The organism is Halomonas sp. AOP43-A1-21 (assembly GCF_052376775.1).
GTDB classification, from domain to species: Bacteria; Pseudomonadota; Gammaproteobacteria; order Pseudomonadales; family Halomonadaceae; genus Vreelandella; species Vreelandella colorata.
Genome location: NZ_JBQSWC010000019.1, coordinates 1 through 87,088, shown reverse-complemented (window position 1 = coordinate 87,088; position 87,088 = coordinate 1). Strand labels below are relative to the sequence as shown.

106 protein-coding genes are annotated in these 87,088 nt (G+C 56.4%); 75 read left to right on the top strand and 31 right to left on the bottom strand.

What is annotated here, in order from left to right:
• Positions 1–134 precede the first annotated feature (134 nt).
• The 41 genes from ACT3R7_RS12170 (at position 135) to ACT3R7_RS11970 (ending at position 36,861) form a co-directional block, all read left to right on the top strand.
• On the top strand, positions 135–701 hold the full coding sequence (locus tag ACT3R7_RS12170) for a hypothetical protein (RefSeq protein ID WP_496199224.1): 567 nt from the start codon (positions 135–137) through the stop codon (positions 699–701).
• A gap of 2 nt (positions 702–703) precedes the next feature.
• Complete coding sequence (locus ACT3R7_RS12165; RefSeq protein WP_496199223.1) at positions 704–1,918, top strand: hypothetical protein; 1,215 nt, start codon at positions 704–706, stop codon at positions 1,916–1,918.
• Positions 1,915–3,207: a hypothetical protein gene (locus ACT3R7_RS12160; RefSeq protein ID WP_496199222.1), complete on the top strand. Its 1,293-nt coding sequence runs from the start codon at positions 1,915–1,917 to the stop codon at positions 3,205–3,207. The genes ACT3R7_RS12165 and ACT3R7_RS12160 overlap by 4 nt, the downstream gene beginning before the upstream one ends.
• Positions 3,204–3,515, top strand: coding sequence for a hypothetical protein (locus tag ACT3R7_RS12155; RefSeq protein WP_496199221.1), 312 nt, complete (start codon positions 3,204–3,206; stop codon positions 3,513–3,515). Before ACT3R7_RS12160 ends, ACT3R7_RS12155 begins: the two co-directional genes overlap by 4 nt.
• On the top strand, positions 3,512–4,375 hold the full coding sequence (locus ACT3R7_RS12150; protein ID WP_496199220.1) for a hypothetical protein: 864 nt from the start codon (positions 3,512–3,514) through the stop codon (positions 4,373–4,375). Before ACT3R7_RS12155 ends, ACT3R7_RS12150 begins: the two co-directional genes overlap by 4 nt.
• A gap of 95 nt (positions 4,376–4,470) precedes the next feature.
• Positions 4,471–5,052, top strand: coding sequence for a hypothetical protein (locus ACT3R7_RS12145; RefSeq protein WP_496199219.1), 582 nt, complete (start codon positions 4,471–4,473; stop codon positions 5,050–5,052).
• Positions 5,052–5,987 carry a hypothetical protein gene (locus tag ACT3R7_RS12140; RefSeq protein ID WP_496199218.1) on the top strand — a complete coding sequence of 312 codons (936 nt, stop codon included), beginning with the start codon at positions 5,052–5,054 and terminating at the stop codon, positions 5,985–5,987. The genes ACT3R7_RS12145 and ACT3R7_RS12140 overlap by 1 nt, the downstream gene beginning before the upstream one ends.
• 3 nt (positions 5,988–5,990) lie before the next feature.
• Entirely contained in the window at positions 5,991–6,668 is a 678-nt protein-coding gene (locus tag ACT3R7_RS12135) for a hypothetical protein (protein WP_496199217.1), read from the top strand.
• Positions 6,665–7,513, top strand: coding sequence for a hypothetical protein (locus ACT3R7_RS12130; protein ID WP_496199216.1), 849 nt, complete (start codon positions 6,665–6,667; stop codon positions 7,511–7,513). The genes ACT3R7_RS12135 and ACT3R7_RS12130 overlap by 4 nt, the downstream gene beginning before the upstream one ends.
• An 18-nt stretch (positions 7,514–7,531) precedes the next feature.
• Positions 7,532–8,011: a hypothetical protein gene (locus tag ACT3R7_RS12125; RefSeq protein WP_496199215.1), complete on the top strand. Its 480-nt coding sequence runs from the start codon at positions 7,532–7,534 to the stop codon at positions 8,009–8,011.
• 245 nt (positions 8,012–8,256) lie between these two features.
• The gene (locus ACT3R7_RS12120; RefSeq protein ID WP_496199214.1) at positions 8,257–9,081 is read left to right on the top strand and encodes a hypothetical protein; all 825 of its coding nucleotides are present in this window, start codon (positions 8,257–8,259) and stop codon (positions 9,079–9,081) included.
• Entirely contained in the window at positions 9,078–10,046 is a 969-nt protein-coding gene (locus ACT3R7_RS12115) for a hypothetical protein (protein ID WP_496199213.1), read from the top strand. The genes ACT3R7_RS12120 and ACT3R7_RS12115 overlap by 4 nt, the downstream gene beginning before the upstream one ends.
• On the top strand, positions 10,039–10,686 hold the full coding sequence (locus ACT3R7_RS12110) for a phage baseplate assembly protein V (RefSeq protein WP_496199212.1): 648 nt from the start codon (positions 10,039–10,041) through the stop codon (positions 10,684–10,686). The genes ACT3R7_RS12115 and ACT3R7_RS12110 overlap by 8 nt, the downstream gene beginning before the upstream one ends.
• 8 nt (positions 10,687–10,694) lie before the next feature.
• The gene (locus ACT3R7_RS12105) at positions 10,695–10,961 is read left to right on the top strand and encodes a hypothetical protein (RefSeq protein WP_496199211.1); all 267 of its coding nucleotides are present in this window, start codon (positions 10,695–10,697) and stop codon (positions 10,959–10,961) included.
• A gap of 4 nt (positions 10,962–10,965) precedes the next feature.
• A complete protein-coding gene (locus ACT3R7_RS12100) occupies positions 10,966–11,478 on the top strand; it encodes a hypothetical protein (RefSeq protein ID WP_496199210.1) in 513 nt (170 codons plus the stop codon).
• Positions 11,478–11,762, top strand: a complete 285-nt coding sequence (locus ACT3R7_RS12095; protein ID WP_496199209.1) for a PAAR domain-containing protein — start codon at positions 11,478–11,480, stop codon at positions 11,760–11,762. Before ACT3R7_RS12100 ends, ACT3R7_RS12095 begins: the two co-directional genes overlap by 1 nt.
• A 191-nt stretch (positions 11,763–11,953) precedes the next feature.
• Positions 11,954–13,519 (top strand): hypothetical protein, encoded by a 1,566-nt coding sequence (locus ACT3R7_RS12090; RefSeq protein ID WP_496199208.1) that lies wholly within the window; start codon positions 11,954–11,956, stop codon positions 13,517–13,519.
• Positions 13,520–13,583: 64 nt separating this feature from the next.
• Positions 13,584–13,913 (top strand): hypothetical protein, encoded by a 330-nt coding sequence (locus ACT3R7_RS12085; protein WP_496199207.1) that lies wholly within the window; start codon positions 13,584–13,586, stop codon positions 13,911–13,913.
• Entirely contained in the window at positions 13,910–15,472 is a 1,563-nt protein-coding gene (locus tag ACT3R7_RS12080; protein WP_496199206.1) for a hypothetical protein, read from the top strand. Before ACT3R7_RS12085 ends, ACT3R7_RS12080 begins: the two co-directional genes overlap by 4 nt.
• 9 nt (positions 15,473–15,481) lie before the next feature.
• Positions 15,482–16,141 (top strand): hypothetical protein, encoded by a 660-nt coding sequence (locus ACT3R7_RS12075; RefSeq protein WP_496199205.1) that lies wholly within the window; start codon positions 15,482–15,484, stop codon positions 16,139–16,141.
• Between the two features lie 3 nt (positions 16,142–16,144).
• Complete coding sequence (locus ACT3R7_RS12070) at positions 16,145–16,732, top strand: hypothetical protein (protein ID WP_496199204.1); 588 nt, start codon at positions 16,145–16,147, stop codon at positions 16,730–16,732.
• A gap of 10 nt (positions 16,733–16,742) precedes the next feature.
• The gene (locus ACT3R7_RS12065) at positions 16,743–17,246 is read left to right on the top strand and encodes a hypothetical protein (protein WP_496199203.1); all 504 of its coding nucleotides are present in this window, start codon (positions 16,743–16,745) and stop codon (positions 17,244–17,246) included.
• 10 nt (positions 17,247–17,256) lie between these two features.
• Positions 17,257–17,829, top strand: a complete 573-nt coding sequence (locus tag ACT3R7_RS12060) for a hypothetical protein (RefSeq protein WP_496199202.1) — start codon at positions 17,257–17,259, stop codon at positions 17,827–17,829.
• A 16-nt stretch (positions 17,830–17,845) separates the two neighbouring features.
• On the top strand, positions 17,846–18,367 hold the full coding sequence (locus ACT3R7_RS12055; RefSeq protein WP_496199201.1) for a hypothetical protein: 522 nt from the start codon (positions 17,846–17,848) through the stop codon (positions 18,365–18,367).
• Between the two features lie 81 nt (positions 18,368–18,448).
• The gene (locus ACT3R7_RS12050) at positions 18,449–19,240 is read left to right on the top strand and encodes a hypothetical protein (RefSeq protein ID WP_496199200.1); all 792 of its coding nucleotides are present in this window, start codon (positions 18,449–18,451) and stop codon (positions 19,238–19,240) included.
• Between the two features lie 6 nt (positions 19,241–19,246).
• Positions 19,247–22,801 (top strand): VgrG-related protein, encoded by a 3,555-nt coding sequence (locus ACT3R7_RS12045; RefSeq protein ID WP_496199199.1) that lies wholly within the window; start codon positions 19,247–19,249, stop codon positions 22,799–22,801.
• Entirely contained in the window at positions 22,801–23,175 is a 375-nt protein-coding gene (locus ACT3R7_RS12040; protein ID WP_496199198.1) for a hypothetical protein, read from the top strand. The genes ACT3R7_RS12045 and ACT3R7_RS12040 overlap by 1 nt, the downstream gene beginning before the upstream one ends.
• Positions 23,162–24,580, top strand: a complete 1,419-nt coding sequence (locus ACT3R7_RS12035; RefSeq protein ID WP_496199197.1) for a hypothetical protein — start codon at positions 23,162–23,164, stop codon at positions 24,578–24,580. Before ACT3R7_RS12040 ends, ACT3R7_RS12035 begins: the two co-directional genes overlap by 14 nt.
• Positions 24,568–26,013, top strand: coding sequence for a hypothetical protein (locus ACT3R7_RS12030; RefSeq protein ID WP_496199196.1), 1,446 nt, complete (start codon positions 24,568–24,570; stop codon positions 26,011–26,013). The genes ACT3R7_RS12035 and ACT3R7_RS12030 overlap by 13 nt, the downstream gene beginning before the upstream one ends.
• Positions 26,013–26,456 carry a hypothetical protein gene (locus ACT3R7_RS12025; protein WP_496199195.1) on the top strand — a complete coding sequence of 148 codons (444 nt, stop codon included), beginning with the start codon at positions 26,013–26,015 and terminating at the stop codon, positions 26,454–26,456. Before ACT3R7_RS12030 ends, ACT3R7_RS12025 begins: the two co-directional genes overlap by 1 nt.
• A gap of 3 nt (positions 26,457–26,459) precedes the next feature.
• Entirely contained in the window at positions 26,460–27,185 is a 726-nt protein-coding gene (locus tag ACT3R7_RS12020; RefSeq protein ID WP_496199194.1) for a hypothetical protein, read from the top strand.
• Positions 27,185–27,523, top strand: coding sequence for a hypothetical protein (locus ACT3R7_RS12015; RefSeq protein ID WP_496199193.1), 339 nt, complete (start codon positions 27,185–27,187; stop codon positions 27,521–27,523). The genes ACT3R7_RS12020 and ACT3R7_RS12015 overlap by 1 nt, the downstream gene beginning before the upstream one ends.
• Before the next feature lie 64 nt (positions 27,524–27,587).
• Positions 27,588–28,142, top strand: a complete 555-nt coding sequence (locus tag ACT3R7_RS12010) for a hypothetical protein (protein ID WP_496199192.1) — start codon at positions 27,588–27,590, stop codon at positions 28,140–28,142.
• A gap of 12 nt (positions 28,143–28,154) precedes the next feature.
• Positions 28,155–31,007: a hypothetical protein gene (locus ACT3R7_RS12005; protein WP_496199191.1), complete on the top strand. Its 2,853-nt coding sequence runs from the start codon at positions 28,155–28,157 to the stop codon at positions 31,005–31,007.
• A complete protein-coding gene (locus tag ACT3R7_RS12000; protein WP_496199190.1) occupies positions 31,008–31,976 on the top strand; it encodes a hypothetical protein in 969 nt (322 codons plus the stop codon). It begins immediately after the preceding gene.
• Positions 31,976–34,111, top strand: coding sequence for a hypothetical protein (locus ACT3R7_RS11995; RefSeq protein WP_496199189.1), 2,136 nt, complete (start codon positions 31,976–31,978; stop codon positions 34,109–34,111). The genes ACT3R7_RS12000 and ACT3R7_RS11995 overlap by 1 nt, the downstream gene beginning before the upstream one ends.
• 126 nt (positions 34,112–34,237) lie before the next feature.
• A complete protein-coding gene (locus ACT3R7_RS11990) occupies positions 34,238–34,690 on the top strand; it encodes a hypothetical protein (protein ID WP_496199188.1) in 453 nt (150 codons plus the stop codon).
• A 76-nt stretch (positions 34,691–34,766) separates the two neighbouring features.
• A complete protein-coding gene (locus ACT3R7_RS11985; RefSeq protein ID WP_496199187.1) occupies positions 34,767–35,219 on the top strand; it encodes a hypothetical protein in 453 nt (150 codons plus the stop codon).
• Positions 35,216–35,512 (top strand): DUF6283 family protein, encoded by a 297-nt coding sequence (locus ACT3R7_RS11980; RefSeq protein ID WP_496199186.1) that lies wholly within the window; start codon positions 35,216–35,218, stop codon positions 35,510–35,512. The genes ACT3R7_RS11985 and ACT3R7_RS11980 overlap by 4 nt, the downstream gene beginning before the upstream one ends.
• A 9-nt stretch (positions 35,513–35,521) precedes the next feature.
• Positions 35,522–36,295, top strand: coding sequence for a hypothetical protein (locus ACT3R7_RS11975; RefSeq protein WP_496199185.1), 774 nt, complete (start codon positions 35,522–35,524; stop codon positions 36,293–36,295).
• 41 nt (positions 36,296–36,336) lie between these two features.
• The gene (locus ACT3R7_RS11970; RefSeq protein WP_496199184.1) at positions 36,337–36,861 is read left to right on the top strand and encodes a hypothetical protein; all 525 of its coding nucleotides are present in this window, start codon (positions 36,337–36,339) and stop codon (positions 36,859–36,861) included.
• On the opposite strand, the gene ACT3R7_RS11965 is transcribed toward ACT3R7_RS11970, so the two are convergent.
• Positions 36,858–37,220, bottom strand: a complete 363-nt coding sequence (locus ACT3R7_RS11965; RefSeq protein WP_496199183.1) for a hypothetical protein — start codon at positions 37,218–37,220, stop codon at positions 36,858–36,860. The genes ACT3R7_RS11970 and ACT3R7_RS11965 overlap by 4 nt on opposite strands.
• 353 nt (positions 37,221–37,573) lie before the next feature.
• Between ACT3R7_RS11965 and ACT3R7_RS11960 the strand changes: the two genes are divergently transcribed.
• Genes ACT3R7_RS11960 through ACT3R7_RS11945 form a run of 4 tightly spaced genes read left to right on the top strand, consistent with a single transcriptional unit; the run spans position 37,574 to position 46,947 of the window.
• Entirely contained in the window at positions 37,574–43,816 is a 6,243-nt protein-coding gene (locus ACT3R7_RS11960; protein WP_496199182.1) for an SNF2-related protein, read from the top strand.
• Positions 43,813–44,256 carry a hypothetical protein gene (locus tag ACT3R7_RS11955; protein WP_496199181.1) on the top strand — a complete coding sequence of 148 codons (444 nt, stop codon included), beginning with the start codon at positions 43,813–43,815 and terminating at the stop codon, positions 44,254–44,256. Before ACT3R7_RS11960 ends, ACT3R7_RS11955 begins: the two co-directional genes overlap by 4 nt.
• Positions 44,240–45,958, top strand: coding sequence for a portal protein (locus ACT3R7_RS11950; RefSeq protein ID WP_496199180.1), 1,719 nt, complete (start codon positions 44,240–44,242; stop codon positions 45,956–45,958). Before ACT3R7_RS11955 ends, ACT3R7_RS11950 begins: the two co-directional genes overlap by 17 nt.
• Positions 45,955–46,947: a hypothetical protein gene (locus tag ACT3R7_RS11945; protein WP_496199179.1), complete on the top strand. Its 993-nt coding sequence runs from the start codon at positions 45,955–45,957 to the stop codon at positions 46,945–46,947. The genes ACT3R7_RS11950 and ACT3R7_RS11945 overlap by 4 nt, the downstream gene beginning before the upstream one ends.
• A 33-nt stretch (positions 46,948–46,980) precedes the next feature.
• On the opposite strand, the gene ACT3R7_RS11940 is transcribed toward ACT3R7_RS11945, so the two are convergent.
• The 15 genes from ACT3R7_RS11940 to ACT3R7_RS11870 form a co-directional block, all read right to left on the bottom strand.
• Positions 46,981–47,307, bottom strand: a complete 327-nt coding sequence (locus ACT3R7_RS11940) for a hypothetical protein (RefSeq protein ID WP_496199178.1) — start codon at positions 47,305–47,307, stop codon at positions 46,981–46,983.
• Between the two features lie 541 nt (positions 47,308–47,848).
• Positions 47,849–49,084: an RNA-guided endonuclease TnpB family protein gene (locus ACT3R7_RS11935; protein WP_496199177.1), complete on the bottom strand. Its 1,236-nt coding sequence runs from the start codon at positions 49,082–49,084 to the stop codon at positions 47,849–47,851.
• 77 nt (positions 49,085–49,161) lie between these two features.
• Positions 49,162–49,515, bottom strand: a complete 354-nt coding sequence (locus tag ACT3R7_RS11930; RefSeq protein WP_496199176.1) for a hypothetical protein — start codon at positions 49,513–49,515, stop codon at positions 49,162–49,164.
• A gap of 157 nt (positions 49,516–49,672) precedes the next feature.
• On the bottom strand, positions 49,673–50,524 hold the full coding sequence (locus ACT3R7_RS11925) for a division plane positioning ATPase MipZ (protein WP_496199175.1): 852 nt from the start codon (positions 50,522–50,524) through the stop codon (positions 49,673–49,675).
• On the bottom strand, positions 50,521–51,003 hold the full coding sequence (locus ACT3R7_RS11920; RefSeq protein WP_496199174.1) for a hypothetical protein: 483 nt from the start codon (positions 51,001–51,003) through the stop codon (positions 50,521–50,523). Before ACT3R7_RS11920 ends, ACT3R7_RS11925 begins: the two co-directional genes overlap by 4 nt.
• 350 nt (positions 51,004–51,353) lie before the next feature.
• Complete coding sequence (locus tag ACT3R7_RS11915) at positions 51,354–51,608, bottom strand: hypothetical protein (protein WP_496199173.1); 255 nt, start codon at positions 51,606–51,608, stop codon at positions 51,354–51,356.
• A 95-nt stretch (positions 51,609–51,703) separates the two neighbouring features.
• The gene (locus ACT3R7_RS11910; RefSeq protein ID WP_496199172.1) at positions 51,704–51,994 is read right to left on the bottom strand and encodes a hypothetical protein; all 291 of its coding nucleotides are present in this window, start codon (positions 51,992–51,994) and stop codon (positions 51,704–51,706) included.
• Positions 51,995–52,046: 52 nt separating this feature from the next.
• Positions 52,047–52,283 carry a hypothetical protein gene (locus ACT3R7_RS11905; protein ID WP_496199171.1) on the bottom strand — a complete coding sequence of 79 codons (237 nt, stop codon included), beginning with the start codon at positions 52,281–52,283 and terminating at the stop codon, positions 52,047–52,049.
• Positions 52,280–52,837: a hypothetical protein gene (locus ACT3R7_RS11900; protein ID WP_496199170.1), complete on the bottom strand. Its 558-nt coding sequence runs from the start codon at positions 52,835–52,837 to the stop codon at positions 52,280–52,282. The genes ACT3R7_RS11905 and ACT3R7_RS11900 overlap by 4 nt, the downstream gene beginning before the upstream one ends.
• A 48-nt stretch (positions 52,838–52,885) precedes the next feature.
• Entirely contained in the window at positions 52,886–53,422 is a 537-nt protein-coding gene (gene ssb / locus ACT3R7_RS11895; RefSeq protein ID WP_496199169.1) for a single-stranded DNA-binding protein, read from the bottom strand.
• Complete coding sequence (locus ACT3R7_RS11890) at positions 53,422–54,147, bottom strand: hypothetical protein (RefSeq protein ID WP_496199168.1); 726 nt, start codon at positions 54,145–54,147, stop codon at positions 53,422–53,424. The genes ssb and ACT3R7_RS11890 overlap by 1 nt, the downstream gene beginning before the upstream one ends.
• Before the next feature lie 196 nt (positions 54,148–54,343).
• Complete coding sequence (locus ACT3R7_RS11885; protein ID WP_496199167.1) at positions 54,344–54,568, bottom strand: hypothetical protein; 225 nt, start codon at positions 54,566–54,568, stop codon at positions 54,344–54,346.
• A complete protein-coding gene (locus ACT3R7_RS11880; protein WP_496199166.1) occupies positions 54,568–55,707 on the bottom strand; it encodes an AAA family ATPase in 1,140 nt (379 codons plus the stop codon). The genes ACT3R7_RS11885 and ACT3R7_RS11880 overlap by 1 nt, the downstream gene beginning before the upstream one ends.
• A gap of 14 nt (positions 55,708–55,721) precedes the next feature.
• On the bottom strand, positions 55,722–57,083 hold the full coding sequence (locus ACT3R7_RS11875; RefSeq protein WP_496199165.1) for a PD-(D/E)XK nuclease-like domain-containing protein: 1,362 nt from the start codon (positions 57,081–57,083) through the stop codon (positions 55,722–55,724).
• A gap of 134 nt (positions 57,084–57,217) precedes the next feature.
• A complete protein-coding gene (locus ACT3R7_RS11870; protein ID WP_496199164.1) occupies positions 57,218–57,835 on the bottom strand; it encodes an XRE family transcriptional regulator in 618 nt (205 codons plus the stop codon).
• Positions 57,836–58,072: 237 nt separating this feature from the next.
• On the opposite strand from ACT3R7_RS11870, the gene ACT3R7_RS11865 reads away from it, so the two are divergent.
• From ACT3R7_RS11865 to ACT3R7_RS11845, 5 genes are read left to right on the top strand one after another with little or no spacing between them, the layout of a single operon-like run.
• The gene (locus ACT3R7_RS11865) at positions 58,073–58,303 is read left to right on the top strand and encodes a hypothetical protein (protein ID WP_496199163.1); all 231 of its coding nucleotides are present in this window, start codon (positions 58,073–58,075) and stop codon (positions 58,301–58,303) included.
• Positions 58,300–58,431 (top strand): hypothetical protein, encoded by a 132-nt coding sequence (locus ACT3R7_RS11860; protein ID WP_496199162.1) that lies wholly within the window; start codon positions 58,300–58,302, stop codon positions 58,429–58,431. The genes ACT3R7_RS11865 and ACT3R7_RS11860 overlap by 4 nt, the downstream gene beginning before the upstream one ends.
• On the top strand, positions 58,428–60,020 hold the full coding sequence (locus ACT3R7_RS11855) for a DEAD/DEAH box helicase family protein (RefSeq protein ID WP_496199161.1): 1,593 nt from the start codon (positions 58,428–58,430) through the stop codon (positions 60,018–60,020). The genes ACT3R7_RS11860 and ACT3R7_RS11855 overlap by 4 nt, the downstream gene beginning before the upstream one ends.
• Positions 60,017–60,427, top strand: coding sequence for a VRR-NUC domain-containing protein (locus tag ACT3R7_RS11850; RefSeq protein ID WP_496199160.1), 411 nt, complete (start codon positions 60,017–60,019; stop codon positions 60,425–60,427). Before ACT3R7_RS11855 ends, ACT3R7_RS11850 begins: the two co-directional genes overlap by 4 nt.
• Positions 60,428–60,434: 7 nt before the next feature.
• Positions 60,435–62,984, top strand: coding sequence for a VapE domain-containing protein (locus tag ACT3R7_RS11845; RefSeq protein ID WP_496199159.1), 2,550 nt, complete (start codon positions 60,435–60,437; stop codon positions 62,982–62,984).
• A 1,261-nt stretch (positions 62,985–64,245) separates the two neighbouring features.
• On the opposite strand, the gene ACT3R7_RS11840 is transcribed toward ACT3R7_RS11845, so the two are convergent.
• The 15 genes from ACT3R7_RS11840 to ACT3R7_RS11770 all read right to left on the bottom strand — a co-directional run bounded on the left by ACT3R7_RS11840 (position 64,246) and on the right by ACT3R7_RS11770 (position 72,249).
• Positions 64,246–64,947 (bottom strand): DUF2786 domain-containing protein, encoded by a 702-nt coding sequence (locus tag ACT3R7_RS11840; protein ID WP_496199158.1) that lies wholly within the window; start codon positions 64,945–64,947, stop codon positions 64,246–64,248.
• Positions 64,944–65,684, bottom strand: a complete 741-nt coding sequence (locus ACT3R7_RS11835) for a hypothetical protein (protein ID WP_496199157.1) — start codon at positions 65,682–65,684, stop codon at positions 64,944–64,946. The genes ACT3R7_RS11840 and ACT3R7_RS11835 overlap by 4 nt, the downstream gene beginning before the upstream one ends.
• Positions 65,685–65,688: 4 nt before the next feature.
• Positions 65,689–65,949, bottom strand: coding sequence for a hypothetical protein (locus ACT3R7_RS11830; RefSeq protein WP_496199156.1), 261 nt, complete (start codon positions 65,947–65,949; stop codon positions 65,689–65,691).
• A gap of 180 nt (positions 65,950–66,129) precedes the next feature.
• Positions 66,130–66,552 (bottom strand): hypothetical protein, encoded by a 423-nt coding sequence (locus tag ACT3R7_RS11825; protein WP_496199155.1) that lies wholly within the window; start codon positions 66,550–66,552, stop codon positions 66,130–66,132.
• Complete coding sequence (locus tag ACT3R7_RS11820) at positions 66,545–66,808, bottom strand: hypothetical protein (RefSeq protein ID WP_496199154.1); 264 nt, start codon at positions 66,806–66,808, stop codon at positions 66,545–66,547. The genes ACT3R7_RS11825 and ACT3R7_RS11820 overlap by 8 nt, the downstream gene beginning before the upstream one ends.
• Positions 66,805–67,272: a hypothetical protein gene (locus ACT3R7_RS11815; protein WP_496199153.1), complete on the bottom strand. Its 468-nt coding sequence runs from the start codon at positions 67,270–67,272 to the stop codon at positions 66,805–66,807. Before ACT3R7_RS11815 ends, ACT3R7_RS11820 begins: the two co-directional genes overlap by 4 nt.
• 1 nt (position 67,273) lies before the next feature.
• Positions 67,274–68,023: a hypothetical protein gene (locus tag ACT3R7_RS11810; protein ID WP_496199152.1), complete on the bottom strand. Its 750-nt coding sequence runs from the start codon at positions 68,021–68,023 to the stop codon at positions 67,274–67,276.
• Positions 68,020–68,394, bottom strand: a complete 375-nt coding sequence (locus ACT3R7_RS11805) for a hypothetical protein (RefSeq protein ID WP_496199151.1) — start codon at positions 68,392–68,394, stop codon at positions 68,020–68,022. The genes ACT3R7_RS11810 and ACT3R7_RS11805 overlap by 4 nt, the downstream gene beginning before the upstream one ends.
• 238 nt (positions 68,395–68,632) lie before the next feature.
• Positions 68,633–68,791: a hypothetical protein gene (locus ACT3R7_RS11800; RefSeq protein WP_496199150.1), complete on the bottom strand. Its 159-nt coding sequence runs from the start codon at positions 68,789–68,791 to the stop codon at positions 68,633–68,635.
• The gene (locus ACT3R7_RS11795; protein WP_496199149.1) at positions 68,788–69,870 is read right to left on the bottom strand and encodes a hypothetical protein; all 1,083 of its coding nucleotides are present in this window, start codon (positions 69,868–69,870) and stop codon (positions 68,788–68,790) included. The genes ACT3R7_RS11800 and ACT3R7_RS11795 overlap by 4 nt, the downstream gene beginning before the upstream one ends.
• A 47-nt stretch (positions 69,871–69,917) precedes the next feature.
• Positions 69,918–70,187 (bottom strand): hypothetical protein, encoded by a 270-nt coding sequence (locus ACT3R7_RS11790; protein WP_496199148.1) that lies wholly within the window; start codon positions 70,185–70,187, stop codon positions 69,918–69,920.
• The gene (locus tag ACT3R7_RS11785; protein WP_496199147.1) at positions 70,184–70,477 is read right to left on the bottom strand and encodes a hypothetical protein; all 294 of its coding nucleotides are present in this window, start codon (positions 70,475–70,477) and stop codon (positions 70,184–70,186) included. The genes ACT3R7_RS11790 and ACT3R7_RS11785 overlap by 4 nt, the downstream gene beginning before the upstream one ends.
• The gene (locus tag ACT3R7_RS11780; RefSeq protein WP_496199146.1) at positions 70,470–70,736 is read right to left on the bottom strand and encodes a hypothetical protein; all 267 of its coding nucleotides are present in this window, start codon (positions 70,734–70,736) and stop codon (positions 70,470–70,472) included. The genes ACT3R7_RS11785 and ACT3R7_RS11780 overlap by 8 nt, the downstream gene beginning before the upstream one ends.
• Positions 70,737–70,747: 11 nt before the next feature.
• Positions 70,748–71,899: a recombination-associated protein RdgC gene (gene rdgC, locus ACT3R7_RS11775; protein WP_496199145.1), complete on the bottom strand. Its 1,152-nt coding sequence runs from the start codon at positions 71,897–71,899 to the stop codon at positions 70,748–70,750.
• Between the two features lie 161 nt (positions 71,900–72,060).
• Complete coding sequence (locus tag ACT3R7_RS11770) at positions 72,061–72,249, bottom strand: helix-turn-helix domain-containing protein (RefSeq protein ID WP_496199144.1); 189 nt, start codon at positions 72,247–72,249, stop codon at positions 72,061–72,063.
• A gap of 764 nt (positions 72,250–73,013) precedes the next feature.
• On the opposite strand from ACT3R7_RS11770, the gene ACT3R7_RS11765 reads away from it, so the two are divergent.
• The 25 genes from ACT3R7_RS11765 to ACT3R7_RS11645 form a co-directional block, all read left to right on the top strand.
• The gene (locus ACT3R7_RS11765; RefSeq protein WP_496199143.1) at positions 73,014–73,187 is read left to right on the top strand and encodes a hypothetical protein; all 174 of its coding nucleotides are present in this window, start codon (positions 73,014–73,016) and stop codon (positions 73,185–73,187) included.
• Between the two features lie 32 nt (positions 73,188–73,219).
• Entirely contained in the window at positions 73,220–73,567 is a 348-nt protein-coding gene (locus ACT3R7_RS11760; protein ID WP_496199142.1) for a phage holin family protein, read from the top strand.
• Entirely contained in the window at positions 73,564–73,818 is a 255-nt protein-coding gene (locus ACT3R7_RS11755; RefSeq protein ID WP_496199141.1) for a hypothetical protein, read from the top strand. Before ACT3R7_RS11760 ends, ACT3R7_RS11755 begins: the two co-directional genes overlap by 4 nt.
• On the top strand, positions 73,811–74,665 hold the full coding sequence (locus ACT3R7_RS11750) for an N-acetylmuramidase domain-containing protein (RefSeq protein WP_496199140.1): 855 nt from the start codon (positions 73,811–73,813) through the stop codon (positions 74,663–74,665). Before ACT3R7_RS11755 ends, ACT3R7_RS11750 begins: the two co-directional genes overlap by 8 nt.
• Positions 74,662–75,186: a hypothetical protein gene (locus ACT3R7_RS11745; protein WP_496199139.1), complete on the top strand. Its 525-nt coding sequence runs from the start codon at positions 74,662–74,664 to the stop codon at positions 75,184–75,186. The genes ACT3R7_RS11750 and ACT3R7_RS11745 overlap by 4 nt, the downstream gene beginning before the upstream one ends.
• A complete protein-coding gene (locus ACT3R7_RS11740; RefSeq protein ID WP_496199138.1) occupies positions 75,174–75,422 on the top strand; it encodes a hypothetical protein in 249 nt (82 codons plus the stop codon). Before ACT3R7_RS11745 ends, ACT3R7_RS11740 begins: the two co-directional genes overlap by 13 nt.
• Before the next feature lie 79 nt (positions 75,423–75,501).
• Positions 75,502–75,888, top strand: a complete 387-nt coding sequence (locus ACT3R7_RS11735; RefSeq protein WP_496199137.1) for a DUF1353 domain-containing protein — start codon at positions 75,502–75,504, stop codon at positions 75,886–75,888.
• Entirely contained in the window at positions 75,878–76,900 is a 1,023-nt protein-coding gene (gene tnpA, locus ACT3R7_RS11730; RefSeq protein ID WP_496199136.1) for an IS66 family insertion sequence element accessory protein TnpA, read from the top strand. The genes ACT3R7_RS11735 and tnpA overlap by 11 nt, the downstream gene beginning before the upstream one ends.
• A gap of 2 nt (positions 76,901–76,902) precedes the next feature.
• Complete coding sequence (locus ACT3R7_RS11725; protein ID WP_496199135.1) at positions 76,903–77,178, top strand: hypothetical protein; 276 nt, start codon at positions 76,903–76,905, stop codon at positions 77,176–77,178.
• Between the two features lie 140 nt (positions 77,179–77,318).
• Positions 77,319–77,972 carry a recombinase family protein gene (locus ACT3R7_RS11720; protein ID WP_496199134.1) on the top strand — a complete coding sequence of 218 codons (654 nt, stop codon included), beginning with the start codon at positions 77,319–77,321 and terminating at the stop codon, positions 77,970–77,972.
• The gene (locus tag ACT3R7_RS11715) at positions 77,950–78,291 is read left to right on the top strand and encodes a hypothetical protein (protein WP_496199133.1); all 342 of its coding nucleotides are present in this window, start codon (positions 77,950–77,952) and stop codon (positions 78,289–78,291) included. The genes ACT3R7_RS11720 and ACT3R7_RS11715 overlap by 23 nt, the downstream gene beginning before the upstream one ends.
• Before the next feature lie 146 nt (positions 78,292–78,437).
• A complete protein-coding gene (locus ACT3R7_RS11710) occupies positions 78,438–78,836 on the top strand; it encodes a hypothetical protein (RefSeq protein WP_496199132.1) in 399 nt (132 codons plus the stop codon).
• Complete coding sequence (locus ACT3R7_RS11705) at positions 78,823–79,131, top strand: hypothetical protein (RefSeq protein ID WP_496199131.1); 309 nt, start codon at positions 78,823–78,825, stop codon at positions 79,129–79,131. Before ACT3R7_RS11710 ends, ACT3R7_RS11705 begins: the two co-directional genes overlap by 14 nt.
• Positions 79,128–79,682 (top strand): hypothetical protein, encoded by a 555-nt coding sequence (locus tag ACT3R7_RS11700; protein ID WP_496199130.1) that lies wholly within the window; start codon positions 79,128–79,130, stop codon positions 79,680–79,682. The genes ACT3R7_RS11705 and ACT3R7_RS11700 overlap by 4 nt, the downstream gene beginning before the upstream one ends.
• Positions 79,683–79,687: 5 nt before the next feature.
• Positions 79,688–79,960: a hypothetical protein gene (locus tag ACT3R7_RS11695; protein WP_496199129.1), complete on the top strand. Its 273-nt coding sequence runs from the start codon at positions 79,688–79,690 to the stop codon at positions 79,958–79,960.
• 69 nt (positions 79,961–80,029) lie between these two features.
• Positions 80,030–80,245 (top strand): hypothetical protein, encoded by a 216-nt coding sequence (locus tag ACT3R7_RS11690; RefSeq protein ID WP_496199128.1) that lies wholly within the window; start codon positions 80,030–80,032, stop codon positions 80,243–80,245.
• Positions 80,246–80,460: 215 nt separating this feature from the next.
• On the top strand, positions 80,461–80,895 hold the full coding sequence (locus ACT3R7_RS11685) for a hypothetical protein (protein ID WP_496199127.1): 435 nt from the start codon (positions 80,461–80,463) through the stop codon (positions 80,893–80,895).
• A gap of 118 nt (positions 80,896–81,013) precedes the next feature.
• A complete protein-coding gene (locus ACT3R7_RS11680; RefSeq protein WP_496199126.1) occupies positions 81,014–81,193 on the top strand; it encodes a hypothetical protein in 180 nt (59 codons plus the stop codon).
• Between the two features lie 217 nt (positions 81,194–81,410).
• A complete protein-coding gene (locus ACT3R7_RS11675; RefSeq protein WP_496199125.1) occupies positions 81,411–81,710 on the top strand; it encodes a hypothetical protein in 300 nt (99 codons plus the stop codon).
• The gene (locus tag ACT3R7_RS11670; RefSeq protein ID WP_496199124.1) at positions 81,710–83,212 is read left to right on the top strand and encodes a hypothetical protein; all 1,503 of its coding nucleotides are present in this window, start codon (positions 81,710–81,712) and stop codon (positions 83,210–83,212) included. The genes ACT3R7_RS11675 and ACT3R7_RS11670 overlap by 1 nt, the downstream gene beginning before the upstream one ends.
• A 91-nt stretch (positions 83,213–83,303) precedes the next feature.
• Entirely contained in the window at positions 83,304–84,170 is an 867-nt protein-coding gene (gene trfA, locus ACT3R7_RS11665; protein ID WP_496199123.1) for a plasmid replication initiator TrfA, read from the top strand.
• 850 nt (positions 84,171–85,020) lie between these two features.
• Positions 85,021–85,437 (top strand): hypothetical protein, encoded by a 417-nt coding sequence (locus ACT3R7_RS11660; protein ID WP_496199122.1) that lies wholly within the window; start codon positions 85,021–85,023, stop codon positions 85,435–85,437.
• Between the two features lie 105 nt (positions 85,438–85,542).
• Positions 85,543–86,001: a hypothetical protein gene (locus ACT3R7_RS11655; protein ID WP_496199121.1), complete on the top strand. Its 459-nt coding sequence runs from the start codon at positions 85,543–85,545 to the stop codon at positions 85,999–86,001.
• Between the two features lie 42 nt (positions 86,002–86,043).
• Complete coding sequence (locus ACT3R7_RS11650) at positions 86,044–86,517, top strand: hypothetical protein (protein WP_496199120.1); 474 nt, start codon at positions 86,044–86,046, stop codon at positions 86,515–86,517.
• Between the two features lie 64 nt (positions 86,518–86,581).
• Positions 86,582–87,088: hypothetical protein (locus tag ACT3R7_RS11645; RefSeq protein ID WP_496199119.1), on the top strand; the 507-nt coding region annotated here is incomplete at its 3' end.

Below are 87,088 nucleotides of genomic sequence, written 5' to 3'. Positions count from 1 at the left end.
ATCAACCAGCTTTACGACGGCTTGGAAATAGAAAAGACCCTGGACTCCCCTGTTAAGCGCTTCACTCATGCGTTGAGCGCCCATGACCTTGAGCGCGAGAAGGCCTTGAGTCGCTTGCAAGAAGGCGGTGAATAGTGCCCTTTACCGACCGCCTCAGCCCTTCCCAGCTTGTTGATCCGCTGGTGCGCGCACGCCTTTATCGTGACATACGCCGCCAAACGCCCCGCGTGTCCCGCGACAGCTGGTATGACTACACCGTGTCGCCTGGTGAAGTGCGCATGCCCGAGCTGATAGCCCTTCGCGTCTACCGCAACAAACGGTTGAAGTGGGTGATCCTTGCCGCCGTGGGCATGAGCGATTACCGCCAATCACTGGAGAGCGGCGCCCAATTACGGCTGCCCAGTCTGGAATGGCTGCGTGACCGATTCCGTTACTACATGAAAATGGAATCCATCGACGTTACCCCTGCCCCAGTGCGCGCAAATGCGCCGTTAGCAGCTACCCTGCCGACGCTCGCCCTTCCCGCTGACCCTAGCGCCAGCGAGGCGCTACAAGTGGCTCTAGCGGCCCTTTCTGAGCCAACGCCGCTGGTATCGCCAGCCGATGAAGTGGGCGATGAATCGCTTAACCGTCAGCGCAACGCTATTGACGCCAAGCTGGCAGCGGTCAGGGACGCCCTGGCGCACCTGGAGAGGAAATAGCCATGCGGTTTCCCAATACGGGCGACCAGGCGCCCGCCAAGATCATGGACTTCAAGGAGTTTGAGCGTTCGTTCAACACGTTCAGGCAGAAAGACAACCGCATCGAGCGCCAGGCCGCCCAGGGTACGTTGAGCCCGGCAGCGATTGAGCGCGGCATCCGTAGTGGCTTGGGTGCCCAGGTAGACGAGAAGCAAGGCAGCGGGCAGTACAGCGCGGACGAGCTAAAGGCCTTCCGCAAGATGATGCAAAAGGCCCAGAAGGAGTTTGAGGGGCGCGGCGCAAAAGGGGTGCCGGTTAAGCAGCTGATCGCCAAGACGACGCCCCAGGACGTGAAGCGGGCGAACCAGCAGATTCGCTACGCCAGGCTGTACCAGACGCGAGGCGACTTGCTTAAATTTCAGGTGCCCGCGTCCGGCGAGAGTGGCTACAACGGCAGCTATCAGGTGCGTATCCGGCTGGATGGCTGGGACGCCATGCTGGTGTCGGGCAAGCCGTGGAAAGTGGCGGCCAAAGAGGCGGCTACCGGGCGTGTGTCGATTGATTGCCAGTGTGGCCGTCACCAGTATTGGTATCGCTACCTGGCAGGCGTAGGCGGCTACGCGGTCACACCCCCTCAAGAAAAAGACTTCCCTAAAATCCGTAACCCGACGCTAAAAGGCGCTTGCTGCAAGCATGTAGTGCGCGTGCTGCAAACGCTGCAAAGCCCCACGGTACAAGGTGTGCTTGCCGGGGAAATGGAGCGCCAGGCCGATGCAGCAGGTTACGGCAATGTGGCGAGCCGCTACCTGACACAGGCCGAGCACGACAAGCTAAAGCGCGCCCGCCCCAAACAGGCCGACCAAAAGAGCGCTGCCGCCGCCTATCGTGACTACCTAAAAAGCGCCAAGGGATTGAAAAAGGCCACTGAGAAAGCGAGACAAAAAATGGATACCGAAGCCGAAAACCGCAAGCTGATAGCCAAGGATCGTGTGCGCCAGCAGCAGCTCAAAAAGGCCAAAGAGCAAACCGCAGCGCTCCAGCAAGAGGCGAGCATGGCAAAGCTGTCGGCACAGCTCAATAAGGCCCGCATGGACGCCGTGATGAAGGCGGCGACAAGTGGCAGTGATCCCCAGGCAGCCAATACGCGCGCGACGCAAGCCTTTGCCGAGTCGTGGGCAAGTAGTAACAACACTACCGCTGATGCAGTGATGGGCATTATCAAGGATAACGGGCTATGAGAGCTATTTTGGCGAAGGGGGCTGTCGGCCCTGCGAGCTATACCGCTCAGCGAGTCAATGAGGCCCAGACGTTCGCCATCGTTCATGTAGAGCTTGAGTTTTTGCAAAACCGGCGTGAGCGAAAGCGCCTGGTGAAAGCCGCATCCCAGGAGCGCTTAACGGTCGATGACTACCAGGCATTGGTAGCGGCTGGTAGCGCCAGTGACGAGGCCAGGGCCACCCTTGAAGATGAAGGATTGGTATACAAGGCCAAAAGTGCGCTAGGCCGTCAGCTGCTCGATGACCACCATACTAAGGCTCGCGACGCCTTGGATGGTGCCCTTTCAAGCGCCGATGTTGAGGGGCTTCGCAAACGGCTTGAAGGGCATTCCCCTGCCGAAGTGGCCGACCAGGTTAAAAAGCTCATAGCGCGCGTAGGGCTTGCCCAGCTAAGTGAAGATTTCGCCGTCCACATGGTGAAAATTGGCCGCTGGGCATCAAAGGACGTGCTCTATCAATCAACCGCCTCAGAACGCAAGACAATGAACACTGCTTTTAATGAGTACATGCGAGGAAGGGCGGCCCCTGGAGTCAACGCTGTCATGCCGGACATTGAGGCGCTTGGGCGCAAGGTGATCGAGCACGCACTGGAATTGCTGGCCATCACTCCCCGAGAAGCAGCTCAAGCCATGGCCAGGTCAGTGCAAGTGCATAAAGGCGGGCGCGCGGCGGCGGGTAAATCGGCACTAAAAGGCGGCGGGCTAGCAACGGCTATCAATCACGCGCTGCGCTTTTGTGGTCGCGCCCTGCCCCGCGATGCCCGGATTAACTTTGCAAGCCACCAGGAGATAAGAGGCCGGGGACGCTCTAATGGCCGGGCGTTTCAGTCGAGCGTGGCTACCGGGGAGCTGGATCGTAGCCGCAAAGCCATGATTTGTGTCACAGGCAATATGCGCGAAAGCACTGTATTTCATGAGCTTGGCCATGCAGTTGATACGGTCAATCCACTGGCCAATGCCATGGTGGCCGAGTGGGTGCGTCAGCGTACCGAAGGGAAGCCAGCCCAGACGCTACGCAAGCTAACCGGCGTCAAGTCATTCTCAAGCGATGAACGCGCGGTAAAAGATGATTTTATCGACCCCTATGTAGGCAAGCTGTACGACCCGTACCGTGGTATCAAGCCCAATGAAGCGCTTTCGATGGGCCTGGAGCGGCTTAGCGACCCTCGCACGGCGGGCATGCTGGCGCTAAAAGACCCTGACCACCTGGCGCTGGTGCTTGCCGCGCTGCAAATGGAGTACCAACCATGAATATCGTTATCACCGTTCACCCAGGCCGCGCGGACGCCTTTAAGGTCGCGCTGAGTGCCGATAGTGAGCACGCACCTGCGGTAATGGAATCGGAGCGCTTGGGGCACGAGGATGAAATAAGCCTGGCGTGCTCCTACCTGTCCGGCTTGGATGGCAAGCTGGTCAGCGTGGGCGTCAGTGCTACGGCAGCCGACCTGGCCATCGTTATTGGCAAGCACCACGGTGGTGACATTGAGGTGACTGCTGGGCAGCTGCCTGCCTCTTTGTTGTCGGACGCCATGAGTGACGGTTCGGAGGGTGGCCAGTGAGCTTGCGCCCCGTTAATCAGCACCGTCCGGCGACGGATCAGCTGACCCAAGATTTTAACGCCATGATCGAGCAGCACCCCATGGCGTTTGATGTGATTGTATTTCCAGTCGGGGGTGAAAAGGAGGACGTGACGGCGCCCGCCATGCAGGATGTGGTAGGCAGCCTTGAAAGCGACGAGCGCCAGCTTTCCTATGGCGAGCCGTTTGTGACGCTGGCGCTGGAGCCCCAGCACAGCATTGAAATGCACAGCATGTTAAGTAGCGGCATGGGCTATGGCGTTGAGCAGGAGGGCGGCACCCCTTGGCGTTTGCTGATTCGGCAGGGGCCGGTGCCCAAGCGCTCGGTGGTGGCCTATGTGACGGATACCGGGCAAGGCCTGGCGCTTCAAACCCTCTATGTGATGGGGGCCAACTCTATCGGGCGCCGGGCGCCAGCGGGTTATGTGTATGAGCTGATCCCCTACCTGGGCGGCATGCAGCCGCTGAGCGCCCTACCCGACGCCGACCCCAGCGTAAGCGACATTATCGCCCAGTTGGATACCCTGCTGTCGTTTGATGGTAAGGCTACGTCCATGGAGCCGCCGATGCCCAGCGATGAAGACAGCAAAATCGCTGCACTGAGAGAGGATATTGACGGCCTGCGTTACACCTATCAGTCAACCGAGCCGTTGGAAACGCATGTAGTGGAGCATGGGCTGGATAGCCAGTTTGTTCAGACAGACGTGTGGGTAATGGATAGTGACGGCAAGTATTATCGCGACGTTGTAAACGTTCAGGAAACCAGCCCCAAGCGGCTAACGGTTACGGTGCCCGCGCCTGCCAATATCAAGGTAATCGTCAAAAAAGGGGAAGCCTTTTAGGCTCCCCGACCCCCATCTTTACCTGAAAAGAAACGATTTCTCACGTAAGGTAACAAAGTGTTACAATGCGGCAAACCAGCCTGCATAGGTAACGCATGACTCTTCTACGCGACACGCTCACCGGCATTATTGGCGCTTTCAATCGCGCCCACTTGCTGCGTGAGCTGTCGCTGACGGTCGAAAGCTATGACGGTAAGGCCATATTCAACCTTGCCGATCACCTCCCTGCTGGCGCGCACAGCGTCATCGTGAGCAGCGTTTCTCTTAGCGATGATGGTGCCGACCTGCGTTGGCATATTGTCGATGGGCGACTCCATGCAGCGCTGACTTCAAAAGGCCGGCACTACGCCCCGCAGCCGTGGGACGCCTTGGCCCGGCCCGTGACTATATCCGTCGTGGTTGCCTATGTGCCCCCGCCGCTTGATGTACCTGACCTGGATTTAGACGGCCTGCATCATTTTGGCGTGTCGCTCCCGGCGGGGCTTGAGCATGTGGTGGAGCACGGTATGGGCAGAACGTGCTTCATTGAGCGAGTCACCGACAGCGAAGGGCGAGCCCAGTTTGCGAGCGTAGAAGCGTTGGACGCTAACCATGTTCGCGTGACGCTAGCTGAGGCGTTGGCCGTGCGGCTGGATATTATTTTCATGCCGGATAATGCCGGTCAAGGAGCTAAATAGTGTCACGTTTTCCGCGTTTTCACGGTATTAGCCTGGCAGCGGGTGCGTTTATTGAAAACCTGCGCGCCGAGCTTTTGCCCAGTGATCCTGCCGAGCTAAGCGCCGGTCGTATCTGGTACAGCACGGCTGAAAAAGCCCTCAAGTACACCTCGCTTGATGACGATGGCGCCATTCAGGTCGTTGTGCTGGCCAGTGGCGCCATGTTGGATGCGCTAGCCAGTCGTATCGGCACCATTGAAAGCGAATATGCCTCCACGTCCTTTGTTGAGGCCAAGATTGCCGAGCTGGGCAGCGGCTTCCGCTACGTTGGTGAAGTGACGCCAGGTGTGCGCGAGGCCGACGCGCTTGATGTGTCCACGCTTGGCGATACCGATACCGGCGCTTACTACAAGGCGGCTGGATCGGGCTATGTGGTGATGGGTAGCGGCACGCCGCGTTACGTCAACCGCCGCGATGGCGTGCTGTTCAACTCAGTGGGCGGCGTCGATGTGGTGGATAACACCAACTCCGAAGTCGACGGCACCGAGGGCTTCGTGCTGGTCACGGGCTCTACGGACACCGGCTTTAAAGTCGACCTGGACGCGGCTTTCAAGGGGCGCATCACGGCGCTGGAGAAAGGCTTGCAGGATGAAGCCCTTGCCCGCGAGCAGGCTGATAAAGCCTTGTCCGACCGCCTGGATAGCACCGAAGCCCTGCCCGGCAAGATCAACGCCGGTCGCTTCACGTATCAGGCCAGTGCCGCTGCCATCGAGCACACCATTAGCCACGACCTCAATAGCTTGTTCGTGTCGGTCGACGTGTGGACGGAAGGCGAGGACGGCAAATACCGCAAGGATATCGTCACCGTAGAAGAAACCAACGCTAACCGCGTCACGGTGTTTCTCAGCGAGCCCGCGCGTATTAAAGCCACCGTACAAGTCATGGAAGCCCTTTAAACCATGGTGGCCACAAACGTACGCACCGATCTAGCGCTCAAGGGCGGCTTGCAGCTGAAAGAAGCTGCGGGCTTTCCTCCGCAGGCGGGGGCTGGCGTCACCTGTTTTCAGGATGGCGTGTTGTACGTGCGTGGCATGGCGTCCGGCGTAAAGGCCTGGTTCCCCTTGAACGCCCCCCAGGGGCATTACGTTCACAAGCAAGGCGCCAGCGCCCGTGTTTGGACGGTACGCCATGGTTTTGGCGACGCCGTGGCCGTCATGGCCTATAGCTCCCAGGGCGAAGCGCTGCCAGCAGCCGTCACGTATGCCGATGGCGTGGCCACTGTAGATGTGGGCAGCGCTCGTACCGGATATGCAGTGGCGTTTGGCGTTGCGTTTGCCTCAGTAGCGCAAGGGGCAAAGGCGGATAGTGCTGTACAGCCTGACTCGCTGGCAAAAGTGGCCACCAGTGGCAAGTACGGCGATTTAAGCGGGCGCCCTTCCCTGGGCTCTGCTGCCAGCAAAAGTGCCACTGACTTCGCAGGCTCCGGTCACAAGCACGACGACACATATGTCTCATTATCGGAATTTGCCGACGCGCTAACGCAGCTTGCAGAAGCGTTTGAAGAAGGCGCTGGAGAAATCGGCGCGGTAGTCATCCATAACTATTCACAACACCTTGAAGGAGGTGAGTTAGTATGAGTTTATCATCTGAGATTGTTAAGGCGCTTGGAGCAGCAACCGAAGCTGCCAATAAGCTAACCAGTGAAGTGGCTGGGAAGTTAAGGGATATTGACGCGAAAGTGAGTCAAGCTATCGGGTCTGTTCCTAAAGCTATTCGCGATAACTCCGAGAAGTCTTTTTATGTCAGCGCGGATACCGGCAGCGACTCAAACGACGGGTCTTCTGGTCGCCCTTTTAAAACTATTGCGGAAGTCAACAACCATATCGTTCCGGGCACATCGGTGCGTATATTTCTAACAAACGGCCAAACTTATGAGGAAGATGGCCGTTTAATTTCAGGAACTAATAATTCCATACTTATCCGGGCGCGTAGCTTGGACGGCCCGAATCCAGTATTGAAGTGGCAGCCAGACTTTAATGCTGAATCAGGGGTGAACCATAGAAGTGGCATCCTTATGACTCAAGGTAATGTCACATTTGTGCAAGTAGATTTGGATATATCTAATAAGGACAACGGCGCAGAGCTATCAAGCTCAGCAGGTCTAGTGCAATCGAATCTCGGCAAGCTTGATATTTTTATCCGTGGCTGCCTTGTTACTTTGAATAACGCTCCGTTAGTCACTGCTTACGCGGGTTATGACGCAACTGACCTTCATTTCAATACGGCTAGCATCAACGTTACCGCCAATGATAAAGAGCGCGGAGTATTGGTTTACAACCGGGGGAGCGTCAGCCTGGGTATTCAAATGCGTTTAAATGCCCACGGGGTTAGCTTGCTTGGAGGGCTTAAATGGCGCAATTTGCTACCCATTAAAGCCGATAACTCGAACATCCTTACCAATCTTGATGGTAGTTCTCTTTAATATTTAAGGGTAAAAATTATGATCAGAGTTATAAGTCATGAAAACGCTCAGCATTTTGGTCTTAGTTTTGATCAAGCGTTAGCTAAAGGAATCCCAGAAGAAGTTATTTATACCGCACTCCATGCTGAGCTAGGCCGTGATATTGACACTGCCGCAGGCAATGCTCGCGCAATGTTTGTTAGTCCAGGTAGCTATATTGATCAGGAATACTTGCTGGTTAAGCATGAAGCTACAGCATGGCTCGATAGCGGTAGCGATGAAAGCTCTATCCCTGCAAGCGTTCGCGATCATATGAATATGACGGAGCTTGATGCAAAAACGTCAGCGCAGATCATTGTGGCTACGGCAGAAGACTGGGAGCAAGCTTTACGTCAGATTCGCACCCTGCGCCTAAATGGTAAATCGGCTGTTATTAAAGCTGAGACTTTCGAGGGCAAAAACCAGGCTGCTTACGCAGCTATCGCCCAGCTGGAAGAGCTGGCCAAGCAAGCCGCATAACACCGGCTTGAGCAGTAACAAGAAGGCCCGCCAATGGCGGGCCTTCTTTTGCCTAGTCCGCTAAGACCAGGCATTAGGTGTATCCGGCGTTGCCGCGCCTTCAACGTCTTGCTAGGAGATTACCAGCGCTCAAGGTATCACGGCTGCACCAGGAGTCAACGCTAGCGCTTACTGCGGTGCTTCATCTGCCTTTCGTTTACAAACTGTTACAATGCCCCTGGTGCTTAATGCCTAGGGGTATTTTTATGTCTGATTATTCAGTGATACAGGCCGTGGATTTTGGCTTTGGCCAGAAGCTGGCGCGCATCTTTAGCGATGGTTTCGATAGCGGCCCGCAGAACTGGCGGGAGCTGCTGAAACGTCCCCCGCAGCACAAGATTTTCCGGGGTGACTTTGACGAGCCCCATGCAGCGGTGCGCTCGATTGAATCAGCGGCCATTGCCAAGCAAATGTCTCAGTGGGTATCCAATAACCGCCCTTCTCTGCCTTTGGTGCTGTATGGGCGCAAGCCGAACGTGCGCACGGTTGAGGCCGAGGCCGGTGATTGTCAGCATAACGTGATAGCCACAACCGACAGCGGCCAGCAAGTGGAAATGTCACTCGCCATGATGGTGGTGGAGTACCGGCTAACGCTGATGGCGTGGGATAAGCCTACGCTGGATGCTATGCAGTTAGCCTGGGTGTTTCACGTAAGCAACATTGCCAAAAAAGGGCATAAATTCACCCTGGCGTATGAGATTGATGGTGAGCCACTAGAAGTTATCCCCGCCGAGATTATCGACCCCAAAACGTCTGAGTTTGACGATATAAGTCTTCCCGTTACCGAAGGCCGCTTGCACGCGGTGAGTTTGCCAGTGCGCATCCGGGCCTACGCTATCCAGGGGGCCAAGGTGGCCATGCCGGAGTCAATGCGCTGGCAGCTAGCCTTGAAGGTAGGTGGCGAAACTATTGAGGTTGATGGCGTTATGTCTGGCACCGAAGGCGATGGCGGTTTTGTGCCTGGTCTTGATCCTGGCGCCAGCCAGGCCAAGGCGGATGATTACGTGCCCTGCCAGGAATGCCACCTATGAGGTACCCGCTGGTTCAAAGGCTGGTCGTCAAAGGCAACGAGCTGGATATGTCGCTGTTTAAGCGCCTTACCTACGTTGAGACGCTAGACCTGTCCGGGCCTCGCTTGCTGCTGGAGGCGACCGACGTTGACCGCTTGCTGCGTGATGACTTCGGTGTGGTCGAGGGCGAGCTAATGGCGGCGGCGATTGATGATACCCCCCTGGAAGGCAGTCTTAGCATTAACGAAGTGTTTGTTATCAAGGCGGTCGACAGTGATGCCAACGATAACCTGCGTATTGAGTGCCTGGCAGCGCCGGTTGATGCGCTGAAAGCACCGTCTCAAGAGGCCACCTTTCTAAACATGAAATCGGTGCCGGATTTGCTTTCAGAAGTCACCGGCCTGGCGCTCGACGTGGGTAGCTTTCCGCTGGTTGATGCTTGGCACCTTCTGCCGGGCGAACGGCCCAGCAAGCGATTGCGCCAGCTTGCGCGCGAGCTAGGCGCGGCGCTTTGGTACAGCCGTGGATTGCTGCATATGCACCCGCTGGATGACCTGTGGAAGGAGCCCATTTTAAAGACGCTGCACCATGACGATCCGCGCAAGCCCCGCCTGGATATGATCGACGACTACGCCCTCACCTACCGCACCGCCATGATTGATGACCGCGTGAAGCGTGGTTATAGCGGCTGGACGATGACCGAAGGCGTTATTGGTGGTGGCGCCATGTTTGAGGCGACGCCCCACCAGCGGGGTGACGTGCTAAGGAATTTAACCAAGACCCCCGTTCCCGCTATCGACTTGCTGCTGTATGGCCAGGCCATTTTAAAGCCGCGCGATCGCTTGGAGTTGAAGTTTCACCGCAGCCGCGAGGGGCGCCCTTTTGACGAGTCTATACCGGCTGAAATTATGATCCATACCGTAGCCAGCCAGCAGAATAAAGAGCAGTACCGTACCCGTGTGAAAGGGGTGATTTTGAATGGATGACCATAGTTTAACGTTTAGTGGCCACAAGCAGATGGCCGAGTATCGCGCTCAGGTAGTCAGTACGGACGACCCGGAGCGCTTGCTTCGCGTTCAGGTGCGTGTGCCCGGCTGGTGGGGCGCGGTGCCCGACAAGGATTTGCCGTGGGCTGAGTACAAATTTTCCGATGCCCGTGGTGGTGGTGGCAGCTTCACGCCTGCCGAAAAGGGCGACTGGGTATGGGTTGATTTTCCCAATGGGGATACCCGCTACCCGCGCATTACGGGGTGGTGCCATTTTGCGCCAGGCGGCGACCCTAACCTGCCCCATGAGGCATGGGAAGGGCCGGGCGCGATTGTCCATAAAGTCGCCAAGGAGGCTTTCGAGCCCAATCCGGCAACGCCTGTTTATCACGGCAGCCAGGTGATGGAAAAGCATGGTGTGGCGATAGAGATTAACCCTGATGGCGAGCTGCTGGTGACGCAGCGGGAAACGGGATCGGCACTCAGGATCACTAAGGAGGGGGAGATCACCATTCATAGTGAAAAGTCGGTTCATATGTCAGGCAAGCAGAACCTCGAAGTGAATTTCTTGGGCGATATCAACATGACGGCAGGCGGCGATATGACGCTAATTGCCACTAACATTCATGAGAACCCGTAGGAGCTACCGTGGCATTAACGTCTGAGCAAAAAGACTTACTGGTAGTGATGCAGCGCCGTACCAAGGCCGCTGCAATGGAGTACCAGTACGAAAGCACCGATGATGCGGAAAAGTCAGAGGCCTTGGCGGAGGCTGTCGACAGCCTGGTGCGCATGGGTGAGCTGATTAAGCATGGTGTCGATACGCCCACGCGCGAGGCGTTACAGCTTGTTCGTGAAGCATTGAACGTGTACCACCAGTCAGCGGCCAGCCTTGCTGCCGCGCGGAGGAAGTAGCGCTATGGAAAAAGACGACGCTATTGGGATTCAGTACGGCAGCACGATTGGGATACCCGCCGCTTACGGTGGCGGCAGTATCAACTGGGGGCAAATAGACGCCAGCAGCCTTGAGAGCGTGCGAAACAACATGCCGCCCTGCCAGGCGCGCGCCGAGCTGGAAACGCGCCTGATGATTGCCGAGCGACTAGACCAGCTTATTCACGCCCTGGTCGGCGTCGGGGGTAAAGATGTGGTGCAAACGCTTTCCCATATTGAGAATGACCAACACCTTGCCCTGAGCAAGGTGCTAACGCCGAGCATAATGCGCTACCTGAATGATATCGCCCGCGCCAACGCGGGGATCGGCATACGCATGGATCATCAAGACGCTGTTTCTCGGGCCGTTAGCGAAGCGGTTCAGCAAGGCGGCGCGGTGGATTATCGCCAGGCCGCCAAGGCGTCCGCTGGGCTTGATCCTGCCCGGCAGAAGGTGTCACGCGAAGATGTGGCGTATATCAATGGGGAGCGCTCCTAATGCCAGCAGCACACCGCTTAGGGGATATGTGTACCGGCCATGGCTGTTACTCGCCGCGTCCCAACATCGAAGGTAGTCCCAACGTGTTTGTCAACGGCAAGCCCGCCCATCGAGTGGGTGATGCTTGGGCAGTGCATTGTTGCGGCAGCTCCTGCCATGGTGGCCAGGCCGCTACCGGCAGCCCCAACGTGTTCGTAAATGGCAAGCCCAAATGCCGTATCAAGGATGCGGTCAACTGCGGATCAATGATGGCCACTGGCAGCCCCAATGTGTTCGTGAATTAGGTAGTTCGCGTTAAGCATTGAAGCCCCTCAGTCGCCTGCGGAGGGGCTTTTTTTTGCCCTAATTTTTACCTGTAGAGTAAAAATATGAATGTCTCGCTCATATTGTGTAAAATCACGTAACGAAATGTACTTTTCAGGTAACAGCCACCGGCCTTGGTGGTCTTTTAAATCAGCGGAGACGCGGAACGTTTATGAGCACCCAATCGAATTACATGGAGCGCCTTAACACGATCAACCAAGGCGCGAAGGCCTTGAGTGATGCAGTGATTGCGCCACAAATGGACGGCGGCCAGTTCATTGGTGAGGCAGCCGCCCGCAATGACCAGCTGGGCAACGCCGTTCAAGGCACCATTTTTGAGTCATTCGGCGCCAGCGGCCCGATGATTCTGGCCACGCAAGCTAATGCTGTGCGTGCCTATCACCGTAAAACCGGACGCATGCCCTCCCCGGAATCGCTCGCGTCAGCCCACCAGGCACTTGCTAACCTGGTTACGCTGAGCGGCGGCGCTTCTGCCGGTGCCCCAAGCCAGGTACTGGAATCCGTTGGCCCCATGAGCACCGCAGAAGGCCAGGTGCTGCGCGACCATATGGCCGCCCTGGTGCTTCCCGTGCAGCTCAACAGCATTACCAATGAAATGGTGACTTCGGTACCCGCCAACTTTGACCGTACTGAAATTTTCCGTGTTGAGCGCATTGCCGGTAGCACCTTTGGCGACCTGAAAAAGGGCGAGGTAATTGACCAGTTTTTCCGTGGCCAATACAGCTCCATGGATCAGCGAAAAGCGCTGGGTAAAGGCGATGGCGCCAAAACCGACTTCTCGCTCGACCTGAAAATGCCGCTACGCAAGTCGGGCGCGAACATGGGCGGTTACGTCAAGGTGCTGCTGGATCGCGACGAAGTGGCGAGCGATGACGGCAAAGGCAACCTGTTCGGCAATGGCGTCACCGGCAAAGTGGATTACGACACCGGCAAGATCGAGGTGAAATTCGTTACCGCGCCTGCTACTGACCTTGAAGTGCATGTGTCGTTTGACGTGAGCATTGAGAAAGACCCCACGCTGATTCCCCTGGTAGACCATGAGATTCAGTCTTGGACGATTGTGCCGCACGAAGGGGCTATTAGCGGTCGTACTACGGTTCAAGCCCTGTTCCAGGCTCGCCGCGAGTTTGGCATGGATATGGCGTCTATGACCGTGACGGCTATGCGCAATATTCTGTCCGCCGATAAAGACCGCAAGCGCCTGAACGATATGTGGTTCTTTGCTAAGGGCACCACTAGCTGGTCAATGGCCATTCCCGCAGGCCTGTCCTACCAGCAGCACTACGAGCAACTGCGCGAAGTGCTGATGAACATTAGCACTGAGCTGCTGATGGCCACCAAGATTTCCGGCCTACGTGGTGTTGTATCTGGTCGCAGTGCGTGCAATGTCTTCAAGAGCCTGCCCCGCGAGCACTTCACGCCTGCCCCAGGCTACGTTGAGTCGCCCCAGCCGCACTATGTCGGTCGCCTGTTTGGTATGTACGACCTCTATTGCGACCCGGCTGCCGACGAGTGGGAATCCCTGTGCTACGCCAAAGGCGAGAACCACGGTGATTCTGGCTATGTGGCCGCCGACGCCATTACTGCCGTGCCGTTCAAGCATCCGGTAGGCACTGATCTGCGCCACCGCGACACCCTTTACGAGCTGGCCTACCGCACCATGCACCCGTACAACGGGCGCGCCTGGTTCCGCAAGCTGCGCCTCATTCCTTCCTAAATAAACGCGCGCGGCCCCTTCGCTGGGGTCGCTGTTTTCCTGTGTGTTGAGGTGATTTTTCTGCATGAGCCAGACCCAGACCTTAAAGATTCATAACCCTACCGGCGAGCCGGTGGCATATATCAGCCGCGATTGTCGCCTTACCGTGCCCGCGTCAAGCGATAGCACGCACATCGTGGCCGAGGGCGTTGTAGCGCGCGTAACAGCGCACTTAGAACGCCATCACCCCCTGTTGAGCATTGCCCTTGAGCAGCCCGCTGGGCTTGAGCCGGAACCGGAGCCGGAGCCCGTGCCGGAGCCTGCGAAGAAGCCCGCCGCTCCCCGGCAGACAGCCAAAGCCAGCGCTAAAGCCAAGTCGAGTGCAGCAGACCAGAGCCAAGAGGCTGACAAATGAGCATGATTAAGAGCACGATCACCAATGCAGCTGACATTACGATCCTCAAGCTGTCCGACAACACTTATAAAACAGGTGGCGGCCCGGTGGGTATCGGTGCTTGTGTGGTGGAATCGCCCAAAGGCCCGGTGGGGCGTGCTGTCTTTGCAACGGACGATACGTGGCAAGCGCTGTTTGGCAAGCCGTATCACCCGCGAGAAGGCGCGAAAGCTGAGGGCTTGCGCCACCTGGCGGATGCCGCCAAGGACTGCCAGGGCGTTCAGGTAGTGCGCGTGGTCGCGGAAGACGCCGCCGTGCCCAGCATTAGCTTTATGGATGACGGTACTACGCTGGCAGGCACGCACGCCTTTGACACCGTGGTTAGCGTGGATAGCGGCGTTTTGATGACCGTTTTCCCCAAGGACGGCGACCCCTCTACCCGCCGCAAGCTAAGCATCACCAGTGCTGATGACCGCGCCCAGCGTGTCACGCTTGAGGTGCTTGAGACAGATAACAGCGGCGATGATCTGGTCGTTGAGCGCCTGACCTTCGGCTTTGACCCTGATGATGTCGATGACATGGGGGTGACGGCTTACATCGAGGCGGTGTTTGAAAACCAGTCGACGTACCTGGACGTTGCCGTTAATCGCGATGCGACCGTGACTAGCTTTGCCGCTTTTGCGGCAGCCGAGCCGGTGAAGTTTGAAGGTGGCACCAATGGCGGCACGCCGACCACGCAAGATTATATCAAGGCCTGGTCGACCTTCCGCGATATGCGAATTGACCTCAATTTCATGTTCGCCGCAGGCAGCTATGACCCCGAAGTAATCGGCAACATGGTTGAAATTGCTGATGGTCGTCATGTGCAGTTCTACTTTGATGCGCCCCCTTCGCTGCGTAACGACGGCGCTATCAAGTGGCTTAACGACGCTGGCCTGGTATCGCGACAAGGCTATTGCTACCACGGCGCCTACAGCTTCACCGACCCCTACTACGGCGGTCGCGCTGTATGGGGCTACTCAGGGGCCGCTGCTGCCTCACGCGCCCGCAGTAATGCCATCTTTGCAGGCAACGTGCCTGGCATTCACTACTCCATTGCTGGCGAGAAGCGCGGCACGGTGAATCGTCGTGGTGCCAAGCCGTTGTTTGGTAGCGACCCGATCAATAAGGACGCTTTCTACAAGGCGCGGATCAACCCGATCCTGGCGAACGAAACCGGCGCGGGCGTCATCATTGGCGACGATATGGCCATTCACTTCAAGGAAAACTACAGCCGCTTTGGCTGGGTGAATAGCATCACCAACTTTATCGTGCATCGCTTTCTCCAGGCCGCCAGTGCCGCCAAGTTTGAGCCAGACGGCCTGACCCGTGAAATCCTGACCGACCTTACCGTGGAAATCATGGAAGAGCTGGTAACGGCTGGCGCGTTGGTCAAACCCCGCAACCCCGAAGTAGACGGCGATAGCCCGTTTGTCGTGACCGTTAAGCAGCTTGAAATCGACCTGTGGCAAGTCACCTGGGAAATCTGCCCGGTGGGTGCTGCGCGCCGCATTGCTGGCCAGCCGAAACTCATTAAGTAAGGAACCTATATGCAGCATTTTATGATTGGCTCGGCTGATGACGACGTATTTGGCGACTTCCGGCCCAGCATGATCGTTGAGAGCGCTCCACGCGAGCGCTCAGAGTCAGAAATGGACGCCCTCATTGCAGAAGCCGCAGAAAATACACTGCGCTCTGAGGCGATGGGTGGCGTCCTGACGTGGATTGACGAAGGGGATTGGAGCTTCGAGGCCCTGGATAGCCTGATTGAAGGCCTGGCATCGAGCACTGATGAAGAAGAGCTGACCGATGACGAAACCGAGCACTACGAAGCGCTCTGGGAAACGGTAGAAGAAGCGCTGAAATCGCTCGGCGCGGAAACCGGCAGCATTAACCAGCTGCTTGAAGAAGACGATGAAGCGGCTCAGGCGCTGGGCAAGCACCTGTCGGCAAAGCTGGACGACATTTCCAAGTCTGATGATGACCTGGTGAGCGAGTTCGGTGTCGGTGGCCAGCTCATTTTGGAGTCTGGCAAGCGCGTTATTCGCAACGGTGAAGTGCGCCGCATCCCGCGCCGTCGCCGCAAGAAACGTCGCATGACTTCCGCTCAGCGGGCTGCCCTCAAGAAGGCGCGCCGCAAGTCGAATACGTCTGCGGCGAAACGCTCGCGAGCGAAGTCAATGCGTCGCCGCAAGCAGATGGGCGCCTAATCCATGGCCGCCGTTGGCACTAATGACCCCACGATTAGCGATCACCTAAAGGCGTTTATCCAGACGCCTGATGCCCTGATCGTGGGGATCATCGGGGAAGGCTCCAGTCGTGAGTTGACCGCACTATGGGAAAGCCCGTTCGAGAACGACACGCCGGGCTCCATGTTTAGCAAGGCTGGCGGCGTTCTCCAGGCTGGCCATGTTGGTGGCCTGGGTGAAGGCATGACCAGTAAATCAACGCTCAACACGACACAGGTATGGAGCGGAACAACCCCGCATAACTTCAACCTGGTGCTTGAGCTTTACGCTATTTCGGATGCCTACACCCAAGTGCAGGCGGCGGTACTGGAGTTGGAAAAAGCGGTCGCCCCTGAGCTGAATGAAATAACGCCGGGTGGCCGCATTCCGCCGCAAGTGTCGCTGAATGCTGGGCGTCAGATTATCTACCCGGAGTGCGTTATCACCAACGTTAGCCGCCAGTTAGATGGGCCTATTGGCCGGGATGGCTACCCCCTGGAGGGTAGCGTCACCATTCAGTTGCAGACCTTCACCACGGTGAATCAATCAGATATTCCGGCTACGTTCGGATAGGAGAATATAGATGGCCAAGATCACTGGGTCAGTTGGTAATGTGGGCCTTTTTCAGGAGTCCTACAACACGCACGTCGCAAAGGGTGAAGGCCTTATTGGTACTGACTTTATCCTTGAAATTGAAGGCTACGAGGATAATTCCACGCTGATTCAAGCTTTCCAGCTGCCGCCGCTCATGCGTGAAATGATCGAATCGTTCGGCCCGATGGGCGTGCGCTTCTTGCAGGCAGGCAACTACAACAACGCTGCTGAAATCCCGATCACTTTCAAAGAGGTTATCAAGGGCGATGTTTACCAGATGGTGCGCGACTGGGTAGTTCAGAAGAAATACCTCAAGTGCAAACTGAAAGCCACGCCTGAGAGCTTGGGTGGCGAAGGTAGCGCGCCGCACAGCTTCATCATGCACGACTGCTGGCTCAACCTGGATGGCGTCGACCTTTCCGTAGAAGACCGCGCGGCGCTGGTGAAGCCAGCTGGCACCTTGCACGCCAACTACATCGAACCAGAAGTTTAAGGAACGCTATATGACCCCGCTAGAGCTTCTTGATGACGTGAAGGCCCGCTTCCCTTTGCTGTTGGTGCAGGATCAAGGCCAGCTGCAAAGGCTTCTGCGGTTGGCTCTACAGGCTTATCAGGACAAGGCGGGGCATATTTGCAGTCGCCAGGTGGCGGCGGGGGATTTACCCTCCACCGCAACCCTTTCGCCCCCTGCGGGGGCGTTGGCCCCTATAGGGGGCGAAGACGCACGCGGCGCGGCGGTGTTTGTGCAGGAGCTGACTGGCGACGACGGCCCCTTGTGGCTGCTGGAGCTAACGCCCTGTCACGTTTCGCCTTATATCGTGCGCTACTTTTTTGATTTTGTCGGTATGCGCTATGACCTTGATAACCTGCCCCGTGGTACCACGGGCTTGATTGGCGAGTACCTATATGCCCTGATCGACATTATCAATACGCAGCGCCAACGCCAGGTGAACCAGGCGAGCGAGATTCCTTACGACCACCTGCGCAGCGATGCGGAGCTACACCAGGCCAAGGCTGAGGTGGAGCTATCAATTCATGAGCAGGCGGCTATCATCCCGCCGGTTATCGCGGCTTAAAACAGGAATACCCGATATGGTGACTGGAGGCGCCGACCCTAACCTTGCGGCCATGCGCAGTATTTCCAAGCAGATGGTGCAGACCCAGTTCAAGGAAGGGTGGCAGTTTCGTGTGGAGATTGAGGGCGCGCCATCGGACTGGGATTTGTATTGCAAGGAATTGAGCCAGACGCCCGTTGAGCTTGAGGTGAAAGCTAAGCGTGTGGGGGCTCATTACCTCAGCTACTACAGCGGCTCCCAGCCCATCGCCGTGGCGCTTACGATGCGCGACAATGAAGATGGCCGCATCTTTAAGTGGTGGCAGGAGTGGATGGATACGGTCATTTACCCGGACGGAACCTGGGGCTTGCCTATTGAATATCTGCGCACTTGTAAAATATATGATCGACTGCGCGACGGTAGCGAAAGCCTGCGCCAGGAGCTTCGCGTGCAGCCACTAACCATGGGCGAGCTGACCGAAAGCGTTGAGCGATCCGGTGGATTGTTAGAGTTCCCATTGACCCTGGTGGAGTTCAGGGGAAGAGAAACCAACTACTAAAATTACCTTTTAAGTAAATAAAATAACAAATTGTTACTTGGGTGGTAATATTGTCTGCAAAGAGAACCGCTGGAGCCTCTTATGCAGATACCCCCGATTTCCTTGCCGTCGAACCCTGCGGTAACGATCTACTTACGTGAAGCTACGGTGGCAGACTGTGAGCAGTTTGCCGATACCGATGCACGCCATGACGAGCGCATTAGCACGCTAGTGCTGCGCACGTTGCAGTCATCCCCGGAGCACTACAGCGACCCGCTGGACTGGACGGCCAGCGACCGGCAGCTTGCCGCTTTTTGGTATCACGCCCACACCACTAACGACCCGAGTATCCACCTGCCCTATTCCTGCCCTCACTGCGGTGAAGAGCACGATGCGCTGGTCAAGCATACCGAAATAGCCGCGCTCTACACGCCTATGCAAGGCCAGGCTTACCGCAACATTGAGCATGAAGGCCAGGAGTATGAGGTTCGCCCCCTGGACGGCCATGCCATGGAAGAGCTGGAAGAGCTGCGCGCGGGCCTTCCGGCAGATGTTGAAAGCCGTGAATATCGCCGTCTAAGCGCTGTCATCAAGCGCCACGAATTAGTGGCAAGCCTGACTGATAAGAATGAAAAGGCTGAAAAGCGCGTGCGGGACGTGCGTATTACGGAAATGGAGCGGAAGGTGCGCGCCATGACGCATCGAAGCGCACTTGAGTTGCATCGGAAAGTGTCAGAGGCCCAGGCGGCCATGGCTCATGGCCTACCAAGCGTCATATCCGAAGGCCAGACCGTTCTCCTAACGTCGCCAGTTGAGTGCGATAAGGAGGCCGGGCGAACCACCCGGTTGAGGTTTCCGTTTCTCTGGAGCGACTACCTTCCGCGACTATGGTAAGCAATCATGGCTGATAATCATCAACAACCTGGCGCTGTGGGCGACTCAGGACGCAGCGAGCGTTCTACAGATGCCCAAGTCGGTCGCACTAAGCTTAGAGAAGGCTATGCAAAAGAAACTGAAAGCGATGCAGTCGCCACGGTAGACGTTAGTGCCCCCCAAGAAGTAAAGGCTGAGCCACCTAAAGAAGAACGGGACGCCAAGCCCCTTGGTACAAGCGCAGCCAAAGAGGTGTCGGTTACGCTTAACGTGGCAGCATCTACGGTTGATGCCCGAATTGACCGTAGCCAGCGGACTACGGGGGCGACTTCTTTATCTGGCAGCAGTGTAGCTACGCAAGTCCAAACGTTGCTGTCGAGTGCTGCTTTCCAATCTGTCAGCCCTGAAATGGGGCTCTTAGACCCCGCGCGCAACGGTGTTTTGGCAGCATTGCAGCGTATCGAGCGCAATACCGCTTTGAGCACGCCAGGTACTGCTCGGGCCGAGCGTGTGGGGCGGCCATCGGCCTCGCCTAAGCCCGAAGGTGCCAGCGCGTTAGCCGCACCTGGTCGCGCTAATCGGTTAGGGGCCGCTGGCGCGACCGGCAATATTAGCGGTCTACGCCAGCAGATTTACCGGGTGAAGCGCATCGAGCGGCAAGCTGACCGTTCGCTGCCCCCCATCAAATTATCGAACGTTCCGGCGGACAGTGTTTCTGCAAGCGTTGACGCCCTTCACGGTCGGGCCTCGACGACGCCCGCTGAACGCAGTCAGGGCAAGCCTAGTGAGCAGCTGGCCAATGCTGGCAAAGAGCGTCGATCACCCCCCGAGAAGCCCGTCGGCAGTCGTGAAGCAACCGCTGATGCCAAGCCAGCCGCCAAGCCACTAAGCGCAGACGAGCTGCGAAAACTGCCGCTGCGTGGCGATAGCGGTCAATTCTTATCCCGTGATGAAAAAGCGGGAATGTCGAAGGCCGAGCTTGCACAGGCCAAAACACGCGAAGAGCGCCAGCAGGCAAAGCGAGAGGAAAAGACCGATTCGCTATTGGGCAAGCTGGGTGAAGTCGCTCATGGCACGCTAGCCAACCAGGGCGACGCTACAGACGGCGTGGGCACGGCGGTCGGCAATGCCTATTACACCGCTGCCAAAGAGGTTTATAACGGGTTCCAAGAGCTGGCTGGCGAGGATTCCAAGGGGCGGGAGCTTTATAAGTGGGCGACAGCACAGTGGGATAAAAAGCGCGCAAAGGATGCTGACGGTCAGCCCAAAAAGAGCGATGGCCAGCCTCAAGATACAGCTACGCCGAGCGGCGAGAAAAAGAGTTCAGAAAGCAGTGATAGCCTAGCCAGTGACCGTCAGGCGCGGGACGCCAAGCACCAGCATGAAGAGGACTATTCGCTAAGCGTTGCTGAGTCAGAAGCGCGGGAAGAAGAGCACCGTACTACTACTGCCGAGTCGGAAAAACAGCACAAAGAAACCACTGAAACCCTGGAGGCCTTATCCGACGCTAATGCGCAGGGCTTTGAGGACGTGGTGGAGGCCGTAGAGGGCATTCGACCAGGTGGCGGCGGTGGCGGGTTATTTCCGTTTCGCAATCCTTTTGCGCGGGGCGGTGCTCGCGGTGGCCGTGGCGGCGCTAATCGAGGCGGTCGTGGCCGGATAGGCCGTACCTGGGATCGTTTGCGCGGAAGAGCCCCCGCTGCTGGGGCTAATGCCACCGGGGGTGCTACGGCCAGAACGACCGGGAACGCCAGTGCTACAAGCAACACTGCCCGTGCTGCCACCAACGCGACTACGGCTACCGCCGCTACTGCTGCCACTACCAACACAGCTACCGCCGCGCGCGGTGTTACTGCCGCCCAGCAAGGCGCGGCCAATGCTGGTGGCTTAGGATCGCGGCTACTAGCCGGTGCCCAAAACGTAGGATCACGCGCTGTAAGTGCAGGCGCCAGCGTGGCGCGAGGTGGTTCACGGCTGCTGGGCTGGGCAGCGGCGCCAGTGACCGGCTACTTATCCTATCGGGATACCCAGAATGAATTGGCCGAACGTGAAGACCTAACCGACAAGCAGAAACAGGCCATATCTACCGGCTCCGGCGTAGGGGCTGGTGGTGGCGCTATGGCTGGGGCCGCTGCTGGTGGTGCTATGGGGGCTGCGGCAGGCTCTGTTGTACCTGTAGTGGGCACCGCCGTAGTAGGTTTTTTAGGCGCTATTGTGGGCGGCGCGCTGGGCGCCTGGGGCGGCGAGAAAGCGGGGCGTAATGTCGGTGAAGCCGTTGCTGACACCATGGATAACGTCGAGGAAGAGGCCCGTAAAGCGCTGGACGAGCGCGAAGATCGTTTGCAGCGCAAAGAGTCTAGGGAGCGTGCCTGGTACAACCCGATGACGTGGTTTTCAGGTGGTGGCCAGCCAGCCCAGCAATCCCCCCAGGCGCCTCAGTCATTCAGTGCAATGCCTGGCGCAGGCGCAAGGGCTTCGCAAGCGGCAAGCAGCGGTTCCCGTAGTGCCAGCACCGACACCAGCCTGATTGAGCGCGATGACTTCGGGCGTGTAGCAGAAAAGTACGAGTCAGGTGGGCGCGGTGTGTCGACCGTTTCAACCGGCATTGATGATGCGGGCGGCGTGTCTTATGGCAAGCACCAGTTAGCCTCGAATACAGGCACAATGCAGGCGTTTCTGGACTCCCGCGAAGGCGAGGCCTACCGCGAAGAGTTTGCAGGCATGCGGGCCGGTTCTAACGAATTTTCCGCTAAGTATCGAGAGGTCGCTGAGCGCGACGCAGACGGCTTTGCTGATGCCCAGCATGCGTTTATTGCTCGCACCCACTATGACCCGGTAGCGAACTACGCCGCCACACAAGGCATGGACACCGAGAGCGAGGCTATACAGGAGGCGCTTTACTCCCAGTCGGTACAGCATTCCGGCGCCGGTAATCGCAAGATCATTGACGACGCCATGAGCCGGATCGGTGAAGGCGCCAGCGAAGATGAAGTAATCGACGCCCTGTATGACGCCCGTGGCGACTACGCGAGTCAGTTCGCTTCCCCTAGCGCCACTCGGGATCGCTACGCCCGTGAGCGTGAAGACGTGCGCGCGATATCTCAAGCCAACGCCGCTGAAACCCGTAGCCAAGAGGCAAGCCAGTTAGCCGCGGTCGATGGAGAGCAAGGCGAATCAACCCCCGCCGCCCTTTCAGGCGAGCCAACGACTGCGCCAGCCCTAGAAGCGGATGCCCGGCCTATGACCGTGGAGGCAGCCGTAGGATATGCGGTAAACGGCGTTGCTGCCCCTGTGGAGCCAACGCTACCCAGCGAGCCCGTAAGCCCAATAGATGATCGCCAGGCCGCCAAGGCCTTCCACCCTGCCCCGGCAGCGCCCGCACCGGGCAGAAGCCCTCGCGAACGTAGGGAGCCGAGCGCTTCCCAGCCCGCTCTGGCGGCGCAGAAAGGCGCATCTAGCGACGGTCGAAGTGATGGAAACCCGGTAGCCCCGCGCGGCGGTACCAGTGGTGCTGGCTTGAACGATATCCAGACTGGCTTTACCGATCCCGTGCTAACCCTGATGGCGATGGACAGACTTTAATGAGTTTATTTAACGAGTTAGATCACTTCTTGGATATGAACGAGTCCGGTATTCAAGAGCATGTCGATGGTGATGCGCTTAACAACCGCATCGCGGAGTGGATGGCCACGCCCGAAGGCACGGTTGCGGATAATCCAGCCTGGGGGCACAACCTGCGCCCTTTCTGGCATGACCCGGAATCCCCCTTATTGGCGTTGCAACTGGAAATGGCCATCGTCCGCAAGCTGCCGCGCGATGTGCGTGACGTAACGGTACGGCGAGTGGGCGTGGCCTTTATCGGCAAAGACCTGTGCAACGTTGAAATTCACCACATGCTGGGACGTTTCCAGCAGCCCATTACATTAGGAAGTGAGGTGGCCCGTGGCCTTTTCTGATCAATTTATAGACGAGCAAGCCGCCCACAATGAGTTCAAACGGATACTGACCGGCCTTCCCGGCTATGAGCGATTAACCGATAGCCAGATTGTCGAGGGTATGTCGCTATTTCAGTCCTGGGCGCTTCGCCAGGCTAACTGGCGTTCTGAGCGTGTTCACCAGGAGGGTTTTCTGTCGACAGCGAGCGACCGCAGTAGCGTGCTTGCACACTCGGAAGGCCGCCAGTACGTGCCGAGAAAGCCCACGCCGAGCCGTGGCAGTGTAGCGTTTACCAATGCAGGAGCGGCCCCGGTATCGTTTCCGGCAGGTTCGACGTGGCTAGGGCCAAACCAGCTGCCCTACCAGCTGCTCGATGACGCCGTTATTCCGGCTGGTGGCACTGCCGTATTTGAGATGTGCCAGTGGGAAGACGCCCGCTACGCCTTCACGGTCGCAGAAACAAGCCCCTTTTATGAAATCACCCTGGAGCGTGAAAACTCCATACAGGTGAGTCAGCTTGAGGTTCGCGTGGGCGGCGAGGTGTGGAGCATGATGCCCCGCTTAATGAATACCAATGGTTCCAGCCGGGCCTATGATGAATTTTACTCGCCGCTTGATGAAATCGGCATTCGCTTTGGTAACGGCACGTTCGGCAAGATGCCCAAGGGCGGCGATAGCGTAGTGGTGTATGCCAAGGTGACGCGCGGCGAAACGGAGCTACTGGCCGGTCAGGAGCTGCGCTATCTGAGCGGCAGTGACGACACCAACGTAGGCAGAGTGCAGGCGCGCACCTACACGGCCATCGTCGGTGGAAAGCCCCAGGAGGATATCGAGGAAATACGCCGCAACGCCCTGTACTACCCGCTGTTTGACGAGCAATTAACCTGGCGCGATGACTACGCTTTTCAGATTCGCCGCCAGTGGCCGGAGGTGGTATGGGTGAACGTGTGGGGAGAACAGGAACAAGAGAAAGCGCACGGCATGAGCCTGGATAACATCGGCAAGATTTTCGTAAGCGCTTACGCCCCTGAACGGCCCGACATTATGGCGGAAATAACCGACCGCCTTGAGAAACCTATCAGCCGCGAATATGAAGCCGTGCCCCCTAACCCGAAGCCCTTCATGGTGCGCCTCAAAGGCCGCATTGTCCGCAGCCTTCCCAAGGGTCGTGTGGAGAGTGAGGTGCGCACGCTGCTAGAACGGCACTACGGCAAGGATAGCCGCGAGCGCCGGAGCAAGGTGAAGCTTAAAGACTTCTATCGCCTACTTAACGCCACTGGTTACTTTGAGCAGGGGCGTAACGAAGAGGGCGACTTCATTGTGGAGCTGTTTGGCGACACCAGTAGCAACGGCCTGGACGACCTGCCTTACCTCGATTGGCAGCTTTCTGACATCAAGGTGGGGTACGAAAAATGGGATGGTTAGTTGACCGGCTAACGCCTTACAAGCAATCACAGCCGCGCTGGCACGATCTGGCTGTTGCCCTAGAAACCTACTGGGACACATACAACACTCCGGCCATTGAGCGCATCGAGCAGATGCGCAGCGTGTTCACTGCCCACGACGAAGACGTGGAGGCTTTGCTTAGGGAAGCGGGCGTGCAGTTTGAAGTAGGCATGCCGATTATCGACGGCAACCGGGCCTTCGCTTACGCCTGGCGTTCGTATGAGATACACCGCAAGGATAACGCCGCAGTCCTGGGACAAGTGCTATCCCGCGACTTCTCTGGCCTGGACGTGCGCTGGGAGCCATTGTTCGCCCCGAAGAACAAGCCCTATGGCGCCGGGGAGTTTCTAACCCGGCACGACATACACCTCATGGGCCTGGATCGTCGCGACTACTTCCGCACCTATCGCGGCGTGGTGCTGGCCAACTTGCACGGTATTCATTCCGTAGGCTACGACACGCTGGCCTTTAGTGCTGCCGTAAAGCGCAAGGTTGACGTGCTGCGCCCTGCCCATGTTGTGCATGATGGGGAATACTTTTTCAGCGTTTTTCGCACGTTTTTTGAGCTTCCGGTCGTGCTTTACCGGCATTCAGAGAACGTGCAGCCGCTTTGGTTTGGCCTGGGTACGCGCTACCTGGATGACGACGCTCAAGACGGCGAGCATCTTGACCAGCGGCCCCTGATAGGCGTTCGCGACACCCGCCATAAATCCAAAGGGTTGTTGTCGTGGTCGATGCCGCTTTGGGGCTTGGATGCTGGCGCGACTATCGACGGCGCCTACTGGGGGCTTGTAGGCACCGAAGGCACTCAGCGTCAGCCATTTGGCGTGCTCGGCCACCACCACCAGCCTATCGCTCAAATTCGCACGTCGCTGGCTTCTCAGGGAGCGCAGGAGGCTTTGAAGCAGATAGCGCCTGCATACTGGACGCTAGGGCGTTATCCGTTCGACGTGCTGCGAGCGGACGATCAACTGACGGACACCTGGCACGGCGCCCCCTTCCCTGGCTGGACGCAGCAAGTACGGGGCGGCCAGGCAAAGGCCGCTTTCTGGGCGATGCCACCATGGGGGCTTGATTTAGGACAGGCCATAGAGAGCACGTACTGGGGTGCTGAGGGCGTCGAGGGCGCAGCAGCCTCGCGCGTAACGAACCTTGTTCACTGGCGCCATGCTAGCGAGGCGGCTATAGCGCTGCGCACCCCCAGGGCGCCACGCGGCATTTATTCGCTACCCTCAGTTACAAACTGTTACAATGAGCGCAAAAGGGACGTTACTTTGACGCCGATTGCGGGTGGCCAGGCTAAAGAGCGGCTTACCTCTATGAGCACAACGCAACGCCTGCTTACCGGCCCCGCCTTCGATGATTTACCAGGCGATGTGGCCCCACTAGATATGCACTATGAGGAAGCCTAATGTCAGAAGCGATTAATTGGCAGACCGCGAAAATCATGCCTCGCTTTTACGACAGCATTGGTAACGCCATGATTGGCAAGGGGCCATGCCGTCAGATCGCCAAGTTCAAAATGGGCTATGGGTTTCTGGACGAAAGCCAGTCTCCCCCCATGATTCTGGACGTGCCCGATGACCTTGAAGATATCCCCAACGTCTTTTTTGAAGGCGTGCCAGAGCTGACATTCAAGGATGGGCGCATCATTGCGACCTGCTTCATGCCGGATGGCTACATTACCCAGCCTCACCAGTACAGCTTGACGGCGATTTACGACAATGCCGACGACCTGATCGCGGTCAGTATCGACCTGCCTGCATGGGTAGTGCCGTCTAACCGTCATACCACGTTCACCTACATTGACTTCCCGCACGTTGGCCACAACGCGCCGGTCGCTTTCGGAGGATAAGCCATGCTGCAAGCGGATATTCAGTGGCGCGAGCAGTACGTCTCGCACGCGCTCAACCGGAAGTTCACGGGCATTATCCCAACCGGCGTTTATGAGGGCTTTGACTGTAGCGCCAATGGCTATAGCGTCACCGTAGGCGAACAAGGCGCCAACAACACTGCCGTAGTGGAGAGCAATGGCTACTCCATCACGGTGCGCTTAACGGCACCTGAAAGCATTGAGCCCACTGCGGCCAAGCCTTACGTGGTGATCGACGCGCGTTATCAGATGGGCATGACCACGATAGCCCGCCTGGTGGCCGTCGCTAAGCCGGAAGCGCATCACCTGGTGTTGTGTAAAGTGGCGGATACCGGCAGCGCCTGGCAGGTCGAAACCCAAGAGCGCCACTTGCCCAAAACGGTGCGTGTGGATGAAACGCTAGCGCAAATGGCCACCGCGCAAATTGATCAGATGCACCGTTTCTTGCTGCATCGGGATGAATCCAAGCAAGACGCGGACGATGCACGAGAACAAGCTGAGCAGACAGCCCGCTCCCTTGCTGACTCACTGGCCAATCAGATTAGCGAAAACAGGCTGCGCGCCAAGCAAGAGAAGGCCGATGCAAAAGAAGCGGAAGAAGCATCCATTATGGCCATGGCGTCTATCACCACGGCTGCTATTACTACCATGGAGCGCCAGGTCAGCATGCTTGATCGCTTGATGACCGTAGAAAAGGCGGCGCGCATCTAATGTGGCGCCGTGCAGAGCCGCTACCGGCGTATTACACAGCCGTTTTTAACGCGATGGCTACCGGCGCGGAGCCGGTAGCCCTGGAAACCTTTGTGGCGGCGCTAACGGGCGGCGCCACGCCCCAGCCAGCAGACGTAGTGCATCACGGCATATTGCGCCGTTATGTCTCTAATGGCGTGATCCTATTTATCTGCGATATACCGCCTGGCGCGGGCGACTTCGACACGCTGGCGTTTTACAACGCGGACTCCCAAGTGATGGCCACCTGCCCCTACCTTTCTGCTTCCAGTGAACAAGGCTTCACTGCTTACGCTTACCTATCCTTCCCTGTGAGGTAATTCTTTACTTGCTAGGTTACAATTAGTTACCTAATGCCCGTAAATAGTTACCCCCGAGGGAATCATGCGTCAAAACTACGTGACGTTTGACTTCAATAACTTCGACGCAGACGGCCTCGCCTCAGTCAAACAGCAGTTTGAGAAGGCCGGGCTATCTGTTTCGGACATTGAAGCCAACAACCGCTCCCGCCGTATGTCCGGTTTTGCTACCAAAATGGCTCGCTTCTACTTTCAGGATGGCCAGAGCATTACCTTGCGCATCAAAGGCGATGGCGACGTGTACCAGGTGCAGCTCAATAGCCGCATCATTCCCATTCAGCAGGTAGACAACATGAAGGGTGCCGTTGAAGAAATGGCCCGCATGGCTGCCAGCAACGCCCCCGCCTGGAAGAAGGCCCAGCGCAAAAAACAGCAGCGCGTCAAGGTCAACACAGAAGACCTACAGGCGCGCTCGCTTCCGCGTGGAAAGCGTATCGAGGCATTGGAAAGCGAAGTCGCTGAATTGCGCACCACGCGGGCCGAATTGGAAAGCGAGAACGCGACATTGGCCGCTGCCATGGAAGAGCGCCGCACCACTTTGCAGACCCTTGAACAGCAAGTTCAAGCCGCTGCCAGCTAAGGAGATAATGCGATGACCCCTTTCAGTACCGGCGTGCGCATTCACGACCATATCATTACCCCTGACGCATTCACGGCGGCCCAACTGGCAGACGCCATGTACCGCCTGACGGCAGACGCAGACGGTGCCGCGCTTATTCTTGAGTCATGCACCATGGAAGACGCAGACGCCCTGCTGAATCCCGGCGTGCAACTCATAGCCGAAGCCGTTACCGCCGTTAAAAACCGCTTGGATCGCACCATGAGTGCCCTGGTGCGCGTATTCGCTCGCCACGGCAACAACGTGAAGCCCTACGACTACCCAAGCATCGGCCCCGACCGTAAAAACGCCCTGTTTGCGTATAAGACGGTGACGTTCACGTTTGACGATGGCCAAACCGTGTCGATCCTGTTTCACAGCCCTGGGCGTGATCCTATGAAGCTGGTGGCCGACGATACGCTAATCGCCTACCGCTGGATGCTGAACCGCCGCGACATTACCGCCATTGTCTCCCCGGAGCGCGGTCGCGATATCAACCTGCAAACCATGGCCCGGCGCATCATGCAGCTTGTGGAAGAGAACAGCGAAAAATTCCAGGCGAACAATGAGAAGCGCCAGGAGCAAAGCGAGGCGCTGGCCAAGCTGGAGCGCGACCAGGCGGCAGAAAATGAAGCCGTTGATAAGCTGACACAGCAAAACGCCGATCTAAGTGGGCAGATTGAGGAGGCCGATGCGCTCATTGCCCGCCTGCGTAAGCGCTTAGGGGCTCACGGCGAAGGCGACCGAGAAGGCAGTGGAGCGGGCGCCGAAAGCACGGTTACGCCGTCGTCCGGTGGCGATGTTGCGCGGGGCGTTGCCGCTCGGGCAGGCCTGGACGCGCTACGCATGGGTCGTGGCCACCGAGTCGACGGCATCGAGTACAACCGCACCAACAACGGCACGGAGGTTGTAGTAGGTGGCCAAGTGGCTGCGCTGGTCAAGGGGCGGCTATCCAAAAGCAGCATTGAGGCTGCCCTGCACCAGGTGGCAGCTAACACTATAGCGGAGTCGCTGGAGGCTTTTGGTGAAGCGCTAAAAGCCCAGCTTAACCTCCCTGCTGGCCATACGCTGGAATTTGAAACAGCCGCCGAAGTTATGCGCCGCGCTGAGACAATGGGCGGAAATTCCAGCACTAATGAGAGCGTGCATATCCGCCGCGATGCCACCGCCGTAGGGGGCTACAGCGGCAGCGCGCGCCTAATCATTAATGACCGCCGCGCTGAGGTGGCCATCTTCCTGACAAATGAAGCTACAGGCGTTACCGAGGATCGGGCGACCGTTCTCAATGGCGATAATTTGAGCCAGCTTATCAACCGCACCGCCGAGCACCTGAACGGCAAGTTTGCTGGTGGCCAGGCTGAGCAACCCAGCGACACCGCTGGCGCAGAAGACGAACCCCACTACTCCGAGTTAATCCTTAAAGCGCTGCAAGAGCATCACGGCTGGAACCGCGACAACAGCCTACGCCCTGACGGCGGCGACCCCTTGAGCGTCAGTAAGGACGTGGGGGGCAGTGTTTCCGGTAGCATCAACCCCGAAGGCAAGCGCATTGTTACCGCCACCTTCCGCAACGATGAAGATCGGCGTCGCTACCTGGCGCTGATTAACGGATTCGAGGAAGCTTTCGACATTGATGGCCGTGACGCACTAGGCAAAGGCGAGGAAGGCGCTGCCGCCGTAGCCGCTAAGTTTGATCGTATGACCATTAAGTGGGCGCAAGACAACGCTGCCGACCCCTCTACCCTCAAGGTTAGCCAGCCTGAGCCCAAGCCGCAGCCTGAACCAGAAGGCAATAGCGACCGAGTAGCCGATTACTTGAGCCGCATCGAGCAGGCTGAAACCGCTAAGGACGTGGGCGCTATCGGTATCGAGGTGGAAAACGACGCCAACCTAAGCCCGGAAGAAGACCAGGCCGTGCGTGACGCTATTCGTGATGCCCGCGTTGCCATTGAACAGGCTGAGCGTGAAAGCGGCATACCTACAGGCGAAGACGGCATGCCCGAAGGTTTTAAGGAGGTAGCAAACCACTACAACAGCGACAATGAGCAGGTGGCTGCATATGGTGAGTTTGCCGAGGGTGACACCGTGGCCATGAAAAGCAATCCGTCGCTGACCGGCGAAATTGTGGGCCATGTAGGAACGGGGCCGGTTATTCGCGAACACCTGGTGCGCTGGTCGAATGGCGTAGAAGCACGGCTTCATCACACCGACCTGGTAGCATCGACCGGCCAAGTAGCAGAAACTGCCCCGGAGAACCTCGAAGCCCTTGATAGCAGCCTTTACCGCGACATTAGCCGCTCTATTAGCGTGATCCGTAGTATCGACAATGGCACCGACAAAGGCTTTAACCGCTCGCTATTCAGCAGCTCTATTGCCAACAAGCTGAAAACGCAGGCCCGCAACGGCAATGATGACGTAGTGAACGCCGCCCTACTGCTGATTGCCCAGCAAAGCATCGAGCATGGCCGCCCCATCCTTGCTAGACGCAACGCTATCTGGAGTGTCACCGGGAACGATATGGATTTTTACACGGCTATAGCACAGCGCCAGGCGAGTGCCGACCCGACCCCCGTTGCCAGTGAAGAAGGCGACGCACCGGCCCCCGAAGAGCAAGACGACTCCCCGGCGCCAGCTGAGCCGGAGTCCGAAAGCACGCCCACTGAGGAAGACCGCATTAGCGCCGCCCTGCAAGCGCTACTGAGCGAAACTGACAGCACCGAAGCCATGGACACCCTGGAAAAGCTCATGGACGAAGCCGAAGCCGCAGGCATCGACATTGATAACGACCCCGATATGCTGGCCGCGTCGGATCACGTTACCCACCTACTTGAGCAGGAGGCCGCGTAAATGGCACTTTCAATGCGTGAGCGCTTAACCCTGCAAAAGTCTGTTAAGCAAAGCCTGGCTACCCTTCGGGGTGGCGAGGTCGGCATGCGGGAACGCATGGCACTGCAAAAGCAGGTCAAGGCCGATATGACGAAGCTGGGCGGACAGACTGAGGCACCGACAGCCCCGCAGGATTCCGCGCAGTACAGCGAGTACCTAGCATGGATTCAGGATGCCGAGCGCACCCGCGCCGAGCTAGAGGGCGATGGTTTCTGGCGCGAGATCAATGCCGATGAACGCCTCAATGATGGCGAGGCGGGCCGCCTGCTGACGGAAGTGCAGAAGCGCCTTGAGGGGCTGAGCGAGCCCGCCATGCAGAGCGTCACGTCCGACAACACCAGCGTGGGCGATACGGTCGAATGGCGTAATGAAATGGGCACCATTTCCGGTAATTTCCGTGGCATTACCGACGATGGCCGTCATGCCGTGATCGTGGCGGACGGCATGCAAATGAGCGCGCCTGTCGGTGAAGTGTTTAAGGCCAGCGAGGAAGTGGCGCAGGAAGAGCCACCCGCCCATGAGCGCATCACAGCCGCCATCCAGGGGGGCGATGCCAACGAGGCGATGCGTATTGCGCGCACGCTAACCGAAAAACTGGCGCTAAGCGAGGCGCTGGTGAAGGCTGGCTTTAGCATTGTGGGCGGCAGCGTGGCCGCAATACTGGCAGATGTTTGGCCCGCCATGCAGAAAAAGGCCCGTGAAACCACGGCAGGTGGCGAGGCACCCGAGACTAGCGAGCCGCAAAGCACAGCCACACGCCTGCCAACCCTTACCGCCCAAGCCGCACGCGGTGATTTTAACGACCTGGCGCTGCCTGAGTTTATCGAAAAGCTGAAAGCCGCCTACTCTGCCGATGAAGACCTGGATGGAGCCAAGGAGGCCGCCCTGGGCTACCTCGAAGCCAACCAGCAAGAGTTAGAGGCCGCCTGATGATACTGAGCAGCATGATAAGTGCTGTTCACGCTGCTACCAGCTTTGACGAGCTGGTGGCGGTGTTGAATGGCACGAACGCGGCCTCCCTGCTTTCCGCTTACAGCGAATCCGAGCTTGCCGAGAAGGCCGAGAAGGCCCGCCAGCGAATGGTCGAGCAGCGCGAACGCAGAGAAGAAGCCGAGCGGCGTGCCCAGGCTGATAACGACCTTGGCGACTTCCGGTTAAGTGGCAGTAACAGTGTTAGCGACGTGGCCGTAAGCTATGGCCAGAACGATATGCTGGGCGGCAGCCCCATCGAGGCGGCTGCCGCTGAAACCAATCCGAACCCTACCCCCGCGCAAGCCGAAGCGGGCAACTATCGCAAGGGCAAGGCGACGATCCACGGCCTAACCATCGCCATCGAGAATGCGTGCGGCTCCACCCGGCGCGGCGTGGATGAAGACGGCAACGATTGGGAAAGCACCCTCGCCCATCATTATGGCGATATCAAAGGCACCATTGGCGCAGACGGTGACAGCGTGGACGTGTTTATCGGCAGCACCCCGGAAGCCGAAACCGCCTATGTGGTAGATCAGCTCAACGACCGTGGCGGGTTTGACGAGCACAAGGTCATGCTGGGCTTTGAGTCAGAGCAGGCGGCCAAGGCGGGCTACCTGGCCAACTACGAAGCAGGCTGGCGAGGGCTTGGCAGTATCACCCCGGTGCCGGTATCCGGGCTGAAAGCCTGGCTTGATCGTGGCGACACGCAAAAGCCCTTCCGTGACTACATGATGGCCCCGGTCAGCACCAGCGGCGAGGAAGAGCCCGACGACTTCCCCGGCCCCCGTGGCCGTGAGGGCGACGTTCGCACGCCAAAAGGTACGCGCGTGGCCACGCAGTTCACTGTCATGGAAGCGAGCGACTTAATCGCCAGCCACACCCCGGATGGCCGCGAAAATGCTGCGTTCCCGCAGGAGCTACAGCCCCGCGACCGCAGCCGTGACACAAGCCGTGCCTGGATACAAAAAACCGCCAAAGACCTTGATCCCGGCTTGCTCGGGCGCACCAAAAAGGCGGACAGCGGCGCGCCCATCATTGGCAAGGATCGCATTGTCGAATCCGGCAACGGTCGCACGCTGGCCATCATGGAAGCGTACCGGCTGGGCATGGCTGGGGAGTATAAAGCCTGGCTGGTAGAGGACGCCGCAAGCTACGGCCTGAATCCCTCGCAAATTGCCAAGATGAATGCGCCAGTGTTGGTGCGCGTGCGTACCAGCAGCATCGACCGGGCGACGTTTGCAGTGGAGGCTAACCAGGACGATAAGCTAGCCATGACGGCCACTGAGAAAGCCCGCGCAGACGCTAACCGGCTCACCCCGGAGCTAATGAGCCGGTTCGAGCCAGGCGCAGACGGCGATTTACTGGTAGCCAGCAACCGGGGCTTCATCCAAGGCTTTTTGCAGTCGCTAGGCGATGCTGAGGCCGCGCAGTATCTAACCAGCACGGGCGAATATACCGGCCCGCTAATCGCCCGCCTGCAAGCCGCTGTGTTTGCCAAGGCCTACGTTGACGAGCGCCTGCTGGAGCTGATGGCTGACAGCGCCAAGCCCGAAAACCGCAACGTGATTAACGCCCTTTCCGCAGCAGCCCCGGAGTTTATTCAGGCGCGCGCGGCAAGCGAGTCAGGCACTCAGGAGGTCAGCGAGAATCTAGCCCAGTCGGTCGCGCTATCGCTTGAAAATGAAGCCGTGAAGTCGCTGATCGACGCTACGAACATCGTGCGCCAAGCGAAGCGTGAAGGCATGGAAGTGAGCGAGTACGTTAGCCAGATGGGCCTTTTTGGCGATATCGAACCAGGCGTTGCCGCCATGGCCATCTTTATCGCTCAAAATAACCGCAGCTCGCGACGCTTGAGCACCGCATTCAAAGCCATGGCCGAGTTTGTACGCGGAGAGCTGGAGCGCGACAACGCTGCCGGGGGCGATATGTTTGGTGGTGGCGTGGTCAACATGGCGGACGTAGTGCAGGCGGCTAACCGCGTAATGGAGCGTGAATACGGCGAAGGCCAGTATCAAATAAACGACAGCGGCGGCCTATTCGAGTCAGTCCGGCGAATACGCCAGCGAGCCTTGGGGCGTTTCATACTCCAGTAGAGCGCGTAACACCTTCCCAGATTAGCCCGCCCTAAAAAGGCGGGTTTTTTATGCCAAAACATATTGCATTTGATGTAATATATTCCTACTATAGGAATCATCGAAAACGCACACAAGGTACTAGAAATGACCGCTACCATCCTTAACGCAGAAACCATGCAGCTCTTGAGCGATTCAGGCTTTAACTTCAATGCAGTCGATTCGCTAATTGTGACCGATCCTAAAGGCGTTACTGTTTTCAATGCTGGCTACGATGACCAGGGCGAATTGAAGGATTTGCTGGGGGATATCGAGCGCAAGCTTGGCCGTTGGGTTGCCGACTACCAGCAAGATGCTTTGAAGTGCTTTGCAGGCCGTCTGCCTAAAGGCTGGTCTAAATTCCTAGACTTCTCAGGCGACGTTACTCCTTCCATCAATGTTACAACCGACTTTATGGACGAGTTCGATAACGACCTGGCCATGTTCATGCTGTGGGCCGATAAAGATGGCATTAAGCTAACGCACGATGACGGTACGCTGATCGAGTACGTTGCTGATTGGAAGCAAGCCGTAAGCCGGATAAAACAAGAGAACGCATAGGCCCATAGGCACCTGCAAAAAGGGTAGAGCTGACTGGCTCTACCTGATTATCGAAAACACACAAGGAACTACTCTAATGAGCCTTTCAGACTACGCCCTATCCCGTTCGATTAAGCAAGCGGCTGCCTTTTTTGAAGTAGCCGGTGAAGTGGCCGAACGCGGCATTGAAATGGAGCAGTGCGACGGCTATCAGCGTGTTTCAGGTATCCGCGAAGGCTTCGAGCCTTCCGAGCAGTGGAAAGAGGCTGTTTGGGATTTTTATGTAGCGATCAGTCATGCAGTTAAGCGCGCTATCGAGGTGCATTACGCTTATGAGGGCGATGGCTACTCATTTGATAGCGGTGAAATTCGCGCGTGGGTTGAAGCGAAAAATGGCGACAAGCTGGAGCCATGGGGCTGGGTTCATCGCGCGATCCTGCTAATGAATCACGCGCGCCGTATCAATGATGTGCAAACGGATATGGGCGACCCTGAGTTTCATCTGATTAAGCAGGCTTTACGGCAAAAGATTGAAGGGGCTGCGCAGTGAGTCACCAGCGCCCCCGGCTGCCCTATATCAAAAAACCCTGCCGCGACTGCCCCTTTCGAAAAGACGCCATGGAGGGCTGGCTTGGCGAGAAACGGATGGCGGAGATTGTCACCGCTGAATCGTTCGTCTGCCATAAAAAAACCGATCACCAGTGCGCGGGGCATATGCTCCTGAATGGGGCAGAAAACGGGTTTGTCTGGCTTGCTCGCCACCTGGATATTCCCTTGTCACTCAGCGGGCGCGAGCTTGTTTTTGAAAGCCGAAGCGACTGTATCGAGCACCACACAAGGTAAGGAACTGTAATGCAGGCTATTAAGGTACAAAAAGTAACCCTGGAAGACCACGGCCAAGACTTCACCGACTGGTACGTGCTGGATGGCGTAGTCATCGACTGCCAGCCGCAACAAGGTGTTTGCTGGGTAGGTACCCGCTTGGAGTTTCCAGAAGGGCCATTGACCGAAGGAGGGCCGGTTCACTACCGCTCTTCGGGAACGGGTGACGTGCTCCGCTTAAACTACCCTATCGAGTCTATTGTGGAGCTAGAGGGAGCTGAGGCTGAGAAGGTTTTAGGTTACGGCTGCGCATGGGCCAAAAAGAGAAACATCGACCCGGCTGACTGGGGCTTGGTTGAGGTGCGCATGGTGGGTAACAGCATGAGCGCGAACGCCGTGGCTCTAAGTGCTGCCGAAACCAAGCTTTTCCTGCATGCCGTTAGTGCTGCGGCCAGCGCCTACCATCGGTCAGCCAACGTCTTTGGGCCGGGTGCCCCTGCGTTTGGGATGGACGACCAGCCCGCGCAGTCTAAAAGCACGGTTGATCTGATGGCATGCAATGCCTGCATTTTGATGCTGAGCGAGCTGCGCGAGCTAAAAAAGGCGCTCAGCACCTCACGTAACAAGCACCCATTAATTGAACGACTGGAATTTGAAGGCGATAGTGCTGACTACGCCGCAACGGTGAACCGTGGCGACTGTGGTGGCGATAAAAACAGCCTGATATTGCAAGCGATCTATAGCGCCAACGTTCAAATGAAGCAAGACCGCAGAACCATGAAGGTCATCGAGCGGTTGCTTTAAGCAAGTCTAGCCATAAGCGGTCAAGCACTGGAGAATAAGTCATGAGCAATACCACGATCCTATTCGCCGCACAGAAGATGTGCGCAGCTTTCTCCCCGGTGCATGATGCCGTCGCCAAGGCGATTAAATGGGAAATCATCAAGATAGCACTTGGCGAAGAAGAAGATGCGTTATATAGCGACGACAAGCCCAGCCAGCCCTTCGATGTTCATGCGATTGGCGTGTTGCTGGACGAACCTGGTTCCCCGGAGCAGCTAATCGAGGCGCTGGACAAGCACTACGCGCTCCAGCTAGATGAAGGCGAAAGCCTTGCCGATTATGTCTGTCTCGACCGAATGAAGGCAGCGGCAACGCTGATCGGCCACGCCAAGCAAACAATCTGGTGGACGCTTGCGCTGGAAAAGCAATACGGCGAGCTTGAAAAAGCGGGGCGTAACGCGCGGGATCAAGGAGATTTGGCCACATTAATCGAGGTGGCCAACAAGGTGGCAGCTGTAGAAACGGCCAATTCTGCTATCGCACAATTCTCGGACTTTCGCCCCAACGAGCCCTTAAAGCAGGCCTAAGCCCTTACCGTGCAGGGCAATTCAAGCACCTTGCCGCCTTCCGTCCATACCGCAAGGTGGCATTTTCCTGATTCGACCGCTCTATCCACCTGCTTCTTGTCCAGTGACACGGCGTAGGGGCTGTCTGTTCCGTCCTCAAACACAATATCCCAGCACCCTTGTAGCTGTATCGACTGCTCTATCACGCCGCGCTTGCCGGTGCGCATTTCCGGTAACATCGCCCCTTCGGCGCTTGCCGGTAGTAGTAGGCGCCACACTTTGGCATTGCCCGACAAGTAAAGCAGCCCCTTGGCTGCGTGGGGTGATTGCCAGTAATTAGTGCTCGCTATGTCTTCACCGTTGTTCGCTATATTAATCATGCTTCCCCATAGATATGCAAAAGCCCGCACTATGGCGGGCTTAATGCTGCCTTTTCGGCAGTCATTCAGATTCTGGTTGTTACTTCTAAGCTGCCTTTTCGGCAGTCTACCGGCCTTCATCCCCGCTGGCGCAGGGAACACAGAGCATACATCTACCCGTTCGGCTCAGCCCCGCTAGCGCAGGGAATTTCTAAGCTACCTTCGCGGTAGCGGTAACAAGTTGAGCATATACCACCCCTGGCAGGCCTTCAAGCCTTAGCCGCGGCGTTACAAAAGTTTACCTTTCGTGAGAAAACTTTACCTATAGGGTAAAATAAGGCGGTTACTTACCCCTTTATACGAAAGAGCCGTTTATGCCCCAGATTTTAGAGCGTGCTGCTGCTCCCACGGTGGCCAGTGCTGTAGAGCGAATCCAGCAATCTACGGTTTTCGGCGCGATCATCACAGCGCTTAAAGGCCTTGCTGACGAGACAGGCAACACCGACACGGCCAGCAGCCTACAAGGGCAGATGCAGTTTGGCTTGCGCAAGCGTGGCCAGAAGGCCCGCAAAGAAATCAACGACCAGGCGCGCGCGATTGTGGCCCGCGTTAATGGCGACCCTACCCTACTGACCGACGAAGAGCGCGACGTACTGATGCAGTACAGCGGGCGCGGCGGCATTGCAGACGACAACAGCTTGTCTGAATACTACACGCCCACCCCTATTGCTGAGGGCGTATGGGATGCCCTGGCGGCTAACGGCTTTGAGAATGGCAGTGTGCTGGAGCCGTCTACCGGCTCCGGCGTGTTTCTGGCCACTAAGCCCAAGGGCGCCAAAGTCTCCGGGGCGGAAATCGACCCCACCAGCTCCAGCGTGGCCGCCCTACTCCACCCCGATGAAGACGTTACTAACCAGTCGTTTGAGCAGCTGTGTGCCAGCGCCGACGACAACAGCTTTGATAGCGTCGTGGGCAACGTCCCGTTTGGCGATGCGCGCGGCAAGTGGGCGAAGTTCGACCCGGAATATCAAGATATCAAAGAAATGGAGCGCTACTTTGTCACCCGTGCTATCGACAAGGTGCGTCACGGCGGCCTGGTCGCCCTGATAGTGCCGCCCAACATTGTCAGCAAGCGCTCCAAGGCGTTCATTAACTGGCGCCGCGACATTACCCGCAAGGCTGAGTTTTTGGGCGCCCACAAGCTCCCCAGCGGCACTTTTGGCGGTGCTAACGGCAACGGCACGGATACTATCGTAGACGTGCTGATTATGCGTAAGCACAGCCGCGACCTGACGCAGAAAATCCCCGACCTGACGGCGGACACCCTCACAAGCGCCAACGTCCACTGGGACACGTTTATCAGTGGCCGCTGGTTCGAGCGCGAGGGCAAGCGTTTTGTACACGGCGAGATTGTTGAGGGCTTCCGCACCCGCGTTGAAAGCAAGATCGACAACGCAGGCCTGAAACGCCTGATGGCGCGCAAGTTTGAGAGCCGGATTGACTTCTCCGCGCTGGACACCGCCGAAACCATTACCCGCAACTACCTGGATGGCGACCGCCGCGTTATCGGCATGCAAATGCACGAAATGGTAGCCGGTGAGTGGCAAAAGGTTGAGGCCAGCAGCGGCATTTTAAGCGACGGCACACTTGATGCCGCGCGTTACGGTGTCACTGACAGCAAGGTGCTTGAGGGCGTCTTAGAGGGCAGCCCGGCTGGTGCGCTGACATTGACGCTTGAGCAGGCCCAAAACGGCCTACAAAGCCCGTTCGCGAAAAACGCCGCCACCAGTATCAAACAGGCCGTTGCGCTCGCCTATGGCGCTGAAAAGGGCATGCGTGAGCGCGTTTACCGCGCGGCGCTGATCGGGGCAGAGATTAGCGGCTATGCGCGCCAGGTTAGCGAGACTGGCGAGGCCGACGACGCCAGCCGGGAGCAGCTGCAACGTCTGGTGACTGCCGAAGTCGAGCAGTACGGCAACCCCGCAAAAGACGCCAAGCTTCGCCAGGTCAATGGCCAAGGTGCCAGCAACGTTGCTGCCTTCGCCCGCTCGATGACCAAGGACGGCGGATTTTCTGACCTGCTAACCGGCAAGCGAGCTGGCGAGCGTGGCCAGGCGTATGACCTTAACGATCCGGCAGAAGCGCTCCGATACGCCTCCATCATGGCCGGTAGCGCCCCCATCCCTCTGGATATAGCCCAAGCAGCGTACACGGGCGATGGCGAGCTGACGCTTGAGGGCATGGCCAAGCATGACAGCATCGCCGTGACCGCAGAAGGCCTATTGCAGCCCATGGAGTTCTTTGCCAGTGGCAACGTGGTCAAAAAGACTGCCGCCCTTGAGCGCGCCATGGCAGGTGAAGAGAGCCCCGTGCTTGCCGAAAAAATGCAGCGCCAAATTGACGCGATCAACGCGAAACGCAAGTTTACGGACGTAGACAACATTGTGTTTAGCCTTCGCGACAAGTGGTACGACCGCAAGCTGATTGAACGTTTCCTAGATGATCGTGGCCATGCCAGCGAGTTCCAGTACAACGCGGCCCAGGGAGAGTTTGTCGAGGCCTTTGGCAGCAGGCTCAAGGCGTTTGAAAAACAGCTGTTTGGCTACCTGAACGGCAAGGCCATTACGTCCAGCAAGGCCGAAATTGCCGCCGATTACAAACAGCGCGCTCGCGACCTGGAAGAAGAGTTCAACGTCTGGATTCGCCAGCAGGAAGAAGTCGACAGCCTGGTCGCGCATTACAACGATGTGTTTAACGACCACGTTGCCATGGAGTATGACGGCAGCGACCTGCAATTAGAAAACGTCGCTGACTGGATCATCCCCCACGACTACCAGGCGGCGGGCGTGCGCCGTCTAAGCGATGAAGGCCGGGGCATACTGGCGTTTGACGTGGGGCTGGGCAAAACCCTGTCAGCGCTATCGCTGGCGCAGTACAACGCCCAAAAGGGCCGCGCGAAACGGGCCTGTATCGTGGTACCCAACGCGGTGCTTGAAAACTGGTACCACGAAACCCGCCAGTTCCATAAATCCATGGATCACGTTCACTTTGTGGGGTTCACGCCGAAGTCAAAAGGCGGCGTGATTGAGCGCGAGCCGGTACTCGATGAAGAGGGTTCGCCCAAGATCGGTCGTAACGGTGAAGTGCAATACCGGGACGTACTGACCGCCGATAGCGCGGACACCATCTTTAACAAGATGAACGACATTCCCCAGACCAGCAAAACCTTAGTGGTCGTTTCCCGCGAGCGTTTCGGCATGATCCCGCTGCGCCCGGAGACTCGCGAAGCCTACGCCGACCGCATGGTAGACCGGAACCTGCTAAGCGATAGCTACGCCGCAAGCCTGGCGCAAGGCGAGGACGTAAAGCTTGGCCGCAACGGCTCTTATGACGCGGCAAAGAAATCCGAGAAGTACCAGCAGAAATTCAACGACGGCGGCACCCGGAAAAAAGGCGAGTATCCGTTCTTTGAGGATATGGGCTTTGACAGCGTGATCGTGGATGAAGGCCACGAATACAAAAACACCTACCAGGCTAACGGCGAAACCCAACGCCTGGCTTACCTGCCGACGCCGATACCGGCCAAGCGCAGTGTTGATATGGCCGTCAAGATGGATCACCTGCGCAGCCGCAACAACGGTGCAGGCCCGGTCATGCTGACTGCCACCCCGGTGACTAACTCGCCGGTCGAAATCTACAACATGCTAAGCCACATTGTGCCGGCGGAATTTTTCGAGCGCATGGGCATTAACAACGTTGATGATTTTGTGCAGCACTTCTGCCAGATCGAAGAGGTATCCCGCACCAAGCTTTCCGGGGACGTAGTGAACGAGGAAGGCGTGTCGGGCTTCCAGAACCTGGATGCACTGCGCAACCTGTTCCACCGCTTTACCAACATGAAGAGCGCTGAGGACGTAAACGACGCCGATAACAGCCTCAAGATGCCTGATAGCACTGAGGTTCATGCCACAGTCGATATGACCCAAGAGCAGGCGGATATTTACGAAGAGCTGCGCCAAGAGGCGGATGCAATCAACAAGGAGCCGGAGCTTACCGAGCACGCAGACGGCACCTTTACGGTAGAAGAATCCCGCCCGGTATTCGCCATCATTCGTGATATGGATCGCATCACGACCGACATGGATTTGTACCTGCGCACCATGAGCTTCACCCTGCCCGACCGCTACCGGGATAACGTGAAAAAACTGGTAGCCGACCTGCCGGAAAGCGTCACCCGCCGTTTGCGTGACGAAGAAACCGGCGAAATGGAGAACGTGCCAGTCACCCTGGAGAGCGCCTACCGCCTGGACAACAACGACGGCGCCCTGCTGCTGGTAGTGCCTGAGTTTTATGAGCAGGAAGTCGTCAAGCGCCTTTCCAAGTTCGGCATCACGGAAAAGGACGTAGCCCACCCGGTTATGCCCAAGTACGCCAAACTGCTGGATAACCTGCGCAAAGAGTATGAGCGCGGCGGCAAGCAGATCATTTTCACTGAGGAAAAATCCCAGCACGAAAAAATCAAGCGGATCATTACCCACCACCTGCCGATCCAGGCGGATGAAATCGGCATCATTAACGCCGATACCGCTAAAGGCGACAAGCTGGAGAAAATCAGCAACGCCTACAACACCGGCAAGGCCCGCATCATCATCGCCAACAAAAAGGCCGAGGTCGGCGTCAACTTGCAGAAAGGCACCACGGCCATACACCACCTGACCCTGCCATGGACGCCCGCCAGCATCCAGCAGCGCAACGGGCGCGGCGTTCGCCAGGGCAACACGTCTGCCAATGTCGATGTGATTTACTACATGGGCAAGGGCAGCTTTGACGGCTACCGCCTTGAATCGCTCAAGCGCAAATCGACCTGGATCAAAGACTTGTTTTACGGCGACGCCGCTACGGCAGCGAACGCCAACGCCGGTAGCGAGGACGATATGGCCATCATGCTTGCCGCCAACCCCGAAGAGGCCCGCGCCCGGATCGAGGCACAGCGTAAGCGCCAGGCCGAAGAGGTACGCGCCCGCGCCAACCGTCGCGCCAGTATTGACTTGTCCAACCTGCAACGGCACAAAGCGTTTTTGGCCAATTACGACAGCGCTGAAAGCCGTGCAGCCTACAATGCCCGCGAGCGTGGCCGCGATGAAGACGAGGCCCGCGCACGCATGCAGGCCAAGCGTGAAAAGGCTAAGGCAGAAATACGTCAAATTGAAGGCCGCCTTGCTAATGAGCAAGACAAGGGGCGTATCGACCTGGACGCCAAGCGCTTGATGAATGATGGCAACTACCTGACCACCCTAAGCGGCGATATCGTGGAGCAGGGCCAGGTATTTACCACCCAATACGGCGCGCTACTGCAAGTGGTGGCGTTGGATCAGGCCGCTGGCACCGTGCAGCTCAAAGACCTGGCCAGCCGCAACCCGCACGCCAAGCCTACCAGCACGCCGATTAATCAGATGGGCGCCTACACCTCGGTTAGCCTGACCCAGGAGCAGATCGACCAGCATATTTTGAGTAACGGTCAAAGCATCGGCTACACGTCGCTGCAAGGCATGGCGGTAGACGACGCCTGGCTTGCCGAGCGTGGTACCAAGCTACTTGATCGACTTACTTACGGGCACCTGATCGTCGCTGACAGCAATGGCGAGCTAATCATTGCCGAGAAGCGCGCAGCCCGTAGCGTACTGGATGAAGGTGGTCAGATTGTAAAACCACGGCCTGCCGAAAAGGCGTGGCGCGACCGCGCCATGGCCGCCGCCATCAAGGCCCGCCGTGACAAGTACCAGCAAAGCGCCGTGGATGGCCTTGCGCGCGAACTGCTGGGCGAAGACTGGCTTGCTGAGGGCATGCAGGCTTACGGCAATCCGGTGCCCGATAACGTAATGGTCGAAACCGTTAGCGAGACGCTTGCCGTTAAGTACACGTTGCTCCAGAACGAAGTCACCGACGAAACCAGCGCGCCGATGGCGCTCAAATTGACGCAAGGCGAATACATCGAGCCTGCCGTTATCCGCGCCCGCCTGGCGACGTGCCGTTACCACGCTTTTTCCTACCGCTTTGCAGCGGGCATGGACAGAACGCTGGAAACAGAACTTAAAGAGGCCGGTTACGACGTAGACGTAAGAGCTTTGCGTGCGCTGATCGAGCGGCAGGCCGTTGATTATGCCGACCGTTTGACCGCGTTCATTGATGACGCTGAGGCACGCCTGGTTAGCCTGGCCAACGCGAAGCAGGCCGCTCAGGAGGCCGAGCAAGAAGCCGAGCGGCAAGCGGCAAGCGAACGTGCCGAAGCACTGGCAGAGAGCCTGCCGGAAGGCGTAGCGGGCTTCTTTGAAGGCCACGGCATCGAAGTGAAGCTTAACGCCAGCGAAAGCACCTGGCAGCCCAAGGGCGGCGGGCGCCGTAAATCCCGCGCACCCGCTACCACCAGCCAGCCCGGCGAGCGTTTCATGCTTTTTGACCCGTCAGGTAAAAGTGGCCACCTCGCGAATATCCTGGCAGGTAACAAATCGTTACAATCAAGGTACAATGCCACTTGGACAATTTTTGATGACAATTTGTGGTGGCACATGCCCGCTGATGGACTCGACTACGATGCGCTAATGGAGGCATTTCAATGACCCTGGCACGCTACAGCATTGACGCATTGGAACAGCTGATTAGCACCGAATCAGGCGGCGGCGATTTTGTCGCCGCTTATCTGCGGGGCATCGCCAGCACGCTATCGCGTCACCCAGCGCAATACCGGGGCTTCGGCCCCTATTGGTGGCCGCTGAAAGCCCTGCTGATTGAGGCGGGCTACACCCAGTTCGGGACGGAAATAGACGACGATGACGCACTAAGCGACCTCACCTATTCAACGCCCCGGCTTACGATTGCAGCGGCTTACACCTTTGCTGAGCACGCTTTTAGCACCGGCCTACTGACAAGCCCGAGCCACACCGTCGATTATGACGATGGCGAAACGGGCACCTACTACGTGGGCGATGAAGAGCTGGAAGGCATTTTGATGGCGCGCACGCTACTAACACGCGGAGGGCGTAATGGCGAAGTCACCTAAAAAGCCCAAGGCCACCAAGGGCAGCGTATGGACTGAGCTGTTTCGCGCAAGCCACGCCGACGACCTGGAAACATCACCTTTAAGCGTTCAATCCGGGGGCGTGGCCAGTTCCACGCCAGGCTCCGGGGCAAGCTCTATGCTTGATGGCGAGTCAGGCGGCATGGTGGATGCTAAAGAGGGCGTCAAGTCGGCACCGGACGGCAACTTACTAATCCGCCGCATGCCGGTTAGTCGGCTGGAAAAGTACGCCACACTTCGCCTGATGGGCAAAGACCCGACGATAGACAGCGCGCTTAAAATGCACCTTTCGCATGCGCTTTCATCGAACCCGGAAACCGGGGAGATAATCAGCATAGACAGCGTGGACGGCAACGATCATGAAGAGATTGTTGAAGACCTGCGCAACTCCTTCAAGGCGCTGCTAAACGCCAACCTGGAAAAGTGGGCTTACGGTGCTTGCCTGCTGGGCTGGCAGCCGTTGCGCGTGTATGGCGAGCAAGGTGTGGGCGTTACCCAGGTACGCCACGACTACTACACCCTGCCCGACTTCACTAGCCGCTTCGAGCGCGTGGGCAACCTGGCGGGCTTTGCAAGCAGCTGGCAGCAGCTAACCGGCCATGAGCGCTCCAAGGGCATACTGCGGCTTATGGCGCCCTGGTCGTATGTGGAAATCAAACTGCCCAACTGGCAGCTCGACCACTTCAACCGCGAGCCACACCGCCACAACGGCGACACGTTCAGCATTGATAGCGATGACTGGAAAGGAGAGGGCTATATCGAGTCTCAGGACTACGGTACCAGCCTGATCGAAACCGCCTTCGAGCCATGGACAGACCTTCAAGAAGCTATTTTATCGCTCAACATGAGCCGCAAGAACGCGGCCAACGTCGAGCGATTGATTGGGGTACAAACGGGCAAGCTGAACCCTCAGAAGGCCGCTGAATACCTCAACACCATCGGCGGCCAAATGCAGAAGGCCAGCACCGCGCAAGCTAAGCAATCGCTGCGTAAAGGCTACGTGCAAACCGTTTGGAATCACATCATCCCCATTTTTAGCGCTGGCCAGGGGCAGTTGGATATTTCCACGGTGGAAGGCAAGCCCGACATTGCCGACATTGCCGACGTTAATTTTCACGTCAACCGCCTGGGCGGCGCTATTGGTATTGAACCCGCCCTACTCGGCTTCGGTGAACAAATGAGCGGGGGCATGGGCGACGGCGGATTTTTCCGGGTAAGCGTCATGGCAGCAATGAAAGCCAACATGGTGCGCACTGCTGTCGAGGCGATGATTCAGCGCCTTTTCGACATTCACATTGCTTACAAGTACGGCAAGGTGTTTACGGCATCCGACAGGCCGTGGCAGGTGCGTTTCCACTCGCTGAATACGGCGATTGCGCGCGAGCAAGCGGAAGAATCCGAGCGCCAGGTGCAGTTCGCCACCAGCGTTACCAGCTTGATGCAAATGATTGACCCGATGCTGGGCAATGTGAAGACCAATGAGTTCCAAAACTGGCTATTGACTGACTTGATGAAGGTCGATGAAGAGAAGGCCAAGCGCTTCCTTGCTGACGTGAAAAAGGTCGCCCCGGAAGTCGATGAAGACGGCGGGGAAATCATCGGGGAGAGCGTCAACCAGGCGCAGCAAGATCAACTTAAAACCCTCATTTATGAAGTCTTAGCCGAGCTGGAGATAGCCGCATGAGCAGCAATAAAGAAGTAACCCTTTCGTTTAATATTTTCGACCATGGCCGCAAGATTAGCGGCAACTTTCGTAAGTACGAAATTGACAACGTGCGCCAGGTGTTGGAAAGCCCGGCGACCCGCGAACGCATCAAGCTGCGTGAGGCTACCGGCTACTTTGGCCATGGCCGCCGCCAGATCACCGGCAAGCTCGACCTAAGCGAGGTCGAAACGGTACAGACCCCCAGCGGCCCTATCGTGATTGAGAATATCCCGGCGTGCGTCACCAAGGCCATTAGCATTGATAACGATGGCAATGTAGAGCACGTACAAGACATTCTCAGCACCGATCCCGGCAAAGCGGTGCAGGCCATGATGCAGTCGCAGGTGGGCGGCTTTTCGTGGGCTACAGGTGGCCGCGACGGCCATCGCACCTCCGCTACCCGGCTTAGCTCCTATCACGGCATGGACTACGTGATGACGCCAGGCTACTCAAGCAACCGCAGCTACCAGATTATGGAGAGCGCCAGCCAGCTGAGCGATGAACGCGACCAGATTTTTGAAGCCATGCGCTCATGCGGCCTGAGTGAAGACAAGGCCCGGCTCTATACCGATACGTTTACCAGCCCCTACCTGGCAGTAGCGGCAGCGGGTGAACGGGAAGTGGAGTTGATGGAAACCACGCAAATTCTGGAGTCGCGGTTGCTGGAGCTTGAAAGCGAGCTAGAAACGGCTCGCCAGGCCGGTGACTCACGCAAAGCGCGCCTGGTGGAGTGGGCCAAGGATTATCACGTCATGGTTCCCCAGCACGTCCTAGAGGCAGTCGAGGCGGGCGACGTGGCCAAGGAAATTGCGTTTTTCGAGCAAGTGGCGCGGGTCGACCGAGAAAAAGCGCCCACCCTCCCCCTGGGCGGCGGAAAGTTTATCGGTGAAAGCGTGCCAAGGCCGCAGTTCAATCGCGCCGACGTGCCCGGTTACGGTAGCGTAGAAAGCGCGCCCACGTTCGATTAAGCCCGACAGACAGCCCCGGCCCTAGTGCCGGGGTTATTCGTTATACAGCCTGGTAGGCGTATCTTCCAAAGCATCCCACACGTTTCGATAAGATGGCCCTTCTTTCGCCATTCGCAGCCAGTACCCTGGTGAAGTGCCTAGCAGGCTCGCCAGGTAGGCATCGTCACTTGCGCGCGGACGATCATGCGCAAAACGCCGCGCCAATCCCCTTGGCGGGTGGAATTTAAAGTCTTCTACCAGCACATCGAGCGCCGATACTGATAGCCGCACACCACGGCGCTTTAACGTCTTGGCTCTGATTTGTGCGTCGAAAAATGCCTTGCGATCCTTGGGCGCGAGGCGTGTTGTATTGCTGCTCATTTAAACCTCCTGGCACGGTAAATCATGAAACGGAAAAGCTCTGCAACCCGCAGGGCAATGGGGCTCAATCTACCTGTTCGGCAGTTCACTTCCCGCCTTCCGGTTCTGGCGGCTCGAAGGTTTTCTAAGCTACCTTTTCGGCAGTCATAAAAAAATAGCTTTTATTGCATAAAATGCAATAAAACGCGCCAGCACCCTTTTTTAATGAGCGCTGGCGCGTCGTTTAAATTCAGTGGGTTGCAAATACCTTTAGAAAAGGGTTATTTGCGTTCCGTCTTTCTTAACGCCAAGCGCTACGCGCGTGAATTGAATGTGTGTTTCCAACGCACTCACTGTGGCCTGCTACGCACCTGACTTGCCACCAGACTCATTCTGTGCATTTAAGCCTGGAGCTGTGGCCTGCTACGCACCTGACTTGCCACGAAACCACTGAACGCCCGGACTTGATCGCGAAGTGGCCTGCTACGCACCTGACTTGCCACCGGTGATACATCGTTTTGGCCACTCTCAAAATGTGGCCTGCTACGCACCTGACTTGCCACTAGAGCGCGAGCGCCCTTTGCGCGTTGCTTCCCGCTTCAACGGCAGCTGCTTTCGTCAATTTGACGCGAGACTTCTGCTTGCCTCCACGGGCAGAGACGGAAAACCCTTCCGCCTTTAACTGGACAATGCCTTGCTGCTTAATGTTTAGCGCGGCATTAATATCCCGGTCGTGAACGGCGTTACACTTTGGGCACATCCATTCACGAATATTCAATTTGCTAAGGTCGATGCCATCCACATTGGCGTCAACCTTATGCTGGCACTTGTGGCACGTTTTAGAGCTAGGGAACCACTGGCTTATCTTCACCACTGGCTTGCCTTGCGCCTTGGCCTTGTACTCCAGCTTAGTCAGCAACGCGCCCCATGACGCATCGCCTATACCGCCCGCCAAGCAGTGGTTTTTCATCATGTTTTTTACTTTTAGTGTCTCGACAATCACCGCTTGGTTATCGTCAACAATCTTACGAGACAGCTTGTGTTGCAGGTCGTTACGGGCATTGGCTACGCGCTCATGGGCCTTGGCAACCAGTACCCTCGCCTTGGTGCGGTTAGCGCTACCTTTCTTCTTGCGCGAGAGCTTACGCTGCTTGCGCTTCAAATTAGCCTGGGCGTTTTTGAGAAACTTCGGGTTAGCCGTTTTGTGGCCGTTAGAGTCTATCAGCAGGTGGCTTAGCCCCATATCAAGCCCTACCACGCCAGCCAGGGAGAGATTGGTTAGCGGCTTGGTTTCCACTTGGGGCGTATCCACCAAGATAGAGGCGAAATACTTACCCGTAGGCGTGCGACTAATGGTAATGCTGCGCACCCTGCCCTCAACTGCCCGGTGAATCTTGGCCTTGATCGGGCTTAGCTTGGGTATCTTGATGGAGTGCTCACCTACTTTTAGGCTTGTCCTATGAGTGCTGGACTGCTTTCCGTGCTTGCGCTTGAAGTTCGGGTAGCGACCCTGCCCTTTGAAAAAGCGTTGAAAGGCATCGTCCAGGTTATCCAGCGCCTTATTTAATGCCTGGGAATCCGTCTCTTTCAGCCATTCGTAACGCGCCGACTTCTTCGCCCTGGTCAGCAGTTTACTCATATCATGCCGAGCGGTCAGCTTGTCACCATGGCGCTTGTAGCGGTGCGACATGATGCGTAGGGCCGAGTTGTACACAAACCGCACCTGCCCAAACTGGCGATTTAAAAAATCAGCCTGTTCAGCGGTGGGATAAATGCGCACATTGGTGGCCCTAAACATGGCGAATTACCTTAAAAGTATGTGAATGCCCTTATAGGCAACAACATTACTTTTAAAGTAAAAAACGGTCAACTCTTTTATTTCATATGATGCAATATTGGCCCACAAAATTCTACCGTATCCACCAGTACGGCCACGGCCACCTCGCCCTCTTCCCCTGCGCTATCGCAGACCAAAAGCAATGGCCCTGGCATAAGCGTAGGGGCGCTTGCATCCACCACTTGCACCACGGCCCCCCGATCCAGCATGACCACTTCGAGCAATGCACCTGGTTCGATGGGTGGAAGGTACGCCCATTGCTGTACCGGCATGCCATTCAGCTCAAAGAGCCCCAGCGCGTGTAAATCTAGTAGCACCGCCCTGTCAGGCCTGCTTTGCTTGCTTTGGGCGTCTACATCGCCCCATTTAAGCCATATAGACGCCATTACCATGACTTCGCCTCATTGATCGCCGTCTGCATCGAGCGTAGCGCTAAATGCCGCCAAAGCAAAAGCGGCGACCATATATGCTATGATCGCCGCTATCACGTTTGCTCGTTACTGCGTGGTACTGCCCTTATCTTGGTGCCCGCCAGATAAGGGCTTTTTTCTATGCGCTCGCTTTGGCCTTGCTGCTTGCTTTGGCTGCTGGCGCGTCTTCCTCTGCATCGCCCCCTGCGCGCAACGCTGCGCGAAGATCAAGCACCTTATCCAGTTCGCCAAACTGCTGCTCAAGATATTCGTGCATCACTAAAGAGTCCGATACGACCGAGTTCAATAGCGCCAGCTCTTCGCGTTTTTCAGGGTTTTGGCGAGCCTTGCCCATTGCTGCGCGCAACTGCTTTTTCAGCTCGTCGCCCTGCTGGCCAATTTCCCATACTGACATTTTGAGCATACGGCTCATTGGAAAAGAATTATCAGTCGGCAGGATGATTGGCCCGGCCAACTTCTCCTTTGCGAGTAGATGAAAGGCGTCCGGCATGCGACGGCGCACGCTGCGCACATCAGTGGTCGTAGTGCGCGTCATCACCATTAGCACCGGCCCTTCATAGTCGGGCATAAGGTTGCGGACGTGATCGAGCGTCTTCTGCGCGTTTTTAACGTCTTGCCCAGGGCCGGATACAGGAATGACGATCAAGTTAATGAACGCATCATAGCCACGCGCACCGATATGTTGCAGCGCCATTGCGCTGGTGCGGTTGCCGCCGATATCCGCAATCACAAAGTTATCGTCTGTGCGGTCTACCAGTTCATCAATCGCATATTCTGCATCGACTTCCTTGCCGACCATTACGCGCTCTGACTGGATCGCGCTGTCGGTGTAATCGGCGCTATCGTGGTTTTCATCGTCCAGTTCAACCACCGCCGCTTTGCCTGTACGACTGAGTACCCAAGGGGCCAATAGCTGCATGGATGCCGTGGATTTTCCGCTACCGCCTTTCGTGTTGATGACCAGGATCATTCGTTTTCTCCTTGCTTATCGAGGTGTTTGCCAGCGGTAAATTCGCTGGCGCTGCTTAACATGCCTTCCACGTTTAACCGCCTGGTGCCTTGTGCCGGTTTAGCGGCTGCCTTGGGCGGCGCTGGTGTTTCAACTGGTGCTATAGGCGTGTCTTTTTTTGGTGCTTCTCGCTGTACTGTTTTGGGTATCGGTTTTTGCTCCGAAACCTGCCCGCGTATCCGCTTGGCCGTGTCGCCTTTGGCATAGTAGCGAGCGTAATGCTCTGGAAACTCATCAAGCAAAAACTGTCTTACCGTTTCACGGCGCTGCGTTATTTCTAACGGCTCCAACAGTCTCATAATGTGCTTCACTGGCATGCCACTTTCTACTAACGGTTTTAGCTCTTCACGGATATAGCGCAGCTGTACAGACGCCCATCCTGATACCTGGTGAATCTCTTTTTTACGGGGTATCAGGTGGTCTAAATTATCGTCTTTCATAACCATCCCCGCGCATGAACTTCACATAGATTAGACTGAGCAAAACGCACTAGCAAGAGCAAAGCGCGCAAAACCCGAAAAAAAACCGCGCAATAGCCGCGCAAGCATATGTATTCGCGCAAAACCCGCGCAATAGTCGAGCTAAAAGCGAGCAATAGGCTATAAACAGGTGCGCAAATAGCGAGCCAAACCCGAGCAGGCTAGGAGAAGGGCGCGCAAAAAGTGTATTAAATCCGCGCAACCCTAGCTAAATGAGTGCGCAAAACCCGCGCAAACTTAGCGCAAAGGCAGGGATTCCAGCCACAAAAAAGCCCCCGTTAAAGGAGGCTTCATGGTTCACCTGACAGGCTTTAGCGGGCGATGTTTGAACCCTTGCAGTAACGCGATGCAGTGCCACGCCAATCATCGTGACCCGTGCGCTCAATCTCTGGGATGCCGCGTGCAGCTTCGGCGTTCCAAAGGGCAATATTGTCACAATACCGCTGGTGTGTTGCATCCACATCGGCCTTATTTCCTTCGTCCATTTGACCAGCCACCGCCAGTCCTACAAAGCCAAGTACACCTACCGCCAAGCCAATCAGTTTTTTGTGTTCTGCGTTCATCATGGGTAAATCTCCGTGTGCGTTTTCGATACACATAGACTACCCCAATACATTGCATTGCGTGTAATATACTTTAGTCTAATGGACGCGGATTTTGATTATAATTCCCAGTGGAATCTTCCTTTGGCCACTCGGCTGGGCTTGTGCTTTTTGGGCTTTTTAGGAGGCATTTCTGCCGCCTCGCGAACGCTCATGCCTTCGCAGTTTATCCGGGCAAAGAGCGTAGACTTGCTCACTTCGCAGCCCTCTAATTTACTTACGCTGGCCATCGACATTGCTTCCAGCTCGGCATCGCTTACTTCATCCAGGCGCTTGGGTGCCGCCTTTACCACCTTGGCCTTAGCGCTAATCTCAGCCGCTTTTTTCAGGTCTTGGGTAGTGAGTCGCATCAGTCGGGCTCCATGCTAAAAGGCCGCCCGTAGGCGGCCTTGTCGTTGCTACTTAATCGTTGTGAATGGGCTTCATGACGTGCCTGAATTGTTGCAGCGTCATAGCATTGATGTGTGTGGGCTGCTGGAGGTCGCTATACATGACGATAGGCACGCCCTTCAACATACCGCTTCCTGCTGCAACCGCTTCTACCCGGTAGCGAATTTGACCCTCTGCTGTCTTGGGCGTCCAAGGAACGCCCGTTAGGCCTTCTATCTCGATAGGAGAAGGGAGCCAGGGGCACGTCATAACGCCACCTCTGCCGACATACCTACACGACGCTGGCGCTTCGCCTCAGCCTGCCCGGTAAGCGTTACAAAGCGAGCCGCTTCCGGGTAGTCGATCCCGTTTCCCTGGCAGCTGGCGGTCAGCCGTTCAAGTGCCAAGAAGATAAATCCCTCAGCCTCGCTTAAATCGCAGCCGGTCACGGCATTAAACGCATCCACGGTTGACTGCATGATTGACTCGCCATCTTCATTGACGGCCTCGCTACCCACGCTCGCCGCCTCAACAGCATCACGCATCAAGCCCCGCGCCAGCTCTTCGTCCTGCACTTGAGCCTTGTGCTCTTCAAAGCGGGCCTTATTGACCGCACAGCCGCCTACCAGGAGGATAATGTCGTCTACTGACTGACCGGCAATCGCGGCAGTTAACTGGTGATCCTCAAGGCCCAGGCGCTCCCGTACCGCAAGCGTCTTCTCAAGCAGCTCGGCATACGTCCACTGAGTGATTTCAGCCGCCAAAATAGTCAGTATACCGGCCTTGAACGCAACACTATCCAACGCAATAAATTCAGCTTTCATTTTAACCCTAATTTATATTAATTGAATTAAATCAACTACTTGAATGCGCTAAAACGGAATTTCGTCATCGAAGTCGTCAAAGCTATCGGGGCTTGGCGCGCCCGGATTAGCGTTCGGGTTGGCAGGGCTGTTGTTTTGCACTGGTGGTGTGCTGGGCTGCCGGGCCGGGGGCTGCTGGGCGGTGCTCTGGGTCGGTTGCCGCTGGTTCTGCGGGGGCTGATTCTGCTGGTCGCCCTGGAAGTCACCACTGCGGCCATCGAGCATCTGCATATCGTTGGCCACGATTTCAGTGCTGTAACGATCCTGGCCGCTCTGATCCTGCCATTTACGTGTCTGTAGGCGGCCTTCGATATAGACCTTGGCGCCTTTCTTGAGGTACTGCTGGGCAATTTCCGCCGTTTTGTTGAAAAGAACGACACGGTGCCACTCGGTACGTTCCTGGCGCTCACCGCTTTGGCGATCCAGCCACGTATCACTGGTAGCGAGGTTCAAATTGGCGACTGCCGCCCCGGCAGGCGTAAAGCGCACTTCCGGGTCTTGGCCAAGGTTGCCAATCAGGATGACCTTATTAATACCGCGTGCCATTAGATTGCTTCCTGTTCAGTGGAGGGGAGGGCGTATGCCAGCCAATAGCCTGGACGGTTATTCGCCACGGGCTTGAGGTACTTTGTGTCGCTCATGCCTGCGTGATGCGTGCCCAGATACGACTTGGTATTCTCCAGGTCTTCGACTTGGCACAGGAACCACACTGCCGAGCGGCGAATGATGGGTAGGACGGTTTGCCAGTGCTCAAACAGCGCCCTTTCATGGGCAACGTTGCGCCCGATAGCAGCCGCACAGTTAAAGCGCTCAGGAAAGCGCATCTTGAGCTTTAGCAAGTTAAGCTCCATGACCTCCGCAAGCGTCATGCTCAGGCGCAGGGCCATCGTCTCAACGGCATTGATAATCACGAAAAGATGGTGGGCCATTTCGTCTGTCGGCAGCCCTTTGCCGTAGGCATAGGGCTTTTTAAGCAGACCACACAAGGCCAGCGCCGACGACACAATGTCATACGGGGTAGCGCCTTCTACGCGGCCTAGCTTGTAGCGCTCAAAAATGCTCAACGCCAACGTGGAGTCCACCAGCGCGACAAACCAAAGCAGGTCGCCTAGCTCTTCGATCACGTTCTCGGTCGTTTTCGCTTCCACCAGCTCTTTTGCTTCATCACAAAGGCCCAGCACGGCATGAACCAGGTCGCTACTGACGCCGTGATCCCCCGCGCTCGGGCTTGCGGTCGTCATCGCCAGCGGGGTGTATTCCAAAGGGTTCATCGTCCGTTCCTTTTTAGTCGCTCTTGCTCATGGTTCCACTTACGGGCACATACCGAGTCGCAAAAGATGCGTTCGCCGGTCACGTCATCACCGCAGTAATGGCACTCGCCATTAGGGGTAGGGCGGTTGCTTACGTCTTTTCGTAAGGACGCGCTCACGTTATTAATCAATGCCTGCCGATCGGCGGCGAGGTCGGCTATGTCAGCCATACGGTTTCGTCTCTCAATTCCACAACGGCGATATCAACTTTCGGTTGCCGCCACACCTCGCAATGGGTAATGGCGCAGCCGATGACGTAATCGCCCTGGTCGGTGTAAATATGATGGTGCTGCGGCACCTCGAATCGGTGCCGCTCACCGCTTAGCCAGGTGGCATAGGCACGGCGCTGTATAAAGCGCCGTGAAGCGGTGGTTGCTCGCATTAAATTTCAGGTGTCTCGGCAGCGCGGTGCTCGGGCTCGGGCTCGGGCTCGGGCTCTTCCTGGTCGGCTTCACCATCGGCCTGGTCGGTCGGCTGGGGCTCTGTGCTTTCGTCTTCCGGGTAAGCGTCGGCGGGCTCGGCTTCGGCTTCGGCGTCCAGCGCTTCCTCGCGCTCGGCCTCAGCGTCCGCTTCTTCACCAATCATGTTATTGAGGTCGGCCACGTCACCGCTGCCTGACTTGGCCGCCTGCTCGTCGCGGTACTGCTGGTCAAACGCCTTGGCGCTTTTGATAATTGACTGATAGAAGTCATTGCCAAGTGCATCGCGGATTTTGGCGGGCGTCTTGCCCCAGGCGTCCATGACAACTTTCTCGCCTTGCTCAGTGATTGACTGGAGACGATTGCGCCACTTTTCGAGCGTCTGATTGCCGCCCGCACCAGCCACCCACTGGCGAAGCGCAAATCCATCCTGCGCTGTCAGGTAGCCTTGGCCACGGCCCAAGATCGGCTTCAACTCTTCCGGGCACTTGAGCACTTGCTGCGCGGTACCTTCGTTCCACATAAGCAAGCTGGCCGTCATTTCGAACATAAAGTTCTTTTCTTGAATCGGCTGCACGCCTAACGACACCGGCTTTTTCGGGTCGGTAAAGTCCATTTTTTCGCGCGCTCGAATGCACGGAATAATGTGCATATCCGTTTGCAGCAGGGCGTTCATGAAGCGCTTATGAGCCGCCTTAGCCTTTTTCCAGTCGGCCATTTTTGAGCTGGTGTTATGCGCAATTTCCTCACAACCACCGCTGCCTTCCCATTCGTGCGTAGTGGAGTCGACTACCAGCACCTCAACGCCCGCTTTCTGGAAAGCGTGGATCGCTTCTGCGTAACGGTCAGGGCTAAACGGAGGGTAGAGGTCGCCAATCATGAATTGGTGTGTGTTGCCGTTGGCATCTTTCAGTGCGTCGGCGTAGAGCGATCCACGGCGGTTTTCGGTGTCCAGCAGGCCCACCTTGCTCGCGTCATATCCCGCGATACCCCACGCCAACTGCAAAGCAGAGAAGGTCTTGCCGGAACCGCTGATACCTGCAAGGCCTATCACCATCCGGGCGCCTTTGCGTTCGGCTGGGCGAATCTGAATTACTGACATAGCTAATACTCCTGTTAAGCGGCTTCTCTGCGTTCGCGGGCGCGGCGCAGGTACCAGTCGGATAGGGATATGGTTTCAATGCCGTCGCTGTAAGCGGGCCAGTCGTTGTTGGCGCGACACGCGGCGTAGTCGTACAGGTTCTGCCGGTATTCCATGCGACCCTCTTCAATGGATTCATCGGTCAGGGTGTACACGCCCACGCAATAGGGGGGCTTTTTCTCAACGGCGATAAAAACGAAATAGCGCTGCTCGGGGTAGGGCAGGTTGGCTTGGCGGATAGCGGCGTTGGCGCCGTCGAGGTAAAAGGGGTGCTGGACGTGGTAGCGCCATTTGCTAATTGACTTCATAAAGCCTTCACGACTTGCATCGTCCGTCGTCTTAACATCGGCCATCAGGCGTTTAGCGGGCACCCACCAATCAGGGCGAACTCGGCAAAGCTCGCCGGTTTCTTCGTCGCGCCAGTAAATGCTTTGCTCGGCAACGCCCTGCATGCGCATGATTTTGGCAGCGGCAGGGTGGGCCATAACGGAATCGCGCATAGCGATCACCAGGCTGTACTCCGCATCGCTTAAAATCGTGCGGTGCCCGTTATTAGCGTTCCACTCTTCTACTACGTCTGACCACAGCGTCACCTCTACGCCATTGGCATTTAGCCAGGCGGCCATATCGGTACGGCTCGCGCTGGTACCCATGATGTAAGTCGTGCCGTGCTCAGCTTCAAAGGCTTCGCAGATATCCGACCACAGCTCAACCTCTACGCCATTGTCACGCAGACGTTTAGCCAGCGTTTTACGGTCGCCGCTGGGTGACAGTAGGCCGGGACGCTTTTCGTTTTCGGCCTGAATAATCGCTTTCAGGTCGGTCGCCTTCATGCCATCAAGGTCGGTCGCCGCCTCGCCATCGCCGCCATGAATTTCTGCAACAATGCGAGCAATCAGTTCATCAGCCTTGCCGCTTACCGGCAGTTTGGCCTTGCGACTCTTGTTTAACTCTTGGATTTTGGCGGTAAGCTCGTCCGTGCCCCGGATAGCGTTAGGGTGGGCGTCGATCCGCTGTTTGTTGACCGCCTCAACCATCGCCACCAGCTCTTCACGGTCGTCAACCGCCTCGGGCACGTCCTGGCGGCGCAGCCCACGGCAATACTCAGTGACGAACAGCTCAGGCTCCAGAACAGCCGCATGAAGTGCTGACCCAATACGCATATCGGGCGTTTCAGTGCGTTCTTCGGGATTGGTTTTTACATAGCGGTAAGTAGCTGGATTCTTGTCTATCAAGTCGAGGCCGGACTTGGAAACGCCATCGCCCCCGTGATAGTCGGCATTAGACAGGTCTGAGTAGACCCCTGGCGCCTTTGTTGTGTGCTGCGAGTGTGTCAAAGCATTACCCTTCGCGATAAACGTTACCCTACAGGTAACAGTCAAGGCCAAAAAAGGGCAGCTTTCGCCGCCCTGTATTACTTGAAAAGTAATGCTAGAGTATTAATTACCTGAGAGTCAACAAAGAAACATTTTTATGCTGGGCCGTTCAGAGAGCGCCCGATCCAGATCACCCTGCCGGTCACTGGGAATCTTTCTACCTCAACATCTTCAAAGTCGGGATAATCGTCGTTATCCGTCATTATGCTTATACGCCCCTCTTCCAAGCCCTCCATTACACGGCGCACGCGGAGAACGTTTCCTTGCTTCGACGCATAGATGCCCGGACGCTCCGCTGTATCGCACGGCTCGATCAGCAGCGCGTCACCAATTTTCAGTGTATTGGCCATGGCGTCGTCTTCTACTATCGCAGCACCCAGTTCGGTGTGCGGGCGCTGCGTAATACTCAACAGATAGCTGCGCTCGAACGGGAAGTCCGGGCGGCCTGGTTGCAAGCTCTTGACCATCACGACAAGCGAATTTTTCGCACCAAGCCCTTCGCTATTCGTCATCGCTAACTGATTGCTGTTTGAAATAAGGCTTTCGGGGGGAACACTCAGCGCTGCGGCTATCTCTTCAAGCGTTACCAAGTTGACCCGCTGCGGCTCGCGCTCCCAGCGGCTCATGTTCGCAACACTTGTACCCATGCGCCTTGCTAGCTCGCTAACCGTGATGCCCTGCGCCTGTCTTTTCTCACGAATGCTGAGTTCCATCGCCCTTCCTTCCTTTATTTAACTGCTATGCCTGATTTTTTTTCGATAAGTGGCGCCCCTGTGACGCCGCTGAATGATAACAATATCGTATTACTTTTCGAGTAATACAAGAGGTTATGTGTAACTTATTAGGTTTATTTAGTGCATTAGGTAATATGCAAGCCCAATAACAGCCCGCTATTGTCTTTTTTATTACTTTTCAGGTAATGTTTACCTCCTGTGATAAAGGAGGTCGCCTTGCAATTAAGTCATTTTCGCCAACGCATTGCCGGTATGACCCGGCATGAAGCAGCTCGCTGGCTGGGCGTTCCTCCTGCCATGTACTGGCGCTGGGAGCAAGGCCAAGAGCCCAGCACGGCTAATCGTCGCGCCATCTATCGCTTCACCAGTGCGTCTGTGACGCCTAACGATCTCGCTGGCATTGGCCCGCGAGCCAGCCACCCGCTTGACGTGTCGGGTGATAGATGAAACGCACTTCCTGGCCTCACGTTGCCGTTACCGTGGCGTTTGCATGGTCGCTGTATGCAGGTCTTTCCTATGTCAGCGAACCGGCCTGGCGGTGGTGTGACGCCTTTTGTGGCGAGGTGTGCCCTTGAGTCACTTCTATGCCATGGCAATTCCGGTAGAGAAGGATGATGAAAGCCCTAACTGGGCGCATCTTCGCAGCTACCAGCAAAGCACCGTCAACGGTGTGCGCGCGGCCTTCCGCAAGAAATTCAAAGCGCCGCTCCTGGTGCTGCCTGCCGGGGGCGGCAAGACGTTTACAAGCTGCTACATCATCGACCAGGCCGTCGCTAAAAAGCGCAACGTCCTCATTCTGGTGCATCGCCAAGAGCTTGTAGACCAGTTCTCAGCGGCACTCACCACCTATGGCGTTAAGCACGGGGTGATTGCCGCTGGTGTGCGCCCGGAAATGCAGCACCGCGTGCAGGTGGCCAGCGTTCAAACTTACGCCAAGCGCATGCACAAAATGAGCTGGCAGCCACACCTGATTATTTCCGATGAAGCCCACCACGTCACCGAAGGCAGCCAGTGGGGCAAGGTCATCGAGCACCATCCCGCCGCCTTGAAAATGGGCCTAACGGCGACGCCTATCCGCCTGGATGGCAAGGGGCTCGGCATCGGTCACGGGGGCTATTTTGACGCCATCGTAGAAGGCCCGAGCGCCGCCGACCTTATGGACTGGGGCAATCTCTGCGATTACCGCATGTTCGCGCCTACTGGCGGAAAAAAGGTCGATATGACCGGCGTGGGCAAAGTAGGGGGCGACTACAACAAGAAAGAAGCCAGCGAGCGCATCAACAAGCCCAAGATCACGGGCAACGCGATTCAACACTACCGCGAGCATGCCCACGAGCGGCCTGCGGTCGTTTTCTGCATGAACCGCCGTCACGCGGAAGACGTGTGCGCGCGCTTCTGCGCAGCCGGTTACAAGTTCGCCATTCTCGACGGCACGTTACGCGGCAAAGGCAAAAATGCCGATGGTGACGACCTGGTAGCCCAGCGAGTGAAAGCACTAGCCAGCGGCGAATTGCATGGCCTGGTGACGGTTGACCTGGTTAGCGAAGGCTTCGACCTTCCCGCCATCGAAGTGGCTATATCTCTGCGTGCCACTCAATCAGAAGCCCTATGGATTCAGCAGATCGCCCGCGCACTGCGTCCCGCTGAGGGCAAAGAGTACGCAGTGATTCTGGATCACGTAGGCAACAGCGAACGCCACGGCCTGCCGGACGACGAGCGGGAGTGGTCGCTGGAGGGTAAGAAAAAATGCAAGAAGGGCGCCAGTGCTGCCGTTTCCCCCATCAAAGAGTGCGAGGCCTGCGGCCATGTTCACCGCCCCGGCCCGACTGAATGCCCTGACTGCGGCGAGCCATACGAGGTCAAGCAGCGTGAAGTGGAGGAAACCGAGGGCAAGCTGCAAGAGGTCGAGCGCCAGCGCAATGAAAAGCGCCAGAAAAAGGCCGAAATCAAAGCCGCCAAGTCACTGCCAGACCTTATGTTTTTAGCCCAGAAGTACGGCTACGAGCCAGGCTGGGCACACGTCAAATGGAAGCAAAAGCTAGCCGCCGATCAAGGGCGTTTTCGTAATGGCGGCGTGAGGCCTGGCAACTGGAGCCGCATGCCGTCGCTGCCCCCGTTGCCGCCAGTGGAAGTGTACGACAAAGATTTAGGAGCCAAGCATTGAGCGTTAAAAGCGAACACCAGATTCAGAACGAAACGCGCCTGGCTCTTAGCACACATAAGCGCGGCGTGTACTGGCGCGCCAACGTGGGCCAGGCGTGGACGGGCAACCGGGTGCAGCGCAATCCAGACGGCAGCATCACCATATTTGAGCCGCGTCCGTTTCAAACCGGGCTACCCCCCGGCTTTACCGATCTATTCGGCATGACCTTTCAATTAATTCGACCCGCTCATGTTGGGCAAACGCTACCGATCTATACCGGGCTTGAAATTAAGCGCCCCGGCAAGCAGCCCAGCGATAAGCAAAAACGGCATCTAAACCTACTCACTCAACGCGGTGCAATAGCAGGCGTAGTGACCAGCCCCGAAGAAGCGCTGGCGCTAACGCTGTACCACGACGACAAGGCATAAACGCACCATGGCTGGCAGAAAATCCACGTTTGCGCACTATGTCGCCGCGCTACCGTACCACGACCCGTTAGATATGCTGACGCATTTCTGGCCGGAGCTGCAAGCAGCTGCCGCCGATGCAGAAGCCAATATTGACGGCGTGGACTTGGTACTCGACGGCCAGCGCCACTACCTCAAAAACCTCAAAGGCGAGAACGATCAGCGCCAGTATTACATCGCCAACCTGACGACAGATAAGGACGAAACCGTCTGGCCGGAAGTCACGTTTGGCAGCTTCAAACAGCGCCTTTCTAACGTCTACTTCAAGCCGCGTAACTTATGCTGGAAGTCGTTTGAGAACCATAAAGATAACGTGGTCGTGGACATTGATCGTCACGCCGCTTATCGCGAAAAGATTCAGGAGCATCGCAAGGAAGCCCAGCGCCAGGCAATCGAGAACGAGCAGCTAAAGCGCGAAGCCCACCAGGCGGCTGCCCAGGCAGCGGACTACGCTTGGCAAGCGGCGAGCAGCATCACCCCGGAAGAGTCACATAGCTACCTGCTCAACAAGCAAGGGCTAAGGGCGGCGGGGCGCGTTCGCGTGGCCACGCGCGAGCTAAGAGGGCGGCTGTACAGCTTCACACGCCACGAATGGATGGATCGCGCCATTATCGTGGCAGCGGGCGACTTGCTTCTGCCTGTGTATTCGGTTGACCCCCTGCAACGCGGCCTTATCAACCTGCAACGCATCGACGCCACAGGTGGTAAACGTTTCCTGATAGGTGGCCAAAAGCAGCTGGGCTATATGCCACTTATGCCGGAAAACTGGCAAAAAGGGCAGGCACTGAATGCCATCGTCGTGACAGAAGGCTATGCAACCGGCGCCTCGCTTTTGCAGTGCCAGGCGTTTGGCGATGAACCCGTAGCGATAGCCATTGCCTTTGACTCCGGCAACCTGGGGGAAGTGGCCAAGGCGATGGGGGAGAAGCACCCCAACGTTCCCGTTATCAACGCAGCGGACAATGACCAGGGCGTGCCCGGCAATCCGGGCCTGGCGAAAGCGGAAGACCTTAAAAAGGACTACCGCATTCCCTACCTACTGCCCACCAGCGAAGATGATAAAAAGCTGGATTTTGACGACCTGCGCCAGCGCCAGGGCGAAGCGGAAGTTAAGCGCCAGGTTAGCGAGCAGTGGGGCAAGGCCGTTCACTACTGGCGCCTGCACCATGACCCGGAGTACGCGGACGACATTCGCGAAGCGGGCAGCGATGCCGACCAGTTTGCGTTAGACGTGAATGAAGCCAGCGACGTGGTAAACGAGTTCAACTGGCCAATGCAGAAGCGCACCAGCCCTGGCAAGCCGCTGGCCACGCCGGAAAACCTGCACTGGATGCTGCAACAGTACGGCGTAAAGGTGCGCTACAACAAAATCAGCAAAGACGTGATCGTTAAAGTGCCCGGACAAGACTTTAGCGTGGACAACCAGGGCAACGCCTCGCTGGCGCTGATTAAAGGCTTGTGCGCGCGCAATGAGCTGCCCGCTGCTGACGTAGACGCTTACGTTAAGCTGGTGGCTGACCAAGACCGCTACAACCCGGTAATGGACTGGATCGACTCAGTGCCCTATGACGAAAGCACCGATCCTATAGGCGAGCTATTCCAGACGATTCAGCTAGCCCCAGGGCAAAACAAAATATTAGCGCAAGTGCTGCTCACCAAGTGGCTTGTCGGGGCGGCAGCATTAGCCGGTAACGAGGGCACGGTGTGGTCGAAGTCGGTGCTTGTGATGGCGGGCAACCAGGACTTGGGCAAAACCAGCTGGTTCCGCTCACTGGTACCCGAGTCGTCCGGCCTACATGACTGCGTAGCAGACGGCCTGCACCTTGACCCTGCTGATAAGGATTCCATGACCACGGTGCTAGGGCACTGGCTGGTAGAGCTAGGCGAGCTGGATGCCACGTTCCGCAAGTCGGACATTGCACGCCTCAAGGCCTTCATTACGCGCAAGAGCGATAAGCTACGCCGCCCTTATGACCGCAAGGACAGCGAGTACCCGCGTCGTACCGCGCTGTTTGCATCGGTCAACGAAACCAACTTCCTGCAAGACTCAACCGGGAACAGCCGGTGGTGGACGCTTGAAGTGCTGGCGCTGGACAGCAAGCACAGCGTCAACATGCAACAAGTGTGGGCGCAAGCCATGCACTTATACCGCAAAGGCTATAAACACTACTTAGACGACCAGGAGCAGGCAATGCTAAACGGCAGCAACACTCGCTACGAACAAGTCGACCCCCTTGAGGAAATGATTGTTAGCGCTTTTGAGTGCAACGTCACTTATGACGCTAACGGTATGCCGGTCTACCAGTACGACGCCAACAAAGGTCAGGATATGACAGCGACCCAGGTGCTGATCCATGCAGGCATCGAGAAGCCCACCCGCAGTCAAACCACAGTGGCCAGCACGTTCCTGCGCAAAGTGACCGGCGAGAAACCGCGCCGTACAAGCAAGGGGAACGTTTACCGCATGCCTCCGCCCGTATTTCGCTATAAAACCGCTCCACAGCCTCCGATGGAGTGATAGCGGCCATTTTCTGCCAAGCCTTGCCCCACTTCGGTGGGGCTTTTTTTATAGGCACAAAAAAACCCGGCGTAAGCCAGGCTTTTAAGTAACGATAAGGCGCCCCTTTTTTCTTTCTCGCAGTGCCAACATTAAGATAAAAGGGCAGGGCGCCGTATCGGTGGAGTGCTTGATGGCTTTTCCTGTCGCTATTGCGACCCACAAAACACTCCCCGATATGGCGGCCCGTGCAGGGAATCGAACCCCCTGGAACGTTTCACTCCACTAGCGTTGGGCAGGTCACGCAACACTGCTTACTAACTAGCTTAGCTCCACGCCCCACCTCCCAGTCTATGTCAGCATTTAACCTTTACAGCCTATACCCGCGTGAGAGACACAGCTGCTGACAAATTACTTGAGGACGGGCCTTATTTGACACGATGGCCGGTACTGTTTTCTTCCGGCATGGCTCTCCAATTACCCATTACACTCAGGAGACTATCGGGGAACTGTATTCAGGGAGACTCGCGTTCCCTACCGTTTCCGCCCCGCATCCTCTGTGCGCATCAGCCTGCGCATTCATCGCATCGGTAAGCACTCTGCTGACGACGTGGCTTGTCCGCTTGGTTAGAAGCGGCACCTACGAACAGAGTGCTTACCGATGGCTCGCTGATTAAGCGCTGCGAGCGACGCTGATAAGCCCTAAAGGAAAGAACTCCGGCCCCGCACCCTTATTAAGCGGCCTTCCGCCGTTAGACTGCACAATTCCAGGGTCGCGAAGTTCTTTCCGATACCCGCTAAGCTTCTAACGGGAACGGTACAACAAGGCCTCAACAAGGAGTCGACACAGCATGGCAACCGTATCGAAAAGAGGGCGGTGGGTGCTCCTGGCTCGCCTTTCGGCTGGTGTTCCCTGACTAGCCACCCTCTTTTCGATACCCGCTAAACCACTAGCGGGTACCTGCTGTTAGGTCTGACAGATAACCGCTGTCAGCACCGGCCCTGCAATGTCGCCACCAGCACAGGAAGACTGGCACTCGGGGAAAAGATCGCAACAACATAGCTAAAAAACCCTGGCTTGCCTGATTGTGCCGATCCCCTTTCCTACGCGAGGCATCAAACGGTCTTGGGTAAAGGGGGGCACTTGCGCGCACTCAGGCCCAGCACGCTTACAAAATAACCTTATGGGTAAAGTTACCTGAAAAGTAATGCGCGCGCTACGCATCACTCAAAAAAAAGCCCGCCGAAGCGAGCCAGTCTTATTATGGGAATTATTGGCCTTTCAGGGGGCGGTAAGTCGGGCTTGCTCGGTACCCTTGACGCCCTGGTGAAACTGAACCTTCTCACCGTCCCTGATTCCCCTTTCCATGGCGCTATAATCGTTATCGTTTTTCTTGGCGCCCGTTACCCGGTCAATGGTTTTGGCGCTTTCTAACGGCTTTGGCCATCTGTCGGCAGCATAGGCCGCTACTACCGCCTTCTCCTTATCGCTGGGTACGTGGGGCTTGATTATCTCGATAGCCGTCATTACCCAGCCCATGCAATACAAGTCGCCCTTGCGCGTCTTCGTTTTCTGCAAGCGGCGCTTATCAATCGTGGCCATAAAGGCTTGCCGATCCCGCTTGAGCTGGCGCCTCAGCACATCAAAGGCATAGCCTGCTACTTCGGCAGCGCTCCCCACACCGTAGTATTCGATATAACCCTTCCAGCGCTGACCTGAACGGCGAGTTCGAATAATCATTTCGGCGCCAAAGGCATGACCGATGGCTTGCGCCAGCATCACGACATAGCTGGGCAGCGTTTTGCCTGCCCCGGCGTCCACGACCTGGGCCTTTACCTCACTGAGCGTTATATCCAGCTCGGAAAGGCCGTGCTTGTCCATCAATTTTTGGGCCTGACGCAAAGCGTTAGCCCGCTCATGGGGATTGCTGTTACTGCCGTGCGCCAGGCACTTCTTGATGCGCTCAATAATGCGTTCGTTCATTGTTCCGGCCCCGCAATGCCTTGGCAGTCTGGGCAGCCACGGCACATCATGCCTATGCAAGGGCAGGGCTGGCGCTTACCGTCTGCAATGGCGGTTAGCCGGTCAATCATGAAAGGCATATTCTGGTGGCTTACGTCCTTTTCGAGCACCCACTGCAACGCAGCGGCGCGCGCTCGGGCGTTATGGCGCACTTCTCCGTTGGTACCGGGTACAGGCGCCTTGCACTCCCTACACTGTTCCGTTCCTGCGGCCTGCACGTAGCAGCAGGTAGGGCAAATAACAATCGGTATGTCAAGGGCTACGTCCTCCGGCTCCCAATCGTTCTCTTCAAACCAGTTGTCTAGCCACTCAAGCTCGCCGTTTAGGTGGTGATTGGCCACCTCGAAGCCGTGGCCGCAAAGCGAGTCGTTAATGTCACGTAGCTTGGCATTCAAGCGCACGGCATGTTCCGCTGTCGTTCTGGCGTGGTCTACCAGCCGATGCTGAAAGCCTTGATGCGGCTCTTTAGGCATCCCGGTGACTTCGGCTATCAGCGCCAGCGTTTCCCGGTAGCTGTCTGCCATATCCCTTAGCACATCGCGTTCTTCCATGGCCTGGCAAAGCTCGGCGGCCTGGCGAGCAGGTATCACCAGGTCGCTCACGTTATCCATGGCATGGTCAATTCGCTGGCGCAACCAGGTCGTGTCTACTTCACCCTGGTAAGCGGTGTAGTCATTGGGGGTATCGGTGATATCCATGGCGTTATCCAGCAGTCGAGTGAACAGGGAAGGGGAACCGTATCTGGCCAAGCTCAGCGTCCTCATGGGCGACGGCTTGGCAAAAGTCCGAAGGCCCGCCACGTCCGTCGAGCGCGGCCTGTATTGCATCCTCCTTGCTGCCGTCAAACAGGTGCAGTTCATCATCACCGACGGTGAATGCCTGTATGCGCTTGCTTGGGCACTCATCCATGACTGCCTGCCATTTCTTGACCCAGGCGGCTTCTGCTTTGGTTAGTTTGGCCATTTTCTGGTATCCCGTTCTGATTTGCCGATCACTGTGTAAGAAAAATACTGGGTTATCCCATCGGCCCGCTTAACAACAAACGTGCCGCCAACCTCACCGTTAAATACCACCGCTCTGGAAATTGTCAGAGCAGGCGCCACTAGCTCGGGCTTTCTAAAAGCCAACAGCGCCATCTTTAGCCTACGCCTTAGCATGGCCACCCCCTTTGCCAGACTCATGCAGCGCCACCAGGTTATGCTCGGCATACCAGCGACGCAGACCGTCAACGTGGATGATCCACCAGTCGCGACTGCCCGCACATTGACGGTAAAGGCTCTCCACTTGGCCTATGCCATGAGGCGTCTTGACCGGGACACCGGGGGCAATTTCAATCACTGGCTCAAAAACGCCCATATAAAGCGCTTGAAACTCTTGGTGTTTGGTGCCGATAGGTATGGCATTGACCACATCTTTTAATGGCCAGCAGGTACCGTACTTGAGGGTGCCCACGTAGGTAGCCAGGTTCCACGTATCCCGATGACGCCCCAAGCGGCCAACGCGCTCGCTGCCGTCTCGATGAATCACCAGACAGTCTTGGTAACTGGCGATATGTTCGTTATTCATCGCCGTACCCCTCGACTCTGACCGTTTGGAATACCGCGCACTGCCACACCACCATGCCCGCAAAGCCGATAAAGCAGGCGTTAAATATGGGGTCTAGCCAGTGCTGGAAGCTTTCACCCCATATCAGTTTCTCGATGGCCACCTCAAAAACAGTGAACATGAGCCAGTGCATGGCCACGGTTATCATGGCGCTTACCGGCTGGCCTTGCGCTGCCACTGCGATGGCATAGGCGTAGAGCCTTATGGGCTTGATCACTTGCTGCCCCCTTCAATCCCATCTATCGACCTTTTTTCACCTGGCGCGGGGTAGGGCCATACTGCCTTATCGCTGGCGCTGTCGGCTGGTGTCGGGTGCTGTAGGGCGCTGTAGGGCTCAATCTCTTTGGCTCGACTGCGCAGCCTTCCGCCAGCCAGGGATAGGTGGGCAGATACATCGTCAATGGAGGCCTCGGGGTGCATGCACCTGATTTCCTCCGCCATATCAGTTAGCGCCTCTGCTTTGGCTAACAGTTCGCGGCGGGTGAGGGATGTTGCGGGTGTTTCCCTCAGTAGTTCATCCATTTCTTGTGTGATTAAGGGTGCGTATTCACCGTTTCGCTTAACGCTCGTGCGGACGTATTCAACGAATGCAGCATATTGCTCTACATGCGCCGCTAAAGCATCGCGCTCTTGCTCTGCCTTTTCGGCCCGTTCTTTCCAGTTGATTATTTTGGTGTCCATGTCACTTACCTTCGGCTTGGCGGCGCTTTTCTAGCGCCTGCTCATTGAGCCATTGCTGCACCTCGCCACCCGACCACATCTTGCGAAGCATGGTAGGGAAAGCCAGAGAGGCAATAGTCTCTGCATCACGGTGGGCGAGGCTGGTGGAAGATGGCGAGCTGTCAAGAACTGGCTCCATAGCATCAGTAAGATTTGCACAAACCGAGCTGTCTGCGTTCTCCTCCCAAGCTGCTTTGATCCGCTCAATATGCGCCGTAAGCTGCTCGATCTGCTGGCCACGCTGAAAATACAGTGACTTTAGCTGGTCGTGCTGCTCGTGAATTTCATGGTAATCAACGGCAGTGGCCTCGACCTTTTTCTGCAAGTGAGCGTTTTGCCGCTCCAGTTCGGCAATGCGTTGATCTTTGGCATCGCTGCTGTCGAATGCCGTGGAATCAGGATCAAGCCCTATGCTCGCCTTGAGGTCGTCAATTAGGCTTCCAGAACCGGAGCCGGAACCAACAACGTCGATGGCCATTTCTTCATCGACCTTTGCAAAGGCTTTTTCGGCTACGCGCCAACCGGCATCCGTATCATCACAGGCAAAAGCCACTGAGCACTCGCCTAGCCCAGGTGGGTGGAAAAAGAACCGCACTTCCGGGCCGTCTTCGTTGTGCGAGGTACACAGCTTGACCAGTATTTGACCGTGGGGGGTATCGTTGAATAGCTTGGCAAACTGTTTGACTGGCGAAGGCGTCACTACATCATTCATCCTAAACACTCCATTAAAAAATACTCGTCCCAAATGTGGCGCGTGTTCACGTCATCGCGTGCCCACTGCATTAATTCATTGCGTAGGTCGGTCAGCTCGGCGGGTGTGGCTGCTTGCCCGCACGTTGCCGATCGCTCAGAAACATAGCGCTGGCCATCGTCTGTTTTGCACACGCAATAAGCGGTGACGTTCCAGCGCATCGGGGCGTGCAGCGCATACTCTTTAATCGACTGCTTACGTGAAGGCGTAAGCGGGCCGACAAACTCCCATTTCTTCTCAAATTCATCGCCAATATGTCTCCCGACTAGACGCTGCCCCTTCGACCACATGCGGGCGCGCTTCTGGTAGGCGTGATACTGCGCTTGATCCATTTTGGCGGCGCGCTTTTTAGCGGTGACTTTTTGAGCGCGGCGCTGCTGGCGGTTAAGGGCTGGCTGGTTTACTGGCTGCCCTCTTTGGGTTTGCGGCGCTCAAGCTCGGCTTCAATGGCTTCACGCATCGGGCCGGACGTGTTTTCCAGCGCCTTTTCACCCTTATCATTAACCATCAAAAGGGCCATGAATTTATTGGCTGAATTGCCCCTGATATGAATAGTGCGAGCCTTGGCCATTACTTTTCACCTTCGGCTTGCTGGCGCTCAACTCGTCTGACTTCACGCAGGGCGGCAGCGGCTTCGCCATACTGCCCTGGGTAGCGACAAGCGAAGGCCGACACGGATTGATCCGGGTTCTGTTTGTTCCAAGCGAGGGCTTCGGTTAAGGGGATCATTGGGCAACCTCTTGAGCCGGGATGCGCAGGCGCTTTACGTCTTCCCACTGCTCTAAAATATTGCTTTTTTCCGGCTGCATCCGGGCGCGTTCAAAGCCCCACCAGAAGCCCTTGCGGGAGTTTTCTTCATCGCGTTTGGCGAGGATCGTCAGCGATGGCCGGGCGCTTAACGCCTCCTGCATCGCGGCTAAGCGTTCGTCGTGGCTCGCATAAGCGGAATGGTGAACAATCCTGATTCGGACAAGCTGGGCGGTCAGCAGCTCAATATGCTTATGGCACTGGCGCAGGCTGTCGTTTAGCTGGTTGATGATGAAGTCATTGGCGCCTTTGTACCCTTCAAATGCAGGGTGATTGCGGATTTCATCGGGCTGTTCGTCGGCGCACTCTTTCACGATGGTGTCGGCACAATCGCGGCTATAACCCGGCATGGCAGGCAGCGTTGTATCTTGCGGCACCGCGTCGATCCACTCTTGCTGGGCCTGGGCCAGTTCAAGCAGGCGTTCCATGTTGCGGGTAATGATTTTGATGCGGGTTTGCTGGGCAGTTATCGCTATCTCAGCAGCCCCCAAGCCATCGGTGCCCAGCATGGCCATCATGGACTGTTCCCATGCCTTCTCAGCTTCACGCGCCCTCTTTAGCTCGCATTGCAGGCCTTCCGCGTGCTCCTGGCCCGTGGCGCCTGCCGCCAACCGCGACATTTCACGCCAAAATTCATCGCCGTTAAAGTTGCCTACGTCACGCAGCAATATCGCCAGTTTCTTTCTGGCGTAGTCGTGATCCATGCCGTTACGGGCTGGCTTGGCCTCGCTGGCGCTTATAAGCACGGCTTTATCCAGCAGGCCAAGCGCCTCAGAAATGGCCGCGTTTAGGTTGGCCAAATCGTCAGGATCGGGGCTTTCTAAGTCGGGTTCGTCTGCCATTTGCAGCACCGTCCGCGCGGACTCAATCGCCTGGTCTTTTTCAACCAACTCTAACGCCAAAAAGCCGCGACTATCCAAGTGCTGTGTCGCCATATTGAAGGCCGCGCGGGCCGCCTGCTCACTGTCTTGGAAAGAAATGCGCCATGCTTCGTAAGTCATTCTTATGCCTATTGCTGTGTGTTTTCGATTATGCGAGTTCGTCCGCGTCAGCGGATATGCTGGTTAAAGCGCTCACTGAGGGCGTGGCGCATCCACAAAACGGCCAACGCCTCAGTAAGAAAAGGGTGCTCGGTGATCCCGACGATAGTGCTATCGCCGGTTTTCCAGGCCGGGTAGAAGCCGGGTTCATCCATCCCGGTGTCTTCGGTGGCCACGGCAGCGCACGCGCCTTCCGCTCCCTGGAAAGCCATGTGCATTGCACGCCCCGCTGCAATAACAGCAGGGCAGAGTGATAAGGCGGGCAGCGATAGGCTCATGCCAGCTGCTCTTTTATCCGGCCTAAGTCAGCCAGGCGAGGGGCGGCGATCAGCTGGCGCGTGTAGGCGCGCAGGTTCTGGCCTTTCTCAGCAGCCCGCCGCCGCGCCAGATTGTTCTTACTTAGCGTCTTGCTTTGTGGGGGTAATGGGGCGATCAAATCAGCACCGCGCTTGCCGTCTTTATAACGGCGGGAAACCGTGACCGGGCTAAACCCTGCGGAAAGCGCTAGCTGTCTGAGGGTGACGCTTTCGCCCGTTGTGGGGTGCTCGACGTAAATGGCTTTACTCATGACTGGTGCTCCTGCGGCTGGTATGCAGCGTTGTGCGCACCCCATGCGGTGGGGGCGGAAGGGGGCCGGGGCGGGCAGCCGGTTTTACGGCGCTTGGTTGCTGGCCACCCAGCAGTAGGTCGGCGCGACGACCTACTAGCAAGGCCGCTTCTGTATGGCCCATTTCCTGTAAGTGCTGGCAGGTCTTACGCAGCTCGTCCACGGCGGCATTGGTTTTCATGCGTGTAAGCGCATTGGTGATATCGCTGGGTAATTGCATGACGTATCTCCTTATGCGCAGAGCGGTAAGACGTTGCGCTTGCCGTTTTCTTGCACCGCAGACACGATGCCCCGACGCTCCATTAGCAGCATGATTTCCGATGCGCGGGTAAAGGCGATTTTGAAGTGGCGTTGCAGGGCGCTGACGCTTGCCTTGCGGGTATCTCGCACCAGAGAAACGGCATCTTCATAAAGATGATCTTCGGCGGCTTTTTCGGTGCTCTTAACAGTGTGCTTGCCTTCAATGGCCGAGCTTTGAATAGCCTCACCACCGAGCGCGCTAATCAGGAGGTTGTAGGCAGCGGACACGGCGATAACGCTGAGTAAGTAATCGGCCATGAATACGCAGTGCTCGTCTTCATCCGCCTCTTGATAGCTGGACTCGATACGCTCGTCGGCCACCTTGATTGACTTCAAGCACAGGTCGCTTGTCAGGGTGGCAGATAGCTCGCCTTTGATTTTGATGGCCATGCTTACCGCTTGGCGTCCGCTTTGAAGGGACGCTTGAATGTCGTCACTCTCAATGTCCACGCGGCGAGCGGTAACTGTGCCGTCATCGCCTTTTGAAGTCAGTGCGATGCTATCGCCCAGCGCTAAGCCTTCGGGGATGGAAGCCGCGTCGGATGCCCAGAGTGTCATGGCGCGCACCGGCAGCGTTTGAGCACCCAGCGGGGTGACTTTTAGACTGCCCAGCGACTCGCGCAATAAATCAAGCAGGTCTTCGGCGCGGGCACGGCTGGCGCTATTCACGTAAATGCGCTGGGCGGCGGTGTCGATCCAGGCGAAAAAGCGGTTACTGCGCACAAAGGCGCGGGGTAGTAGCGCTTCCGTGATCTGCTCTTTCAGCGCCATTTTCTCTTTGCGCGTCACCTTTCGACCTTCGCGGGCCTCAATCTCTTCTACCTGTTCGGCCACCTCTTCACTTATCACCGATGGGGGCAGAAGGCGCTCCCGGCGAAGCATGGTCATAAGCAGATATGTCTTGTTGTCGAGCACCAGCTTTACCAGCAGGTCATCGCCTAAAGCAGCGCACCACTGGCATGAACGGGCGGCTGCTGCGCCGAGCGGAGCCGTTACGCGATTTTTTTCTAGGGCTTCGGTGATCGTCTCGACGCTTGGTAGGTCGGTGTGGAGCACAAACGGAATGATGTTTTTTGCAAGCATGACTTTACCCAGGAGGATTAACGGGAAGTCAATTTATTACTTTAAAAGTAACATTTCAAGCAATGTAATACTTTTTAGGTAATTTATGGCACAAAAAAAGCCGCCAGCGAGGGCAGCTTTTTGGATTTTAGGGAGTGGGTAGGGTGTGTTGGTAGGCCGGGCTACTTGATGAAGTCGTTGGCCGTTACTTCGCCATTGCTCCATTCCTTGATCTTCTTGATGGCGTCGGCAGTAGGCACCGAGTTACCGCTTTCCCAGCGCCAGTAGCGCACGTAGTCTACGCCGAGTTCCTTGGCGGCGGCAGTGGGGCCAATCTTCTTCACCGTTGTGCGGTACGTTTCCAAATCCATTAGTGCGCCTTATTAGTCGTTGCTTAACTACACCCTGATGTAATCGTATTGCATTACAGGTAAACCGGCAACGTATCAGGGACTTATAAGCGACTCAGGCTAAAGCAGACTTTATGCCGGGCATCAATCGGGGCACACACGCGCCCTGGCAGGTATTCCCTTGCGGTCTTTTATTCCCGTGCTCTCAACCCAGCACAAAATCAGCGCTGCGAGGATACCACGCAGTATTAATTTACGGAATAACACTACCTCGCCTGCTTAGCGCTGAGCCGTGTAACCTGTGTAACCTATGTAACCTTAAAAGGAGACAATTCAGAGGTTACACACCTCAGAAAGTTCAATGTATACAGCACCTTAGAACTACATTATGTAACCTATGTAACCTAAAAGGGGTTTTAACTTTAATATCTTAGATAATAATACAATAGCCCCCTAAATACAGGGGGTATTATTACCGGGGCAAAGGCCTCCTAAGAACTAGGTTACATAGGTTACACATCGGGCTAATTTCCTGCCGCCTATCAATTCTCAAGTGTCTGTTTACTAAGCGTAAATTATTCCCGTGACTTGCCATGTAACCTCACTTGTCAAGGTTACATGGTCTACATGCCTATCTCGCTTTCCCCTCCTTAAAGTCAACCTGTTATCACACCTTCGGTTTACTAATCACTTTTTTGTATTTATTTGCCTCAAATGGTTACTTTTTATCTTCTAAGGTAAAAAACCGTTACAATCTGCCGTGTAATTACCTGTGAGGTTAAGTTATGCGGCACGCCATTCCGACAATGATCTTCTCCCTACTGATGTTCTCGGCTGTCTTCTATGGCATCGCGGCTTTCACTACCTGGCAATTCAATCCGGCCTGGTGGCCTGAGTGGATTCGAGCAGTAGTGGCGATAGCCGTGGTGGCGGGCTGGTTATGGGATGCGCGTCGTTGAACTTAGCTGCACCACTTACCCTTGAGGCGGCTATGTCCAGTCAAGACCCCAATAACTACACAAGCTTGATCCAGCTTATGGGCTTCTCCGGCCTTGCGCTGTGGGGCGGCTTTGTCAGTTATTACCAGCGGTTCCTAAGAGCGGGGCGTAAGTTCCGTTTGATTGTGTTTACCGGCGAAATGAGCACCAGTGCTTTAGCCGGGATCGTGATGTTTTACCTGTGCCGAGCATATGAAGTGAACGACCCCCTGACGGCGGCGCTTGTGGCGTTGTCTGGTCTGGCGGGCGGCAAGATGCTTGAGCGGGTGGAAAAACTCATGAATGACCGGGTTGCGCAGATATTTGGCGGCCCTAGCGACAAAGATAAGGGGGCGCAATGAGCAACCTTACCTATCTGGCGGGCTGTGGCGGTGTAGCACTTGCCGTTTACATGCTCGCCAATGCCCTTCTTAACAGCCCTTCTCAATCCCGAGCGCCACTACTGATTCCAGTGGCCGTGCTACTGCTATTGGCGTGGAGCTTGGGACTAGGGCCAGACACACACTTACTGATTGACCTCTTGCGTGCTTCTGGATCGGCGTGGGTGGTGCATTTCAGTACCCATCATTTAGAGGGTGCGCCTGATGCCTGAGCGGAATTGGTACGACCATGTATTGGTACGACCGAAAGTATTGAAACGCGGGGATGACAACCCCGCAGTTATGTCGTTGCAGCGGTTACTTCGCGCCGTTGATCCCTCCTTGGTACCCGATGGTGACTTTGGGCCTGCTACTGAGCGGGCCGTTCGTAAGTTCCAGAAAGCCCATGACATTGTGGCCGATGGCATCGTGGGTTCTAAAACCCTGGCGGCGCTTGAAGGCCTGGATACGTCCCGATTGCTGGGGCAAGGCGATATCGAACGGGCAGCCAAGGCGCTAAGCACTGGAGTTGCTGAGGTCATGTCGGTGCAGGAAGTGGAGTCGCATGGTTCCGGCTTCTTACCAGATGGCCGCCCGGTGATTCTGTTTGAACGTCACATCATGCGGCGCCAGTTGATTGCCATGGATATCAACCCTACACCATGGCGCGCCCGGTTCCCTGAGCTGGTTAACCCTAATCGCGGTGGCTACATGGGTGGTCATTTAGAGCATGACCGGCTGGCGCTGGCAAAGGGTATCCATACTGGCGCGGCTATTCAGTCTGCGTCTTGGGGCTTGTTCCAAATCATGGGCTTTCACTGGAAGCGACTGGGCTTTGATTCCCCGGAAGCGATGGAGAAAGCCGCCAATGAATCAGAAGGCCGCCAGCTCGATATGTTCGTGGCCTTCATCTTGGGCGACGCGGTAATGCACCAGGCATTGATTGACCGTGATTGGCCCACCTTTGCTGAGCGTTACAACGGTTCCGCTTATGCAGAGCACAACTATGACGGTCGTATGGCTGATGCGTTTGATAGCCATAAACACATGAATGCAATGGATGGGGAGTTAATCGCATGAGCAAGCGTTTAGTGGTGGTGATTGGTGCAGGTCTGGCAATGGTAGCTAGCGCGGCGGCTATTGCTGCCGATAGTTCCCTGACGGTGACAGGTGCGGTTGGGGAGTTTGAGAACCGGGTGGATACGTCACGGGCCACTATGGAATTGCGCGTTGGTGTGACAGGTGCGACGTATGCGGTGCTGCGTGCTGAGGCGAATGAGCATCCTCGCCATGAGGTCGAGAACCGGGTGATAGTCGGCGGTGGTTATGCCTGGCGTGATTGGAATTTTGAGGCGGTGGCCGATGATGACCGATACCGAGCATCCGTTATCTTCACGGCTCCCGTAGAGGTCTGGGAGATTAAGGGCGGCGCGTATCACGGCAATAAGCTGAGCCAAGGGTTCAAGCAAACCGGGCTGATCGTGTCCGTGGGTTATCCGGTGCTGCCTGATCTGACGGTGGGCGGCTTCTATGAGATTGGCAACACCACGATGACCGGCGTTGATGACCTGTATGGAGGCTATGCAACATGGTCGTTCTGAAACGTGTAGCTGTGCTGGCCATGCTCGCCTTAGTGGCGGGCTGTGCTTATGACGCCCCAGGTGAAGACGATTACCAGTTGGGTGATGTTACTGCTCATTACTGCGAGTCAACGGATCAAGTAGTGCGTGCAGCAGGGCGGTTGCTGGCAGCGCAGGCCGGGCTAACACTGCCCGATCTGTGCCGGGCGCATGCGTTGGTAAACGGTGGCGTAGAGCAGTATGAAGAAGAAATTTAAGCACGCGAGTGTGTTGAAGATGCCAGCGGTAGAGCCGTACTACGGCCCCCGGCCAGCGTGGCTCTTCGGTAGCTTTCCTATGTATATCACAACTGAATCAGGTCAGTTTCGTGGTCGTGATGGCGTGACGGTCGAGGTGCCCCAGGGGTACGTCACTGACTTTGCCAGCATTCCCCGCTTTGCCTGGTCAATCATGCCCCCTCATGGGGGCTTGATGATGGCGAGTATTCCGCATGACTGGGGCTATAGCCATGGTGGTAAGGGTGGCTTTCTGCCCAAGGCGTGGTGGGACGCGCTGTTTCATGACTTGCTGCTGATTACACCGGGTGTACCCAAGTGGAAGGTGCCCGTGGCCTATATGGCGGTGTGCTTTGGCGGTAAGGGTGGATGGGTAAATGGCTGGCACACGTTTAAGCCAGCCGAGTTGACTGAATGGGCGAAGTTAGGAGTAGGTAATGGCCGATAATCAGAAGCGTGGCCGTGAATTTTGGGTGGATTTTTTCAAGCGCTTTGCACGTTCCAGCGCCTCGCTGGCTGACTTCTGCAAGCGCAATGACGTGTCGTACAAGACGGCGCGTAACTGGTCGTCAAAATTGAACGGCGAGGACACATCGGGACAGGGACATACGGCAGGGATAGGGAAGGGGGCAGGCGATGACAAAGCCCCGAAGGACGGCGACTGGATTGAAAAAGAGTCGACCCCCACCCCTGATAAGCCAGCCTCCCCGGCAGGGGGTGAGGAACAAGGCCCAAAAAAAAGGAATAAGGGCTGGGAAAACCTGATTCCCGCCGAGAAAGGGAACCAGCGAGCCCTCAAGCACGGCGCCTACGCCAGCGCCCTACCGCCAGACATTAACGAGCAGTTAAACACCTATGGTCGCGAGAATATCCGCAGCCTAGAGGATGAAATACGCCTGACGAAAGGCCGGTTAATCATGGTCACTCGCAAGCGTGCCGAGTGGGATGCTCGCGAGGATTATCGGGAGATAACGCCTGACGATTACGACCTGGTTGAGGTTACTGAAAAAAACAACCCGATGGGCGGCGAAACGATTGAGAAGCGCGTCAAGCCCGACTTTGAGGCCCAGGAGGATCGACTTACCCGCCGCCTTGCCTGGTTGCAGCAGGTGCATGACCAGCTGAGCCGCCGTATCAGCCTTACCGCCGATGAAGCGGTGGCGCTGCGTGGCGAGATTCTGCAAAAGGCCGAGGATGAAGGCTGGAGTTCGATTGATACGGGCTGGGAAATTGAGAAGCACGGCCTGGAGCTGCCTTTCACGCTGCAACAAAAGATTCGCTCCGAGCTGGCGCTGATTGAGCCGCCAGAGCCGGAAGGCGGCATGACCGATGAAGAGCTGGAAGCGCTGTCGGCAGAGTATGAGCAGGAAATGGCCGACGAGGACGAGTGGCTTGCCAACCGGCAGCAGGAGGTTGAGGAAATTCACGCGGCGAAAGAAGCCGAGAAGCAGGGGGTATAGCCATGAAGATCAAAGGGCTGGTTGAGCAGGGTAAGGCGCTACTGGGAGTAGTGGTGGAGTTTTTGGCGCCGCGCTATATCACAGAGTACGTTGCGTTTTACGATGATGGAGAGTTTCAACTGGTGCCAGGCCTACCCGCTAAGCGCGTGATCGTGGAAAAGGATGGCGAGCCGGATGGCGTGATGCAGTTGCGCTCCCTGTCGTGGCTGGGTACTGGCCGGAATGTAACGGCGGTTGGCAAGATGATTAGCTGGCAGGAGTATCAGCAGCTAAGTTAGCCTTTTGGGTATATCAAATAGGGCGCACGCAATGCAGTACGGCTTGGCTAAACGTCAAGCCGTACTTTTTTATAGGTTGACGGACTCTAAACCACACGCCTATTATGCAATACATCAAAACCACACACTTGAGGTATTCCATGTTTGTTCGCGCCTACCTGAGAGCATCCACTGCTGACCAAGACCCGACGCGGGCATCTAAGACGCTTGATGACTTCGCCGCCCAACACGGGCAGAAGGTGGCTAGCCGTTACATCGAGAACGTTAGCGGCGCGTCGACTGACCGCGCAGAGCTTCGCCGCCTACTGAATGATGCCCACCAGGGCGATATTATCCTGATTGAGAGTGTTGACCGATTATCACGACTCCCCCAAAAGGAGTGGAGTAGCTTGTATCGTGATATTGAGAATAAGGGCTTACGGATTGTTTCTGTTGACCTGCCCACTAGCCACGCGGCAATGGGCGCAAGCAACCAGGACGATTTAACAGGACGAATACTAGACGCTGTAAATAGAATGATGTTGGACGTAATGGCGGCCATGGCGCGCAAGGACTATGAGCAGCGCCGTGAACGTCAGCAGCAAGGCATCGAGAAGGCCAAGGGTGAAGGCAAATTTAAGGGCCGTGCCAAAGACACGGTTAAGCGCCAGAAGGTACGCGACCTGCTGGGGGCTGGCTTTTCGGTGCGCAAGACGGCAGCGTTAGCCGATGCAAGCCCCAGTACCGTGCAATCGGTTAAAGCGGAAATGAAGGCGGAAGAGGAAGCGGCAAATGCCCGGCACGAAACTGCATAAGGCCGACTGCCCCCGGTGTGCTGGTGGCAAGGGCCATATTGACGCCTACAGTCACATCAAGGGTGGCGTTTGCTTCAAGTGCGATGGCAAGGGCTACGTCATGCTCAAGGCCGCGCCGCGCCGATCCACTTCATGGCGTGTAGGCGCGACCAACATCGAGCAGACGCACCCTGGCGACCATGAGGCGGGCGCGGTGGTCTACCCGATATTCACACTCAAGGCCCGCAGCGAGAGTGAAGCGCTCAAAAAGGCCCGAGCCAAGCTGGAGCGTGGCGAGGGTTACGACGCCAGTAGCGCATTCGTAAAGCCTGCCGTATGAGTGCGCATAAGATAGATTATGTTAAATAAATCAATGACTTACGAATAGGCCGCTAATCCAGCGGCTTTTTTATGGCCCAACGCATTGCATCCGGTGTAATATATTCCTATTATGGGAATCATCGAAAACACGTACAAGAGAAATATATGATTGCATCCAGAAGCACGCACATCGAATTAGAGTCAGTCCCACTCAGGGTGCTTTGCAAGCAAGAGCCAGGTTCTCTGGGCCTTTATGTGCCCCAGAAGGATAGTGAAGGCAAGACCGCCATGAGTATTGCGCGCATATCGTCTCAAGCTAAGGCGATGACCAGTAAAAATAATAAAAAGTGTGTTATTCAGCAGGTTATGTTGATTGAAAGGAGTCTGGGAAGCGATGTTCCTGCTCCATTGTGCATGATTCAGATAACAATCACTGAGCGCGAACATCTCACTGCCCGTGGCGAGCGGTACCTCAAGGCAAATGAAAAGCGAGCGCTGCCAGCTAAGCCTCATTTAGAAACGATTGAACTTGGCGAAGAGGGCTCTGTGAATGAACAGCTCTAATGACTTCGCCCGGCGTATGCAGCGCGAGCTAGACGAATTTAACGCTAAGCGCTCCCCTGGCAAGCGCACTCGCCGCCCTGCTACTCGCTATCAGCCTGAGCCGAACAAGCACGTCATCACGGTTAAGCTGGTGGTGCGCAAGCGCTACATTGCAGCGGATGAATACTTTTATCACTTCTCAGAACGGCTGTCTGAGCTTGAGGCGGAAATAGAGGCCAAGCGCGCGGCGGTTGCTGCTGGGTACCCTATCTTTGGTTATGTGGTCTACGTTATGCGGGGAGTAAAGAACAAGTGAACCTTACGGCTGAACAAATGGCTGCCATTGGTACTAGCGTCAACAAGCCCCGGTCAACCATGTACCGCTGGCGCAACGATAACCCTGAGCTGTTTCAGGCGGCGTATGAGTACGCATCCAAGCGCGGCCTAGTGCCGCCGTCTGACAATCAGATCGACCGGGCTTATCAGGAAGGCGTCAAGGCTGCTGGCTATGCCGGTATATCTGACTGCCCTTACGTCACTTCGGGCATGAATGAGCTGGATCACAAGCTAAGTGACGCATGGATCGCTGGCCTACACGACGGTGCCAACGCTTTGCATGACACTTACCTGAGCCGCGCCAAAACGATAGTGGATAACCAAGCGTACCAGTTTGGAACGCAGCCCCAAGCCTTTTTTGACGGCATGGTGTCGGCAATCGCGACACGGCTCAAGATGCTGGATGGGTGCGGTGCGCTACTGGAAAGCTACCCGGCCACGGTTGGCCAGGAGGGCTGGCAAGACGGCCTTCGCGTAGGCAATGGCGTTAAACTCAATCTGGGTGAAAGCACGCCCAAAGGCGCAGAGTAATTAGCATGGCTAAAATCAGACACGACGCTGAGGCTTTTGATTCCGAAATATACTGGCGAATTTACAAGGAAAAGCTAATCGACGGTATCAACGTTATCACGCGCGATGGCGAACCGGAGACGCTACTGGTTGTTGTGCGCAGCCTGGAGGATCACGACCTGCATTACTCCAACGGCAAGACCTACAAAAAGTATCAGCACGCCTTTGCTGCGCTTGGCGCTGCCATAGATCGGGTCAACCCTGAGCATAACCCGCTTGATGACCAATTTGCTAAGTAAATCCAAGTCCAACACAAGGCGTTAACGCATGGAAATAAGAACCGCAACAGCTGGTCGGGGTGGCCTGCAATGACCTACGAGCATTACCGTAACAAGATCGCGCTAGAGTGCGCTTCTACGCTATCCATGGCTATGATAACCGGCGCCGCCATCGCCATGCTGGTGGGCGGGAAGCTGAGCATTCCGGCAGGATTGCTGGTCATCGCATATAATGCAGGGAACTTGATCTATACTGTTCTCAAGCGTGCTGAGCTTGCAGCCAAGGAGAATGAATCCAATGGATAACCTACTGATCGCATTAATTCTAATTGCCCCCGTTGCTGGCCTGACTTGGTGGGCCGGTCGTAACGCCAACAAGGAGCTGAAAGGGAGGTAAAGCCGCCCTGCCAGCCCAATGCCCGCCATCGAGCGGGCTTTTTGTTAAATTCAGCCTTACGCTGAAAGGGTAAAACGGACTACCCTACACTTACCCTACCCAACACAACCCGGCAGCGCCCTACATGCAGAAATTGACCATTGGCCGTATGGCTAAACTCTATGGCCTGCATCGCTCTACGCTCTACGAAGCGGTAGAAAAGGGGCGCGTCACTGCTGGGCTGGATGGCAAAGGCCAGCGCGTTATTGACTTGTCTGAAATGATCCGCGTGTATGACGAGCCACCTAACAAGCCGGATGCCGCCCTACAGCCCCCGACACCCATTGGCAGCCCCCAGGCTGAGTTAAGCCCGACACCCGACACTCTTACCCTGCTGGCCGAGCTGGTAGAGCTAAACCGCCAGCAGGCGGCACGCTTGGAAGGATTGGAGTCTGAGGTGAAGCAGCTACGCGAGAGTATGCTGTTATTGCCTGCCCCACCGGCCCCTGAGAAGCCAGGTACCCCACCCCGTGACTTTAGCGACGTGCTCAAGCGCTTCGAGGCTCGCAAAAGGCAGTAGATCGCCCTTCCCTTGCTTGTTCACCCTTTCCTTATGTAACCGTGCAAGGTATCCTATGCGCCGCCAAGCCCCGCCGCATCCATATTGCTGTTTTTTAACACATTATAAGGATGCTGGCATGGAGTCATTACTTGACGCTTTAGAGGTTCACCAAGCGACGTTGGAACAGTTACAGGCGCTATTTGAGTGCATTATGCGCGACTCAAGTACCGGCAGCCGTGTTAGCCATTTAGCGGCTATTGGTGCTGAGCTTTCAGCAAGGAACGCTGAGGATTTAGCGGCTTTATCTGACGTTTAATGGTGGCTTCGCCGCATATTGTTGGTACCGCCGTATAGGCGGCTTAACCAGGGGCGTTGAAATAGACGCCTCTGGCATGAAAAGTCGTTCGCGACGTAGCCCCTTAACGGGGATTCTTGCAGCAATAATCAAGGTGTGGCGGTGCTTGGCTTTTTCATGCCCTTATCCTTACCTGTGAGGTACAATCTAGGCTCATTCTTTACTTATTGGGTAAGAAATGCGCCGCCAGTCTCAATCCTCGCAGCTTCGCGCATATCTTGAGCGGCATGGCATGGAGCCGCTTAACGACGATCTACGCTTTTTGCTGGCCGTCCTGCGCGCGATCCCTTCCACTGGCCACGATTGGCTCACCAGCCACTACGCTGGCCGTTGGCTGACTATCATGGAAAGCACCGATGTAGACCACCTACGCCAGAATGAAGGCCGTAGGGCGGCCAATCAATGGGTAGTAAGCATTCTAAAGCGGCGGCACCTTCCGATACCTGATAGCCAAGTGTTAAAGGAAATCAGGTTGTAATGGCCACACGTAAGCGCTCAATCATCCATGACTATCGTTGGCAAAAGCTGGCGCTCAAGTATCGTAATAACCGCGTCAAATTCGCCATAGAGGTCATGGGCGTAAAGCCTTCCCGGCAACAGCGGCGCATTTTGCAGGCGATGGATCGCAAGGGCGCGCGCGTATCGGTGTCGTCTGGCCACGGTACGGGTAAGTCGTTTATTGCGGGCACTTTGGCTATGCACACGATGCTATGCCACGTTAAGCCCGAAATGATCATCACGGCGAACAACATCGACCAGGTGCGCCGGGTAATCTTCAAGTACGTCACGGATAGCTGGCAGCAAGTCTGCAAGCGCTTCCCCTGGTTAAGGCGTTACTTCACTGTCACCAGCGAGCTTTTCTACTGCAATGAGTTCAAGAAAAGCTGGTACGTGGCCGGTAAGACGGTGCCCAAGGATAAGCCCGAAGGCATTGCAGGTGCGCACAATAAAAACCTGATTTTCCTAGTCGATGAAGCGTCCGGTGTGGACGACGCGGTACTGTCCGTTATACGCGGCGCCCTGTCCGAAGAGAACAACAAGCTGCTGATGTTCAGCCAGCCCACTCGCAACAGCGGTCACTTCTACGAATCCCACCACATACTCAAAAAGAAGAATTTTGACGACATTAACGAGCCTGGTTATGTGTCGTTCATCCTCAATAGCGAGGAAAGCCCGTTCGTAAGCGCCCAGGCATTGCGTGAGTACGTCAAAAGCTACGGCGGCGTTGATTCCCCTGAATATCAGATCAAGGTGCTGGGCCAGTTCTCAGACCAGCTTGAAGGCTTCTTGATAACACGCCTGGCAGCGCAGCGTTCGCAGCGTACTCAGGTGGAGCATAAAGGCCCGTGGGGCTACGTGATTGTGGCGGACGTTGGCGGTGGCGTTGAGCGCGACAGCTCGGTCGTGGGCGTTTTCAAGGTGTCCGGGGTGACGCAAGAGGAACGCTGCATCGAGCCGGTAGAAGTACGTGAAATGCCGTCCACCATGACGCCCAAGGCCTTCGGTCGTGAGCTGGTCAGGATGGCCGATCACTACCCTAATGCCACGATTGCTATAGATAGCATCGGCATCGGCCTGACAACGGCTCAGGAGGCCGAAGAGTTGGGCGGTAACGTGCAGCGCATTATGTGGGGCGTACCGTGTCATGCGCAGTCGCACAAGCGTCGTTTCGGCAACCAGCGGGCCATGGCATACGTGACCCTCAAAGAGGCCATCATGGAAGAGCGCGTGCGGTTTGACGGCTCCACCAAGGTCATCGAGCAGGCCAGCCGCATACCCTACAAAATCAATGAGCGTGGCCAGTACATGATGCGCACTAAAGAGGAAATGCGCAGCATGGGTATTAAGTCTCCTGACTGGGCAGACGTTTACGCAATGGCCATGCTAGCTGATATGATCCCTGCGGATACGATTGCTACCCTGGCAAGCGATGCTGAAAACGATTATCTGATGGAGCTGGCGCGCCTGGCTGAGGCATAACCGGCGCTAAGGTATTGCAAAGGATGCAATATGGGGCGACACTTTCCAACTGCGATATTCCCACCACATACGCACTAACTGGGAGCACGAAATGGATGCAGCTCAAAGGCTTGGTGAGCTACAAAAACAGCAAGAGATAGAATCACTGGCTGCGCTGGGCACACAGCAAATGGACTTTTGGCCGGACGGTAAGCGTGCCGCACCGAATGCCATGGTTCGCTGCGCTCTTTTCAAAGGCGCAATGGGCGGCAAAGCAGGGTCGAGACTGATCCACCAGCAAACGCTGATTGCCTCGCTGGGCGGTGAAGAGATTTATTACAACGGTGAAGACCTGGATCAGCGCGACTTTGATGTATGGATGGCCGTTCTCCAGGTGTTTCGTGAGCAACCGATAGGGGCAACCGTTGAGGTATCGAGCAATGAGCTTTTGCGCTTGGCAGGCCTGCCTAATAGCGGTCAGAGCCATAAGGCATTGAAAGAACGTCTCCAGCGCCTCGCATTTACCCGTGTAGACGTGTTGCCTACTAAACCGGGGTCTAAGGCCATATTCTTTGGCGCGCTGCTACAAGAGGCTGAGAGGATGGCTAGCGGCGAACTATGGAAGCTGAGGTTGGCACCCAAGTTGAAAGCATTGTTCGGTGACGGTTATACGTGGGTCGACTGGGAGATACGCAACGAGCTTGGCCGTGCTTCGCTAGCGCAGTGGTTACATAGTTTTTATCGCAGTCACCGTGAGCCGTTGCCCATAGGTGTTGCTACACTGTATGAGTTGTGTGGCTCCAATACTAAAGAGCTGCGGTTTTTCCGCAATGACCTTAAAAAAGCGCTGCGCCGGTTGGCTGAGGTGTGTGAGCGCCATGGCGTTGATCTGGAGTGGGACTATGTGCCTGGCAATGACACGATCCGGGTCAAGTGGATCACAAAGGAAACCCAGAAACGCCCTAAACGGTTAAAGTAGTTTGGTTAAAAGACGGTTATAGTACTTTGGTTATGGGCTTGTGGATCAAATCTGCAAGCCCTTATTTTTTATAGGCTCTTAGCGATAATCCACAGACGAAATGTGGTGGGAGTATCGTATTGACGTGGTGGGAATATCGCAAAAGCGTGGTGGGAGTATCGTATTGACGTGGTGGGAATATCGCACCCTGGCCCCATAACGTGGCGGGAATATCGCACTGCCGTTGATAAGCGTGGTGGGAATATCGCACCCAACTGAATAAAAACGTGGATAACTTTTCAGCGACCTTAGCGCCAGCTTATACATTAGTCGTAGTTGCAGTGCCTGTCCTACGATTGGGCGTGGCGGGAATATCGCACTTGCTCAATTCGACCAACCTCCCCTGGCCAGCTTCGGTCGGTCTGTCGTCCTACAAACGCCTTATACCGTTATCGCAAGCACCCTATAAGAAACAGACAGGAAATGTGCCACCGGCAACCAGTTCGTCATGGTGCAGGGGAATTTTCGGCCATCCAGCACCCATATCGTTAGCCCGTTAATGGATTATTAAAAACTCAAGATTACAACCGTAACCTTGAATTTAAAACGGTTGTTTTACAAGATCAGGCCATTTTGCATAATCTTATGGCCACTATCGTTATAAGAATTAATCTCTTTATTCGCTTTGGTTTTATAGCCAAATGCTACTTTGGTTTGTAAGAGATTTGCCATTACCGTGTAAGACATTTGCTACAAGTGGCCTTTTCGAGTGTTTTTTGCTTTTACAAGCGACTTCTTACATATAGCATTCCGTCCCTCGTACAAAAGGCTTAGACCGGTACGATAAAAAAAATCAGGGGAGAATGGGAATATGACGCAAGTAACCGAGCAAAAGACACATTACGGTCAAAGCTCCATTGAAATCCTGAGCGGACTGGAACCTGTCAAGGAGCGCCCCAGCCTATTTGCTGAGTGTGCCAATCCTATTTTGGCATGCAGGGATAGCATCGAAGTGCTGAACGCCGTCATTGCGTTTGAGGACGTGCTGCTTAAAAGCTTCCGCCATTACAAGGTCAAGCTCGCCGTAGTGATGCGTCGCTTGCGTCGTTATACCACCTCCGTATCCGCGCGCGCCGATATGGTGCTGCGTGCCATACAATCGCTTTCCGGCTCCACGGGCCTGCTGTGCAAAGACGTGCTCTATCGGTGTAGAAGATATTTGATGCTTACCGCACAGCATGATGATGCTAAGCAATCATGCCCTGCGGCGGGGCTGGCGGCGATGTAAAGAGAAAGCTAGCAAAAGCAATCTGTTACCGCAGACTTTAAAAAACTGCATTGCGGGCTATATTTCATTCAATGTAATATCGCGTTGAATGATTAGGAGCCTGCTATGCGTCGTGATTCTGAAAGGCGCGCCCTACGCCTGTATGGGCGCTCGTTTTACCAGGTGCGCAAAGAATCCGGGTTCCGTGAGTGGGGGTTCATGGCAAATCTGCCGCGTGAAATTGGCCCCCACGTCCTGTATGACGCCGTTATCGCCACACCTCTGCGTTGGCAGATACTTGGCATTGCCTATTTCGATGATGGCAGTGGAACGCTTGAGAGGGCGTGGTGTGAAGTGACTACCCAGGAGCCGCTTGTGGCGCAAGGGGATCAGTTGGTGCCGTGCTTTGAAGAGGCGCTTAACGGGGCTAAGGAGTGCGGGGATTCCGGTTTTTTGTATGAAAGCGCGCTGATTGTGAGGCCTTTCAAAAGCCAGCATGCGGGGGTGGAGCCTGTGTTATCACGTTATAAAAAACGCCTTGGGTTGTCTCATGAGGAAGTGAGGCAGTATTCTCATGGCTGGTAAAGAAGAAAACGGTATAATTTCTCACTACAGGATATATTACCCATGAAGCAACTATTATGGGCCTCAGTCGTCCTCGCGGGTTTGGTTTCAATTCATGCCGTAGCGCAGCCTTCTCAGGCGCCAGCGGTGCCTATGACCGACCAGGGTTTGCGCGCTTTTGTCGCCGCTATGCCGAGCGATGACGTGTTGGCTCGCCGCCTCTACACAATGATTGACGAATGCGATTGCGAGCCCGGCAGTACTGATGCAGCAAAGGAGGTGGCCATCTACTTTGACGGCCTATTCCACCACCATGGTTACAGCTACGGTGCTACTGTGTATGAGTACCTGCAAGCCTATACGGGTACGGGGGCTTACGAATATGAGGGTAGCCACTTGCTACAGGTGTCTGGCATTGGAGAGCTTGCTTCCCCGGCTATTGGTCTGATTCAGGCGGGTGAAGGTGAGTGGCTGGTGTCAGAATGGCTGATGGCGCGCGACGATATGGAAGGCGCCCGGAGTTTGCTTTCTAGGTAATATAATTACCCAACAGGTTACATATTGTTACAATGGCCATACCTTCTTAGGGTGGCCATTTTTTATGTCTCAGATAACCGCGCAACGCATACTTGCCGTATCCCTGCTGTCTACCGAGCGTGTGAAATTACGCTGCGTGTACGATGGCTCCATGCTGGTGGTGGCAAGCATGGAGCGTGTCGAGGGCAATGTCTTTACCTGGCGCAAGCGACTGGCACAAGAGGTCGCGGACGCTGTTAAACAGGGTTGGCAGGTGTTGGTCGAGGAAATGACCGACACGATCAGCCAGCACGCTACCCCCGTTCTGTTTAGTGATCCACACCCCCAGGAGCTGCGCCCGATGCTGGCCGTCGCATTGGACTGGTATTTTGCCATGCACCATGCGGGCACTATCCAGTTGCAGGGTGGCACTGAGGCGTGTCGCATTACCGAATCGGCGGTAGATGTATCCGTCGATGAAAGGGGGCGCAACCGCTATTCACTGGACTGGCAGCGCATCAAGGGGCCGCAGCGCGCCATGATGCTCGCTTGCCTGGCAGCCGAAGGGTATCAGCCTATATCCCCGGAGTGG

Excerpts from the sequence above, each read along its gene's own strand:
- ACT3R7_RS12165 (WP_496199223.1), top strand. The coding sequence starts at position 704 with ATGCGGTTTCCCAATACGGGCGACCAGGCGCCCGCCAAGATCATGGAC.
- ACT3R7_RS12160 (WP_496199222.1), top strand. The coding sequence starts at position 1,915 with ATGAGAGCTATTTTGGCGAAGGGGGCTGTCGGCCCTGCGAGCTATACC.
- ACT3R7_RS12155 (WP_496199221.1), top strand. The coding sequence starts at position 3,204 with ATGAATATCGTTATCACCGTTCACCCAGGCCGCGCGGACGCCTTTAAG.
- ACT3R7_RS12145 (WP_496199219.1), top strand. The coding sequence starts at position 4,471 with ATGACTCTTCTACGCGACACGCTCACCGGCATTATTGGCGCTTTCAAT.
- ACT3R7_RS12135 (WP_496199217.1), top strand. The coding sequence starts at position 5,991 with ATGGTGGCCACAAACGTACGCACCGATCTAGCGCTCAAGGGCGGCTTG.
- ACT3R7_RS12130 (WP_496199216.1), top strand. The coding sequence starts at position 6,665 with ATGAGTTTATCATCTGAGATTGTTAAGGCGCTTGGAGCAGCAACCGAA.
- ACT3R7_RS12125 (WP_496199215.1), top strand. The coding sequence starts at position 7,532 with ATGATCAGAGTTATAAGTCATGAAAACGCTCAGCATTTTGGTCTTAGT.
- ACT3R7_RS12120 (WP_496199214.1), top strand. The coding sequence starts at position 8,257 with ATGTCTGATTATTCAGTGATACAGGCCGTGGATTTTGGCTTTGGCCAG.
- ACT3R7_RS12115 (WP_496199213.1), top strand. The coding sequence starts at position 9,078 with ATGAGGTACCCGCTGGTTCAAAGGCTGGTCGTCAAAGGCAACGAGCTG.
- ACT3R7_RS12110 (WP_496199212.1), top strand. The coding sequence starts at position 10,039 with ATGGATGACCATAGTTTAACGTTTAGTGGCCACAAGCAGATGGCCGAG.
- ACT3R7_RS12100 (WP_496199210.1), top strand. The coding sequence starts at position 10,966 with ATGGAAAAAGACGACGCTATTGGGATTCAGTACGGCAGCACGATTGGG.
- ACT3R7_RS12095 (WP_496199209.1), top strand. The coding sequence starts at position 11,478 with ATGCCAGCAGCACACCGCTTAGGGGATATGTGTACCGGCCATGGCTGT.
- ACT3R7_RS12090 (WP_496199208.1), top strand. The coding sequence starts at position 11,954 with ATGAGCACCCAATCGAATTACATGGAGCGCCTTAACACGATCAACCAA.
- ACT3R7_RS12085 (WP_496199207.1), top strand. The coding sequence starts at position 13,584 with ATGAGCCAGACCCAGACCTTAAAGATTCATAACCCTACCGGCGAGCCG.
- ACT3R7_RS12080 (WP_496199206.1), top strand. The coding sequence starts at position 13,910 with ATGAGCATGATTAAGAGCACGATCACCAATGCAGCTGACATTACGATC.
- ACT3R7_RS12075 (WP_496199205.1), top strand. The coding sequence starts at position 15,482 with ATGCAGCATTTTATGATTGGCTCGGCTGATGACGACGTATTTGGCGAC.
- ACT3R7_RS12070 (WP_496199204.1), top strand. The coding sequence starts at position 16,145 with ATGGCCGCCGTTGGCACTAATGACCCCACGATTAGCGATCACCTAAAG.
- ACT3R7_RS12065 (WP_496199203.1), top strand. The coding sequence starts at position 16,743 with ATGGCCAAGATCACTGGGTCAGTTGGTAATGTGGGCCTTTTTCAGGAG.
- ACT3R7_RS12060 (WP_496199202.1), top strand. The coding sequence starts at position 17,257 with ATGACCCCGCTAGAGCTTCTTGATGACGTGAAGGCCCGCTTCCCTTTG.
- ACT3R7_RS12055 (WP_496199201.1), top strand. The coding sequence starts at position 17,846 with ATGGTGACTGGAGGCGCCGACCCTAACCTTGCGGCCATGCGCAGTATT.
- ACT3R7_RS12050 (WP_496199200.1), top strand. The coding sequence starts at position 18,449 with ATGCAGATACCCCCGATTTCCTTGCCGTCGAACCCTGCGGTAACGATC.
- ACT3R7_RS12045 (WP_496199199.1), top strand. The coding sequence starts at position 19,247 with ATGGCTGATAATCATCAACAACCTGGCGCTGTGGGCGACTCAGGACGC.
- ACT3R7_RS12040 (WP_496199198.1), top strand. The coding sequence starts at position 22,801 with ATGAGTTTATTTAACGAGTTAGATCACTTCTTGGATATGAACGAGTCC.
- ACT3R7_RS12030 (WP_496199196.1), top strand. The coding sequence starts at position 24,568 with ATGGGATGGTTAGTTGACCGGCTAACGCCTTACAAGCAATCACAGCCG.
- ACT3R7_RS12025 (WP_496199195.1), top strand. The coding sequence starts at position 26,013 with ATGTCAGAAGCGATTAATTGGCAGACCGCGAAAATCATGCCTCGCTTT.
- ACT3R7_RS12020 (WP_496199194.1), top strand. The coding sequence starts at position 26,460 with ATGCTGCAAGCGGATATTCAGTGGCGCGAGCAGTACGTCTCGCACGCG.
- ACT3R7_RS12015 (WP_496199193.1), top strand. The coding sequence starts at position 27,185 with ATGTGGCGCCGTGCAGAGCCGCTACCGGCGTATTACACAGCCGTTTTT.
- ACT3R7_RS12010 (WP_496199192.1), top strand. The coding sequence starts at position 27,588 with ATGCGTCAAAACTACGTGACGTTTGACTTCAATAACTTCGACGCAGAC.
- ACT3R7_RS12005 (WP_496199191.1), top strand. The coding sequence starts at position 28,155 with ATGACCCCTTTCAGTACCGGCGTGCGCATTCACGACCATATCATTACC.
- ACT3R7_RS12000 (WP_496199190.1), top strand. The coding sequence starts at position 31,008 with ATGGCACTTTCAATGCGTGAGCGCTTAACCCTGCAAAAGTCTGTTAAG.
- ACT3R7_RS11995 (WP_496199189.1), top strand. The coding sequence starts at position 31,976 with ATGATACTGAGCAGCATGATAAGTGCTGTTCACGCTGCTACCAGCTTT.
- ACT3R7_RS11990 (WP_496199188.1), top strand. The coding sequence starts at position 34,238 with ATGACCGCTACCATCCTTAACGCAGAAACCATGCAGCTCTTGAGCGAT.
- ACT3R7_RS11985 (WP_496199187.1), top strand. The coding sequence starts at position 34,767 with ATGAGCCTTTCAGACTACGCCCTATCCCGTTCGATTAAGCAAGCGGCT.
- ACT3R7_RS11975 (WP_496199185.1), top strand. The coding sequence starts at position 35,522 with ATGCAGGCTATTAAGGTACAAAAAGTAACCCTGGAAGACCACGGCCAA.
- ACT3R7_RS11970 (WP_496199184.1), top strand. The coding sequence starts at position 36,337 with ATGAGCAATACCACGATCCTATTCGCCGCACAGAAGATGTGCGCAGCT.
- ACT3R7_RS11965 (WP_496199183.1), bottom strand. The coding sequence starts at position 37,220 with ATGATTAATATAGCGAACAACGGTGAAGACATAGCGAGCACTAATTAC.
- ACT3R7_RS11960 (WP_496199182.1), top strand. The coding sequence starts at position 37,574 with ATGCCCCAGATTTTAGAGCGTGCTGCTGCTCCCACGGTGGCCAGTGCT.
- ACT3R7_RS11955 (WP_496199181.1), top strand. The coding sequence starts at position 43,813 with ATGACCCTGGCACGCTACAGCATTGACGCATTGGAACAGCTGATTAGC.
- ACT3R7_RS11950 (WP_496199180.1), top strand. The coding sequence starts at position 44,240 with ATGGCGAAGTCACCTAAAAAGCCCAAGGCCACCAAGGGCAGCGTATGG.
- ACT3R7_RS11945 (WP_496199179.1), top strand. The coding sequence starts at position 45,955 with ATGAGCAGCAATAAAGAAGTAACCCTTTCGTTTAATATTTTCGACCAT.
- ACT3R7_RS11940 (WP_496199178.1), bottom strand. The coding sequence starts at position 47,307 with ATGAGCAGCAATACAACACGCCTCGCGCCCAAGGATCGCAAGGCATTT.
- ACT3R7_RS11935 (WP_496199177.1), bottom strand. The coding sequence starts at position 49,084 with ATGTTTAGGGCCACCAATGTGCGCATTTATCCCACCGCTGAACAGGCT.
- ACT3R7_RS11930 (WP_496199176.1), bottom strand. The coding sequence starts at position 49,515 with ATGGTAATGGCGTCTATATGGCTTAAATGGGGCGATGTAGACGCCCAA.
- ACT3R7_RS11925 (WP_496199175.1), bottom strand. The coding sequence starts at position 50,524 with ATGATCCTGGTCATCAACACGAAAGGCGGTAGCGGAAAATCCACGGCA.
- ACT3R7_RS11920 (WP_496199174.1), bottom strand. The coding sequence starts at position 51,003 with ATGAAAGACGATAATTTAGACCACCTGATACCCCGTAAAAAAGAGATT.
- ACT3R7_RS11915 (WP_496199173.1), bottom strand. The coding sequence starts at position 51,608 with ATGATGAACGCAGAACACAAAAAACTGATTGGCTTGGCGGTAGGTGTA.
- ACT3R7_RS11910 (WP_496199172.1), bottom strand. The coding sequence starts at position 51,994 with ATGCGACTCACTACCCAAGACCTGAAAAAAGCGGCTGAGATTAGCGCT.
- ACT3R7_RS11905 (WP_496199171.1), bottom strand. The coding sequence starts at position 52,283 with ATGACGTGCCCCTGGCTCCCTTCTCCTATCGAGATAGAAGGCCTAACG.
- ACT3R7_RS11900 (WP_496199170.1), bottom strand. The coding sequence starts at position 52,837 with ATGAAAGCTGAATTTATTGCGTTGGATAGTGTTGCGTTCAAGGCCGGT.
- ssb (WP_496199169.1), bottom strand. The coding sequence starts at position 53,422 with ATGGCACGCGGTATTAATAAGGTCATCCTGATTGGCAACCTTGGCCAA.
- ACT3R7_RS11890 (WP_496199168.1), bottom strand. The coding sequence starts at position 54,147 with ATGAACCCTTTGGAATACACCCCGCTGGCGATGACGACCGCAAGCCCG.
- ACT3R7_RS11885 (WP_496199167.1), bottom strand. The coding sequence starts at position 54,568 with ATGCGAGCAACCACCGCTTCACGGCGCTTTATACAGCGCCGTGCCTAT.
- ACT3R7_RS11880 (WP_496199166.1), bottom strand. The coding sequence starts at position 55,707 with ATGTCAGTAATTCAGATTCGCCCAGCCGAACGCAAAGGCGCCCGGATG.
- ACT3R7_RS11870 (WP_496199164.1), bottom strand. The coding sequence starts at position 57,835 with ATGGAACTCAGCATTCGTGAGAAAAGACAGGCGCAGGGCATCACGGTT.
- ACT3R7_RS11860 (WP_496199162.1), top strand. The coding sequence starts at position 58,300 with ATGAAACGCACTTCCTGGCCTCACGTTGCCGTTACCGTGGCGTTTGCA.
- ACT3R7_RS11845 (WP_496199159.1), top strand. The coding sequence starts at position 60,435 with ATGGCTGGCAGAAAATCCACGTTTGCGCACTATGTCGCCGCGCTACCG.
- ACT3R7_RS11840 (WP_496199158.1), bottom strand. The coding sequence starts at position 64,947 with ATGAACGAACGCATTATTGAGCGCATCAAGAAGTGCCTGGCGCACGGC.
- ACT3R7_RS11835 (WP_496199157.1), bottom strand. The coding sequence starts at position 65,684 with ATGGATATCACCGATACCCCCAATGACTACACCGCTTACCAGGGTGAA.
- ACT3R7_RS11830 (WP_496199156.1), bottom strand. The coding sequence starts at position 65,949 with ATGGCCAAACTAACCAAAGCAGAAGCCGCCTGGGTCAAGAAATGGCAG.
- ACT3R7_RS11825 (WP_496199155.1), bottom strand. The coding sequence starts at position 66,552 with ATGAATAACGAACATATCGCCAGTTACCAAGACTGTCTGGTGATTCAT.
- ACT3R7_RS11815 (WP_496199153.1), bottom strand. The coding sequence starts at position 67,272 with ATGGACACCAAAATAATCAACTGGAAAGAACGGGCCGAAAAGGCAGAG.
- ACT3R7_RS11810 (WP_496199152.1), bottom strand. The coding sequence starts at position 68,023 with ATGAATGATGTAGTGACGCCTTCGCCAGTCAAACAGTTTGCCAAGCTA.
- ACT3R7_RS11805 (WP_496199151.1), bottom strand. The coding sequence starts at position 68,394 with ATGGATCAAGCGCAGTATCACGCCTACCAGAAGCGCGCCCGCATGTGG.
- ACT3R7_RS11800 (WP_496199150.1), bottom strand. The coding sequence starts at position 68,791 with ATGATCCCCTTAACCGAAGCCCTCGCTTGGAACAAACAGAACCCGGAT.
- ACT3R7_RS11795 (WP_496199149.1), bottom strand. The coding sequence starts at position 69,870 with ATGACTTACGAAGCATGGCGCATTTCTTTCCAAGACAGTGAGCAGGCG.
- ACT3R7_RS11790 (WP_496199148.1), bottom strand. The coding sequence starts at position 70,187 with ATGAGCCTATCGCTGCCCGCCTTATCACTCTGCCCTGCTGTTATTGCA.
- ACT3R7_RS11785 (WP_496199147.1), bottom strand. The coding sequence starts at position 70,477 with ATGAGTAAAGCCATTTACGTCGAGCACCCCACAACGGGCGAAAGCGTC.
- ACT3R7_RS11780 (WP_496199146.1), bottom strand. The coding sequence starts at position 70,736 with ATGCAATTACCCAGCGATATCACCAATGCGCTTACACGCATGAAAACC.
- rdgC (WP_496199145.1), bottom strand. The coding sequence starts at position 71,899 with ATGCTTGCAAAAAACATCATTCCGTTTGTGCTCCACACCGACCTACCA.
- ACT3R7_RS11770 (WP_496199144.1), bottom strand. The coding sequence starts at position 72,249 with ATGGATTTGGAAACGTACCGCACAACGGTGAAGAAGATTGGCCCCACT.
- ACT3R7_RS11765 (WP_496199143.1), top strand. The coding sequence starts at position 73,014 with ATGCGGCACGCCATTCCGACAATGATCTTCTCCCTACTGATGTTCTCG.
- ACT3R7_RS11760 (WP_496199142.1), top strand. The coding sequence starts at position 73,220 with ATGTCCAGTCAAGACCCCAATAACTACACAAGCTTGATCCAGCTTATG.
- ACT3R7_RS11755 (WP_496199141.1), top strand. The coding sequence starts at position 73,564 with ATGAGCAACCTTACCTATCTGGCGGGCTGTGGCGGTGTAGCACTTGCC.
- ACT3R7_RS11750 (WP_496199140.1), top strand. The coding sequence starts at position 73,811 with ATGCCTGAGCGGAATTGGTACGACCATGTATTGGTACGACCGAAAGTA.
- ACT3R7_RS11745 (WP_496199139.1), top strand. The coding sequence starts at position 74,662 with ATGAGCAAGCGTTTAGTGGTGGTGATTGGTGCAGGTCTGGCAATGGTA.
- ACT3R7_RS11740 (WP_496199138.1), top strand. The coding sequence starts at position 75,174 with ATGGTCGTTCTGAAACGTGTAGCTGTGCTGGCCATGCTCGCCTTAGTG.
- ACT3R7_RS11735 (WP_496199137.1), top strand. The coding sequence starts at position 75,502 with ATGTATATCACAACTGAATCAGGTCAGTTTCGTGGTCGTGATGGCGTG.
- tnpA (WP_496199136.1), top strand. The coding sequence starts at position 75,878 with ATGGCCGATAATCAGAAGCGTGGCCGTGAATTTTGGGTGGATTTTTTC.
- ACT3R7_RS11725 (WP_496199135.1), top strand. The coding sequence starts at position 76,903 with ATGAAGATCAAAGGGCTGGTTGAGCAGGGTAAGGCGCTACTGGGAGTA.
- ACT3R7_RS11720 (WP_496199134.1), top strand. The coding sequence starts at position 77,319 with ATGTTTGTTCGCGCCTACCTGAGAGCATCCACTGCTGACCAAGACCCG.
- ACT3R7_RS11715 (WP_496199133.1), top strand. The coding sequence starts at position 77,950 with ATGCCCGGCACGAAACTGCATAAGGCCGACTGCCCCCGGTGTGCTGGT.
- ACT3R7_RS11710 (WP_496199132.1), top strand. The coding sequence starts at position 78,438 with ATGATTGCATCCAGAAGCACGCACATCGAATTAGAGTCAGTCCCACTC.
- ACT3R7_RS11705 (WP_496199131.1), top strand. The coding sequence starts at position 78,823 with ATGAACAGCTCTAATGACTTCGCCCGGCGTATGCAGCGCGAGCTAGAC.
- ACT3R7_RS11695 (WP_496199129.1), top strand. The coding sequence starts at position 79,688 with ATGGCTAAAATCAGACACGACGCTGAGGCTTTTGATTCCGAAATATAC.
- ACT3R7_RS11690 (WP_496199128.1), top strand. The coding sequence starts at position 80,030 with ATGACCTACGAGCATTACCGTAACAAGATCGCGCTAGAGTGCGCTTCT.
- ACT3R7_RS11685 (WP_496199127.1), top strand. The coding sequence starts at position 80,461 with ATGCAGAAATTGACCATTGGCCGTATGGCTAAACTCTATGGCCTGCAT.
- ACT3R7_RS11680 (WP_496199126.1), top strand. The coding sequence starts at position 81,014 with ATGGAGTCATTACTTGACGCTTTAGAGGTTCACCAAGCGACGTTGGAA.
- ACT3R7_RS11675 (WP_496199125.1), top strand. The coding sequence starts at position 81,411 with ATGCGCCGCCAGTCTCAATCCTCGCAGCTTCGCGCATATCTTGAGCGG.
- ACT3R7_RS11670 (WP_496199124.1), top strand. The coding sequence starts at position 81,710 with ATGGCCACACGTAAGCGCTCAATCATCCATGACTATCGTTGGCAAAAG.
- trfA (WP_496199123.1), top strand. The coding sequence starts at position 83,304 with ATGGATGCAGCTCAAAGGCTTGGTGAGCTACAAAAACAGCAAGAGATA.
- ACT3R7_RS11660 (WP_496199122.1), top strand. The coding sequence starts at position 85,021 with ATGACGCAAGTAACCGAGCAAAAGACACATTACGGTCAAAGCTCCATT.
- ACT3R7_RS11655 (WP_496199121.1), top strand. The coding sequence starts at position 85,543 with ATGCGTCGTGATTCTGAAAGGCGCGCCCTACGCCTGTATGGGCGCTCG.
- ACT3R7_RS11650 (WP_496199120.1), top strand. The coding sequence starts at position 86,044 with ATGAAGCAACTATTATGGGCCTCAGTCGTCCTCGCGGGTTTGGTTTCA.